General features: G+C 68.2%; 111 protein-coding genes (1 of these 111 running past the window's edge). 44 read left to right on the top strand and 67 right to left on the bottom strand.

Annotated elements, in window-relative coordinates:
- Nucleotides 1-1556: the 3' portion of an acetate--CoA ligase gene (acs, locus tag AC1HC7_RS05350; protein ID WP_479496012.1), read on the top strand. The gene continues 388 nt to the left of window position 1, outside the view; only the last 1556 of its 1944 coding nucleotides appear in the window; its start codon lies beyond the left edge, outside the window; it ends in the stop codon at nucleotides 1554-1556.
- 119 nt (nucleotides 1557-1675) lie between these two features.
- Here the strand turns inward: acs and AC1HC7_RS05345 are convergent, their stop codons facing one another.
- The 6 genes from AC1HC7_RS05345 to AC1HC7_RS05320 all read right to left on the bottom strand — a co-directional run bounded on the left by AC1HC7_RS05345 (nucleotide 1676) and on the right by AC1HC7_RS05320 (nucleotide 6738).
- A complete protein-coding gene (locus AC1HC7_RS05345; RefSeq protein ID WP_479496013.1) occupies nucleotides 1676-2518 on the bottom strand; it encodes an arginyltransferase in 843 nt (280 codons plus the stop codon).
- 215 nt (nucleotides 2519-2733) lie between these two features.
- Nucleotides 2734-3120, bottom strand: coding sequence for a DUF2852 domain-containing protein (locus tag AC1HC7_RS05340; protein ID WP_479496014.1), 387 nt, complete (start codon nucleotides 3118-3120; stop codon nucleotides 2734-2736).
- 115 nt (nucleotides 3121-3235) lie between these two features.
- Nucleotides 3236-3910 carry a TetR/AcrR family transcriptional regulator gene (locus AC1HC7_RS05335; RefSeq protein ID WP_479498749.1) on the bottom strand — a complete coding sequence of 225 codons (675 nt, stop codon included), beginning with the start codon at nucleotides 3908-3910 and terminating at the stop codon, nucleotides 3236-3238.
- Between the two features lie 49 nt (nucleotides 3911-3959).
- Nucleotides 3960-4847, bottom strand: coding sequence for a polyphosphate kinase 2 (ppk2, locus tag AC1HC7_RS05330; RefSeq protein ID WP_479496016.1), 888 nt, complete (start codon nucleotides 4845-4847; stop codon nucleotides 3960-3962).
- Nucleotides 4848-4919: 72 nt separating this feature from the next.
- Nucleotides 4920-5834 carry a homoserine O-succinyltransferase gene (locus AC1HC7_RS05325; RefSeq protein WP_479498748.1) on the bottom strand — a complete coding sequence of 305 codons (915 nt, stop codon included), beginning with the start codon at nucleotides 5832-5834 and terminating at the stop codon, nucleotides 4920-4922.
- Nucleotides 5835-5868: 34 nt separating this feature from the next.
- Nucleotides 5869-6738, bottom strand: a complete 870-nt coding sequence (locus AC1HC7_RS05320) for an ATPase (protein WP_479496018.1) — start codon at nucleotides 6736-6738, stop codon at nucleotides 5869-5871.
- A gap of 155 nt (nucleotides 6739-6893) precedes the next feature.
- Here AC1HC7_RS05320 and AC1HC7_RS05315 point away from each other — a divergent pair, with 155 nt between their 5' ends.
- Complete coding sequence (locus AC1HC7_RS05315; protein WP_479496019.1) at nucleotides 6894-7337, top strand: DsrE family protein; 444 nt, start codon at nucleotides 6894-6896, stop codon at nucleotides 7335-7337.
- Nucleotides 7338-7411: 74 nt separating this feature from the next.
- On the opposite strand, the gene ppa is transcribed toward AC1HC7_RS05315, so the two are convergent.
- The 5 genes from ppa to AC1HC7_RS05290 all read right to left on the bottom strand — a co-directional run bounded on the left by ppa (nucleotide 7412) and on the right by AC1HC7_RS05290 (nucleotide 11077).
- Entirely contained in the window at nucleotides 7412-7951 is a 540-nt protein-coding gene (ppa, locus tag AC1HC7_RS05310) for an inorganic diphosphatase (protein WP_479496020.1), read from the bottom strand.
- Between the two features lie 168 nt (nucleotides 7952-8119).
- On the bottom strand, nucleotides 8120-9034 hold the full coding sequence (locus AC1HC7_RS05305) for a DMT family transporter (RefSeq protein ID WP_479496021.1): 915 nt from the start codon (nucleotides 9032-9034) through the stop codon (nucleotides 8120-8122).
- A 118-nt stretch (nucleotides 9035-9152) separates the two neighbouring features.
- The gene (aroQ, locus tag AC1HC7_RS05300) at nucleotides 9153-9617 is read right to left on the bottom strand and encodes a type II 3-dehydroquinate dehydratase (RefSeq protein ID WP_479496022.1); all 465 of its coding nucleotides are present in this window, start codon (nucleotides 9615-9617) and stop codon (nucleotides 9153-9155) included.
- A 119-nt stretch (nucleotides 9618-9736) separates the two neighbouring features.
- Nucleotides 9737-10315: an HdeD family acid-resistance protein gene (locus AC1HC7_RS05295; RefSeq protein ID WP_479496023.1), complete on the bottom strand. Its 579-nt coding sequence runs from the start codon at nucleotides 10313-10315 to the stop codon at nucleotides 9737-9739.
- A 39-nt stretch (nucleotides 10316-10354) separates the two neighbouring features.
- Complete coding sequence (locus AC1HC7_RS05290; protein WP_479496024.1) at nucleotides 10355-11077, bottom strand: aspartate/glutamate racemase family protein; 723 nt, start codon at nucleotides 11075-11077, stop codon at nucleotides 10355-10357.
- A 142-nt stretch (nucleotides 11078-11219) separates the two neighbouring features.
- On the opposite strand from AC1HC7_RS05290, the gene AC1HC7_RS05285 reads away from it, so the two are divergent.
- From AC1HC7_RS05285 to AC1HC7_RS05265, 5 genes are all read left to right on the top strand, one after another.
- The gene (locus AC1HC7_RS05285; protein ID WP_479496025.1) at nucleotides 11220-12944 is read left to right on the top strand and encodes a thiamine pyrophosphate-binding protein; all 1725 of its coding nucleotides are present in this window, start codon (nucleotides 11220-11222) and stop codon (nucleotides 12942-12944) included.
- Complete coding sequence (locus AC1HC7_RS05280; protein ID WP_479498747.1) at nucleotides 12941-14194, top strand: NAD(P)/FAD-dependent oxidoreductase; 1254 nt, start codon at nucleotides 12941-12943, stop codon at nucleotides 14192-14194. Before AC1HC7_RS05285 ends, AC1HC7_RS05280 begins: the two co-directional genes overlap by 4 nt.
- A 161-nt stretch (nucleotides 14195-14355) precedes the next feature.
- Nucleotides 14356-15321 (top strand): TRAP transporter substrate-binding protein, encoded by a 966-nt coding sequence (locus AC1HC7_RS05275; protein WP_479496027.1) that lies wholly within the window; start codon nucleotides 14356-14358, stop codon nucleotides 15319-15321.
- A 142-nt stretch (nucleotides 15322-15463) separates the two neighbouring features.
- Nucleotides 15464-15982: a TRAP transporter small permease gene (locus tag AC1HC7_RS05270; RefSeq protein ID WP_479498746.1), complete on the top strand. Its 519-nt coding sequence runs from the start codon at nucleotides 15464-15466 to the stop codon at nucleotides 15980-15982.
- Nucleotides 15982-17289, top strand: coding sequence for a TRAP transporter large permease (locus AC1HC7_RS05265; protein WP_479496029.1), 1308 nt, complete (start codon nucleotides 15982-15984; stop codon nucleotides 17287-17289). The genes AC1HC7_RS05270 and AC1HC7_RS05265 overlap by 1 nt, the downstream gene beginning before the upstream one ends.
- Nucleotides 17290-17364: 75 nt before the next feature.
- Here AC1HC7_RS05265 and AC1HC7_RS05260 read toward each other — a convergent pair whose 3' ends face one another.
- From AC1HC7_RS05260 to AC1HC7_RS05235, 6 genes are all read right to left on the bottom strand, one after another.
- Nucleotides 17365-17796 (bottom strand): universal stress protein, encoded by a 432-nt coding sequence (locus AC1HC7_RS05260; RefSeq protein WP_479496030.1) that lies wholly within the window; start codon nucleotides 17794-17796, stop codon nucleotides 17365-17367.
- A 13-nt stretch (nucleotides 17797-17809) separates the two neighbouring features.
- Nucleotides 17810-20413, bottom strand: a complete 2604-nt coding sequence (locus AC1HC7_RS05255) for a TRAP transporter permease (RefSeq protein ID WP_479496031.1) — start codon at nucleotides 20411-20413, stop codon at nucleotides 17810-17812.
- 142 nt (nucleotides 20414-20555) lie between these two features.
- Entirely contained in the window at nucleotides 20556-21530 is a 975-nt protein-coding gene (locus AC1HC7_RS05250) for a TAXI family TRAP transporter solute-binding subunit (protein WP_479496032.1), read from the bottom strand.
- Between the two features lie 170 nt (nucleotides 21531-21700).
- Nucleotides 21701-23410 carry a thiamine pyrophosphate-binding protein gene (locus AC1HC7_RS05245; RefSeq protein ID WP_479498745.1) on the bottom strand — a complete coding sequence of 570 codons (1710 nt, stop codon included), beginning with the start codon at nucleotides 23408-23410 and terminating at the stop codon, nucleotides 21701-21703.
- Nucleotides 23411-23421: 11 nt separating this feature from the next.
- Nucleotides 23422-24648 carry a 3-sulfinopropanoyl-CoA desulfinase gene (gene acdA, locus AC1HC7_RS05240; protein WP_479496034.1) on the bottom strand — a complete coding sequence of 409 codons (1227 nt, stop codon included), beginning with the start codon at nucleotides 24646-24648 and terminating at the stop codon, nucleotides 23422-23424.
- 16 nt (nucleotides 24649-24664) lie between these two features.
- Nucleotides 24665-25906: a CaiB/BaiF CoA transferase family protein gene (locus AC1HC7_RS05235; protein WP_479496035.1), complete on the bottom strand. Its 1242-nt coding sequence runs from the start codon at nucleotides 25904-25906 to the stop codon at nucleotides 24665-24667.
- Between the two features lie 112 nt (nucleotides 25907-26018).
- On the opposite strand from AC1HC7_RS05235, the gene AC1HC7_RS05230 reads away from it, so the two are divergent.
- Entirely contained in the window at nucleotides 26019-26939 is a 921-nt protein-coding gene (locus AC1HC7_RS05230; protein ID WP_479496036.1) for a LysR family transcriptional regulator, read from the top strand.
- Here the strand turns inward: AC1HC7_RS05230 and AC1HC7_RS05225 are convergent.
- A complete protein-coding gene (locus tag AC1HC7_RS05225) occupies nucleotides 26932-27603 on the bottom strand; it encodes a hypothetical protein (protein ID WP_479496037.1) in 672 nt (223 codons plus the stop codon). The two genes, AC1HC7_RS05230 and AC1HC7_RS05225, sit on opposite strands and share 8 nt — an antisense overlap.
- A 209-nt stretch (nucleotides 27604-27812) precedes the next feature.
- Here AC1HC7_RS05225 and trkA point away from each other — a divergent pair, with 209 nt between their 5' ends.
- The 5 genes from trkA to AC1HC7_RS05200 all read left to right on the top strand — a co-directional run bounded on the left by trkA (nucleotide 27813) and on the right by AC1HC7_RS05200 (nucleotide 34802).
- On the top strand, nucleotides 27813-29189 hold the full coding sequence (gene trkA, locus AC1HC7_RS05220) for a Trk system potassium transporter TrkA (protein WP_479496038.1): 1377 nt from the start codon (nucleotides 27813-27815) through the stop codon (nucleotides 29187-29189).
- Between the two features lie 3 nt (nucleotides 29190-29192).
- Complete coding sequence (locus AC1HC7_RS05215) at nucleotides 29193-30746, top strand: TrkH family potassium uptake protein (protein WP_479496039.1); 1554 nt, start codon at nucleotides 29193-29195, stop codon at nucleotides 30744-30746.
- A 132-nt stretch (nucleotides 30747-30878) separates the two neighbouring features.
- On the top strand, nucleotides 30879-31118 hold the full coding sequence (gene hfq, locus AC1HC7_RS05210) for an RNA chaperone Hfq (protein ID WP_479496040.1): 240 nt from the start codon (nucleotides 30879-30881) through the stop codon (nucleotides 31116-31118).
- A gap of 7 nt (nucleotides 31119-31125) precedes the next feature.
- Nucleotides 31126-32427, top strand: coding sequence for a GTPase HflX (gene hflX / locus AC1HC7_RS05205; RefSeq protein WP_479496041.1), 1302 nt, complete (start codon nucleotides 31126-31128; stop codon nucleotides 32425-32427).
- Between the two features lie 221 nt (nucleotides 32428-32648).
- A complete protein-coding gene (locus AC1HC7_RS05200; protein WP_479498744.1) occupies nucleotides 32649-34802 on the top strand; it encodes a calcium-binding protein in 2154 nt (717 codons plus the stop codon).
- A 150-nt stretch (nucleotides 34803-34952) separates the two neighbouring features.
- On the opposite strand, the gene AC1HC7_RS05195 is transcribed toward AC1HC7_RS05200, so the two are convergent.
- Genes AC1HC7_RS05195 through AC1HC7_RS05185 form a run of 3 tightly spaced genes read right to left on the bottom strand, consistent with a single transcriptional unit; the run spans nucleotide 34953 to nucleotide 38484 of the window.
- The gene (locus AC1HC7_RS05195) at nucleotides 34953-36275 is read right to left on the bottom strand and encodes a glutamate--tRNA ligase (RefSeq protein ID WP_479496043.1); all 1323 of its coding nucleotides are present in this window, start codon (nucleotides 36273-36275) and stop codon (nucleotides 34953-34955) included.
- Nucleotides 36272-36772 (bottom strand): hypothetical protein, encoded by a 501-nt coding sequence (locus AC1HC7_RS05190; RefSeq protein WP_479496044.1) that lies wholly within the window; start codon nucleotides 36770-36772, stop codon nucleotides 36272-36274. Before AC1HC7_RS05190 ends, AC1HC7_RS05195 begins: the two co-directional genes overlap by 4 nt.
- On the bottom strand, nucleotides 36769-38484 hold the full coding sequence (locus AC1HC7_RS05185) for an NAD+ synthase (RefSeq protein ID WP_479496045.1): 1716 nt from the start codon (nucleotides 38482-38484) through the stop codon (nucleotides 36769-36771). Before AC1HC7_RS05185 ends, AC1HC7_RS05190 begins: the two co-directional genes overlap by 4 nt.
- Before the next feature lie 292 nt (nucleotides 38485-38776).
- Between AC1HC7_RS05185 and AC1HC7_RS05180 the strand changes: the two genes are divergently transcribed.
- Entirely contained in the window at nucleotides 38777-40201 is a 1425-nt protein-coding gene (locus AC1HC7_RS05180) for a 2-isopropylmalate synthase (RefSeq protein WP_479496046.1), read from the top strand.
- 331 nt (nucleotides 40202-40532) lie between these two features.
- Nucleotides 40533-42113, top strand: a complete 1581-nt coding sequence (locus AC1HC7_RS05175) for a 2-isopropylmalate synthase (protein ID WP_479496047.1) — start codon at nucleotides 40533-40535, stop codon at nucleotides 42111-42113.
- Between the two features lie 215 nt (nucleotides 42114-42328).
- On the opposite strand, the gene dksA is transcribed toward AC1HC7_RS05175, so the two are convergent.
- Complete coding sequence (gene dksA, locus AC1HC7_RS05170) at nucleotides 42329-42751, bottom strand: RNA polymerase-binding protein DksA (protein ID WP_479496048.1); 423 nt, start codon at nucleotides 42749-42751, stop codon at nucleotides 42329-42331.
- Between the two features lie 315 nt (nucleotides 42752-43066).
- On the opposite strand from dksA, the gene AC1HC7_RS05165 reads away from it, so the two are divergent.
- On the top strand, nucleotides 43067-43909 hold the full coding sequence (locus AC1HC7_RS05165) for an AAA family ATPase (protein WP_479496049.1): 843 nt from the start codon (nucleotides 43067-43069) through the stop codon (nucleotides 43907-43909).
- 163 nt (nucleotides 43910-44072) lie between these two features.
- Here the strand turns inward: AC1HC7_RS05165 and AC1HC7_RS05160 are convergent, their stop codons facing one another.
- Together AC1HC7_RS05160 and AC1HC7_RS05155 are read right to left on the bottom strand one after the other, a co-directional pair.
- On the bottom strand, nucleotides 44073-44516 hold the full coding sequence (locus tag AC1HC7_RS05160; protein WP_479496050.1) for a helix-turn-helix domain-containing protein: 444 nt from the start codon (nucleotides 44514-44516) through the stop codon (nucleotides 44073-44075).
- Nucleotide 44517: 1 nt separating this feature from the next.
- Nucleotides 44518-44859, bottom strand: coding sequence for a hypothetical protein (locus tag AC1HC7_RS05155; protein ID WP_479496051.1), 342 nt, complete (start codon nucleotides 44857-44859; stop codon nucleotides 44518-44520).
- A 145-nt stretch (nucleotides 44860-45004) separates the two neighbouring features.
- On the opposite strand from AC1HC7_RS05155, the gene AC1HC7_RS05150 reads away from it, so the two are divergent.
- Genes AC1HC7_RS05150 through AC1HC7_RS05135 form a run of 4 tightly spaced genes read left to right on the top strand, consistent with a single transcriptional unit; the run spans nucleotide 45005 to nucleotide 47610 of the window.
- The gene (locus tag AC1HC7_RS05150) at nucleotides 45005-45457 is read left to right on the top strand and encodes an N-acetyltransferase family protein (RefSeq protein WP_479496052.1); all 453 of its coding nucleotides are present in this window, start codon (nucleotides 45005-45007) and stop codon (nucleotides 45455-45457) included.
- Between the two features lie 6 nt (nucleotides 45458-45463).
- The gene (locus AC1HC7_RS05145) at nucleotides 45464-45634 is read left to right on the top strand and encodes a hypothetical protein (RefSeq protein ID WP_479496053.1); all 171 of its coding nucleotides are present in this window, start codon (nucleotides 45464-45466) and stop codon (nucleotides 45632-45634) included.
- Nucleotides 45635-45655: 21 nt separating this feature from the next.
- A complete protein-coding gene (locus AC1HC7_RS05140; RefSeq protein WP_479496054.1) occupies nucleotides 45656-46840 on the top strand; it encodes a vWA domain-containing protein in 1185 nt (394 codons plus the stop codon).
- Between the two features lie 53 nt (nucleotides 46841-46893).
- Complete coding sequence (locus AC1HC7_RS05135) at nucleotides 46894-47610, top strand: M48 family metalloprotease (RefSeq protein ID WP_479496055.1); 717 nt, start codon at nucleotides 46894-46896, stop codon at nucleotides 47608-47610.
- Between the two features lie 30 nt (nucleotides 47611-47640).
- Here AC1HC7_RS05135 and AC1HC7_RS05130 read toward each other — a convergent pair whose 3' ends face one another.
- Together AC1HC7_RS05130 and AC1HC7_RS05125 are read right to left on the bottom strand one after the other, a co-directional pair.
- A complete protein-coding gene (locus tag AC1HC7_RS05130; RefSeq protein WP_479496056.1) occupies nucleotides 47641-48249 on the bottom strand; it encodes an RSP_2648 family PIN domain-containing protein in 609 nt (202 codons plus the stop codon).
- Nucleotides 48246-49454 (bottom strand): RSP_2647 family RNA methyltransferase, encoded by a 1209-nt coding sequence (locus AC1HC7_RS05125; RefSeq protein ID WP_479496057.1) that lies wholly within the window; start codon nucleotides 49452-49454, stop codon nucleotides 48246-48248. Before AC1HC7_RS05125 ends, AC1HC7_RS05130 begins: the two co-directional genes overlap by 4 nt.
- Before the next feature lie 115 nt (nucleotides 49455-49569).
- On the opposite strand from AC1HC7_RS05125, the gene mazG reads away from it, so the two are divergent.
- Both mazG and AC1HC7_RS05115 read left to right on the top strand, forming a co-directional pair.
- Nucleotides 49570-50472 carry a nucleoside triphosphate pyrophosphohydrolase gene (gene mazG / locus AC1HC7_RS05120; protein ID WP_479498743.1) on the top strand — a complete coding sequence of 301 codons (903 nt, stop codon included), beginning with the start codon at nucleotides 49570-49572 and terminating at the stop codon, nucleotides 50470-50472.
- A 79-nt stretch (nucleotides 50473-50551) separates the two neighbouring features.
- Nucleotides 50552-51559 (top strand): Fe(3+) ABC transporter substrate-binding protein, encoded by a 1008-nt coding sequence (locus tag AC1HC7_RS05115; protein ID WP_479498742.1) that lies wholly within the window; start codon nucleotides 50552-50554, stop codon nucleotides 51557-51559.
- Between the two features lie 185 nt (nucleotides 51560-51744).
- Here the strand turns inward: AC1HC7_RS05115 and AC1HC7_RS05110 are convergent, their stop codons facing one another.
- Nucleotides 51745-52899, bottom strand: a complete 1155-nt coding sequence (locus AC1HC7_RS05110; protein ID WP_479496060.1) for a serine hydrolase domain-containing protein — start codon at nucleotides 52897-52899, stop codon at nucleotides 51745-51747.
- Nucleotides 52900-53062: 163 nt separating this feature from the next.
- Here AC1HC7_RS05110 and AC1HC7_RS05105 point away from each other — a divergent pair, with 163 nt between their 5' ends.
- From AC1HC7_RS05105 to AC1HC7_RS05080, 6 genes are all read left to right on the top strand, one after another.
- Nucleotides 53063-53485, top strand: a complete 423-nt coding sequence (locus AC1HC7_RS05105) for a Fur family transcriptional regulator (RefSeq protein ID WP_479496061.1) — start codon at nucleotides 53063-53065, stop codon at nucleotides 53483-53485.
- Between the two features lie 53 nt (nucleotides 53486-53538).
- On the top strand, nucleotides 53539-54813 hold the full coding sequence (gene eno, locus AC1HC7_RS05100) for a phosphopyruvate hydratase (RefSeq protein WP_479496062.1): 1275 nt from the start codon (nucleotides 53539-53541) through the stop codon (nucleotides 54811-54813).
- A gap of 211 nt (nucleotides 54814-55024) precedes the next feature.
- A complete protein-coding gene (locus tag AC1HC7_RS05095) occupies nucleotides 55025-55330 on the top strand; it encodes an FtsB family cell division protein (protein ID WP_479496063.1) in 306 nt (101 codons plus the stop codon).
- Between the two features lie 137 nt (nucleotides 55331-55467).
- Complete coding sequence (gene pdhA, locus AC1HC7_RS05090; RefSeq protein WP_479496064.1) at nucleotides 55468-56454, top strand: pyruvate dehydrogenase (acetyl-transferring) E1 component subunit alpha; 987 nt, start codon at nucleotides 55468-55470, stop codon at nucleotides 56452-56454.
- Between the two features lie 11 nt (nucleotides 56455-56465).
- Nucleotides 56466-57815: a pyruvate dehydrogenase complex E1 component subunit beta gene (locus AC1HC7_RS05085; RefSeq protein ID WP_479498741.1), complete on the top strand. Its 1350-nt coding sequence runs from the start codon at nucleotides 56466-56468 to the stop codon at nucleotides 57813-57815.
- 12 nt (nucleotides 57816-57827) lie between these two features.
- The gene (locus AC1HC7_RS05080) at nucleotides 57828-59096 is read left to right on the top strand and encodes a pyruvate dehydrogenase complex dihydrolipoamide acetyltransferase (protein WP_479496066.1); all 1269 of its coding nucleotides are present in this window, start codon (nucleotides 57828-57830) and stop codon (nucleotides 59094-59096) included.
- 71 nt (nucleotides 59097-59167) lie between these two features.
- Here the strand turns inward: AC1HC7_RS05080 and cysE are convergent, their stop codons facing one another.
- Nucleotides 59168-59974: a serine O-acetyltransferase gene (cysE, locus tag AC1HC7_RS05075; RefSeq protein ID WP_479496067.1), complete on the bottom strand. Its 807-nt coding sequence runs from the start codon at nucleotides 59972-59974 to the stop codon at nucleotides 59168-59170.
- Nucleotides 59975-60065: 91 nt separating this feature from the next.
- Here cysE and AC1HC7_RS05070 point away from each other — a divergent pair, with 91 nt between their 5' ends.
- Nucleotides 60066-60401, top strand: a complete 336-nt coding sequence (locus tag AC1HC7_RS05070; RefSeq protein WP_479496068.1) for a TraR/DksA family transcriptional regulator — start codon at nucleotides 60066-60068, stop codon at nucleotides 60399-60401.
- Nucleotides 60402-60404: 3 nt separating this feature from the next.
- On the opposite strand, the gene AC1HC7_RS05065 is transcribed toward AC1HC7_RS05070, so the two are convergent.
- The 25 genes from AC1HC7_RS05065 to fabD form a co-directional block, all read right to left on the bottom strand.
- Entirely contained in the window at nucleotides 60405-60638 is a 234-nt protein-coding gene (locus AC1HC7_RS05065) for a hypothetical protein (RefSeq protein ID WP_479496069.1), read from the bottom strand.
- A 26-nt stretch (nucleotides 60639-60664) separates the two neighbouring features.
- Nucleotides 60665-61363 carry a DUF2793 domain-containing protein gene (locus AC1HC7_RS05060; RefSeq protein ID WP_479496070.1) on the bottom strand — a complete coding sequence of 233 codons (699 nt, stop codon included), beginning with the start codon at nucleotides 61361-61363 and terminating at the stop codon, nucleotides 60665-60667.
- Nucleotides 61356-65303 (bottom strand): baseplate multidomain protein megatron, encoded by a 3948-nt coding sequence (locus AC1HC7_RS05055; protein WP_479496071.1) that lies wholly within the window; start codon nucleotides 65301-65303, stop codon nucleotides 61356-61358. Before AC1HC7_RS05055 ends, AC1HC7_RS05060 begins: the two co-directional genes overlap by 8 nt.
- A 6-nt stretch (nucleotides 65304-65309) precedes the next feature.
- Nucleotides 65310-65783: an NlpC/P60 family protein gene (locus tag AC1HC7_RS05050; RefSeq protein ID WP_479496072.1), complete on the bottom strand. Its 474-nt coding sequence runs from the start codon at nucleotides 65781-65783 to the stop codon at nucleotides 65310-65312.
- On the bottom strand, nucleotides 65755-66654 hold the full coding sequence (locus AC1HC7_RS05045) for a DUF2163 domain-containing protein (protein ID WP_479496073.1): 900 nt from the start codon (nucleotides 66652-66654) through the stop codon (nucleotides 65755-65757). The genes AC1HC7_RS05050 and AC1HC7_RS05045 overlap by 29 nt, the downstream gene beginning before the upstream one ends.
- Nucleotides 66654-67286: a phage distal tail protein, Rcc01695 family gene (locus AC1HC7_RS05040; RefSeq protein ID WP_479496074.1), complete on the bottom strand. Its 633-nt coding sequence runs from the start codon at nucleotides 67284-67286 to the stop codon at nucleotides 66654-66656. The genes AC1HC7_RS05045 and AC1HC7_RS05040 overlap by 1 nt, the downstream gene beginning before the upstream one ends.
- Nucleotides 67287-67296: 10 nt before the next feature.
- A complete protein-coding gene (locus AC1HC7_RS05035) occupies nucleotides 67297-67950 on the bottom strand; it encodes a phage tail tape measure protein (RefSeq protein WP_479496075.1) in 654 nt (217 codons plus the stop codon).
- Nucleotides 67947-68168, bottom strand: coding sequence for a rcc01693 family protein (locus AC1HC7_RS05030; RefSeq protein WP_479496076.1), 222 nt, complete (start codon nucleotides 68166-68168; stop codon nucleotides 67947-67949). Before AC1HC7_RS05030 ends, AC1HC7_RS05035 begins: the two co-directional genes overlap by 4 nt.
- Nucleotides 68165-68488 carry a GTA-gp10 family protein gene (locus AC1HC7_RS05025; RefSeq protein WP_479496077.1) on the bottom strand — a complete coding sequence of 108 codons (324 nt, stop codon included), beginning with the start codon at nucleotides 68486-68488 and terminating at the stop codon, nucleotides 68165-68167. Before AC1HC7_RS05025 ends, AC1HC7_RS05030 begins: the two co-directional genes overlap by 4 nt.
- 5 nt (nucleotides 68489-68493) lie before the next feature.
- Entirely contained in the window at nucleotides 68494-68901 is a 408-nt protein-coding gene (locus tag AC1HC7_RS05020) for a phage major tail protein, TP901-1 family (RefSeq protein ID WP_479496078.1), read from the bottom strand.
- 21 nt (nucleotides 68902-68922) lie between these two features.
- Nucleotides 68923-69339 carry a DUF3168 domain-containing protein gene (locus tag AC1HC7_RS05015; RefSeq protein WP_479496079.1) on the bottom strand — a complete coding sequence of 139 codons (417 nt, stop codon included), beginning with the start codon at nucleotides 69337-69339 and terminating at the stop codon, nucleotides 68923-68925.
- Nucleotides 69336-69695 carry a phage head closure protein gene (locus AC1HC7_RS05010; protein ID WP_479496080.1) on the bottom strand — a complete coding sequence of 120 codons (360 nt, stop codon included), beginning with the start codon at nucleotides 69693-69695 and terminating at the stop codon, nucleotides 69336-69338. Before AC1HC7_RS05010 ends, AC1HC7_RS05015 begins: the two co-directional genes overlap by 4 nt.
- A complete protein-coding gene (locus tag AC1HC7_RS05005) occupies nucleotides 69692-70273 on the bottom strand; it encodes a head-tail connector protein (RefSeq protein WP_479496081.1) in 582 nt (193 codons plus the stop codon). The genes AC1HC7_RS05010 and AC1HC7_RS05005 overlap by 4 nt, the downstream gene beginning before the upstream one ends.
- A 14-nt stretch (nucleotides 70274-70287) precedes the next feature.
- The gene (locus tag AC1HC7_RS05000; RefSeq protein ID WP_479496082.1) at nucleotides 70288-70575 is read right to left on the bottom strand and encodes a phage fiber-tail adaptor protein; all 288 of its coding nucleotides are present in this window, start codon (nucleotides 70573-70575) and stop codon (nucleotides 70288-70290) included.
- A 187-nt stretch (nucleotides 70576-70762) separates the two neighbouring features.
- Nucleotides 70763-71926: a phage major capsid protein gene (locus AC1HC7_RS04995; RefSeq protein WP_479496083.1), complete on the bottom strand. Its 1164-nt coding sequence runs from the start codon at nucleotides 71924-71926 to the stop codon at nucleotides 70763-70765.
- Between the two features lie 50 nt (nucleotides 71927-71976).
- Nucleotides 71977-72564, bottom strand: coding sequence for an HK97 family phage prohead protease (locus AC1HC7_RS04990; protein WP_479496084.1), 588 nt, complete (start codon nucleotides 72562-72564; stop codon nucleotides 71977-71979).
- 10 nt (nucleotides 72565-72574) lie between these two features.
- Nucleotides 72575-72829, bottom strand: coding sequence for a GTA head formation protein, RCAP_rcc01685 family (locus tag AC1HC7_RS04985; protein ID WP_479496085.1), 255 nt, complete (start codon nucleotides 72827-72829; stop codon nucleotides 72575-72577).
- Complete coding sequence (locus AC1HC7_RS04980) at nucleotides 72829-73995, bottom strand: phage portal protein (RefSeq protein ID WP_479496086.1); 1167 nt, start codon at nucleotides 73993-73995, stop codon at nucleotides 72829-72831. The genes AC1HC7_RS04985 and AC1HC7_RS04980 overlap by 1 nt, the downstream gene beginning before the upstream one ends.
- 146 nt (nucleotides 73996-74141) lie before the next feature.
- Nucleotides 74142-75341 (bottom strand): DNA-packaging protein, encoded by a 1200-nt coding sequence (locus AC1HC7_RS04975; protein WP_479498740.1) that lies wholly within the window; start codon nucleotides 75339-75341, stop codon nucleotides 74142-74144.
- Between the two features lie 22 nt (nucleotides 75342-75363).
- Nucleotides 75364-75726, bottom strand: coding sequence for a hypothetical protein (locus tag AC1HC7_RS04970; protein WP_479496088.1), 363 nt, complete (start codon nucleotides 75724-75726; stop codon nucleotides 75364-75366).
- Nucleotides 75727-75898: 172 nt separating this feature from the next.
- Nucleotides 75899-76885, bottom strand: coding sequence for an endolytic transglycosylase MltG (mltG, locus tag AC1HC7_RS04965; protein ID WP_479496089.1), 987 nt, complete (start codon nucleotides 76883-76885; stop codon nucleotides 75899-75901).
- 7 nt (nucleotides 76886-76892) lie between these two features.
- Nucleotides 76893-78155, bottom strand: a complete 1263-nt coding sequence (gene fabF / locus AC1HC7_RS04960) for a beta-ketoacyl-ACP synthase II (protein ID WP_479496090.1) — start codon at nucleotides 78153-78155, stop codon at nucleotides 76893-76895.
- Between the two features lie 130 nt (nucleotides 78156-78285).
- Nucleotides 78286-78519, bottom strand: coding sequence for an acyl carrier protein (locus tag AC1HC7_RS04955; protein WP_479496091.1), 234 nt, complete (start codon nucleotides 78517-78519; stop codon nucleotides 78286-78288).
- A gap of 205 nt (nucleotides 78520-78724) precedes the next feature.
- Entirely contained in the window at nucleotides 78725-79462 is a 738-nt protein-coding gene (gene fabG / locus AC1HC7_RS04950) for a 3-oxoacyl-[acyl-carrier-protein] reductase (RefSeq protein ID WP_479496092.1), read from the bottom strand.
- 49 nt (nucleotides 79463-79511) lie between these two features.
- The gene (gene fabD, locus AC1HC7_RS04945; protein ID WP_479496093.1) at nucleotides 79512-80450 is read right to left on the bottom strand and encodes an ACP S-malonyltransferase; all 939 of its coding nucleotides are present in this window, start codon (nucleotides 80448-80450) and stop codon (nucleotides 79512-79514) included.
- Nucleotides 80451-80711: 261 nt separating this feature from the next.
- Here fabD and rpsF point away from each other — a divergent pair, with 261 nt between their 5' ends.
- The 3 genes from rpsF to rplI are packed head-to-tail and all read left to right on the top strand — an operon-like array spanning nucleotide 80712 to nucleotide 82020.
- A complete protein-coding gene (gene rpsF, locus AC1HC7_RS04940) occupies nucleotides 80712-81113 on the top strand; it encodes a 30S ribosomal protein S6 (protein WP_479496094.1) in 402 nt (133 codons plus the stop codon).
- Between the two features lie 16 nt (nucleotides 81114-81129).
- Nucleotides 81130-81357 carry a 30S ribosomal protein S18 gene (rpsR, locus tag AC1HC7_RS04935; RefSeq protein WP_479496095.1) on the top strand — a complete coding sequence of 76 codons (228 nt, stop codon included), beginning with the start codon at nucleotides 81130-81132 and terminating at the stop codon, nucleotides 81355-81357.
- A gap of 12 nt (nucleotides 81358-81369) precedes the next feature.
- The gene (gene rplI / locus AC1HC7_RS04930) at nucleotides 81370-82020 is read left to right on the top strand and encodes a 50S ribosomal protein L9 (protein ID WP_479496096.1); all 651 of its coding nucleotides are present in this window, start codon (nucleotides 81370-81372) and stop codon (nucleotides 82018-82020) included.
- 158 nt (nucleotides 82021-82178) lie between these two features.
- Here the strand turns inward: rplI and AC1HC7_RS04925 are convergent, their stop codons facing one another.
- The gene (locus AC1HC7_RS04925) at nucleotides 82179-82835 is read right to left on the bottom strand and encodes a peroxiredoxin (protein ID WP_479496097.1); all 657 of its coding nucleotides are present in this window, start codon (nucleotides 82833-82835) and stop codon (nucleotides 82179-82181) included.
- Nucleotides 82836-83046: 211 nt separating this feature from the next.
- Here AC1HC7_RS04925 and AC1HC7_RS04920 point away from each other — a divergent pair, with 211 nt between their 5' ends.
- The 9 genes from AC1HC7_RS04920 to AC1HC7_RS04880 all read left to right on the top strand — a co-directional run bounded on the left by AC1HC7_RS04920 (nucleotide 83047) and on the right by AC1HC7_RS04880 (nucleotide 92074).
- Complete coding sequence (locus tag AC1HC7_RS04920; RefSeq protein ID WP_479496098.1) at nucleotides 83047-84531, top strand: replicative DNA helicase; 1485 nt, start codon at nucleotides 83047-83049, stop codon at nucleotides 84529-84531.
- Entirely contained in the window at nucleotides 84518-85627 is a 1110-nt protein-coding gene (gene alr, locus AC1HC7_RS04915; RefSeq protein ID WP_479496099.1) for an alanine racemase, read from the top strand. Before AC1HC7_RS04920 ends, alr begins: the two co-directional genes overlap by 14 nt.
- A gap of 8 nt (nucleotides 85628-85635) precedes the next feature.
- Nucleotides 85636-86430 (top strand): MlaE family ABC transporter permease, encoded by a 795-nt coding sequence (locus AC1HC7_RS04910; RefSeq protein ID WP_479496100.1) that lies wholly within the window; start codon nucleotides 85636-85638, stop codon nucleotides 86428-86430.
- A gap of 32 nt (nucleotides 86431-86462) precedes the next feature.
- A complete protein-coding gene (locus AC1HC7_RS04905; RefSeq protein WP_479496128.1) occupies nucleotides 86463-87209 on the top strand; it encodes an ABC transporter ATP-binding protein in 747 nt (248 codons plus the stop codon).
- Complete coding sequence (locus AC1HC7_RS04900) at nucleotides 87209-87688, top strand: paraquat-inducible protein A (protein ID WP_479496101.1); 480 nt, start codon at nucleotides 87209-87211, stop codon at nucleotides 87686-87688. Before AC1HC7_RS04905 ends, AC1HC7_RS04900 begins: the two co-directional genes overlap by 1 nt.
- 60 nt (nucleotides 87689-87748) lie before the next feature.
- Nucleotides 87749-89116 carry a DNA repair protein RadA gene (radA, locus tag AC1HC7_RS04895; protein ID WP_479496102.1) on the top strand — a complete coding sequence of 456 codons (1368 nt, stop codon included), beginning with the start codon at nucleotides 87749-87751 and terminating at the stop codon, nucleotides 89114-89116.
- Nucleotides 89117-89154: 38 nt separating this feature from the next.
- Nucleotides 89155-89757, top strand: a complete 603-nt coding sequence (locus tag AC1HC7_RS04890) for a CvpA family protein (protein ID WP_479496103.1) — start codon at nucleotides 89155-89157, stop codon at nucleotides 89755-89757.
- Nucleotides 89758-89898: 141 nt separating this feature from the next.
- Nucleotides 89899-91401 carry an amidophosphoribosyltransferase gene (gene purF, locus AC1HC7_RS04885; protein ID WP_479496104.1) on the top strand — a complete coding sequence of 501 codons (1503 nt, stop codon included), beginning with the start codon at nucleotides 89899-89901 and terminating at the stop codon, nucleotides 91399-91401.
- A 4-nt stretch (nucleotides 91402-91405) separates the two neighbouring features.
- Nucleotides 91406-92074, top strand: coding sequence for an SDR family NAD(P)-dependent oxidoreductase (locus tag AC1HC7_RS04880; RefSeq protein WP_479496105.1), 669 nt, complete (start codon nucleotides 91406-91408; stop codon nucleotides 92072-92074).
- Between the two features lie 42 nt (nucleotides 92075-92116).
- Here AC1HC7_RS04880 and AC1HC7_RS04875 read toward each other — a convergent pair whose 3' ends face one another.
- The 4 genes from AC1HC7_RS04875 to AC1HC7_RS04860 all read right to left on the bottom strand — a co-directional run bounded on the left by AC1HC7_RS04875 (nucleotide 92117) and on the right by AC1HC7_RS04860 (nucleotide 96018).
- Nucleotides 92117-92521 (bottom strand): (R)-mandelonitrile lyase, encoded by a 405-nt coding sequence (locus AC1HC7_RS04875; RefSeq protein ID WP_479496106.1) that lies wholly within the window; start codon nucleotides 92519-92521, stop codon nucleotides 92117-92119.
- A gap of 22 nt (nucleotides 92522-92543) precedes the next feature.
- The gene (der, locus tag AC1HC7_RS04870) at nucleotides 92544-93908 is read right to left on the bottom strand and encodes a ribosome biogenesis GTPase Der (RefSeq protein WP_479496107.1); all 1365 of its coding nucleotides are present in this window, start codon (nucleotides 93906-93908) and stop codon (nucleotides 92544-92546) included.
- Between the two features lie 107 nt (nucleotides 93909-94015).
- A complete protein-coding gene (locus AC1HC7_RS04865; protein WP_479496108.1) occupies nucleotides 94016-95356 on the bottom strand; it encodes an outer membrane protein assembly factor BamB family protein in 1341 nt (446 codons plus the stop codon).
- Between the two features lie 8 nt (nucleotides 95357-95364).
- Nucleotides 95365-96018: a tetratricopeptide repeat protein gene (locus AC1HC7_RS04860; protein WP_479496109.1), complete on the bottom strand. Its 654-nt coding sequence runs from the start codon at nucleotides 96016-96018 to the stop codon at nucleotides 95365-95367.
- A gap of 291 nt (nucleotides 96019-96309) precedes the next feature.
- Here AC1HC7_RS04860 and AC1HC7_RS04855 point away from each other — a divergent pair, with 291 nt between their 5' ends.
- Complete coding sequence (locus tag AC1HC7_RS04855) at nucleotides 96310-97449, top strand: efflux RND transporter periplasmic adaptor subunit (protein ID WP_479498739.1); 1140 nt, start codon at nucleotides 96310-96312, stop codon at nucleotides 97447-97449.
- Nucleotides 97446-101090, top strand: a complete 3645-nt coding sequence (locus AC1HC7_RS04850; RefSeq protein WP_479496111.1) for an efflux RND transporter permease subunit — start codon at nucleotides 97446-97448, stop codon at nucleotides 101088-101090. The genes AC1HC7_RS04855 and AC1HC7_RS04850 overlap by 4 nt, the downstream gene beginning before the upstream one ends.
- 82 nt (nucleotides 101091-101172) lie before the next feature.
- Here AC1HC7_RS04850 and AC1HC7_RS04845 read toward each other — a convergent pair whose 3' ends face one another.
- Together AC1HC7_RS04845 and AC1HC7_RS04840 are read right to left on the bottom strand one after the other, a co-directional pair.
- Nucleotides 101173-102999, bottom strand: a complete 1827-nt coding sequence (locus AC1HC7_RS04845; protein ID WP_479496112.1) for an ABCB family ABC transporter ATP-binding protein/permease — start codon at nucleotides 102997-102999, stop codon at nucleotides 101173-101175.
- Between the two features lie 121 nt (nucleotides 103000-103120).
- On the bottom strand, nucleotides 103121-104749 hold the full coding sequence (locus AC1HC7_RS04840) for a LysM peptidoglycan-binding domain-containing protein (protein ID WP_479498738.1): 1629 nt from the start codon (nucleotides 104747-104749) through the stop codon (nucleotides 103121-103123).
- A gap of 130 nt (nucleotides 104750-104879) precedes the next feature.
- Between AC1HC7_RS04840 and AC1HC7_RS04835 the strand changes: the two genes are divergently transcribed.
- Nucleotides 104880-105449 carry an LOG family protein gene (locus AC1HC7_RS04835; RefSeq protein WP_479496114.1) on the top strand — a complete coding sequence of 190 codons (570 nt, stop codon included), beginning with the start codon at nucleotides 104880-104882 and terminating at the stop codon, nucleotides 105447-105449.
- On the opposite strand, the gene rarD is transcribed toward AC1HC7_RS04835, so the two are convergent.
- From rarD to yajC, 7 genes are all read right to left on the bottom strand, one after another.
- Complete coding sequence (rarD, locus tag AC1HC7_RS04830; protein WP_479496115.1) at nucleotides 105428-106324, bottom strand: EamA family transporter RarD; 897 nt, start codon at nucleotides 106322-106324, stop codon at nucleotides 105428-105430. The genes AC1HC7_RS04835 and rarD overlap by 22 nt on opposite strands.
- Before the next feature lie 164 nt (nucleotides 106325-106488).
- Complete coding sequence (locus AC1HC7_RS04825; protein ID WP_479496116.1) at nucleotides 106489-106905, bottom strand: hypothetical protein; 417 nt, start codon at nucleotides 106903-106905, stop codon at nucleotides 106489-106491.
- 59 nt (nucleotides 106906-106964) lie between these two features.
- Nucleotides 106965-107576, bottom strand: coding sequence for a superoxide dismutase (locus AC1HC7_RS04820; RefSeq protein WP_479498737.1), 612 nt, complete (start codon nucleotides 107574-107576; stop codon nucleotides 106965-106967).
- A gap of 164 nt (nucleotides 107577-107740) precedes the next feature.
- Nucleotides 107741-108115, bottom strand: coding sequence for an Mth938-like domain-containing protein (locus tag AC1HC7_RS04815; protein WP_479496118.1), 375 nt, complete (start codon nucleotides 108113-108115; stop codon nucleotides 107741-107743).
- A gap of 45 nt (nucleotides 108116-108160) precedes the next feature.
- The gene (gene secF, locus AC1HC7_RS04810; protein WP_479496119.1) at nucleotides 108161-109120 is read right to left on the bottom strand and encodes a protein translocase subunit SecF; all 960 of its coding nucleotides are present in this window, start codon (nucleotides 109118-109120) and stop codon (nucleotides 108161-108163) included.
- A 12-nt stretch (nucleotides 109121-109132) separates the two neighbouring features.
- Nucleotides 109133-110800: a protein translocase subunit SecD gene (gene secD / locus AC1HC7_RS04805; RefSeq protein WP_479496120.1), complete on the bottom strand. Its 1668-nt coding sequence runs from the start codon at nucleotides 110798-110800 to the stop codon at nucleotides 109133-109135.
- A 90-nt stretch (nucleotides 110801-110890) separates the two neighbouring features.
- Nucleotides 110891-111220 carry a preprotein translocase subunit YajC gene (yajC, locus tag AC1HC7_RS04800; protein ID WP_479496121.1) on the bottom strand — a complete coding sequence of 110 codons (330 nt, stop codon included), beginning with the start codon at nucleotides 111218-111220 and terminating at the stop codon, nucleotides 110891-110893.
- Nucleotides 111221-111374: the final 154 nt, after the last annotated feature.

Here is a 111374-nt window from a genome sequence, read left to right as displayed (position 1 = left end):
CGAAGGGCGATCGGGTGGTGATGTATCTGCCGATGATCCCCGAGGCCGCCTACGCCATGCTGGCCTGCGCGCGCATCGGCGCGGTGCATTCGGTGGTGTTCGCCGGGTTCTCGCCCGATGCGCTGGCCGACCGGATCCGGGGCGCCGGCGCCAAGCTGGTGATCACCGCGGACGAGGCCCCGCGCGGCGGCCGCGCCACGCCGTTGAAATCCAATGTCGACGAGGCGCTGGGCAAGTGCGGCGACGACGTGAAATGCCTGGTGGTGCGGCGCACCGGCGGCGAGGTGGGCTTCAACCCGGGGCGCGACGTCTGGTATCACGAGGAGGCGGATCGCGCGCCCGACCACTGCGACCCGGTCGAGATGAACGCCGAGGACCCGCTCTTCGTGCTCTACACCTCGGGCTCCACCGGACAGCCCAAGGGGGTGGTGCACAGTTCGGGGGGCTATCTGGTCTTCGCCTCGATGACCCATCAATACGTGTTCGACTACCATGACGGCGACGTCTACTGGTGCACCGCCGATGTCGGCTGGGTGACCGGGCACAGCTACATCGTCTACGGGCCGCTGGCCAACGGCGCCACAACGCTGATGTTCGAGGGCGTGCCCACCTACCCGGATGCGGGCCGGTTCTGGGACGTGTGCGACAAGCACAAGGTCAACATCTTCTACACCGCCCCCACCGCCATCCGCGCGCTGATGGGCAAGGGGCCGGATTTCGTCGATCGCGCCGATCTGTCGAGCCTGCGGATCCTGGGCTCGGTGGGCGAGCCGATCAATCCCGAGGCCTGGGAATGGTACAACCACCATGTGGGCCATTCGAAATGCCCGATCGTGGACACCTGGTGGCAGACCGAGACCGGCGGCATCCTCATCTCCCCGCTGCCCGGCGCCACCACGACCAAGCCGGGATCGGCGACAAGGCCGTTCTTCGGGGTGAAGCCGGTGATCCTCGATGAAAGCGGCAAGGAGATCGACGCCATGGAGGCCAAGGGGGTGCTGGCGATCTCGGACAGCTGGCCAGGGCAGATGCGCACCATATTCGGCGATCACGACCGCTTCGTGTCCACCTATTTCGAGCATTACAAGGGCTATTACTTTTCGGGCGACGGCTGCCGGCGCGACGCGGACGGCTATTACTGGATCACCGGGCGGGTGGATGACGTGCTCAACGTCTCGGGCCATCGCATGGGCACGGCGGAGATCGAATCGGCGCTGGTGGCTCATCCCAAGGTGTCCGAGGCGGCGGTGGTCGGCTATCCGCACCCGGTGAAGGGGCAGGGGATCTACTGCTACGTCACGCTGATGGAGGGCGAGGACTACGCCGACGATCTCAAGGCCGAGCTGCGCAACTGGGTGCGCCACGAAATCGGCCCCATCGCCAGCCCCGACCTCATCCAGTGGGCGCCGGGCCTGCCCAAGACCCGCTCGGGCAAGATCATGCGCCGCATCCTGCGCAAGATCGCCGAAAACGAATTCGACACGCTGGGCGACACCTCGACGCTGGCGGATCCGTCGGTGGTGGAGCACCTGATCGAACACCGCATGAACCGCTAGCCGCGAGCGCGGCCCCTGCACGCGAACGGCCCCCGGTTTCGGGGGCCGTTTCGCGTTTCAGCCTCTGCCAGCGCGACCCCGGATCAAACCCGGGGCGCGGCCGCCCCTCGCGGGCCGGCTCAGCAGTTCATCAGCCGGGCCACCTGTTCGGCGATGGGATCGACGGACAGCGGGTGTTCGTCCACCGAGACGCTTTTCGCGGATTCGACCCGGCGCCAGGATTCGCCCTGATAGATCTCGAAGGGCGAGAAACGCGACTTGTAATCCATCTTCGACGAGCCCGGCACCCAATAGCCCAGATAGACATAGGGCAGCCCGGCCTGACGCGCGATGTCCACATGGTCGAGGATCATGTAGGCGCCGAGACTGCGGCGGTTTTCCTGCGGGTCGAAGAAGGAATAGACCATGGACAGCCCGTCCGAGAGCACGTCGGTGAGGCAGGCGGCGACCAGCGTGTCGCCCCCAATTTCGCCCCCGTTTTCACCCGCGTTTTCACCCGCGTCGCGGCGGGTGTATTCGACCACGCGGGTGCGCACGGGCGTTTCCTCGATCATCGCGGCGAATTCGAACACGTCCATTTCGGCCATGCCGCCCTCGGCGTGGCGGCTGTCGAGATAGGCGCGAAACAGCGCGTATTGCGCGTCGGTGGCGCTGGCCGCCGAGGCCTGTCGGGTGAGATCGGCGTTGCGCCGCAGCAACCGGCGCTGCGACCGGCTGGGGCGGAAATCCGCCACCGGAATGCGGGTCGAGAGGCAGGCCGAGCAGCCCGCGCAGGAGGGGCGATACACCACCCCCTGGCTGCGCCGGAAGCCGCGCAGCGACAACAGGTCGTTGACCGCCGCCGCATCGGGGTTGCGCAGGGTGGTGAACAGCTTGCGCTCCGATCTGCCCTCGAGATAGGGGCAGGGCTGCGGTGCGGTGACGAAGAACTGGGGCGCGATCCTGCCGCTGTGGTGACTCATGGGTATTCCGATCCGCTCGAACTGGATCCGACGGTAGCAGCCCGTCGGCGGGGCGTCACCAATTGATCGCAGAGGTTTTGCGGGGAATGCCCCGGGTCGCCCATGACGCGCGCGCCGCCGGCCCTGCGGGCGATGTCGCGCCGGCGCCGCGCGGGGGCGGCGTCGGGCGGGCGTCTGGCAGGGGCGCGCTCGGGGCGTTCAATGCGGCCCTCGGGTCAGCCAGCGGGCTGCGCGTCGTCCGATTCCGGGCGGCTGCGGTCGCTCATGAACTGGTCGAACTCGGACTTGTCGCGGGCCTGACGCAGGCGTTCCAGAAAATCTTCGAACTCGGATTGCTCTTCTTCGAGCCGGCGCAGGGTTTCGTCGCGATAGGCGTCGAAAGCGGCGTTCCCGGTGGCGCGGCGGGCCTTGCGCCGGCCCCATTTGCGGTTGTGACGATGATTGCAGCCCATGCGATTGCTCCACAGCATGTAAATCAGGATGGCGAGGCCGAGCGGCCAGACCATGACGAAACCCAGCACCATCACGGCGATCCAGGCCGGTTTGCCCCATTCGTCGAGCTGAGCTTCAGCCCGCCTGAGCCAGTCGATGATCGTTTCCATATGCGCCATGCTCCCTTGTCGTGGATGTGAATGTTAATTACATTTACATACGTGGTGGCAATCCGGGTCCGTTCAAGTGTTTTCGGAATATTTTTCGGACCCGCGCCGGGCGAGGTCAGTCGTCATTGCGGATCAGGCCGAGCCCGCGCAGATAGATCATCGAACCGGTTTCCAGCAGGTCTTCGGCCGAAATCGGCGCCCGGGGGTCGCCGGGGACGCGGGCGAACAGTTCCACCACGCCATGGGACATCGCCCAGATATGATAGCTCATCATTCGCACCGGCGGGCGCTTGTCGGGCGGCAGCTTCATGGCCAGCGCCTCGGAGGCGGCGTACATCACCCCCATGGCCTTTTCCGAGGCCGCCAGCAGCGCCGGGTCGCCGCGCATGGGCACGCCGGCCTCGAACATGGCGATGTAATAGGCGGGTTCGCGCCGGGCGAAGGCCAGATAGGCCCGCCCCACGGATTCGAACGCCGACAGCGCCGAGGGCCGGCCGTTGTCCCAGGCGCGCTCCAGCAGATCGGCGAACAGTTCGAAGCCGCGCCGGGCGGTTTCGGCGATCAGATCCTCGCGCGATTTGAAATGCCGGTAGGGCGCGGCGGCGGAGACCCCGGCGAGCCGGGCGATTTCCGCGAAGGTGAAGCCGTGCGGGCCCTTGTCGGCGATCAGCTGCCTGGCGGCGTCCAGCAAGGCTTCGCGCAGGTTGCCATGGTGATAGCCGCGCCGCCTGGGGCCGTCGCCGCCCGCATCGTCGCCCGCATCGCCGCCGCTGTCGTTTCGCCCGTCCATGCAAGCGGTTATAGAGCGCGCGGCGCGGTATGCAACGCAAGCCGGGCGCTCATCGGATCGGCACGCTCAGGGGATCGCCGGTGATGGCGGGGTCGGGGGCGCCCACCGACTCGGGCCGCTTGCCGGGGTAATCCACCGCGCCGAGCACCCGGCGCATGACCTCCAGCCGGGCGCGGCGCTTGTCGTCGGCGCGAATCACCGTCCAGGGCGCGGCGGCGTGATGGGTGCGCGCGAACATGTCGGCGATGGCGCGGGAATACTCATCCCAGCGGGACAGGGAGTCGACATCGATCCGGGACAGCTTCCACTGCTTCAGCGGGTCGGATTCGCGCGCCAGAAAGCGGCGCAGCTGTTCGGCGCGGCTGATGGTCAGCCAGATCTTGATCAGCGTCACGCCGTCCTCGACCAGCGCGGTCTCGAAAGGCGGGGTCTGGTGAAAGAACCGCTCGCGCTGGGCCTCGGTGGAGAACCCGAAAATGCGCTCCACCACCGCGCGGTTGTACCAGGACCGGTCGAACAGCGCGATTTCGCCCGCCGTGGGCAGATGCCGGATGTAGCGCTGGAAATACCACTCGCCGCGCTCCGCGTCGCTGGGCGCGGTCAGCGCCACGACGCGGGCGCCGCGCGGGTTGATGTTTTCGGTGAGCCGCTTGATGGATCCGCCCTTGCCCGCGGCGTCGCGGCCCTCGAACACCACCACCAGCCGCCCGCCGGCGTCGCGCAGCCCGTGCTGCATGCGCACCAGTTCGATCTGCAGCGCCGCGAACCGCTTTGCGTAGGCCTTGGCGCCGAGGCGTTTCTCGTAGGGATACCCCGGCGCGATGATGTCCTTTCGCCCGGCGTTCTCGATGGCCTCGCGCACGTCTTTCGGGGCGGCGTTGGCGAAGAAATCGGATATCGCGCCCCCGAAGGGCTTTTCGTCGCTGTCGCTGGTCATCCTTCACCTCGTCGCGCCTTCTGGCGGCTCAGCATGGCCCGACAGCGGCGCGACGGCAAGCCGCGGGCCGGATCAGGGCGCGCCGATGCGCGCCATGTCGTAGGGGGTCGACTGGTAGATCTCGTTGATCCAGTTGCCGAACAGCAGATGCGCATGGCTGCGCCAGCGGTTTTCGGGCATCCGCGAAGGGTCGTCGTCGGGATAGTAGTTGACCGGCAGGGCGATGGCCTCGCCCCTGCTCATGTCGCGGTCGTATTCCTCTTTCAGCGATGTGGTGTCGTATTCGATGTGGTTGAACATGTAGAGCGCGCGCCGCCCCGGATCCTCCAGCAGGCAGGGCCCGGTTTCCGGCGCGGCGGCCAGCAGGCGGGTGGCGGCGGGCAGTTCGGATTCGCGGATTTCGGTCCAGCGGCTCACCGGGATGACGAAATCATCCGAGAACCCGCGCAGATAGGGCGAGGCCGGCGCCAGGTTGCGATGCCGGAAGCAGCCGAAGGCCTTGTGCGCCAGCGGATGCTTCGCGACGCCGTGAAAATGGTGCAGCATGGCCTGCGCGCCCCAGCAGATCGCCAGCGTCGAATGCACATGGGTCTGGGTCCAGGCGAAGGCCTCGCACAGCTCGCTCCAGTAGGCGACCGCCTCGAAATCCAGCAGTTCGATGGGCGCGCCGGTGATGATCAGCCCGTCGAATTTCCGCGATTTCGCCTCGGCGAAGGTGGTGTAGAACGCCTCGAGATGCGATGCGGCGGTGTTCTTGGCCTTGTGCGAGCCCATGCGGATCAGCGTCAGTTCGATCTGCAGCGGCGTGGCGCCGATCAGCCGGGCGAACTGGCTTTCGGTGCGCTGCTTGTTGGGCATCAGGTTCAGCAGTCCGATCTGCAGGGGGCGAATGTCCTGGCGATGCGCGGTCTCCTCGGACATCACCATCACCCCCTCGCGCGCGAGCAGTTCGATGGCGGGCAGTCCGGTGGGGATTCTTATTGGCATTTTTAAATGAATTCCCTGACTTGCGCGACTTTCTTCATGTCGCGAATCGCCGCGCCAGCGCCGCGGCGATCAGCGCGATGAAATCGGCCTCGATTTCCACGGCGGCGATGTCTTCGGCCTCGACGGTGACGCCCCACATGTCGGCCATGGCCTGGTAGAGCGGCCGGCGATGGGCGATCTGGCGCGCGAAGCCCCAGCGGATGAAGGCGTCGGGATCGACCTTGTCGGGGGCCACGTCATGGGTGGCGAGATATTCGGCCCAGCCCTGCGCCAACATGGATTCGGCATAGTAGATCGGTTTCGGGGCCAGATCGAATCGCGCCTTCAGCGCCGCCTCATGCGCGTCGTCGCCGCGGATATAGACCGGCAGAACCGTGCTCGCCAGCGCGCTCATCACCGGATCGTGGCGATCCGAGGGATCGACCACCTCGCAGATCGACCCCGAAGTGTCGCAGATGAAATGCGTGAAATCATACAGGTCCCGCGCCAGTCGGGAAAACCGGCGCGCATCCAGCGTGGCGTCGATCTCGGCCTCGCGATGCAGGCGCTGGCGCTGGATGTAGTCGTCGATGGGCACGCCGCCGCGCGCCGGATCGCCGGGCTTGCCCAGCCACAGCGACAGCGGCGTGAGGTTGTGAAAGCTGAGCTTGGACTTGATGCGGATCGAATCCGTGCGCAGCAGCTTGCGCAGCACCGGGTTCTTCATCGCCTCGCGCTTGAAATCGTCGGTGATGCGTTCGCCCAGGTAGCGCGTGCCGATGCGGTAATCCACCGAGTAATGGAACCAGTCGCCCTGTTCGCGCATCATCGCCGATATGCGGGTCTTGCCGACGCCGGACATGCCGATCAGCGCCACGGATTTGCGCGGCGCCTCAAGCCAGGATTGCGGGGAATCGTAAAGCATGTGCGGCCTCGCGATGGTCAGGACCGAATCCCTAATCGGTCGCGGGCGGAAAGAAAAGCCGCCATGGGGGCGCGCCGCATGGCGTGAGTTGCCAGACGCAACTTGTGGCGCGACACTGCATTCGTTCATTGGAACAACGGAACAGGAGAGAAATCATGCTTCGCTGTCTCGCCGGGGCGCTCGTCGCGCTCATGCTGCTGTCCGCCGCGCCGCTGGGCGCCGAGGAAAAGCCTCCCGTGCGCATCGCCATCCATGTGGATGACAACGACCCCAAGCGCATGAACATGGCGCTCAACAACGCCGCCAACGTCACCAGATACTACGAGGCGCAGGGCCGCGAGGTGGAGATCCAGATCGTCGCCTACGGCCCCGGCCTGCACATGCTGCGCGCCGACACCAGCCCGGTCGCCGCCCGCATCGCCGCCATGTCGCTGGAAAACGAGAACCTGACCTTCGCCGCCTGCGGCAACACCATGCGGCGCATGAGCGAGAAATCCGGCAAGCCGGTCGAACTGATCGACGAGGCGGTGCAGGTGCCCTCCGGCGTGGTGCAGCTGGTGGAGCTGCAGATGCAGGGCTACGCCTACATCCGGCCCTGATCGCGCCGCCGGCCTGAAACGACGACAGCCCGGCGGGGGCGCCGCCGGGCTGTCGCCATCGCCAAGGCGCCGCCCTATTTGTTGGCGATGCGGTCCACCGAGACCTGCAGGATGGATTCGGCCTCGGCCTTGTCGCCCCAGCCGATGACCTTCACCCATTTGCCTTCCTCGAGATCCTTGTAGTGTTCGAAGAAATGCTTGATGCGGTCGCGGGTCTTGGCGGGCACGTCGGTCAGGTCCTGGATATGGGCCTGGAACGGATCGACCTTTTCCACCGGCACGGCGATGAGCTTGTCATCCATGCCGCCGTCGTCCTCCATCTTCAGCACGCCCACGGGGCGGCAGCGGATGACGACCCCCGGCGCGAGGTCGAAATCGCACAGCACCAGCACGTCGGTGGGGTCGCCGTCGTCATGCAGGGTGTTGGGCACGAAGCCGTAATTGCAGGGGTAGAACATCGGCGTGTTGACGATGCGATCCACGAACACCGCGCCCGAATCCTTGTCGATCTCGTATTTGACCGGCGCGCCGCCGCCGGCGCCGCCGGTGATCTCGATCACCACGTTGATGTCGGAAGGCGGGTTCTTGCCGGCGGGAATGGCGTCGATGTTCATGGCTGCTCCTGCATGAATAGGCGCCGGCCGGATGCTCGTCACGGGGGCGGCGCGAAAGGCGGGGATACTGCGGCGCCCTTAGCATGCTGCGGCGCCGCGTAAAAGGCTTTTCACGCCGCCGGGGCGACGCGGCCGCCAGGCGCCCGTCCCGCCCCATGACCGCCGGCGTCAGCGTTCGGAGGCAAGCGTGCGCAGGCGGCGGCGCTCGGCGCGCAGATTCATCAGATTGGCCGCGAACACCAGCCCGGCGCCGACGAAGACCGCGATGTCCAGCGGTTCGCCGTAAAGCATGACGCCGATCATGGCGATCATCGGCAGGCGGATGAATTCCATGGGCGCGACAACCGAGGCCGGCGCGCAGCCAAGCGCCTTGGTGACGCAGAAATGCGCGCCCAGCCCGCACAGCGCCACCAGCGCGACCCAGGGCGCCGAATGCGCGTCGGGCAGGGTCATGTCGCCGTCGATCCCGGCGAAGACCAGGCCGAAAACCGCCTGCATGGCGGTCATCCAGAACAGGATCGAGATCACGTTTTCGGTGCGCGACAGCTTCTTGGTGAAGATCACCGTGCCGGCGAATCCCACGGCCGCCGACAACGCCGCGATCTGGCCGACCCCGAAGCCCAGGTGACCAGGCTGGGCGACGATGAGGATGCCGGCAAACCCGATCGCCGCGGCGATCAGCCGGGCGCGGGTCATGGTCTCGCCCAGCAGCAGCGGCGCCAGCAGCGTCACCCAGAGAGGCGAGGTGAATTCAAAGGCGAAAAGCTGCGCCAGCGGGATCATGGTGACGGCGAAGAACCACAGGTTCTGGCCGAAGAAATGCGCGATGTTGCGCCCCAGATGCAGCTTCAGCCTGCGCGCGCGGATCGGCCCGGCGTCGGGGCGCAGCGCGGTGACGGCGAGCACGATGCCAAGCCCGATCAGCGACCGGTAGGCCATCAGTTCGAAAGTGTCGAGCCAGGCCGCCACCTCGCGCCCGGCGATCGCCATCAGCGAAAATCCGCTGAGCGCCCCGAACATCCAGGCGGCCGCGGCGACGGGGCGGTTGTCCCGGGCGCTGCGGACGGCGGATGCGGCGCTCACGCCGGAGGTCGCGCGGGTCGGGGCGCGGCGGAAGCGCGATGTGCGGGTCGGGGCTTGAGTCCGGGCTTGAGTCGGGGCTTGGGCAGGGGCTTGGGCAGGGGCGCGGATTGGCGGGCGTTCACGCAGCCGCCTCCTCAAGCATCTGCGCCGCCGCGTCCAGCGCCAGCATGTAGCCGCGCGCGCCGAACCCCATGATCACGCCGTCGGCGACGCAGCTGATGTAGCTATGATGCCGGAACGATTCACGGCGGTGGGTGTTGGACAGGTGCAATTCGATGATCTTGCCGTCGAAGGCGCGCAGGGCGTCCATGATCGCCACCGATGTGTGGGTGTAGGCCCCGGCGTTGATGATGATGGCGGCGCAAGCGTCGCGGGCGGCGTGGATGGCGTCGACCAGCGCGCCTTCGTGGTTGGACTGGCGGAACTCCAGCTCCAGCCCCAGCAGCGCCGCCTGATCGGCGCAGCGCGCGCCGATGGCCTCCAGCGTGTCGGCGCCGTAGATCTCGGGCTCGCGCAGCCCCAGCAGGTTGAGATTGGGGCCGTTGAGGATGAGGATCTTGAGCATGGACATGGGCGAGGACATGGGCGCGCTTCCCTGATTGCCGGACTTGCGCGGCCACTTGACGCCCACGCGGGCGGCGAATGCAAGTCCAATATGCCGGCCGCGCGGCGCGAGGCCGCCCGGCCCCGGCGCCATGCGGCTCAGACCGGGGTCAGCCGATTGCGGATCCGGCGCAGCAGCAGCGCCGTGTAGATCAGCGCCGCGCCGACGCCGAGCGCCGAGAAGCCAAGCGGCCAGGCGACCAGCGCCTCGCCGACGCCGTTCCAGATCAGCGTCGCCGCGCCCAGCAGCGTCAGCGCCGCCCCGATGTTGCGCAGCGTGGCGTCATCGCCGGTCAGGCGGCTGATCTCGCGCCCCGAGATGAACAGATCGACGCCGAGCCAGATCAGCCACAGCGCCAGCAGCACGATCAGCACCCGTTCGGTCAGCCCCGGCGCCAGCAGCGCCGCCGCCCCGATGCCGACCCCGATCAGCGCCCGGGTCATGCGCCGCCCGCCCTGCGACTTGTCGCTCGCCAGCAGCCCGACGAGCCCGTCGAGGATCAGATAGGCGCCGATGATCCAGACCAGCGCCAGCAGGCTGGCCCCCGGGCGCAGCAGCGCGAACAGCCCGAAAGCGGCGAAGGCCAGCCCGCGCAGCAGGAATGTCCACCAAAGGGCGCCCATGCGCGCGGCGGGGCCGGCGCGGACCGGGATGGGGTCGTCGTGAGGATTGCTCATGGGATGGTCGCTCCCTTTGTTGCGCCGGCTGCGCGGCGGTCAGACCGGCGCGGGGAATCGCGCCGGGCGCAGGCCCGACTGGAACCAGCAGATGAAATCATGGATCGAATGCACCGGGCGCGCCGTGGCGGCGGCGATGTCGGCGGCGAAGGGGGTCATGTTGGTGCATTCCAGCAGAATCGCGCCGACCTCCGGCGACCTGGCGACCAGCCCCCGCGCCGCGTCCAGCAGATCCTCGCGGGCGGCCGCCACATCCATGCGCGGTTCGTCGCCGAGGATCACGCGGGTGAATTCGCGCCCGGTCTCGACCCCCGCCACCGGGGTTCCCGTGGGCACGTTGGCGGCGGCGAGATGGGCGGGACTCAGGGTCTCGGCGGACACGGTCAGCACCCCGACCCGTCGCCCCGGCGGCAGCAGGGCGTCGATCATCGCCGCCTGCATCAGCGCCGAACTGGCCACCGGCGCCCCAAGCGCCGCCGCAAGATCCGCCTGAAACACCGACAGGAAGCCGCAATTGGTGGCGATGCCCGCGCAGCCATCGGCGATCAGTTCGCGCCCGGCGGCGATGAAGGCCGGCAGCAGCCCCTCGGCCCCGCGGCGCACCACCAGATCCGGCGAGGCCCCGCGCACCACGCGATAGCGCACCGGAAACGGCCAGCTGCGGGCGTTGCCCATGTCGCCGGGAATGCGGGGAAACCGGGCCTCGAGCATGAGAATGCCGATTTCGGCGCCGTATACGGACTTTCCGCCCTCGACGATCATGCCCGCCCCTGTTCCTGTTCCTGTGCCCGTTCCTGCGCCGCGCCCCCGCCGGTCGCGCGCGCCCGGCGGACTGGTCAACTGGCCGATTGACAGGCCCTGACAATCGGCGGAACCTGCGCCCATTGCAAGGCGGGAGAAAGCGATGGGCGAGCGCGCGCGAAACGCCTCCAACGGCGCGGAGGCCATGGTGCGGATGCTCGCCGCCCATGGGGTGCGCCATGTGTTCGGGCTGTGCGGGGACACCTCGCTGCCGTTCTACGACGCGCTGGCGCGGCTCGATCACCCCATGACCCATGTGCTGACCCGCGACGAACGCCACGCCGCCTACATGGCCGACGGCTATGCGCGCGTGACCGGGCGCGTGGGGGTGTGCGAGGGGCCGTCGGGCGGCGGCGCGACCTATATCCTGCCGGGGCTGGCGGAGGCGAACGAAAGCTCCGTGCCGGTGCTGGCGATCAATTCCGACGTGGCCACGACTTCGGCGGGGCGTTACCCGCTGACCGAACTGGATCAGGAGGCGCTGTTCCGCCCGGTCACCAAATGGAACGGGGTGATCCGCGACGCGGCGCTGCTGGCGCGCATGGTGCGCCGGGCGTTTCGCGAGATGACCACGGGCCGGCCGGGCGCGGCGCATCTGGCGCTGCCTTTCGACGTGCAGAAGGCCCCGGTCGATGAAGCCGAAATCTGGGCCGATCCGCGCTACGGGCGGTTCCCGGCGTTGCCCGCGGGGCCGGATCCGGGGGCGGTCGACGCAGTGCTGGCGGCGCTGCTGTCGGCAAGCGCGCCGGTGATCATCTGCGGCGGCGGCGTGGTGCTGGCGGGGGCGGAGGCGGAGCTGGCGGCCTTCGCCTCGGCGCTCGACATCCCGGTCTGCATGTCGGTGAGCGGGCAGGGGGCGCTGGCCTCCGCCCATCCCTGCTGCGTCGGCGTCGTGGGATCGAATGGCGGCGTGCCGGCGACGCGCGCGGTGACGGACGCCGCCGATCTGGTGTTTTTCATCGGCTGCCGCGCCGGATCGGTGACCACCGAACGCTGGCGCAGCCCGGCCCCGGGGACGCGCATCCTGCATCTCGACAGCGACCCGGCCGTGCCCGGGGCCTGCTATGACACCGAGGTCGCGCTGATCGGCGATGCGCGGTTGGCGCTGGCGGCTTTGAACGGGGCTTTGAATGGGGCGTTGAATGGGGCGCAGACGGCAGCGGGCGCGGCGCGCGGCTTCGGCGGCGCCGCAAAGGCGGCGACGGCGCGAGCCGCCAGGCGCGCGGCGTTCGCGCCGCTGGCGGGATCGAGCGAAAAACCCATCCGCCCGGAGCGGGTGATCGCGGCGCTGGCCCGCCTGCTGCCCGACGACGCCGTGATCTGCGCCGATCCGGGAACCCCGTGCCCCTATGTCTCGGCCTGGTTCGACTGGCCGCGGCCGGGGCGGCATTTCATCTCCAACCGCGCCCATGGCGCCCTGGGCTACGCGCTGGGGGCGGCGATCGGCGCGCAGATCGGACGGCCCGGGGCGAAAACCGTCTGCCTGACCGGCGACGGGTCCTTCGGCATGAGCGTCGGCGAACTGGAAACGCTGGTGCGGCTGGACCTGCCGATCACCGTGCTGGTGTTTTCCAACGCGGTGTTCGGCTGGATCAAGGCCGGGCAGAAGACCGGCTTCGGCGGGCGGTATTTCGGGGTGGATTTTTCGCGTGCGGACCACGCCGCCATCGCCGCCGCCTACGGGCTGAAAAGCTGGCGGGTCGAGGCGCCGCGCGATCTGGACGCCGCGTTGCAAGCCGCGCTCGCCCATGACGGGCCGACGCTGGTGGATGTGATCGCGCAGCCGTTGCAGGATGCGGCGGCGCCGGTGTCCGAGTGGGTCGCGTGAGCGGGGCCGAGGGCCAGACCGCGATCGTCGTCGGGGCCGGGATCACCGGCGTGGCGGCGGCCGAATGGCTGCGCCGCGACGGCTGGGCGGTGACGCTGGTCGACCGGGTGGAACCGGGCGACCCGGAGCAGACCTCATACGGCAACGCCGGCATCCTGGCCCGCTGCGCGGTGGTGCCGGTGGCGGTCCCGGGGCTGCTGCTGAAGGCGCCGGCGATGCTGCTGGACCCGGGCTCGCCGCTTTTCCTGCGCTGGGCCTACCTGCCGCGCCTGCTGCCCTGGCTGGTCCCGTTCCTGAAATCCGGGCGCAAGGGCGAGGTCGAACGCATCGTCGCGGCGCTCGCCGATCTCACCGGCGACAGCGTCGAGCAGCATTTCTCGCTGGCCAGGGGCACGGGGGCGGAACGCTTCATCGGCACGGATGAATACGCCTATATCTACCGCAGCCGCGCCGATTTCGAAAAGGAATCCTGGGGCTTCGCCATGCGCCGCGCCCATGGGTTCGAGTGGGAGGAGCGCGACCGCGCCGCTTTGACCGCCCGCGACCCGGCGCTGTCGCCGGCCTTCAATTTCGCGGCGGTGTTTCGCGATCACGGCTGGATCGACTCGCCCGGCGGTTACGTGGCGGCGCTGGCGGCGCATTTTCGCCGCGAGGGCGGCGCGTTTCGCCGCGCCGAGGTCGTCGACATATCCCCCGAGGGCGCGGTGACGCTGGCGGGGGGCGAGACGCTGGACGCCGATCGGGTGATCCTCGCCGCTGGCGTATGGTCGCGGCGGCTGGCGGAAAAGCTCGGGCATCGGGTGAACATGGAGACCGAACGCGGCTATCATCTGGTTCTGCGCGGCGCGGCGCAGACGCCGCCCTTCCCCTACATGGTCGCCGACGGCAAGTTCGTCGCCACCCCCATGCGCGACGGGTTGCGCTGCGCCGGCGTGGTGGAGTTCGGCGGGCTGGAGGCGCCGCCGTCCCGAGCGCCGCTGGAACTGCTGCGCAAAGGCGCGGCGGCGCTGTATCCCGCACAGGACTTTGACGCGGAGGAAACCTGGATGGGGCATCGACCCTCGACCGCAGACAGCCTGCCGCTGCTGGGGGAATCGCCGAGGGCGCGCAAGGTGATTTTCGCCTTCGGCTCGCAGCATGTGGGCCTGACCATCGGGCCGCGCCTGGGGCGCATGGCGGCGGCGATCGCCGCAGGGCGGCGCGACAACGCCGAACGATCGGCCTGCCGGGTGGACCGCTTCGATCGCTGAGCCGCGCCGATGCCGGGCCCGGGAGGCGCGGGCCGAGGGAACGGGCAGGGGGCGGGCGGGCGCGCGCGGCATTGACATTTCCCGCGGCTCGACCAAGCGTGGAAGTCGCAAGAGCCCCGCCAACGGAACCACCGACAGGACAACCAACAGGGAGAGACCCAATGAAAAGAATTCTGATCGCCGCCTCGGCCTTGGCATTGAGCGCCGGCGCGGCCTCCGCCGAAAGCTGGGACATGCCGATGGCCTATTCCGACGGCAACTACCACACCCAGAACGGCAAGCTGTTCGCCGAAGCGGTGGGGATCTGCACCGGCGGGTCGCTGACCATCACCGTCCATGGCGGCGGGTCGCTGTTCAAGGGCAACGAGATCAAGCGCGCGGTGCAGACCGGGCAGGCGCAGATCGGCGAGCGGCTGCTGTCGGCGCATCAGAACGAGAATCCGCTGTTCGGGGTCGATTCCGTGCCCTTCGTGGCGTCGAGCTTCGAGGCCTCCGACAAGCTTTGGAACGCAGCGCAGCCGACGCTGGAAAAGGTGCTGGCGGATCAGAATCTGGTCTATCTCTACGCCGTGCCGTGGCCGCCGCAGGGGCTGTATTTCAACAAGGAAATCAATTCCGTCGCCGACATGGCCGGCACCAAGTTCCGCGCCTACAACGCCGCCACCGCGCGGCTCGCCGAACTGGCCAAGATGCTGCCGGTGCAGATCGAGGCGGCGGAGCTGAGCCAGGCGCTGGCCACCGGGGTCGCCGAGGCGTTCATCTCGTCCGGCTCCACCGGATATGACCGCAAGGTGTGGGAGCATCTGGGCTATTTCTACGACGCTCAGGCCTGGCTGCCGCGCAACACCGTGTTCGCCAACAAGGAGTCGTTCGACGCGCTCGACGCGCAGCAGCAGAACTGCCTGCGCTCCTCGGCGATGCTGGCCATGGTCGCGGGCACCACGCGGGCGCGGGAACTGGCGGGCTGGTATCTGACCGAGCTGGCGGCCAACGGCATGACCGTGCAGCCGCCGGGCGACAAGCTGGCGGGCGAACTGGCCGCCATCGGCGCCACCATGGCCGCCGAGTGGATCGAGGCCGCGGGCGCCGACGGCAAGGCGATCCTCGACGCCTACAAGGCGCAGTAGCCGGAGCGCAGGACCGAGACCGGCGGCGCGGACAATCGATCCGCGCCGCCATCGCGCCTGCCGGGCGGCGCGCCCGCACTTCGCGCAATGCCTGAAAAACGCGCTTCAACAACTTGAAAAAATACAAAAATGGAGACCTGGCATGAAGGCGATCAGGCGCATGCTGGACGCGCTGTATCTGGCAGGAGGCGCCATCGGCGCGCTGTCCCTGCTGATCATCCTGCTGCTGATCGTCGCGCAGATGGTGGCGCGCTGGACCGGCAACGTGTTTCCGGGCGGGACCAATTACGCGGGCTACGCCATGGCCTCGGCTTCGTTCTTCTCGCTGGCCTATGCGCTCAATCACGGGGCGCATATCCGGGTGTCGCTGCTGCTGAGCCATCTCGGGCGCTGGCGCCGCTTCGGCGAGATCTGGTGCTTTGGCGTCGCCGCGATCACCGCCACCTATTTCGCGCGCTACGCGATCAAGGCGAATTACTGGTCCTCCAAGCTGCATGACATATCCCAGGGGCAGGACGCGACGCCCATGTGGATCCCGCAACTGGCCATGTCGGCGGGCGCGGTTCTGCTGGCGGTGGCGCTGTGGGATCACCTGCTGCGCATCATCTTCGCCGGCCATGAGGGCATCGCCGATTCCGATCCGCAGGAGGCGCGCGACTGATGGACCAGTTCGTTCTCACCGCCGTGTTCCTGTTCGTGCTGTTCTTCCTGCTCGGCACCGGGGTCTGGGTCGGGCTGGCGCTGATGGGGGTGGCCTTCGTCGGCATGACCCTGTTCACCACCCGTCCCGCCGGCGACGCGATGATCACCACCATCTGGACCTCGTCATCGAGCTGGACGCTCACGGCGCTGCCCCTGTTCATATGGATGGGTGAAATATTATATAGAACAAAGCTTTCCGAGGACATGTTCAAGGGGCTGGCGCCCTGGATGGCGGGGCTGCCGGGGGGGCTGCTGCACACCAATGTGGTGGGCTGCACGATCTTCGCGGCGGTGTCGGGGTCTTCGGCCGCGACGCTGACCACGGTGGGCAAGATGTCGATCCCGGAACTGCGCAAGCGCGGCTACCCGGAATTCATGACCATCGGCACGCTGGCGGGCTCGGCGACGCTGGGGCTGATGATCCCGCCCTCGCTGACGCTGATCGTCTACGGGGTCACCATCAATGAAAGCATCACCCAGCTGTTCATGGCCGGGGTGATCCCCGGGCTGGTGCTGGCGAGCATGTTCATGGCCTATGTCGCCGGCTGGCATTTCCTGTTCCCCAGCCAGCGCCCGGCGCCCGAACCGCGCATGCCGCTTGCCGACAAGCTGCGCAATTCGCGGTTTCTGGCGCCGGTGATCTGTCTGGTGCTGCTGGTGATCGGGTCGATGTACATGGGTTTCGCCACCGCCACCGAGGCGGCGGCCTTCGGGGTGCTGGGCGCGCTGACGCTGGCGGCGATCCAGGGGTCGCTGAGTTTCCACACCTTTCGCGAAAGCCTGATGGGGGCGACGCGGACCTCGGCGATGATCGCGTTGATCCTGATGGGGGCCTCGTTCCTGAGCCTGTCCATGGGGTTCACCGGGCTGCCGCGGGCGCTGGCCGAATGGATCGCCTCGCTGGGGCTGACGCCGTTCGAACTGATCGCGGCGCTGACCCTGTTCTACATCGTCATCGGCATGTTTCTGGACGGGATTTCATCGGTGGTGCTGACCATGGCGGTGGTGGAGCCGATGATCCGCGACGCCGGCATCGACCTGATCTGGTTCGGCATCTTCATCGTGGTGGTGGTGGAGATGGCCCAGATCACCCCGCCGATCGGCTTCAACCTGTTCGTGCTCCAGGGCATGACCCGCCACGAGATCGGCTATATCGCCCGCACCGCGCTGCCGATGTTCGCGATCATGGTGGTGATGGTGGTGGTGCTGACCATGTTCCCCGAGCTTGCCACCTGGCTGCCTGACAACCTGCGCGCGCGTCAATAGACCCGGACGCCGGATCGAAAGAAAAGGGCGGCCCCGGAAGCGGCCGCCCTTTCGCGATCCGGCGTCCGGCCCGCGTCAGGGGCGCACCACGAATACCGATTGCTTGGCATGGCGCATGACCCGCGAGGCGTTGGGGCCGAGCAGGTAATCCTTCAGCTCCGGGCGGTGCGAGGTCATCAGGATGATGCCGATGCCCAGCTTGTCGGCGGCGTGGAGGATCTCCTCGTAGACGGTGCCGTGGGCCACATGGGTCCTGACGCCGCGCGCCTCGGCGAAATTGTCGGCCACGATGCCGTCCAGCGCCTTGCGGGCGTTGTCCAGCGCCGTGGCCTCGAAATCCTTGGGGAAATAGCTTCCGACCAGCGACATGCCGAAGCTCGGCACCACGGTCATCACGTGGATTTCCGAGCCCCAGTCGCGGGCGAAGTCGCGGGCCACCGGGAACGCCGATTGCCAGCTGTCCTCCACATCGAGATCGATGGGGATGAGCACTTTTTCGCGGTTCATGCCTTTGCTCTCCTCAGAATGCGGGTTTGGTCTGGCGGCGGCGCTGCATCATGATGACGAAGGCCAGAACCAGCATCGCGGGGATGTAGAAGATTTCCTTGAAGATCCGCTCGTTGGTGACCTCGATGCGCGAAATCACCACAGGCTCGTCGCCGTAGAAATCGAATTTCTGCAGGGCCTTCTGCATGGGGGTGCCGGGCAGGGGCTCTTCGAGCAGGGCCTGGCCGTCGGTGACCTCCACCAGCAGGCCCAGCGCCTTCAGCCGCGCGTCGCCGTTGTCCCCCGGGGCCAGTTCCCGTTCCACCGTCAGCTTGCCGATCTTGTCGGGATCGTCGAAATCCGTGCCGCTGACCTGAAAGCGTATTCGCCCGGCATCCGGCAGGGATTGCGCCACTGCGACGATTTCGGTCCCCGGGCGGATGTCGTATTTCGGCGAGACCTGATCAAGCCAGAACCCCGGTCGGAACAGGGTCAGCGCCACCACCATCAGCAACGCGCTTTCCCAGATCCGGTTGCGGGCGAAGAAATAGCCCTGCGTCGCCGCCGCGAACAGCATCATCGCCATCACCGCCACCACGAACACGAAGATCGCCTTGAAGAAGCTCACGTCGATCAGCAGCAGTTCGGTGTTGAAGATGAACATGAAGGGCAGCAGGCCGGTGCGGATGTCGTACATGAACCCCTGCACGCCGGTCTTGATCGGATCGCCCCCCGAGATCGCCGCCGCCGCGAAGGCGGCAAGCCCCACAGGCGGCGTGTCATCCGCGAGAATGCCGAAATAGAACACGAACATGTGCACCGCGATCAGCGGCACGATCAGCCCCTGCGCCGCGCCCACCGACACGATCACCGGGGCCATCAGGGATGACACCACGATGTAGTTGGCGGTGGTGGGCAGGCCCATGCCCAGCAGCAGGCTCATGACCGCCACCAACACCAGCATCAGCATCAGGTTGCCGCCCGACAGCACCTCGACGAAGGCGCCGATCACCTGATGCGCGCCGGTCAGCGAGATGGTGCCGACGATCACCCCGGCGGCGCCGGTGGCGACCGCGATGGCGATCATGTTGCGCGCCCCCGCGATCATGCCGCCGGTGAAGTCGGTCCAGCCCGCCATCGCCCCCGCCGCCAGTCCGCCGGCCCCGCGCAGCAGGTTCTTGCCGGCGTGCTGGGTCAGCACGATGGTGATCATGGCGATGGTGGCGTAGAAGGCCGAGAAGGACGGCGACAGGCGCTCGATCAGGATGCACCAGATCAGCACCACGATGGGAAGGATGAAATAGAGCCCGGTCTTGGCCACGTCGCCGGGGCGGGGCAGCTCCTCGATCGGGGCGTTGGGGTCGTCGACGGTCAGGTCCGGGCGTTTGGCGGCGACCGCCAGCAGCACCAGATAGGTGATGAGGAAGATCAGCGCCGCGGCGGTGAAGCCCATGCCCGGGAAGGCCACCTTGACCCAGCCGAGCCCGAAATAGACCGCGCCGGCCAGCACGCACATGGCGATGAAGCCGAACAGCACCCCGGTCAGGCGCTGGGCCAGCGTGCCGATGGCGCTGGGCTTCTTCATGCCCTGAAGGTCGAGCTTCAGCGCCTCCAGATGCACGATGTAGACCAGCGCGATATAGGACACGATGGCCGGCAGGAAGGCGTGGCGCAGGATGTCGGTGTAGGCGACCCCGGTGAATTCCGAGATCAGGAACGCCGCCGCGCCCATCACCGGCGGGGTCAGCTGGCCGTTGGTGGAGGCCGCGACCTCGACCGCGCCGGCCTTTTCGGCCGAGAACCCGGTGCGTTTCATCAGCGGGATGGTGAAGGTGCCGGTGGTCACCACATTGGCGATGGACGACCCGGAATAGAGCCCCGAGGCCGCCGAGGCGATCACCGCCGCCTTGGCCGGTCCGCCGCGCAGATGCCCGAGCAGCGCGAAGGCGAGCTTGATGAAATAGTTGCCCGCGCCGGCCTGTTCCAGCAAGGATCCGAACAGCACGAACAGGAAGATCATCGAGGCCGAGACCCCGAGCGCCACGCCGAACACGCCTTCGAGCTGCATCCAGTAATGCCACAGCGCCTTGCCCACCGAGGCGCCTTTCCACATGATCGCGTCCGGCATGAAGGACCGGTCGCCGAAGAACACGTAGAAAACGAAGATGCTGGCGACGATCACCAGCGGCAGGCCCAGCGAGCGGAACACCGAGATCGCCAGCACCGCCATGCCGATGGTGGCCATGATCAGATCCGCCGTCGTGGGCAGCCCGGCGCGATCGGCGATGTCCTCCTTGAACACCAGCAGATACAGACAGGCGGACACGCCCAGCGCCGCCAGCAGCCAGTCATACCAGGGGATGGTGCGGCGCGCGCTCGACTTGAACAGCGGAAAGGCGAAGGCGGCCAGCGCCAGCGCGAAGGACAGGTGCACGAAGCGGGTTTCGGCGTTGTTGAGCAGCAGCTTCACGCCGGTGATTTCGGTCAGGTAGAAGGGCAGGTTCGAGGCGATGTAAAGCTGGAACGCCGACCAGACGAAGGCCAGTCCCGCGACGAATTTTCCAAGCGATCCGGTGAGGTTGCGCGCGCCCGTGTCCGATTGGGCAACAATGTCCTGGGCTTCGGTGTTGGCGGTCATGCCATTTCCCCGTTGCTATGTCCCGCGCTGGCTTCAGCGCCGCGCGCCGCCCGTCTGGCGCGTCGGCGCCGGGGCGTTGTTCTTGTGGAAATCAGTTGAAATGCCGACGGCCCCCAAAGGGGCCGTCGCGGATCGGGCGGGATCACATCCAGCCGCGTTCCTTGTAGTACTTCACCGCGCCCGGATGCAGCGGGGCCGACAGGCCGTCGCGGATCATTTCCTCGGGCTTCAGGTGCTTGAAGGCCGGGTGCAGGTTGCGGAAATCATCGAAATTGTCGAACACCGCCTTGACGATGGTGTAGACCACGTCGTCGGGCACGTCGGTCGAGGACACGAAGGTGGCGCCGACGCCGAAGGTGTTGATGTCCTCCTTGTTGTTGTACATGCCCGCCGGGATCGCCGCCTTGCGGTAATAGGGGCGGTCGGCGACCAGGGCGTCGATCTCCGGGCCGGTGGCGGGCACCAGATGCGAGGCGCAGGTGGCCAGCGATTCCTGGGTCAGCGCCGAGGGATGCCCCACCAGCCAGAAATAGGCGTCGATCTTGCCGTCGCACAGCGCCTGGCTGGTCTCGGCGGATTTCAGCTCGGCCGCGAGGCGCAGGTCGGAGCGCTTCCAGCCCATCGCCTTCTCGATCACCTCCCAGGTGCCGCGGGTGCCCGAGCCGGCGTTGCCGATGTTGAGCCGCTTGCCCTTCAGGTCGGTGATGTTGTTGATGCCGGAATCGTCGCGCGCCACGATGGTGACGGGTTCGGGATGCACCGAGAACACCGCGCGCAGGCCCTTGAACGGCCCCTGCTTTTCGAATTTCGAGGTGCCGTTATAGGCGTGATACTGCCAGTCCGACTGGGCGACGCCGAATTCAAGCTCGCCCGCGCGCAGGGTGTTGATGTTGTAGATCGATCCGCCGGTGGATTCCGCCGAACAGCGGATGCCGGTCGTCTTGCGCATCTTGTTGACCAGCCGGCAGATCGCGCCGCCGGTGGGATAATAAACCCCGGTGACGCCGCCGGTGCCGATGGACACGAATTTCTGCTCGACGGCGCCGGCGCCGGTCGCCATGGCGGCGAAGATCCCCGCCGCCGCGCTCGCCGCCGCAAGAATGTTCATGGGTTTCATGGTTCAGCTCCCTGTTCTTCAACCGGGCCCGGCGTCGCGCCTGCCCTTTTCGCGTCTTCGTCGTTGGTTCGGGGTCGCACGCGCGCGCCCCTGATCCGCACCCGGACGAAACGACGATCGTCCGACGGCTGTCTCGGCGGTGAAGGCGGATCGCGACGCGGCCTGATCGCTCAGAACGCCCCCCAGTAATCCGTCTTGCTGATTTCGCATGCTATGAGAGTAAATGTGGCTCTTTCTAGGCCGTCGGCGAGTTCGCGCTTCAATTTCGCCGCATCTTTGACATGAACCCCGACTCCGCCAAAGCTTGCCGCCAGTTTCGCGCAATCGGTCTGGCCGAACAGCACGCCGCGATTGGCCAGCCCCATGCGGTCCTGCTTCAGGTCGATCAGCGACAGCGACCGGTCGATCATCACCAGCGCGATCACCGCAACCCGCTGATCGCGCAGCGTCGCCAGTTCGCCCAGGATCATGTCGAGCCCGGCGTCGCCCATCACCGCCATCACCGGGGTGTCGGGATCGGCGACCCGATGGCCCAGCGCCAGCGGCAGCGCGACGCCCATGGTGCAAAGCCCCGAGGATTGCAGCAGCCTGCGCGGGGCCGGGCAGTCCCACATCTGCGACAGCAGGATCCGGTGCGCGCCGCTGTCGGCGGTGACCACGGTCTCGGGCGGCAGGATCTTTCGCGCGGTGGCGAAGACCTTGTGGGCGCCCCAGTCATCGCGATCGGCGAAGAAATCCTTCAGCGCGCGCCGGGTCCGGGCCGGGAGCCCGTCGGGCCAGACCGCGCGCGGGCGCGCGCCCTCGAACAGCCGCGTCAGCCCGGCGCCCACGTCGCCCACGAAACCGACCGAGGCCGAATGCATGCCGTGGCGCGCCGGGACATGGGCGATGTCGATGGCCTTGTCCGCCGGCCACAATCCACGCCAGCCGGGGCGCATCTCGATGGGGTCGTAGCCGGCGAGCAGGATCAGGTCCGCCGCCGCGATCAGCGGGGCCAGCAGCTTGTCGGATTCCGGCGACAGGCCGTGCCCGCCAAGGCAAAGCGGGTCGCCTTCGTCCATCAGCCCCTTGCCCTTGTAGCTGGTGACCAGCGGGATTGCGTGCCGGCGGCACAGATCGGTGACCACGCCGCCGGCGTGGTGATGCGCCGCGCCCATGCCGGCGATCATCAGCGGGCGCCGCGCCTGCGCCAGCTTTCGCCGCGCGGCGTCCAGCATCGGGCCGTCGGCGGGGGCGGCGGGGGCGGCGGGCGGGGTCAGCAATTCGGGGCGCGCGACCTGCGCCAGATCCGCCAGCGAGATCGGCAGATCCACATGCACCGGCCCCGGCGGATCGGCCATGGCGATCGCCACGGCCCGGTCGATGATCACGTCCACGGCCCCGTCGGCGGCGGTCAGGCTGGCCTTGGCGATGGGGGCCATCACCGCGCGCTGGTCGAACACCTGGTGGGTGTAGGTGGCGGCCTCGGCGCCGTCGACGCAGCCCGACAGCACGATCAGCGGAACCTGATCCTGCATGGCGTTGATCACCGAATTCAGCCCGTTGACCAGCCCCGGCCCGATGGTGGCCAGCAGCACCCCGGGCGCGCCCGTGGCGTGATGGGCGCCCTCGGCCATGAACCCGCCGGCGTTTTCGTGGCGGCAGAGGTGAAAGCGCAGGCCCTCGGCCTCCAGCGCGTCAAGCAGCGCCAGGACCTCGCCGCCGGGTATGCCGAAGACATGGCGGCAGCCGGCGGCGTGAAGGCGGCGCGCGATCAGCCGCGCGGCGCTGTCGCGGCCGGCGCCGGGACTGGCGGCGGGACTGGGGGCGGGACTGGGGGCGGGATTGGGGGCGGGACTGGAGACGGGACTGGGGGCGGGCGCGGCGCCGGGTTCGGTCATGGTCGTCCTGTTCATTCAGCGGCGGTGCGCAGCATCGGCGAGCCCCTGGCGGCGGACAGATAGCCGTCGCGGGTCTGGGGCAGTTTCATGTCGAGAATGGACCCTGCGACCTGCGTGCGCAACACCTGCGCGGCGCCGCCGCCGATGGTGAACATGCGCGCGTCGCGCACCATGCGCTCCAGCGGCAGATTGCGCGAATATCCGGCCGCGCCATGGATCTGCAAGGCGTCGTTGGTGACCTTGATCGCGGTTTCCGACGCCAGGATCTTGGCCTGCGCCGCGGCCTGGATGTCGGGAAACCCGGTTGCGCCGGTCGCGGCGCCGGCGGCGGCGTCGCGCAGCAGCGCGCGCGCCGCCGCCAGCCCGATCGACATGTCGGCGAGCATCCATTGCAGGCCCTGGAATTCGGCGATCGGCCGCCCGAACTGCACCCGGGTCTTGGCGTAGTCCAGCGCCAGCTCATACGCGCCCTGCGCGATGCCGAGCGCCACCGTCCCGGCCCCCACCCGCTGGCCGTTATAGGCGCGCATCAGCCCCGCGAAGCCGCGGCGCAGGCCCTCGGGCGGGCGCACCAGCATGTCGTCGGCGATCTCCAGATCCTCCATGACGATCTCGGTTTCGGGGATGCCGCGCAGGCCCATGGCCGGCTCGCGCGCCCCGATGCGCAATCCCCTGGCGCCGCGCAGGGCGATGAAGCCGCCGATGCCCATGTCCTCGCCCCTGTCGATGACCCGCGCGAAGATCAGGTGCAGCTTTGACACGCCGCCGCCGGTGATCCAGTGCTTGGTCCCGTTCAGCACGTAGCGATCGCCGGTCCTGACGGCGGTCGTGGTCATCTCGGTGGCGGCGCTGCCGGCGCCTGGCTCGGTGATGCAGATCGCCGGCTTGTCGCCCTTCAGCACCAGCCCGGCGGCCAGCGATTTCTGCGCATGCGAGCCATAGGCCATGATCGCGCCGACGCCGCCCATGTTGCCCTCGACCACGATGCGCGCGGTGACGCCGCAGGTCTTGGCGATCTCCTCCACCACCAGCGTCGCGTCGAGACAGCCGAGCCCGAGCCCGCCATAGGGCGCGGGGATGGTCATGCCCATGAACCCGGCCTCGACCAGCCGGTCCACATTGTCCCAGGGGTATTGCTCCGTGCGGTCGATCTCCGCCGCGCGGGGGCGGAAGTGCCGGATCGCCAGCTTGCGGGCGGCGTCGCGCAGGGTTTCCTGCTGGTCGGTCAACTGGGTCATCTGGGCCTCTCGGGGGTCACGGACCGGTTTCTTTCCCGGGCGCCTTGCGCCCGAGGATCCGCTGCAGGACTTCGTCGGTGTGTTCGCCGCACATGGGCGGATGATGGCGGTAGGCGACGGGGGTGGCGCTCATCTTCACCGGGTTGCCGATGAGATCGACGCCCCCCGGACCGGTCGCCGGATGCGCCATGTTGATGCGCATGCCGCGCGCCGCGACCTGTTCGGTGGCGAAGACCTCGGGCACGGTGTTGATCGGACCGCCGGGCGTCGAGGCCGCGTCCATCGCCGCGATCAGTTCGTCCTTGGCGCGCAGGGCCAGCGCGGCCGACAGCGCGTCGATCAGCGACGCCTTGTTGGCGATGCGGTCGGTGTTGGCGGCGTAGCGGGGATCGTCGGCAAGGGACTCGAGCCCGAGAACGGCGCAGAACCGGCGGAACTGCGCGTCGTTGCCCACGGCGACGATCACATGGCCGTCGCTGACGCCGAACACCTGGTAGGGAACGATGTTGGGATGCTGGTTGCCGAGCCGGACCGGGGGATCGCCGGTCACCAGGTAATTGGTCCCCTGATTGACCAGCCAGGCGACCTGGGCGTCGGCCAGCGCGATGTCGATATGCTGCCCCCGTCCCGCTTCGGCTTGGCCGCCCGCGTCGCGGTGATGCAGCGCCGCGAGGATCGCCGTGGCCGCATACATGCCGCAGACCACGTCGGCGACGCCGACCCCCACCTTCATGGGTTCGCCGTCCGGTTCGCCGGTCAGGCTCATGATGCCGCCGAACCCCTGCGCCAGCAGGTCATAGCCGGGGCGGCGGGCGTTGGGGCCGGTCTGGCCGAATCCGGTGATCGAGCAGTAGATCAGATCCGGGTTTTCCTTGCGCAGATCCGCGTAGGACAGCCCGTGGCGCGCCAGCCCGCCGGTCTTGAAGTTTTCCACGAACACATCGCTTTCACGCGCCAGCGCGCGCACCGCGTCGCGGCCCTCGGGCGTGGCGATGTCCAGCGCCACCGACAGCTTGTTGCGGTTGGCGCAGAGGTAATAGGCGCTTTCGGTGGTGGGGGCGCCGTCGGCGTCCTTCAGGTATTGCGGGCCCCAGCCGCGGGTGTCGTCGCCCATGCCGGGCTTTTCGATCTTGATCACCTCGGCGCCGTAGTCGCCAAGCAGCTGCGTGCAGGTCGGCCCCGCCAGGATCCGGCTGAGATCGAGCACGCGAATCCCGGCAAGCGGGCCGCTGGGGGGGGGATTTCCGGGGCTGGTCATGGGATCTGCATCGCCTTGTTTGCTCACAGGAGTGTTATCCATAGGTTTTACCATTGAAAGCGAATATTTTCGCGGTTTATTGTCAGAAAACGTAACAAAGTGGCGCCGAGTCATGAAGCTGCATCATCTGAGAACCCTCATCGCCATCTCCGAATGCCGCACCTTCACCGAGGCGGGGTCGGCGCTTGGTCTGAGCCACTCCGCCGTGTCGGTGCATGTCAAGGAGCTTGAGCGGCAGCTTGGCGGCGCGCTGCTGGACCGGACGCGCCGCCCGCCGGTGCTGAACCATCGCGGCCGCCAGATCGTCGAGCGCGCCCGGCGCATGTTCGAACTGGCCGAGGAGATCCGCGCCATCGGCGCCGACAAGGGCCTGAGCGGGGCGCTGAACGTCGGCGTGGTGTCAACGGAACTGCCGGACCTGCTGGCCCCGGCGCTGGGCCGCCTGCATGCAAGCCAGCCCGGCATCGCCACCCGGCTCAGCGCCGGGGCCTCGGGCGATCTGGCGATGCAGGTGCTGGTGGGGGATCTGGATCTGGCGATCACCACCGCCCCCGCCGGGCCGATCGAGAACCTGCGCATCACCCCCATCGGCGACGAACGGCTCTACGTCGTGGCGCCGGCGCGCGCGCGCGGACAGACCTGGCGCGACCTGCTGGCCTCGCATCCCTTCATCTGGTTCAACCGCAAGAGCTGGGCGGGGCAGGCCATCGAGGCGCTGATCCTGCGCCACGGCATCCGGGTGACGCAGAAGACCGAGGTGGATTCGCTGGAGGCGATCGAAAGCCTGGTGCGCGCCGGTCTCGGGGTGTCGGTGACGCCGTGGCGGCTGGGGGTGCGGGATTTCGCCCGGGGGCTGTATGCGACGCCCTTCGGCGACGCGCCGCAGATGCGCCGGCTGGTGTTCGTCGAACGTCTGCGCGGCGAAGCGGGGGAACCGGCGCGGCTGCTCAAGGATTGCGTGATGCAGACGGTGCGCGAGGCGGGCGAGGCGACCGAGGCCGCCGCCGCCGCGAAGCGCGCGGCGGCTATTTGAAGGGGTCGCCGCTCTGGACATCGAACGGATCGCTGGCGGTGATTGCGGTGACGCGCAGGTTGTTGCCGCATTCGAAATGCGCCGCCATGGCCGCCGCCGATCCCGCCAGCGAGAATTGCGCCACCGCCCTGCCGCCGCCGTTCTTCACGTAGAGCCGCCGCCCCTGGTAGATTTCGCGAAAGAACCGCCGCAGCGCCGGTTCGCTCACATCAATGGCGGTGACGATGACGTTGCCGTCCTTGACGCCGGTCAGGATCCAGGGCTCGCGGTCATCGACCTGGATCCGGTAGCTGACCTCGGCCGGGGCGCCGAAGCTCCAGCCGGGCGAGGCCACCGAGATCACGAAGGCGCCGTCGCGCCAGGTCGCGTAGCGAAAGGACACGCCGGATTCGTTGCTGGTCAGGGAATCGCAGCTGAAATCGCCGTCGTCATGGATATTGACCTCGGTGCGCCAGGCGCCCTTGCTGACGATGGTCTGCCATTGCGCGACGCCCGCCTGCGCAACGCCCGCGGACGGGGCGGCCAGCGCGAACAGGGCGGCCAGCGCGAACAGGCCGGCGACTGCGCGCGAAACCGGCGCGCGCGGGATCAGGGCGTGAAACGGGGCGCGAAGCGGGGCGGGAAACGGGGTGGAAAACGGGGCCAGGGCAGGGCGTTCGGTCATGCGCGGGTCTCCAACAAAACTATCCGGGGATTTTCGTTCATGTGGATGAACGCGTCAAGCGCGCCTTGCACGGCATTTGAGGCGAAATCGGCGCAAAAGGCGGCGTTTGACTGCGCCGGGCGCACGGCCCATAGTCGCCGCCCGGGCCGCCTCGCCCGGCTGGCGATCAGGGCGATCAGGGCGATCAGGGCGATCAGGGTCGGGACCACATGAAAATCATCATCTGCGGCGCGGGCCAGGTGGGATCCCAGATCGCGCGCCATCTGGCGGGCGAGAAGAACGACGTCACCATCGTCGATCAGGATCCGGGCCTGGTGCGCCGGGTCACCGACGCCTATGACGTGAACGGCATCGCCGGCTTCGCCTCGCATCCCGACGTGCTGGAGCGCGCCGGGGCCGAGGACGCGGACATGATCATCGCCGCGACCTTCGCCGACGAGGTCAACATGGTGGCCTGCCAGGTTGCGCATTCGGTGTTTTCGGTGCCCCAGAAGATCGCCCGCATCCGGGCGCAATCCTATCTGGCGCCGGCCTGGGCGGACCTGTTCCGCCGCGATCACATGCCCATCGACGTGGTGATCTCGCCCGAACTGGAGGTCGCCAAGGTGGCCCTGCGCCGGCTGGCCGCGCCCGAGGCCTTCGACAGCGAGAACTTTCTCGACGGGCGGGTGCGGCTGGTGGGCATCCGGCTGGACGAGGACTGCCCGGTGCTCAACACCCCGCTGCGCCAGCTGACCGAGCTGTTCTCGACCCTCAAGGCGATCGTCGTGGCCTATCGGCGCGAGGGCGCGCTGCACGTCGCCTCGCCCGACGACCAGCTGTTCAAGGGCGACGACATCTATTTCGTCTCCGTCGAGGCGGATGTGCGCCGCACCATCAGCCTGTTCGGGCGCGAAAAGCCCCGCTCGGACCGCGTGGTGATCGTGGGCGCCGGCAATGTGGGGCTGGCGGTGGCGCGGATGCTGGAGGCCGACCCGGCGCGCCCGCGCGTGAAGATGATCGAACGCAACCGGACCAAGGCCGAGCGCGCCGCCGAGGCGCTGGACCGCACCATCGTGCTGCTCGGCGACGGGCTGGACCCGGATCTGCAGGCCGAGGCCGGGATCGCCGACGCCGGCGCCATCCTGGCGCTCACCGACGACGACAAGACCAATCTGCTGGCCGCGGCGCGGGGCAAGCGCAACGGCTGTCAGGTGGCGATCGCGCTGTCCAACGACATCAGCTACGGCGAACTGGCCGAACCGCTGGGCATCGACGCGCTGCTGGCGCCGCGGGCCACCACGGTGTCCTCGATCCTGCGCCATGTGCGCCGGGGCAGGGTGCGCGCGGTCTATTCCGTTGGCGACAGCGAGGCCGAGGTGATCGAGGCGCAGGTGCTCGCCACCTCGCCGATCGCCGACACGGCGCTGCGCAACGCCGGCTTTCCGGAACACGCCATGGTCGGCGCGGTGCTGGGCAAGGACGGGGTGCGCATGCCCTCGGGCGATCTGGTGATCAAGGAAGGCGACCGCATCGTGGTGTTCGCGCTGCGCGACTGCGTGCATGAGGTGGAGCAGCTGTTCCGCGTCGCGCCGAATTTCTTCTGAGCCATGCGCCTGCGCGGCATTCCAGTCCTGCTGATCGCGCTGGCGCTGATCGGGCTGTCCATGCTGCTGCCGGCGCTGTTCGGGGCGCTGGAACGGGACTGGCGATCGGCGCGGCTGTTTCTTTACAGCGGCGTCTTCGTGGTGTTCTGCGCCTTCATCCTGGGCGCCGCGGCGCGCCGCCCCGGCGGCGGGCGGTCGTCGGGGGCCGAGGCGCCGCGCTCGGAGCTGCTGACCATGGGCGGGTTTTTCCTGGTCGTGCCGGGCTTCGCGGCGATGCCGATCTGGCTGCTGCATCCGACGCTGGGGGCCAATGGCGCGTATTTCGAGGCGCTGTCCTCGCTGACCACCACCGGGGCCACCCTGTTCGACCGCCCCGGCGACATCGCCCGCGCGCTGAATCTGTGGCGCGCCATGCTGGGCTGGTTCGGCGGCGCCGCGACGCTGATCGTCGCGGCGGCGATCCTGGCCCCGCGCAACCTGATCGACACGCCGGGCGCCGGCAACGCGGGCGCCGCGTCCAGCCGCGCCGGACGGGTGATGGCGCTTGGCCCCGGGGGCGAACGCGTGATGCGCGCCACCCTGCACGTGGCCCCGATCTATGTGGGGCTGACCGCGGCGCTGGCGGCGGGGCTGGCCTCGGTCGGATCGCCGAGCTTCGTGGCGCTGGTCCACGCCATGGGGGTGATGTCCACCAGCGGCATCACGGTTCTCGACGGCGGTTTCGCGGCGCTGGACAACCGCTGGGCCGAGGCCGTGGCGCTGGTGTTCATGATCGCCGCCGCCAGCCGGCTGCCGTTCCGCCAGAATGCCGGGCGGGCGCCGCTGCTGCGCGTGGCCCGCAACGACCCGGAACTGAAGCTGCTGGCGCTGACCGTGGCCGTCGCCTCGGGCTGGCTGTTCGGGCGCCACTGGCTGGGGGCGCTGACGCTGTCGGGGCCGGGATCGGTGGAATCGGCGGGGCTGGTCGAGGCGCTGCATGGCGGCTTCGTGGCGGCGTGGGGGGCGGTGGCCACCAGCGTGAGCTTTCTCACCACCACCGGCTACGCCTCGGCCGACTGGGCCGAGGCGCAGGACTGGTCGGGGCTGGAAAATCCGGCGATCATGCTGCTGGGGCTGGCGGCGCTCGGCGGCGGGGTGGCCTCCACGGCGGGCGGGGTGAAGCTGTTCCGCGCCTATTCGCTGTTCAAGCATTCCTCGGCCGAGATCGCCCGGCTGATCCACCCGCACATGGTGGACACCACCCGCACCGGCGGCGGGCGGCTGACGCGCCAGGGCATCGTCAACGCCTGGGTGTTCATGATGCTGTTCATGGCGGCGCTGGCGGTCAGCCTCACCGCGCTGACCCTGACCGGCATGGGATTTGACACCGCGCTGGTGGCGGCGGTGGCGGCGCTGTCCAACACCGGGCCGGCGTTTCCGCTGCTGATGAACGATCCGGGGGCCTACGGATTGCTGTCGCTGGAGGCGCGGATGATCCTGTGCCTGGTGATGGTTCTGGGCCGGATCGAGGTGCTGGTTCTGGTGGCGCTGTTCAATCCCGGCTACTGGCGCAAATGATTTCGCCCTTGCAACAGCTTGCTGGATTGTGTTTTTGGGGCGTGAGGACGCGGGGTCTTCGACGGATTTTGCGGCAAGAGTAATGACGGCGCATCAATGCGCCGCATGATTTCCAGGGATCGGGGCGGAACCATGCCTGCTGACAAACAGAACCTTCAGGACGCGTTCCTGAATCATATTCGCAAGAACAAGGTGCCGGTCACGATCTTTCTCGTGAATGGCGTGAAGCTTCAGGGCGTGGTCACCTGGTTTGACAATTTCTGCGTCCTGCTGCGCCGCGACGGGCAATCGCAGTTGGTCTACAAGCACGCGATCTCCACCGTGATGCCCTCGCAGCCGATCACGCTCTACGACGGCGACGACCAGACCTGACCGGCGCGTGACCCGCGTATTCGTCCTGCATCCGGCGATCCGCGCGCGCGGCGCGGGCCGGGGCGACGCCGGCAGGGCCCGGGCCCCCGAGGAGTCGCTTGCCGAAGCGGTGAGCCTGACCGCGGCGCTCGACCTGGACCTGGCCGGATCGCTGGTCGTGCCGCTGTCCGCCCCACAGGCCGGCACGCTGTTCGGGTCGGGCAAGGTGGCGGAGCTCAAGGCGCTGTTCGCGTCCGAGGACGTGGATCTGGCGATCGTCGACGGCCCGGTGTCGCCGATCCAGCAACGCAATCTGGAACGCGCCTGGAACGTCAAGCTGCTGGACCGCACCGGGCTGATCCTGGAGATTTTCAGCGACCGCGCCCGCACCCGCGAAGGCGTGCTGCAAGTCGAACTTGCGCATCTCACCTACGCGAAAACCCGGCTGGTGCGGTCCTGGACCCATCTGGAGCGCCAGCGCGGCGGCCTTGGTTTCGTCGGCGGCCCCGGCGAGACCCAGATCGAGGCCGACCGGCGCGCCATCGCCGACAAGATCGACCGCATCAACCGCAAGCTCGAACGCGTGACTCGCACCCGCAGCCTGCATCGCGCGGCCCGCAAGAAGATCCCCTATCCCATTGTCGCGCTTGTGGGATACACCAATGCCGGCAAGTCCACGCTGTTCAACCGGCTGACCGAGGCGAAGGTGCTGGCGCGCGACATGCTGTTCGCGACGCTGGACCCGACCATGCGTTTGCTGGAACTGCCCGGCGGGCGCAAGGCGATCCTGTCGGACACGGTCGGGTTCATCTCCGACCTGCCGACCGAACTGGTCGCCGCCTTCCGCGCCACGCTCGAAGAAGTGCTGGAGGCGGATCTGATCCTGCATGTGCGCGACGCCAGCCACCCCGACAGCGCCGCGCAGCATGACGACGTGATGGAGGTGCTGGCGCGGCTCGGGGTCTCGCAAGACCGCCGCGACGCGATGATCGAGCTGCGCAACAAGATCGACCTGCTGGACGAACCGGCGCGACTGGCGGTGCTGAACGAATGCGCCCGACGCGACAACGCGGTGGCGGTGTCGGCGGTGACGGGGCAGGGGCTGGACGACCTGCTGGCGCAGATCGAGGCGCGGCTCGGCGCCCGCGAGGTGACGCGCCGCTACGTCATGCCCGCGGGCGAGGGCGCGGCGCGCGCCTGGCTGCACGCGCATATGACCGTGATTTCGGAACGCGACGATGCGGACGGGGCCACCGTCATCGCGCGCGGCGACCCCGAGATCGCCGACCGTTTCGCCAAGCGGTTTCCGGACATCGCCTGCGGCGCCTGACGCCGTCTCCCGGCCCGTCGCGCCCGCATTCGCCCCTTGTTCTCAGGTTGCGACGCCCCGGAGGGTTTTTTTGCGGCGGCAGTTCCCCTAACAATTCATTGACCGGCCCCCGGGGGGGGCGGATCGGTCTCGGGATGGACCGACGGCTGTATTCGTCGCCCGCCGCCGCCGGCGGTCGATTGCGCGGAGCTATATATATGTGAACGAGCGAGGGAAGCGACATGGCAGCGCCAGGATGGGACGGCCCGGAAATCGACGTGTCGTCGGGGAACGGCGATAAATACAGCCCCGGCATAGCGAAGCTGGGCAATGGCGGCTTTGCCGCGGTATGGCTGGAAACGCTGGGCGCGGCGCAGGATGACGACGGCGGCCGCACGCCGATGATCCAGCTGTTCGACGCGGGCCGCAACAAGGTGGGCGACGCTTTCGCGGCGGCGACGGACCTGACCGGCGACATGGCCGATCCGATGATCATCTCCACCAATGACGGCGGGTTCGCGATCTATTGGGCGCAGGGAAGCGGCGGCGAAGACCATCCGTCGGGCATGTTGGCGCGTTTTGACGTCGATGGCGCCCGCGTGGGCGACGTCCTCAACGTCGATGACGGCGATTTCGCGCGCGGGATCGTGGCGCTGGACAACGGCGACATCGTCGTGGTCGGCGCCGACACGTTTTCTCAGGAAACGATCATGACCGTGGTCAGCAGCGCCATGACCGTGAAGATCGAGGGCGATCTGCTGGGCCGCGGGGTTCCGCACCGCTCCAACGGCAACGCGTTGTTTCAGGCGGGCGAGGATTCGTTCGCGTTTCTTGCGACGACCACGGAAGACTCGCCGGACGGCGAGACCACCTTCACCCAGGTGGCGCTGCGGTTTTACGACGCCAACGCCAATGAGACCGCATCGGCGGCGATCTTCTCCTCTGAAACGTTTGCCAGCGCCACGGCGCTTGGCGCAAGGTTGTCAGACGGTTCATTCGTGGTCATGGTCATGGACTCGGATCCGCCCGGGGCCGTCGTCGAGCAGAGGGTGACCGTCGTCAAGGTCAATGCCGAGGGCGACGTGACCGCCAGCAATACGCTGCCCGACGCCATCCCCCCCACCGACGCGCTCCATGACATCGCCCCGGACGGCGATGGCGGATTCGTGGCGCTGTTCACCACGGGCGACGCCATGAACGGCGACCAGTTCGAGGTCACCGGCTGGAAATTCGACGCCAACGGCGAGCGGGACGGCGACGCCTTCGCCGTCAATCAGGCCGCGGCCGGGTGGCAGCACCGCGCCGACGGCGTCTATCTCGACAACGGCGACCTGATGGTGGTCTTCACCGACAACCGCGATCCCGGCAGCGCGGCGACCGACATTTCCGGGCAGGCGTTCGATCCCTCGGGGGTGAGCGGCGGCTCTGCGCCCACCGACCTGATCCTGACCAGCGACCCGATCGCCGCCGGGACCGTCGGCGCGGTGATCGGCATGCTGGAGACCGTCGACGCGGATGCGGGCGACAGCTTCACCTACGAGGTGGTCAGTCCCGACAACGCTTTCCGTTTCATCATCGAGGGCGACATTCTGAGCTACGCGAACGGCCAGTCGCCCAGCAACACGCCCGCCTTCAACGAACTGACCATCCGGGTGACCGACAGCTTCTCCAACACCTATGAGGAGACGTTCCGCATCGAATTCGGCCCGGGCCCCGGCGACGACGTGCTGACCGGCGATGCATCCGCCAACGTCATCAACGGGCTGGGCGGAAACGACGTCATTCGCGGGTTCGGCGCCGCCGACCGCCTGATCGGCGCCGCCGGGGACGACACGCTGATCGGCGGGCTGGGCGACGACACGCTGCTGGGCGGGACCGGCAATGACCGCTTGCTGGGCGCCGCCGGCAATGACCTGGCGCGCGGCGGCGGCGGCGACGACGTGCTGCGCGGCGGCGGCGGCGACGATCTGCTGAAAGGCGGCAACGGGCTTGACGTGCTGCGCGGCGGCGCCGGCGACGACCGGCTGTTCGGTCATGGCGGCGCGGACCGGCTGATCGGGCTCGGCGGCAAGGACCGGCTGTTCGGCGGCGGCGGCGATGACGCGCTGATCGGCGGCGCCGGGGCCGACAGGCTGCAAGGCGGCAAGGGCGCAGACAAGCTCACCGGCGACGCGGGCGCCGATCTGTTCGTGTTCGCCACCGGCGACGGCAAGGACCTGATCCGGGATTTCGAAATCGGCAGGGACAAGATGGTCATCGGCGCCGGGGCGAGCGCGTTTCAGGATCTCGACATCTCGACCAGCAACGGCCACGCGGTGGTGACGTTTTCCAACGTGGTGATCACCCTCGATGGCGTCACCGGCGGCCAGCTGGACGCCGACGATTTTCTGTTCTGATTTTCTGCGGAATGCGGAGCGCCGGGCGCGCCCCGCATTTTTCCCGTGCGCTCAATGCGTTGCGCGCCTTCGGTTCAAATTTTCAGAACGAAATAACAATACATAATATTGATTATATGCCTTAGTTCCGGCCGGCGCGCCGCGCCCCTCTCATGCGTCGATCTCGGGAACCGGTCCCCGCATCAGCGGCATCAACGCGCTCATGTCCGGCCCGGCGTCGCGGCCCGTCAAGGCCCGGCGCAGCGGCAGGAACAGCGCGCGGCCCTTGCGGCCGCTGCGGGCTTTCACCGCGGCGGTCCAGGTTTTCCAGGCGTCTGCGCCCCATGGGCGCGGCGGCAGCATGGCCAGCGCCTCGGCGACGAAATCCCGGTCCTCATCAGCCACCACCGGCTTGACGCCGTTGTTCAGAAGATCCGCCCAAAGCTTTACGTCATCGAATTTTTCCAGATTGCCGCGCACCGCGACCCAGGTTGCTTCATCCGCTTTGACGTCGATCGCGGCAAGGCGCGGCGCGGCCTCCGAATAGGGCATGGCGTGCAGGATCCGGGCGGTCAGCGGCCAGAGGTCATCCGCGTCGAACCGCGTCGGCGCGGCCCCGAAATGCGACAGGTCAAACCCCGCGACCAGCGCCGCAAGGTCGCCTTCCGCCACCACCGGATCAGCGGAGCCAAGCCGCGCCAGCAGCGAATTCAGCGCCATGGGCTCGACGCCCGCGTCGCGCAGATCCTTCAGCGCCAGCCCGCCGAGTCGCTTGGACAGGCCCTCGCCCCCCGGCCCGGTCAGCAGCGAATGATGCGCAAAGCGCGGCGGTTCATGGCCAAGGGCGGCGAAAATCTGGATCTGCGTGGCGGTGTTGGTGACGTGGTCGGCGCCGCGCACCACGTCGGTGACGCCCATCTCCGCGTCATCCACCACCGAGCACAGCGAATACAGGAACTGCCCGTCGCCCCGGATCAGCACCGGGTCGGAGACCGAGGCCGCGTCGATGGAATGCGGCCCCAGAACGCCGTCATGCCATTCGATGCGGGTCCGGTCCAGCTTGAAGCGCCAATGCGGCGCGCGCGCGGCCGCCAGCGCGGCGCGTTCGGACTCGTCAAGGCGCAGCGCGGCGCGGTCATAGACCGGCGGCCGGCCCATGGCGAGCAGCTTGCGGCGTTTCAGGTCCAGCTCGCCCGGGGTCTCGTAACAGGGGTAAAGCCTGCCCCTGCCCCGCAAATCCTCGGCCGCGGCCTCGTAGCGCGCGAGCCGCGCGGATTGGCGTTCCTCGCGGTCCCAGCCGAGGCCGAGCCAATCGAGATCGCGGCGGATCTGGTCCGCATAGTCATCGCGGGATCGGTCCGCGTCGGTGTCGTCGATGCGCAGGATGAATGCGCCGCCCGCCTTGCGCGCGAGCATCCAGTTGAACAGCGCCGTGCGCAGGTTGCCCACATGCAGATGGCCGGTTGGCGACGGGGCGAAGCGGGTGACGGTCATGTCGCCTCCAGATCCGGGCGGAAATGACGGAAGGCCTCCAGCATCTGCTTGGTGCCGCCGACGATCATCGGTTTCTTGAAATTGCGTCGCGGCAGGCCGCTGACCCGGTTCATGGCCCCGAGCGCGCGGTAGATGACCGCGTTGCGCGGCGGCAGCGCCCCCGTCTTCAGATTGTAGCCGAAACAGGGATTGAAGAACGAGGCGTGCATCCGGTAATTCGCCACCTGATCCCAGGGGATGTCGCCATGCAGGCGGTCATGGATCCCCCGGGCCGAGACCTCGATCAGCGGCGAGCGGTCGGCGGCCTGCCGCCACGCGCCGATCCCGAGCGCCACCAGCGCCAGCGCCGCGGCCCAGATGGCGCTGACCGCCGGGGCCTCGGGGCCGGGTTCGTGGGAAATCGCCGCACTGGCGAACAGCACCCCGACGACCACCGACCCGGCGGCCAGCATGTATAACTTGAAGAAATTCACGTAAAATACTGCGGATTCGTTCATATTCTGTCCTGCCAGGCATTGGCGATCGGGTAGCGGCGATCAAGCCAGAACGCCCGCTTGCCCAGTTTCGGCCCCGGCGCCGACTGGTGGCGCTTGTATTCGGCGATGTGCAGCAGGCGTTCGATGCGTTCGACCGTGGCGCGGTCATGGCCGGCCTCGACCACCTCGGCGACCGAGGCGTCGCCCTCGATCAGCATTTCCAGCATGGCGTCGAGCTGGTCGTAGGGGGGCAGCGAATCCTCGTCCTTCTGGTCTTCGCGCAGCTCCGCCGAGGGCGGCTTGTCGATCACCCGGGGCGGGATCGCCTCGCCGGCGGGGCCGCGCATCCACGGGCGATGATTGGCGTTGCGCCAGCGGCAGGTTTCGAACACCCGGGTCTTGTAGAGATCCTTCAGCGGGTTGTAGCCGCCGTTCATGTCGCCGTAGAGCGTGGCGTAGCCGACCGCCGCCTCGGACTTGTTGCCGGTGGTCAGCAGCAATTCGCCGAACTTGTTGCTGAGCGCCATCAGATACAGCCCGCGCAGGCGCGATTGCACGTTTTCCTCGGTGACATCCGCGGCCAGGCCCTCGAAGAACGGCGCGAGCCCCTGCCCCACGGCCTCGACCGCGCCGCCGATGGGCAGGTCCTGCAGCGCGCAGCCGAGCGCGCGGGCCACGCCGCCCGCATCCTCCAGCGACTGCGCCGAGGTGTAGCGCGAGGGCAGCATCACGCAGCGCAGGTTCTCGGGCCCCAGCGCGTCGGCGGCTATGGCCGCCACAAGCGCGCTGTCGACGCCGCCCGACAGGCCAAGCAGCGCCTTCTTGAAGCCGGTCTTGCGGGCGTAGTCGGCGGTGCCCTCGACCATGGCGCGATAGTCGCTTTCCAGCAGGTCGGGCAGCGGCGCCAGCGGGCTTGGCAGGCAGCGCCACCCCGAGGGCGTTTCCTCGAAATCCAGATGCGCGAGCAGCCGTTCGAAGGCGGGCAGCTGCGCCGCCAGCCCGCCGCCGCGATTGAGCGCGAAGCTGGCGCCGTCGAACACCTGATCATCCTGACCGCCGACCATGTTGAGATAGACCAGCGGCAACCCGGTCTCGATCACCCGGGCCACCATCAGGTTCAGCCGCACGTCGCGCTTGTCGCGTTCATAGGGCGAGCCGTTGGGCACCAGCAGGATCTCGGCCCCGGTTTCGGCGTGGGTTTCGGCGACATCCGCATGCCAGCCGTCCTCGCAGATCGGCACGCCGATGCGCACGCCGTTGACGCTGACCGGGCCCTGCGGATCGGCGGGGTGAAACAGGCGCTTTTCGTCGAAAACGCCGTAATTGGGCAGGTGGTGCTTGCGCGCCACCGCGGCGATCTCGCCGTTATGGAGCACGAACCAGGCGTTCCAGACATGGGCGCCCTCCACATAGGGCGCGCCGACGCCGATCGCCGGCCCGTCGGCGCAGTCCCGCGCCAGGGCGTCGATCTCCCGCCCGCAGGCGGCCAGGAAGGCCGGTTTCAGAATCAGATCCTGGGGCTGGTAGCCGGCGAGAAACATCTCGGGCAGCGCCAGCAGGTCGGCGCCGGCGGCCCTGGCCTCGACATGGGCCTCGCGGATCTTTTGCGCGTTGCCGCGCAGGTCGCCCACCGCCGGGTCAAGCTGGGCCAGGGTGATGCGCAGCCGGCGCGGCGCGCCGCCCGCCCCCCCCGGGGGGTCATGCTGCGCTCCATGCTGTGTTGACTGGCTCATCGCTCGCATGTCCTTCGGCTCGGGCGCGCCGGCGGCGGACCGTCGCGCGCCGGCATGTCTGCCCGGGCGACGAGATAGCGCCATGTTCCGCGCCCTGACAAGCCCGGAAAGGCGATTTGCGCGGCCGCCGCCGGGGGGCGGCGCGCGCGGCGGCGGCGTCGGGCTGGTTGTCATCGCCGTCGCCGGTGAGCTAAAGTCGCCCCCGCGCGGATGCGAGAAAATCGGTGACGCGCCGGCCGGCTTGCGGCCGGGCCGCGGCTATGGCGGTCAGGTATCGGGAACAGGGAAGCCAATGTTCAGGAAGCGTTTTGTCGCGTATGCGTTCGCGCTCGTCGTCGCGGCGCCGGGTCCGGCGCTGTCGCAGTCGAATGTCCAGACCAAGCAATACGACACCGGCGACGTCTATGAGGGCGAATTCAAGGACGGCAAGCAGCACGGGCAAGGCGTGTTCACCCGCCCCGACGGTTTCCGCTATTCCGGTGACTGGACCGAGGGCCGCATCGAGGGCCAGGGCGTCGCCGCCTATCCCAACGGATCGGTCTACAAGGGCGCGTTCAAGGACGGCCGCCCCGACGGCAAGGGCAAGATCACCTATGCCGACGGCGGCTCCTACGAAGGCGACTGGCGCGAGGGCGCGATCGAGGGCAAGGGCGTGGCCCGCTACGCCAACGGCATCGTGTACGAGGGCGAGTTCCGCGATTCGACCCAGAACGGCCAGGGGGTGATGACCCGCCCCAACGGCTACCGCTACGAAGGCGAATTCAAGGACGGCATGCCCCATGGCCAGGGCGTGGTCACCTATCCCGACGGCTCGGTCTACACCGGCCAGCTGGTGAAGGGGCGGCGCGAGGGCCAGGGCGAGATCCGCCTGCCCGACGGCTTCGTCTATGTCGGCGAATGGCGCGACGGCAAGATCGACGGCAAGGGCAAGGCCACCCAGGCCAACGGCGATGTCTACGAAGGCGATTTCGTGGTCGGCAACCGCCATGGCAAGGGCGTGGCGCGCTACGCCAACGGCGATGTCTACACCGGCGAATTCGACGCCGACGAACGCCACGGCAAGGGCGTGTTCGTGGCCGCGGACGGCTACGAATACAACGGCGATTGGGTGAAGGGGAAGATCGAGGGCCGCGGGATCGCCCGCTACACCAACGGATCGGTGCATGAGGGCCGGTTCAAGGCCGGCGCGCCGGACGGGCCGGGCAAGATCACCTATGCCGACGGCGGCTCCTACGAAGGCGAATGGCGCAAGGGCGCGATCGAGGGCAAGGGCGTGGCCCGCTACGCCAACGGCGCGGTCTACGAGGGCGAATTCAAGGACGGCAAGAACCACGGTTTCGGCAAGGTCTCCTATCCCGACGGCTATTCCTACGAGGGCGAATGGCGCAACGGGCTCCAGCACGGGCGCGGCAAGACCACGTTTCCGGACGGCGCCGTCTATGAGGGCGATTTCGTCGACGGGCTGCGCGAGGGCACCGGGCGGATCCAGATGACCGACGGGTTCGAATACGCCGGGTCGTGGCGGCAGGGCGAGATCGACGGCCAGGGCGTCGCCATCTACAGCAACGGCGACGTCTACACCGGCGCCTTCGTCAAGGGCCAGCGCCATGGCGAGGGCAAGATGGAATACGCCTCGGGCGCGGTCTATGACGGCTACTGGGTGAACGGGCGGCGCGGCACCAGGGAAGAGGCCGAAGCCGCCCTGCCCCGCAACTGACATGGCGGAACTGGCGGCGCCCGCCCCCCATGGCGGAACGGGCCCCCCCCCCCGCGCGGGACATGGGCGCGATTTTAGCTTTCCCTTTGCGACGCAGCGGGTATGATGCGCGCCATGTCCGCTGCGCTCCATATCGCGACCAGCACGAACCGCCCCGCCGGGCGGGCGCTTGTCCTGTCGCTTCGGCTTATCTGCCCCTGAGCGCGCCGGGACGACGGCGCGCGCGCTCGGGGGAGTGATCGACGCGCCGCAAGACCCCCGGACATTTGCAAGACATCAAGGCCCAGCGGGACGCGGGCGATCTCGATGTCGGACATCAAGGACACTTCCCATGACTGAACAGAGCGATGCGGCGAATGATGCGGCTGCGGACAAGGACCGCGTGCTGATCTTCGACACCACCCTGCGCGACGGCGAGCAATCCCCCGGCGCCACCATGACCCTGAACGAAAAGATCGAGATCGCCGCCCTGCTCGACGAGATGCAGGTGGACATCATCGAGGCCGGGTTCCCCATCGCCTCGATCGGCGATTTCGAATCCGTGCGCGAGATTTCGGCGATCGTGCGGAACGCCTCGGTCTGCGGGCTGGCGCGCGCCGGTCTCAAGGACATCGACCGCGCCTGGGAGGCGCTGCAAGGCGCGCGCCGCCCGCGCATCCACACGTTCCTGTCCACCTCGCCGCTGCACATGAAATACAAGCTGCAGATGACCCCCGAACAGGTGCTGGAGGCGATCGAGGCCAGCGTGTCCCACGCCCGCTCGGTCTGCGGCGACGTGCAGTGGAGCCCCGAGGACGGCACCCGCACCGAGCATGATTTCCTGTGCCGCGCGGTGGAAACCGCGATCAAGGCCGGGGCCGGAACCATCAACATCCCCGACACCGTGGGCTACACCGTGCCCGGCGAAAGCGCCGCCATCATCCGCATGCTGCGCGACCGGGTGCCGGGGATCGAGGACGTGGTGATCTCGACCCATTGCCACAACGATCTGGGCATGGCGGTGGCCAATTCGCTGGCCGCGGTCGGCGCCGGCGCGCGGCAGGTGGAATGCACCGTCAACGGGCTGGGCGAACGCGCCGGCAACGCCGCGCTGGAGGAAGTGGTGATGGCCATGCGGGTGCGCAACGACGTGCTGCCCTGGACCACCCGAATCGACGCCACAACGATCATGAAGGCCAGCCGCATGGTCAGTCAGGTCACCGGATTTCCGGTCCAGTACAACAAGGCCGTCGTCGGCAAGAACGCCTTCGCGCATGAAGCCGGCATCCATCAGGACGGCATGCTGAAGCACGCCGGCACCTACGAGATCATGCGCCCCGAGGATGTGGGCCTGAACGAATCCAATCTGGTGATGGGCAAGCATTCCGGGCGCAACGCCCTGCGCGCCAAGCTCAGCGAACTGGGGTTCGATCTCGGCGACAACCAGCTGAAGGACGCCTTCGTGCGCTTCAAGGCGCTGGCCGACAGCAAGAAGGAGGTCTATGACGACGACCTGCTGGCGCTGATGACCGAAGCGAATTCCAACGCCGGGTCGGACCGGATCAGGGTCAGGACGCTGAACGTCACCTGCGGCACCCAGAAACCCTCGGTGGTGCTGACGCTGGAGATCGACGGCGCGGAGCAGACCTCCACCGCCACCGGCGACGGCCCCGTGGACGCCTGTTTCAACGCCGTGCAGGCGCTGGTCCCCCATCACGCGCGGCTGCAGCTCTATCAGGTGCATGCGGTGACCGAGGGCACCGACGCGCAGGCCACGGTGTCGGTGCGCATGGAGGAGGACGGCAAGATCGTCACCGGCCAATCGGCGGACACCGACACCATCCTGGCCTCGACCCGCGCCTATGTGCATGCGTTGAACCGGCTGCTGGTGCGGCGCGAGAAGACCGCGCCCGAGGCCATGACCGGCGGCTGAAAACTTCAGTCAGGCGCCGTTTGCGCCCAGGCGGTCCCGGGTCAAGCCCGGGGCCGCCCCGGGCGGTTTCCCGACATTGCGGGAATGCTCCGCCGAATCCACCTCGGCCCGAACCCGGCCCGGCGCGCCGGCGACGGATCAGGCGCGCGGCCGCCCGGGCTCGGCTGTCGGCTCACGCGCCGCGCGCCCCGGCCAGGCGAAAGCCTGGGCGGCGGTCAGTCGTCGCGATAGACTTTTTCGCGCCGCTCGTGCTTTTCCTGCGCCGCGAGGCTCAGGGTGGCGATCGGGCGGGCGTCAAGCCGCTTCAGACTGATCGGATCGCCGGTGGATTCGCAGTAGCCGTATGTGCCGTCCTCGATTCGGCGCAGGGCCGAATCGATCTTGGAGATCAGCTTGCGCTGACGATCGCGGGTGCGCAGTTCCAGCGCCCGGTCCGTCTCCGCCGAGGCGCGATCCGCAAGATCGGGGATCGAGTTGGCGCTTTCCTGCAGTCCTTCAAGCGTGCCCCGGCTTTCGTCGAGGATGCTTTCGCGCCAGTCGTGCAGCTTGCGTCGGAAATATTCCTTCTGACGCTCATTCATGAAAGGTTCGTTTTCGGCCGGCGCATAGTCGGCCTCCAGAACGACTTCGGACTTCATCTCCCTACACCTCGAAGATTGGTTCACACCCATCCGCGCGCGCCATTCCGGGGCCATCGCCCCGGAGCCCTCCCATGGCCTGACGCTTGTCGCGATGCCGGGCATCTCTTACATCCGGGTTCTCAGCGAGTCACGAGAAAGGTTTGTTTTTTTGGCGCGATTCCACAGCTTGGCGCCGCCGTTCCAAGGTTGCGCCGTTCAACGAATCGTCAAGTCGCGCTGAATTGCGCGCCTCAGGCGCGCGCGCAATCCGGTTGCGCCGATCGCGCGCGCGCGGCAGGGTGGCGCGGAATCGACAGCATCAGGCAGGATTACATGCAATTCAAAGGCACTTCCGACTATATCGCGACGCAGGATCTGACCATCGCGGTGAACGCCGCGATCACGCTGGAACGTCCGCTGCTGGTCAAGGGCGAGCCGGGCACCGGCAAGACCGAGCTGGCGCGTCAGGTCGCCGCGGCGCTGGGACTGCGCATCCTGGAATGGAACGTCAAATCCACCACCCGCGCCCAGCAGGGCCTGTATGAATACGACGCCGTCAGCCGCCTGCGCGACAGTCAGCTCGGCGATGAGCGGGTGCGCGACATCTCCAACTACATCCGCAAGGGCAAGATGTGGGAGGCCTTCGAATCCGAGGAACGCCTGGTGCTGCTGATCGACGAGATCGACAAGGCCGACATCGAGTTTCCCAACGATCTGCTGCAGGAGCTCGACCGCATGGAATTCCATGTCTACGAGACCGGGGAAACCATCCGCGCCCGCCGCCGCCCCATCGTCATCATCACCTCCAACAACGAAAAGGAGCTGCCCGACGCCTTCCTGCGCCGCTGCTTCTTTCACTACATCGCCTTTCCCGACGCCGAGACCATGGACCGCATCGTCCATGTGCATTTCCCCGACATCAAGCCGACGCTGCTGCGCGCCGCCCTGACCCAGTTCTATGAATTGCGCGAGACCCCGGGCCTGAAGAAACGCCCCTCGACCTCCGAGGCGCTGGACTGGCTGAAGCTGCTGATGGCCGACGATCTCGACGCCGCGGACCTGCAGCGCGACGCCAGGGACGCCCTGCCCCGCCTGCACGGCGCGCTGCTGAAAAACGAACAGGACGTGCACCTGTTCGAACGCCTGGCCTTCATGGCCCGCCGTCCCCGCCCCTGAATATTTTTCATCTTGGGGGCGAAACGGCGTCGGGCGTCATGCGTTGGGGCGGGTGTTGAAGCGGGTGTTGGAGCGGGTGTTGGAGCGGGGCGGGATCGGCATCCGGGCGGATGGCTGAAGTCGCCGTCGCTCTTCGCGACGAAAGCAAGCGCGCCGGGCGCGTCTAGTCGGTCGAGACCCGATCGGCGGCGAAGGCCTCCATCACCTGGCGCTCCACCAGCTTCGCCTTGGCGGCGCCCAGAATCGGCGACAGCACGCCGATCAGCTTTTTCATCCGCCCGGTCGCCGGGTCGCGCACCTCCGGCGCCAGAGAGGCCTCGCCCGCGCCGCCATGGGTCGCGGCGATCACCCGCAGCAACGCCCGCGCCGGCCCGTCGGGGGCGCGCCGCCCCTGTTCCCAGTTGCGCAATGTGCCGAGCGATATGGCGTAGCGCTGCGAGAACGCCTTCTGGGTCAACCCCGTGGCGTGCCGGATCCGGGCCACGTCCAGCGCCGCGTCGGGATCAAGCGTCGCCCCGAGCAGCCGGTCGGCGACCATCCCCGCCGCCTGGTCCAGCGCGCGTTCCAGTCCGATATCGGGATCAACGCGCATGCGCATGTCTGTCATCTCAGTCACTCCCCCTGGGCCAACCGCTGAACACCCCCTTGATTCGATTGATCGCGTCGATCGCATCAAGGGCCTTGCGCCGCAGCCCCGCCGGCGGCTCCTCGACCGGACGGACCCGCAGCAGGATCACCAGCGCCTCCTCCGCCGACAGCACCGCGAACAGGTAGCTGACCCGGCGTCCGCCGACCTCCCAATGGCGAATGTCCGACGCCTGCGCGTCGGCGCGCCCGCGCGAGGGGTCGTCGCGCAGATGCGCCGAAATTCGCTCGACGCTGTCCTTGCGCACATGGTAGTGGGCGATGTCGCGCTCGAATTCGCCGGTCATCTTCACTGCGATCTTCACGCGCGCCGCCTGTGTTTCAATATGTGCGCCAATGACGTATCTGTCAATGGTCGCGCCCGCGATCGACCCTGACCCGGGGCGGCCGCGACATCAAGGGCGCATCGCGCGGCCCGGCGCCTTCCGGCGCATCGGCGAAGGACACCCCATGACCGACAGCCCGCCCGTGACCATCCGCCCGCTCGCGCCCGCGGACGAACCCGCGTGGCGCCGGCTCTGGACCGGGTATCTGGACTACTACGATTCCTCCGTCCCGGAGGCGGTCCGCGCCGCCGCATTCGCCCGCCTGCTGCCCGGCGGCGACGCGGACATGCACGGGTTGATCGCCACGCGCGACGCCGCGCCGGTCGGGCTCGTGCATTACATCTTCCACCGCCATTGCTGGCGGCTCGACGACGTGACCTATCTGCAGGATCTCTACGCCGATCCGGCGGTGCGCGGGACCGGCGTCGGGCGGGCGCTGATCGAGGCGGTCTACGCCGCGGCGGACGCGGCCGGGCGGCCGATGGTCTATTGGCTGACCCAGGAATTCAATTACAAGGGACGCATGCTGTATGATCGCGTCGCCACCCGCACCCCCTTCATCAAATACGCACGCTGAGGCCCCATGATCCTGATCGCCGTCTTCATCATCTTCTTCGTCATCGGCTGGCGGCGCGCCGTGCGCGCAGGGGGCGGAACCGCCGACCGCCTGCGCTACGGGGTGATTCACGGGCTGGCCCCGGTGCTGGTCATCTACATCATCGCCACACTGGGCGACTGGCAGGGGATCTTCTGATCGAGCGGCGAGGCTGACCCCATGTTCACGCGATTTTTCCTGTCCCTGCGCGAGGCCAAGGTGCCGGTGTCGCTGCGCGAATACCTGACGCTGCTGGAGGCGATGCAAAAGCAGGTCGTCATGTATGACGTGGAGGCGTTCTACTACCTCGCGCGGTCCGCGCTGGTGAAGGACGAACGCAACATCGACAAGTTCGACCGGGTGTTCTCGCAGGCGTTCAAGGGGCTTGAATCGGTCGCCGGCGGCGACGGGGTTCAGGAAACGCCGATCCCCGAGGACTGGTTGAGAAAGCTCGCCGAAAAGCATCTCACCCCGGAGGAAAGGGCGGAAATCGAGGCGCTTGGCGGTTTCGAAAAGCTCATGGACACCCTGCGCGAACGCCTGAAGGAACAGCAGGACCGCCACCAGGGCGGCGGCAAATGGATCGGCACCGCCGGGACCTCGCCCTTCGGCGCCTATGGCTACAACCCCGAAGGCGTGCGCATCGGCCAGCACGAAAGCCGGCATCGCCGCGCGGCGAAGGTCTGGGACAAGCGCGAGTTCCGCAATCTCGACGATTCGGTGGAACTGGGCACCCGCAACATCAAGATGGCGCTGAAGCGCCTGCGCCGCTGGGCCCGCGACGGCGCCGACGAGGAACTCGACCTCGACGGCACCATCCGCGCCACGGCCGAGCATGGCTGGCTCGACGTGAAAACCCGCCCGGAGCGGCGCAACGCGGTGAAGCTGCTGCTGTTTCTCGATGTCGGCGGCTCGATGGACGACCACATCAAGGTGATGGAGGAGATGTTCTCGGCGGTGCGCGCCGAGTTCAAGCATCTGGAGCATTACTATTTTCACAACTGCCTTTACGAGGGCGTGTGGCGCGACAACCGCCGCCGCTGGTCGGAACAGATACCGACCTGGGACGTGCTCAACACCTATGGGCGCGACTATCGCTGCGTGTTCATCGGCGACGCTTCCATGTCGCCCTACGAGATCGCCTATCCCGGCGGCGCCAACGAACACTGGAACGAGGAGCCGGGCCAGACCTGGCTGACCCGCGCCATCGACCAATGGCCGGCCAATGTCTGGATCAACCCGACGCCGCAGGATCGCTGGGATCACACCCATTCCGTGGGCATGATCCGCGAGATCTTCATGGATCGCATGTTCCCGATGACCCTGAAGGGGCTGGAAGCGGCGATGAAGGAGCTCAGCAGGTGACGCCGTGACGCGCGAGGGCTGACGCAGGCCCCCGCCGTCCCTATATTGGAATCATGCTGAGATTTCTGCCCCTCATCGCGATGATCGCCTACGGGCTGGCCATGTGGCGGTTTTCCGCCTTGCGCCTGCGGCAGGAACTGAACGACAGGTCCAGCCCGCTCGACGATCCGACGCTGGAGGCGGTGGTGCGCCGGCTGGGCCGCGCCGTGGCGATCCCGCATCTGCGCGCCCATGTCTACGACATCCCCGCCTTCAACGGGCTGGCGGCGCCGGACGGGCGGATCTTCATCACCGCCGGGGTGATGGACCAGTATCGCCGCGGGCGCATCGACGCCGACGAGGTGGGGTCGATCATCGCCCATGAACTGGGCCATGTGGCGCTGGGGCATTCGCGCCGCCGCATGATCGACTGGACCGGGCAGAACGCCGCGCGGGTGGTGCTGGCCATGGTGATCGGGCGCTTCATCCCCTTCATCGGCCCCTGGGTCGCCGGGGCGCTGACCGGGCTGTTGGCGGCGCGCCTGTCGCGCCAGGACGAATTCGAGGCCGACGCTTTCGCGGCGGCGCTGATGCGTCGCGCGGGTCTGGCGCGGGGGGCGCAGATCGGCATGTTCCGCAAACTCGACAAGGCGGCGGGGCAGCCGCGCGGCGGCTATGCCTGGCTGATGAGCCACCCGCCCGCAAAACGCCGCATCCGCGCCATCGAGGCCCTGCATGACAGCTGGGACAAGGGCGCGCCGGCGCCCCCGGCCGGGTCAAGGGTCAGGTGAGGCGCGGTCCCGGATCGGCGCCGGGACGCGTCAGCGCCGGATCGCGCCCGCGCCGGCGGCCGCCATGCGCGCCAGATCGGCGTCGTTGCGCAGCAGTTTCGCCAGCCGGGGCAGGCCGGCGCGTTTCAGCATCCGCGCTGGGGATTCGCGCCGCGTCGCCTCGGGAAAGCGCAGGAGCGTCTTGCGGATCGCCGCGCCGACATGGCCGGGGGCCCCGCCCGCGAATTCCCAAAGCAACGCGTCCGGGTGCAGCGCCGTCACGCCCAGCCCGCGCAGCTTGCGATTGGGAAAATCGCGCAGGTTGAATGTCGCCAGCAGATCGGCCCCGGCGGCCAGCGCCGCGCCCAGCACGTGTTCGTCATCGGGGTCGGGCAGGCTCAGCGCCAGGGGCGGATCGTCGGGGGCGATGGTCGCGCCGGGCCAGCGCAGGTCCATCGAGGCCGCCTCCGCGCGCGCCGCGCGCATCGCCGCCGCATCATGGTTGCGGGCGGCGGCGCGGGCCCATTCCTCCAGCACCCGCGGCGACCAGAACGGCGCGATCAGCCCCTGCGCGGCGGTCTCCAGCAGCAGGCAGCGCACCAGCGGCGGGTAGAGCACGCAGGCGTCGAGGAACACGCGGCGCGGCGCGGGGCCGGTCATTGCAGCGCGAAGACCAGCGATTTCAGGTAGCTGGTCTCCGGCAGGCCGGTGTGTTCGGGATGGTCCGGCCCGGCGCGCCCGGCATGAATCAGCGACCCGACGCGCCCGGCGCCGCGAATGCCCTCGACGCAGGCGCGGCGAAAGCTTGCCAGGTCGGCGGCGTGGGAACACGAGCACAGGCACAGGAAGCCGCCCGGCGCCACCAGCCCCGCCGCCAGGCGCGCGGTCTTGCGATACGCCCGCAGCCCCGCCTGCAGGGCCGGGCGCGAGGGGGCGAAGGCCGGCGGATCGCAGATCGCCACATCGAATTTTTCGTTCGCCTCGCCCAGGTCGCGCAACGCGTCGAAGGCGTCGCCGCGCCGCGTGGAAAACCGGTCTGCGACGCCCATGCGCCGCGCGCCCTCCTCGGCCAGCGCCAGCGCCGGGGCGGAGCCGTCCACCGCCAGCGCCGACGCCGCGCCCGCCGCCAGCGCAGCCAGGCCGAAACCGCCCACATGGCTGAAGACGTCGAGCACCCTTGCGCCTTGCGCCAGCCCGGCGACAAAGGCGTGGTTGGGGCGCTGGTCATAGAACAGCCCGGTCTTCTGGCCGCCCAGCAGATCCGCCATGTAGACGGCGCCGTTCATGGGCACGGGCAGCGGCCCGTCCAGCGCGCCGCTCAGCAGGCGGGCGGTCTCGGGCAGGCCTTCGGGCGCGCGGGCGCGCGAGGCGCCGTTCATGAACACCGTGGAAATCCCGGTCACGTCGCGCAGGGCCTGGGCCAGAAGCTCGATGCGCAGATCGGCCCAGGCGGCGTTGGGCTGGATCACCGCCGCGTCGCCGAAGCGGTCGATGACCACCCCGGGCAGGCCGTCGGCCTCGGCGTGGATCAGCCGGAAATACGGCGCGTCGAACAGTTTCCGGCGCAGGGCCAGGGCCCGGGTCAGGCGCGCGGCGAACCAGGTCGCGTCGATCCGCGCGCCCGGATCGGCGTCGAGCAGCCGCGCCGCGATGACGCTGGCGCCGTTGAACGCCGCGGCGCCCAGCGGGCGGCGGGTCTCGTCCTGCAATTCGACCACCGCGCCGGGCGCGAGCTTTCGGGTGCGCCGGTCCATCACCAGTTCATCCGCATAGATCCAGGGCGCGCCGGCGCGGAACCGCCGCCCGGCCTTGGGGCGCAGGCGGATGACGGCGCGCGGGTCGGGGCTGGCGTCTGTATCGGGCATGGGGGCTCCTTGCGTTGGCAGAGCCTGTAGCGCGAAACGCCGGTCGGCGAAACCGCCCGTTGCATCGCGCGGCGCGGGCTCCATACTGCGCGCAGCCGTTGCTCAGGAGGTCCCGATGCCCCAGATCCCGCCCTATCGCCCCCTGCCCCGGGACGCCTCCGACGCGCTGATCCGCGACCGCGCGGCGGGGCTGGCGCGGCTGGCCGAGATCATGCGCCGGCTGCGCGAGCCCGGCCATGGCTGCCCCTGGGATCTGGAACAGGATTTTTCGACCATCGCCCCCTACACCATCGAGGAGGCCTACGAGGTCGCCGACGCCATCGCGCGCGACGCCATGCAGGACCTGCCCGGCGAACTTGGCGATCTGCTGCTGCAGGTGGTGTTTCACGCGCAGATGGCCGAGGAGAAAGGGGCGTTCGCGCTTCGGGACGTGATCGACGCGATCAGCGAAAAGATGCTGAATCGCCACCCGCATGTGTTTGGCGCCGAAAGCCGCGACAAGAGCGCCGCGCAGCAGGCCGTGGATTGGGAGACGATCAAGGCGGCCGAGCGCGAGGCCGCGGGGATCGAGCGCAGGAGCGCCCTTGACGGGGTCGCCGTCGGGCTGCCGGGCATGACCCGCGCGGTGAAGTTGCAGGCCCGCGCCGCGCGGGTCGGGTTCGACTGGCCGGACACCATGGATGTGCTCGACAAGCTGCGCGAGGAGGCGGAGGAACTGGTCGAGGCGCGCGAGAGCCTCGGCGCCGCCGAGATCGAGGAGGAATACGGCGACCTGCTGTTCGTGATGGCCAATCTGGGGCGGCGTCTGAAGATCGATCCCGAATCCGCCCTGCGCCGGGTCAACGCCAAGTTCGAGCGCCGCTTTCGCGCCGTGGAACAGGCGCTGGAGGCCGAGGGCAGGCGCCCGCAGGACGCGACCCTGGCCGAAATGGACGCCCATTGGGACAGGGCCAAGGCGGTGGAGAAGGCGGCGAGATCCGCGCCGGCCGGCGGGTCTGCGGCGGGGCGCGGCAAATAACCAATGCTTTCACTCAGGCATTGACCTGACTCTTTTAATCGGGTTTATCTGGCCGCGTGCCCAACCACGGAGAGTCGCCATGCACCCCAAGACCCTGATCGGCGCGATGATCGTCGCCGCCGCAGCCGCCCCGGCCGTTGCGCAGGAAGTGAACGTCTATTCCTATCGCCAGCCGGAGCTGATCCAGCCCATGTTCGACCGGTTCACCGAAGAGACCGGCATCGAGGTCAACACCGTATTCCTGAAAAAGGGGCTGGTTGAGCGTCTGACCGCCGAGGGGCGCCGGTCGCCCGCGGACCTGATTTTCACCGTGGATATCGGCCGCCTGAAGGGGGTCGTGGACGCTGGCGTGACCCGGGCCGTCGCATCGCAGATCCTCGACGCCAACATACCCGCCGCGTTTCGCGACCCGGATGATCACTGGTATGGCCTGACGGCGCGCGCACGCATCGTCTACGCCGCGCGCGACCGGGTGAAACCGGGCGAGATAACCACTTACGAAGATCTGGCCGATCCGAAATGGAAAGGCCGCATCTGCATGCGATCCGGCGCGCATGCCTACAATCTGGCGCTGTTCGCGGCGATGATCGCGCATCACGACAAGGCCTACACGCTGCACTGGCTGAAGGGTTTGAAAGCCAATCTCGGGCGCAAGCCCCAGGGCAACGACCGCTCGCAGGTGAAGGCGGTGTGGGCCGGGGAATGCGACATCGCCATCGGCAACACCTATTACATGGCCAAGATGCTGCAAAAGCCCGATCAGAAGCAGTGGGCCGACAGCGTGCGCATCGTGTTCCCGGTGTTCGAGAACGGCGGCGCGCATATGAACATCTCCGGCGTGGCGATGACCAGGTCGGCCCCGCACCCGGACAGCGCGCTCAAGCTGATGGAATTCCTGTCCTCGGACGAGGGCCAGATGATGTATGCCGAGGTGAATGCCGAATACCCGGTGAAGCCCGGCGTCAAGGCGTCGGCGCTGGTGGAAAGCTGGGGCGATTTCAAGCGCGACGACATCGCGCTGACCGACATCGCCGCCAACCGCCCCGAGGCGCTGAAGCTCGTGCAGATCGTCGATTTCGACGAGTGAGCCCCCGGCCCGGGCGCGCCCGTCGCCCCCCTCCCCCGCTCGCGCGTGACGGGCCGCCTCGGGCTTGATCCGGGACCGCCTTGGCCGTTGCCAGGCGGTCCCGGATCAGGTCCGGGACGCGGGGGCGCATGGCGCGGCGGTCCGTCGGGGCGCGCCATGCGCCCCGAAAGACCGCCTGCCCCGGGTCAGAGCGAGGCGTAGACCGCGCGTTCGAAATCGCCGTAGAGTCCGATCGCGGTTTCATCGGCGAAAGGCAGATGCTGCATGAAGATGCAGCCCGCGACGCCGGTCTTGCGATCCCACCACATATGGGTGTTGAGCACCCCGGCCCAGCTTTGCGACCCGGCGGCGCGCATCCCGGGGATGTCGGTCTCGTTGAACATGAAGCCGAGGCCCCATTTCTTCACCACGCCGGGAAAGAAATCCACGTCGGCGGTCAGCGGCGGGGCCACCGAGGTCATCACCCCCATCTCCAGTTCGCCGATATGGTTTTGGCAGATCATCTCCACCGTTTCGGGCTTGAAGATGCGCGCGCCGTCAAGCTCGCCGCCGCGCAGCAGCATGCGCAGGAAGCGCATGTAATCGGGGGCGGTGGAGAACAGCGCGTGGCCCATGCCGTAGAATTCCGGTTCGGAGGGGGCTTCCAGTTCGGTGGCGACCAGCGCGCCGGTCTCGTCATGGGCGTGGGCGGAGACCAGCCTTTCGCGCCGCGCGCCGGTGCATTCGAACACCGTGTCGCCCATGCCCAGCGGCCCGAACAGGAAATCCCGGCAGAATTCGTCGATGCGCTTGCCCGACACCGCCTCCACCACCTGCCCGAGCCAGTCGATGGAGATCCCGTAGCCCCAACCGGTCCCGGGGTCGAAGCTCATGGGATAGGCCAGCGACTGCTTCAACCCGGACAGGATGGTCGGATGCCCGGTGACTTCGAGGTATTTCGCGGTGTTGGCGCTCCAGAATTCGTATTCCAGCCCGGAGGTGTGGGTGGCGAGCTGGCGGATGGTGGCCTGGCTTGCGGGCGCGCGCAGGATCGGCGTGTCGCCGTCGAATCCCTCCAGCACCTGAAGCTCGGCGAAGGCCGGCAGAATCGAGGCCACCGGGGCGTCCAGATCCAGCGCCCCGTCCTCGATCAGCTTCACCGCCGCCGCCGTGCCGATGGCCTTGGTCATGGAGAAAATCCGGTGCATGGAGTTGATTTCCATGGGCCTGTCGTTGTCGACGCCCATCACGCCGACGGCGTTTTCATAGATCACCCCGTCCCGGTTGGCGGCCATGGCCACCAGCCCCGGAACCCTGCCCGCCGCGATCGCGCCGTTCAGCACGTCATCCATTCCGCTCATGCGCTTTTCCTTCCCTGAGATATCTTTTCCGAGTGTCGCGCAGGAGCCTAGCCCGCTTCGCGCCGGACGCCAATGCCTGCGCCGCGGACGCGTCGCGCCCTTTATCCCGCCGCCCCTTTGCGCTAAGACCCGCGCCAGAGCGAACTTGCGCGACGGAGATCTCATGTCCCGCGAAACCATCGTCGAACGCTGCGAATCCCGGGGGCTGCGCATGACCGGCCAGCGCCGCGTCGTGGCGCAGGCGCTGCAAGCCGCCGACGGCCATCCGGATGTCGAGGAGCTCTACCGCCGCGCCGCCGAAATCGACGCCAACATCTCGCTGGCCACGGTGTATCGCACGGTGAAGCTGTTCGAGGAATCCGGCATACTCGACAAGCTGGAATTCGGCGACGGGCGCGCCCGCTACGAGGACGCGGAGCGCGAACATCACGACCACCTCATCGACATCACCACCGGCGCCGTGATCGAATTCGTCGATCCCGAGATCGAGGCATTGCAGGAACGCATCGCCCGCCGGCTCGGTTTCGAATTGCGCGGCCACAAGCTTGAACTCTACGGCGCGCCGCTGAAGGAATCCGACGACTGAGCCCCGCCAAACGCCCCCGCCTTTCCGCCGACCCAAACACCCGGAGACCCCCAATGAGCGCCATCATCGACATCGCCGGCCGCGAGATCCTCGACAGCCGCGGCAATCCCACCGTCGAGGTGGACGTGATCCTCGAGGACGGCGCGCAGGGCCGCGCCGCCGTGCCCTCGGGCGCCTCCACCGGGGCCCATGAGGCGGTGGAGCTGCGCGACGGCGGCGCGCGCTATCTGGGCAAGGGCGTGCAGGGGGCCGTGGACGCGGTCAATGGCGAGATCTTCGAGATCCTCGCCGGGGTCGACGCCACCGAACAGCTGTCCATCGACAACGCCATGATCGAACTGGACGGCACGCCAAACAAGGCCCGCCTCGGGGCCAACGCCATCCTCGGCGTGTCCCTCGCCGTGGCCCGCGCCGCCGCCGAAAGCGTGTCGCTGCCGCTGTATCGCTATGTGGGGGGGACCTCGGCGCGCATCCTGCCGACGCCGATGATGAACATCATCAATGGCGGCGAGCACGCCGACAATCCCATCGACGTGCAGGAATTCATGATCATGCCCACATCGGCGCCGACGTTCCGCGAGGCGCTGCGCATGGGGTCCGAGATATTCCACACGCTGAAAAAGGAACTGGCCGCCGCCGGGCACAACACCTCGGTGGGCGACGAGGGCGGATTCGCGCCGAATATCGGCTCCACCCGCGATGCGCTGGATTTCATCATGAAATCGGTTGAAAAAGCCGGCTACAAACCCGGCGAGGACGTGCATCTGGCGCTCGACGCCGCCGCAACCGAATTTTTCGACGACGGCGTCTACACCCTGTCCGGCGAAGGCAGGAAACTGGATTCGGGGGAAATGGCCGCCTATCTCGCCGCGCTCGCCGCCGATTACCCGATCGTCTCCATCGAGGACGGCATGGCCGAAGACGACTGGGCCGGCTGGCAGGCGCTCACCGCCCTGATCGGCGACAGCTGCCAGCTGGTGGGCGACGATCTGTTCGTCACCAACACCCGGCGGCTGGCGCGCGGCATCGACGAGCGCAGCGCCAATTCGATCCTGGTCAAGGTCAACCAGATCGGCACCCTGTCCGAGACCATCGAGGCGGTGGACATGGCCCATCGCGCGGCCTTCACCTCGGTGATGTCGCACCGATCCGGCGAGACCGAGGATTCCACCATCGCCGATCTCGCCGTGGCGCTGAATTGCGGGCAGATCAAGACCGGGTCGCTGGCGCGCTCGGACCGGCTGGCCAAATACAACCAGCTGCTGCGCATCGAGGAGGAACTGGGCGAATCCGCCGCCTATGCCGGCGCCGCCTTCATCCGGGGCTGACCCGGGCGGCCAGAGGCCCGAACGCAAGAAACCGCCGCCCTGACGGGGCGGCGGTTCGCGTTCAGGCGCGCCTTTCCGGCAACAGCGGCGGAGTTCGACGCCCCCGCCCCGGCGCGCGCCTCGGTTTTTCTTTGCATTTTCAAAATGTCATGCGAATCTTGCGCCAACGCCCAAACAAAGCGAACCAAACGCAGCAGAGGCGACGAGCGGCATGAGCGACAACATCTTTTCGACCCGCGCCATCGGCACGGCGCTGTTTTCCTTCGGGATCATCGGCGCCACCAGCTATTTCGGCTACGCGGCGGTGCAGGGCGACACCGGGCTGGTGGAATACGTGCGCCTGCAACAGCAGGAAATCATGCTCACCGGCGACCTCGCGTCGCTGCGCACCGATCGCGAGCGCATGGAGAACCTCACCCGCAGGCTCTCCGAAAGCCATCTTGATCTCGACCTGCTGGACGAACGCGCCCGCGCGGTGCTCGGCTATCTGCGCGACGACGAGATCGTCATCCGCTGACCCGCCTCGCAACGCCGTGATCGCCCGGCGCCGCCCGCGCCGCGCATTGGCAGGTGATTTTCCGCGAAGATCAGTCTAGACTGATGTGGTTGAACACTCAACTACATCAGACATGATCCGGCGACGGGAGGCCACCCATGGCGAGCACGCGGCGCAAGAAGCCCAATGTTTCGAAAGAGGAGCTGACGCGATTCTACCGCGAAATGCTGCTGATCCGCCGCTTCGAGGAAAAGGCCGGGCAGCTCTACGGCATGGGGCTGATCGGCGGGTTCTGCCATCTCTATATCGGGCAGGAGGCCATCGTCACCGGGGTCGAGGCCATCACCCGCGACGGCGACCAGCGCATCACCTCCTATCGCGACCACGGCCACATGCTCGCCTGCGGCATGGATCCGAACGGGGTCATGGCCGAACTCACCGGGCGCGAAGGCGGCTATTCCCGGGGCAAGGGCGGCTCCATGCACATGTTCTCGCGCGAGAGGAATTTCTTCGGCGGCAACGGCATCGTGGCGGCGCAGGTGCCCATCGGCGCCGGGCTGGCCTTCGCCAACAAGTATCGCGGCAATGACAATGTCAGCTTCGTCTATTACGGCGACGGCGCCGCCAATCAGGGCCAGGTCTACGAAACCATGAACATGGCCAGCCTGTGGAAGCTGCCTTGCGTCTTCATCATCGAAAACAACCAGTACGCCATGGGCACCAGCCTGAAACGCGCCTCATCGACTCCGGCGCTGTATACGCGCGGCGCGGCGTTCGACATTCCCGGCGAAAGGGTCGACGGCATGGATGTGCTGGCTGTGAAGGCGGCGGCCGGGAAGGCCTCCGATCACTGCCGCGCCGGCAAGGGGCCGTATATCCTCGAGATGAACACCTACCGCTATCGCGGCCATTCCATGTCCGACCCGGCCAAGTACCGCACCCGCGACGAGGTGCAGAAAGTGCGCGAGACCCGCGATCCCATCGAGCACGTGCGCGAGATGCTGGTGCTGGGCAAGATGGCCTCGGAGGACGACCTGAAAGCGGTGGACAAGGAGATTCGCGTCGTCGTCAACAACGCCGCGAGCTTCGCGCAGGAAAGCCCCGAGCCGGACGCCGCCGCGCTCTGGACCGACGTATACGCCTGAGGGAGGGACCCATGGCCACCAACATCCTGATGCCCGCCCTTTCGCCGACCATGGAGGAAGGCACGCTCGCCAAGTGGCTGGTCAAGGAAGGCGACCGCGTCGCCCCGGGCGATGTCATCGCCGAAATCGAGACCGACAAGGCGATCATGGAATTCGAAGCCGTGGACGAAGGCGTCATGGGGCGCATTCTGGTCCCCTCCGGCGCCGAGGGCGTGAAGGTCAATGCCCCGATCGCCGTGCTGCTGGAAGAGGGCGAAAGCCCCGACGCGACCCCCGGCGCCGCGTCGCCGACGCCGGTCGTCGCCACCGCGCCCGCGGCCCCCGCCGCCACCGCGCCCGCAGCGGCCGCCCCCGAACCCGACTGGCCCGCCGGAACCCGCACCAGGAAACAAACCGTGCGCGAGGCCCTGCGCGATGCCATGATCGAGGAAATGCGTCGCGACGACGACGTGTTCCTGATCGGCGAGGAGGTCGCGCAGTATCAGGGCGCCTACAAGGTTTCGCAGGGGATGCTGGATGAATTCGGCGAACGCCGGGTGATCGACACGCCGATCACCGAACATGGCATCGCCGGGCTGTCAGTGGGCGCAGCCTTCTCCGGCTTGCGCCCGGTCATGGAATTCATGACCTTCAACTTCGCCATGCAGGCCATTGACCAGATTGTGAATTCCGCCGCCAAGACGCTCTACATGTCCGGCGGGCAGATGAACTGCCCGATCGTGTTTCGCGGCCCCAACGGCGCTGCCGCGCGGGTTGCCGCTCAGCATTCCCAGGATTACGCGGCCTGGTACGCGCAGATCCCGGGCTTGAAGGTGATCCAGCCCTATTGCGCCGCCGACGCCAAGGGATTGCTGAAATCAGCCATCCGCGACCCCAATCCGGTGCTGGTGCTGGAAAACGAAATCCTCTACGGGCGCGCCTTCGAGGTGCCCGAGCTTGACGATTTCACCATCCCGCTCGGCAAGGCCCGGATTTGGCGCGAGGGAAATGACGTCACTCTGGTCAGCTTCGGAATCGGCATGAGCCACGCTCTGGAAGCCGCTGAAATTCTGGAAAAAGACGGCATTTCCGCCGAGGTCATCGACCTGCGCACATTGCGCCCCATGGACACGGAATCCGTGATCCGCTCGGTGCGAAAAACCAATCGATGCGTGACCGTGGAGGAGGGGTGGCCGGTCTGCTCGATCGGCAGCCACATCTCGGCGACGCTGATGACCGAGGCCTTCGACTGGCTCGACGCGCCGGTGATCAACTGCACCGGCAAGGATGTGCCGATGCCCTACGCCGCCAATCTCGAACGCATGGCGCTGGTGACCGCCGCAGAGGTCGTCGCCGCCTGCAAATCCGTCTGCTATCGCTGAGGGGAGGCCGTCATGCCGATCAACATCCTGATGCCGGCCCTGTCCCCGACCATGGAGGAAGGCGCCATCGCCAAATGGCTCGTCAAGGAAGGCGACGCCGTCGCCTCGGGCGATGTGCTTTGCGAGATCGAGACCGACAAGGCGGTGATGGAGTTCGAGGCCGTCGACGAGGGCGTGCTTGCGCGCATCGTCGTGCCCGAAGGCACGCCCAACGTGAAGGTCAACGACCTGATCGCGATCCTGATCGAGGAGGGCGAAACCCTGTCCGACGCCGAACCGGCCGCTGCGCCGGCGCAACCGGCGCCCGCCGCCGCCCCGCCCGCCCCCGCGGCCCCTGCCCCGTCGGCCCCGGCTGCGCCCCGCGCCGATGACGCCAAACGCGTGTTCGCCTCGCCGCTCGCGCGCCGGATCGCCGCCGAAAAGGGTCTCGACCTCACCGCCATGCAGGGCAGCGGTCCCCATGGCCGCATCGTCAAGGCCGATGTGGAGGCCGCACGGCCCGCCCCCTCGGCCCCCGCCCCCACCGAAACGCCGCAGGCGACGCCTGCGCCAACAGCGGCTCCGGACTCAGTCAGGAAGCTCTATGCCGATGCGCCCTTTGAAGAAATTCCGCTCGACGGCATGCGCAAGATCATCGCCGCGCGGCTGGTGGAGGCCAAGCAGACCATCCCGCATTTCTACCTGCGCCGCGACATCGAACTTGACGCCCTGCTCGCCTTCCGCGCGCAGCTCAACGGCGGGCTGGAAAAACGCGGCGTCAAGCTGTCGATCAACGATTTCATCATCAAGGCCTGCGCGCTGGCGCTCCAGCAGATCCCGGATTGCAACGCGGTCTGGGCCGGGGACAGGATCCTGAAATTCAGCCGCTCCGACGTGGCCGTCGCGGTATCCATCGAGGGCGGATTGTTCACGCCGGTGCTGCGCGGCGCCGAATCAAAATCCCTCTCGGCGCTGTCGGCCGAAATGAAGGACCTCGCCGCCCGGGCCAGGACCCGCAAGCTTGCGCCCCACGATTATCAGGGCGGCAGCTTCGCAATCTCCAATCTCGGCATGATGGGCATCGACAGTTTCGACGCGGTGATCAATCCGCCCCACGCCTCCATCCTCGCCATCGGCGCCGGCGTCAGGAAACCCGTGGTCAGGGGCGAAGACATCGTTCCCGCCACGGTGATGACCGTGACGCTCTCCGTTGATCATCGGGTCATCGACGGCGCGCTCGGCGCCCGGTTCCTCGATGCGATCAAAGGCAATCTCGAAGATCCGCTGACCATGCTCGCCTGAAAACCAGGCCGGAAACGCAAAAAAAGGCGCCGGACCCAAAGGCCCGGCGCCCGCCGAAAATCCTGAACCGCTCAGACCTGCTGATTCATGCTCAGCGAAGGATGGTCGCAGCCCGCGTCGCCGACGATCTCCGCGGGCACGCCCGCCACGGTCTTGCAGGGCGGCACGTCCTTGAGCACCACCGAGCCGGCCGCGATGCGGCTGCGCGACCCGACCCGAATATTGCCCAGCACCGCCGCGCCGGCCCCGATCATCACGCCCGAGCCGATCTTCGGGTGCCGGTCGCCATCCTCCTTGCCCGTGCCGCCAAGCGTCACCGAATGCAGCATCGAGCAGTTGTCCCCCACCACCGCCGTCTCGCCGATGACGATCGAATGGGCGTGGTCTATCATGATGCCCTTGCCCATGCTCGCGCCCGGGTGGATGTCCACGCCCAGCGCCTCCGATGTGCGCATCTGGATGTGATAGGCCATGTCCATGCGCTCTTCGCGCCACAGCCGCGCCGCCACGCGATGCGCCTGCACCGCCAGAAATCCCTTCAGGAACAGCAGCGGCTGGATGTAGCGGTGGCAGGCCGGATCACGATCGAACACCGCCATGATGTCCGAACGCATGGAATCGCGCAGATCCTCGTCGCTGTGCATCACCTCGTCGATGATTTCACGCAGCAGCAGCTCCGGCATATCCGCCGAAGCCAGTTTCTGCGCGATGCGATAGCTCAGCGCATCCTCAAGCGAATCATGGTGCAGGATGACCGCGTGCACCAGACTGGCGAGCAGCGGCTCCTTGGCCGCCATTTCGCCGCCCTCTTCACGGATCCTGCTCCAGACAGGATCGAGATTGGCGCAAGTCGATCGGTTTCTGGGCGCGAGCGGCATGACCGCCTCCCCTTTTTCAGATCCGCCGCCCATCGTGACGGCATCGCTGAAAGATCGTTGTTTTGGGGGAAATTTCAAGTGAAACTGTGTCATGGACCCCATCAGGATCGCACGGCATCGCGCCAAGCTTCTGGCGCGCATCGCCGAAATCAAGACCCTCGAAGCCGCCAATGACGAGGCCCGCGCCACCGTTGAACTCGATCAGCAGGCGGTGGGGCGGCTGAGCCGCATGGACGCCCTGCAATCCCAGGCCATGGCGCAGGAAACCCGCCGCCGCCGCATGGGCGAACTCAGCCGCATTGACGCCGCCCTCGCCCTGATGGAGGAAGACGAATACGGCTATTGCCGGCATTGCGGCGAACCCATCGCCGCCGGCCGACTCGAAATCGACCCGACCGTGCAGCGCTGCATCAATTGCGCCCGCTGACGACTAGTCGGGCCGAAACCGCCCTCCCAGTCGATTCGGCGGCCGCTGTCGCGCATAGCCGAAATTCAGCGCCAGGATCTCCACCAGCCGATACGCCCGCCCCAGCCATTCGTCGTCGCGCGGCGTCGGCGTCATCGCGGTGATCGCCGAAGCGACCGCGACAAGCGCAAACGCCGCCCGCACGGCGCGATCCAGCGCCATCAGCGCCAGATCGAGCCCCATCAACCACTCAGCCATGAACAAACCTCCCGATGCCGGACAAATCAGACGATCGCCGGCGCGGCGAGGGTCAGGTAGTGAATGGCGAACTTGACCCGCCCGCCGGTGAAATTCGCGCCTTCCGGCGTCAATCTCAAAGGCGTGTCCGCAGGATAGGCCAGCGGCGCGCCGCAGGGTCCGGGCACAACGTCGTTGAGCGCGATTCCCAATCCCGCGCCAAACCGCGTCGCCGCGCCCGAGACCCCAAGCGACCAGGCGGTCGCGCCGGCGATCGCCACACTGACGCGCGCCGTCACCCCATGCAGCAGCGCCCCCGCCGGGATCATCCCCGCCGTGTCATGCGCGGGTCCGGCGATCACGTCATGCTCGAACTCCAGGACCGAGAGCACGCCGCTCAGCGCCCCCGCGCCCAACACCGCCCAGACGCCGCTGGCGAACACGACCTCAAGCGCCTCGTCCTCGATCCAGGCGCGCCACCCCACCAGCGGCGCAACGAAATCCCAGCCGCCATTGACGAAGAACGCGATCAATCCGGTCTGCCCGGCCCATGCGCCCGATGCGCCCGCGGGCACGATGTAACGGTCTCCTTCCACCGCGCCGCCAGGCGGCGTCGCCACCCCCCGGCTTTTCGCGGACAGCATGTAAAGCGCGTCGAGCCGCGTGAACGCCTCGTTCACTGTGACGTGCTTCTGCGCCTGAGCGGCGGCAAGAAGCGGCAGCGAGAGTTGTGCGGTATCAGCCACTGAACGTCGCCTTTCCTTCAAAACCAGGTCCAAAACTTTCCGAGATCTGCGCCACGTCGAACCGCGCAACCACCCCGGCCACCACAGGCCCGATTCCATCCGCCGCCTGCGCGGCGGCGGCGTAGCTGAAATCAGGCGTGTTCAGCGTCACTTCGCGCACCAGCGCCCCGCCAGGATCACGCACCCGCAGCCGGTAGCGCTCGCTCGCCTCGTAAAGCGGCGTCTCGGCGGTGCTCCAACTGTCGAGATCGCGGCGCCCGCGGCGGGTCCAGGTCACCTCGATGGCGCCCCCGGCCCCCGCCGCCGCCGTGACCCCCACGGGCGAAAACGGCCGCAATCCGACCGCGTCATGGGTCCAGACCGCGTGCTGGAAACTGTCGTCGTTGAGATCGCGCCCCGCCGGCCCGATGCGATAATGCCGCTCCAGCCCGCGCGCCGCTTCGCCGGGCTCGAACCCGACCAGCGCCTCGTCCAGCATCATCAGGATAGCGCCCGCCGGCGCCGGATCGGCGATCAGCGTCTCCGTCCCGCCAAGCCCCCTCAGAAAGCCCGAGATCCGGTATTCGTCGGTTCCGACCAGTTCCGCCTCGCGAAATTGCAGCAGTTCCCAGCGGCCGTCCGCCGTCGCCAACGCCGCCAGATTGGCGCCGTTGTAAACCGCCAGATCGTCCGCCGCCTGCAATGCGCCCGACAGCATCTTGATCCGCACCCCCGGGCCCCGGCTCCAGCGCCAGGGCTGACTCGTCGCCAGCGGTCCGAGCAGGCGCCCCACCGTCGCCGGGCGCCGCGTGCGCCCCACGCGCTCATAGCCTTCGTCGCGATCGGACGAATACACCGCCACGGCGCCAGGCCAGTTCGCCGACCAGACCCCCACATGCGCGTCCGTGTCCGATCCGCCGAACCGCGCGTAGGGGATGTCCAGCAGCCGAAAGGCCGGCGGCGTCGGCGCGTCGCTGTCGCCCAGGGGCGGGGCTGGATCGGCGGCCACCGGCCGCGCCCCCAGCGCATAAAGGGCGCTGTCGGTGCGCGTCGCCTCGACCTCCCGCGACAATCCGTCGGTCACCCGCTCGATGCGATATTCGGCGCCCTCGAAATCGGTCAGCCGCACCACGTCGCCCGGCTCAAGCGCCAGTTGCGAGGGCGGCAGCGAAAACTTCGCCGTCTCCCGCGACACCGCGCTTTCCAGCGCCCAGCGTTCCGCGATGTTGCGCGCCACGCTGCGGGTCAGCGCGATCGGCAGATCCGAGCCCTGCACGCCCTCCGCCCCGCTCTCGGGCGATCGCACCTCCTCGGCCCCCGCCTGATAGTCGCTGTCGCCGCGCAGGAACCCGACGCGCACATCGCGCAGCGCGTCATTCTCAGGCGCGCGGGTCAGCTCGATGGGGCTGTCCTCGCCGCTGTCCAGCGCCAGATCGTCGCCGCCCAACTCGCGCACCGGCGCCGCGCCGCGCATCACGAAGCGGATCTGCCCGCCACTCTCATAGGCGTCGAACCCATAGGCCAGCATCAGCGCCTGCAGCGCCTCGCGCGCCGACTGCGTCTGTTCCTGCACGAACCCGTCGACAATGGCCTGCAGGCCCGAGGCGTCCGCCTCCGTCACCCCGGCTTCGCCGCAGATCTCCGCAACGATCTCGGCCAGCGAGGCCCCCGCGGTCCGCCCCCCCAGCCAATGCCCCAGCGCATGGTTCTCGCCATCCGACCAGACCGAGGTCTTCTGCGGAAAATCCGGCCAGGGGCGCGCGTCCCAGGTCCACACATAGGTGTTGGACAGGTCGATCATCCGACCCGCATACCGGTCCGAAACCGGATTATGCGCGGTCGAGCGCCAGCGCGCCGTCGCCGCCTGCAGCATCCGCCGCTGGATCAGATCGTCGCGCACGCCGGTCGAATAATACGGCAGCGCGTTCTCCGACGATTTCGGGTCGCTGAACACATTGGGCTGATTGGCGCCCTTGTCCACGGCGCCGCAGCCGATCTCGGTGATCCAGATCGGCTTGGATTGCGGACGCCACTTGGTGCGCGCGCTCAACCTCACCCCGTTCACCCGGTCGTGATGGGATTTCGACCACCAGTTCAGGATGTCCTTGGGCCGGTAGATCCAGTGTTCGCCATGGGCGCCGTCGCTGATCGGCGTGCGGATCTGCGCGTCGCGATCCGCGTCGCTGGCGTAATGCCAGTCATAGCCCTCGCCGGCGCCGAAACGCGACTTCAGGAAGTCGAGATCATAAATCGACCCCGTCTCCTGCGCGTCCAGATGATCGAACCCGTCGCGCCAGTCGGTCAGCGGCATGTAGTAGTCGATGCCGATGAAATCTATGGCGTCGTCGGCCCAGAGAGGATCGAGATGAAAAATCCTGTCGCCATTGGACGGCTGATGCCCGAAATACTCCGACCAATCCGCAGCATAGCCAATCTTCGTCGCGGCCCCGAGCACCGAACGCACATCGCCCGCCAGCCGCTGAAATTCCGCCACCGCCGGATAGTCGGTGCGCGACGACCGGATCTGCGTCAGCCCCCGCATTTCCGAGCCAATGCAGAACGCGTCCACCCCGCCCGCCGCCTTGCACAGATTGGCGTAATGCAGGATGAAGCGGCGCATCCGCCACTCCTCGGGGCCGTTGTAGATGACCTTCTCGCCGTTCAGATGAAAATCGTCCGGCTCAGCAAAGCCGAAGAATTCCTGCGCCTCGACCTCGGCGAACGCGGTCTGATCCGCGGTGCCCGCCTCGTCCGGCCCCAGATTCGTGGTGATGCGCCCGCGCCAGGGGAAAGTCGGCTGTTCGCTCGCCGGATCCCAAGGGTTGGCCAGCCCGTTGCCCGCGGGAATGTCCATCAGGATGAACGGGTAAAACATCACCTTCAGGCCGCGCGCCTTCATCTCCCGGATGAAATCGATCACCGATTGATCCGAGGGCGTGCCCCCGAATACCGGCCGCCCCTCGGCGTCGCGCCCGATCAGATAGGCCGAGGCTCGATCCTGCCCCGCCACGTTCCACTGCGCCGGCTTGGTGTTGGCGTCCGCGGTCTCGACTCCGGGGCGCAGCTGACAATGCGCCGCGCGCAGGTCGTCGCCGAACCAGCTCACCACCAGTGACACCGATCCGCATTCCGGCAGTTCCGTCTGCAGTTGATCCAGCGACACCAAGGCATCGGGCTTGCCCGCGGCGGTGTTGACATTGGCGAGCCGTTCGTCGCCCTCGTCCAGGATCACCCGCACCGGTTCGGTCGCATAGACGAACTCGCCGGTGCCCGGGGACATGGCGACGCCCTTGACGATTTCGCGCAAAGGCAGATCGACCTCGCCGGTTTCGATGGCGGGATCCGGGCGCGGCTGGCGATAGACCTCGACATTGATCTGCGGCATGCGATTGCCGAAGCGATCGACCGGCAGATCCTCGAACACCAGATAGGCCGTGCCGCGAAAGGCCGGCGCCGCGCCTTCGACCGCTTCGATCAGCGGATCCGGGCCCTGGGTCTCATCGCCCTTGTGCAGCCGCCAACTCACATCCTCCATGCGCAGCGGCTGCCCGTCGGCCCAGACCCGGCCGATGCGCTCCACCGGCCCCTCGCACAGCGCAATGGCGAAACTGATGGTGTAGGAATAATCGCGCACGGCGGGCCCGCCGCCGCCCTTGCCGCCGCCGCCGCTCTTGGCCACGTGCTCCTTGAACTTCGTGGACCAGATAACCTGCCCGGCCACCCGCATCCGCCCATAAAGCCGCGGCGTCGGCGTGCCTTCGGACGCGCCCTGCAGCCGCAGCGTCGAGGCCTTGCCCCGCTCCACCGCCTGCGCGCCGGACCCGAGGATCTTCTGGTCAAGCACCGCGCCGACGACAGACCCCACCGTCTGCCCCAGCGCCGCCGCGCCGACTCCAAGGAACGAACCGCCCACCGCGCCGCCAAGCGCGCTGCCTGCGGCCGCCAATACCAAAGTCGCCATGTTCTACTACCTCGGAAACCGGAAAGCCGCCGCTATGCGTCGCCGCCAGGAAGGCCCCAGCGACGATTCCACCACGCCGCGACCGCTATATGCGTGGATCATGCGCGGCTCGCCGCGCAGCGCGCCGCCCGCTTGCGTCAATATCGCCAGATGCTTGGCGGGCGCGCGCCGACGCATGCGAAACAGCAGCACGTCGCCGACCCCCGCCTCCGCCAGCGGGATTTGCGCCAGATGCCGCGCCGCCGCCCGCATCAGGCGTTCGTCGCGGCTCGGCTCCGACCAATCCGGCGTGTAGGGCGGGGGCGATTCTGGCTCGCGCCCCAGGACCTCGCGCCAAACCCCGCGCAGCAGGCCCAGGCAATCGGCGCCGCATCCCCTCAGGCTCGCCTGATGCAGATAGGGCGTGCCCAGCCAGCCGCGCGCCGCCGTCACGATGGCCCGCGCTTGCGCGTCAGGGCTGGAACAGCGATCCGCCGTCATGGCTGTCCTCCGATGTTGGGTAGGAGGCCGCCCAGTCCTCGCCGGGCATATGCGGAAAGCCCCGGAAATTGTCGAAATTGGCGAATTTCGCCTGACAGGTCTCGGCGCTCTTGTCGCAACCCGCGCTCAGAACGAACCCGTCTCCATTCGCCACCGGCGCCGAAGGCGCCCGCCACAGATCCACCACCGCGCCGCCGCTCTGGCGCAGGAACCGCCGAACCGCGACCGTCTCGCCCAGATTGCCGCCGGAACTCCATTCCAGCTTGCCAAGCGAAAACCAGTCCGCCGGAAACGCCGCCTCGTCCGCGAACCCGGACACCACGAACCGCCGCTCATCGATCGCCGATACGATGGCGCCGACCTGGCGAAACCCCCCGGTCAGCGACACCTTGCAGCGCGCGTCGCCGACCTCCGCGTCGCATTTGCGCAAGAACACCCGCCCCATGGGCCGGTTCAGAGCCTCGGACAATCCGGTGAACTCCACCTGGAACGCTTGCGCGCCGCGCCGTATCTCGCCAACCGTCCCCGAAAACACCTTCTCGCGCCGGTTGACCTCTCGCCAGTCCACCAGCCATTGCGTGATGGTGGCGCCGTCATAGCGCCCGCGCGCGATGTCCTCCTCGGTGATCGCGTCCGAGCGCAGCGCCCCGAGCGCCTCCATGTTGTCCACGCTCAGCCCCAGCGAACTTTGCAGCTCGGAACGGGTGAATCCGGTCTCCGGGCGGAAATCCCAACCCTCGAACGCGATCGGCTGATCATGGTCCGTGAACCCGAGCGCCACCCCGTCGCGCCGCTCGATCAGCCAGCAGCGGCAGAACGTGCTCGCCCCGCCAAGCAACTGGTTCTCAACGCCGGTTTTCAGGTTGCGCATCAGATACGCACCTCCACCACCGGGATCGAGGGGATCTCCCCCGCCTCCATCGCCGTCAGGCTGATGGCGATGCGGTCGGTGTCAAAGCGCACCGGCACGTCGAATTCGAATCCCGCCGTCACCACCGCGCCGGCGGCCGGCGGCGCGATGAAATTCACCACCCCCGTCGCCGCGTCCAGCGTGTAGTCGAACACCGCCCCCTGCTCGACCCCGTCCACGGCCACCCGTACGCTCGCCTCCACCGGCTTGGCGACAGGGCGCACATAAACCACCCCGTGCGACGCATAGCTCTTGGTCAGCTGAAACTCATGCGTCAGCCCGTCACCGGTCCCGATCGTCTGATCCGTGGGCGTGATGTCCAGCGACGGCCTGCTCGACTTGAAATCGATCCAGTCCTTCCAGCGAAACCCGATCAGCCGCCCCTTGCGCGCCTCGAAAAACGCCAGCACGTCATGCAGATCGTCGAGCGAACTCAATCCCATCCCCGCATCGTAGCGGCGGCGGGAATGCTGCCAGGCGGTGTTGCGCTCCTCACGGCCATTGGCCAGAGTCACCACTTCCGTGCGCCGCTCCGGCCCGCCGGTGGACCCCACCGACAGCCGCGACGGGAACCGGGTTTCGTGGAAAATCATGGGGTTCTCCTCACTGATGCCGCTGGCCGAACCGGACCGCGCGGGCGATCTGCGCCGCCACCTGGCTGCGCGACCGCTGGAAACCGTCGATGTCGGGCGTCGAGATGTTCACCGTCACCCGCGATCCGCCGCCGCCGCCCGAGGCGACGCCAAGCCGTCCGTCGGGCCCGCGCTGCAAGGGCAGGATCGCTTCCGGCCCCGCTTCGCCCATCAGCCCGGCCGCGCCGCCGCGCATGGGGAACATGGTCGGCCCTTCGACCACCCCGCCCCCGGCGAAGGCCCGCACCTGACCGGCGGAAAACGCCGCGCCGTCGGCAAAAAGGCTGGTCCCGCCCAACAGGCTGCCAAGCCCTCCGGAAATCAGGCTCCCCAACCCGTCGCCCACCGCCGACTGAACCGGCTTGATCGCCGAATTGAACAGCCGCCCCGACATGTCCCGCCCCAGCTGCTTCAATACGTCCGAGGCCTTGCCGCCGCCGAACACCAGCCGATCGAACGCGCCCTTCAGACTGCCGCCAAGCGTGGTCGACAGGGTCTTGGCCTCGGCCCCGGTGGCGCGCATCTCCTCGCGCATCCGCCGCATCTCGGCGCTGAACGCGCCCGAAACCGCCGAAACGTCGCTCACTCCGTCCGAGATCGGCAGATCATCGCCAAAATCAGTCATTCGCCGCTCTCCTGAACCTGTTTGTCGGGAAATCGCGCCAACAGGGCGTCAAGCGCGTCCCGGCCCATGGGGCGGGCGATTCGCTTGCGCCAGGGCGAGGCCGCCGCCTCCAGTTCGCGCGGCGTCATGCTCCAGAACGCGTCCGGCGTCAGCCGCATCTCGCCCAGCCCGAGCCGCATCAGCCCGGGCCAGTCCACGCGCGCCGCGACGGCGCTCACGCCCCGTCCTCCAGCGGCGCGAAGGTCGCCTGCATCAACCGCGCTCCGGCGCGCGCGGCGCCTGCGGCCCCGCCGGCTATGTCCATGGCGCCAAGCTCGGCGTCGCTGATCCCGCCCCCGGCGCCGCGCAGCCCGGCGCCCAGCAATGCCAGCAGGTCCTTCGCGCCAAAAACGCCGTCCTCAAAGCGCTGCGCCAGCCCCACCAGCCCCTCGGCCCCCAGCGCCGTCTCCAGTTCCGCCAGCGCGCCAAGCGTCAGCCGCATGGCATGCGGCTCGCCGTTCAGCACGATCTCAACCTCGCCCCGCGCCGGGTTCGCCATGAGCCTCAGACCCCCGTGAAGGTCAGCGCGCCGGCCGAGGCAAGCGCCAGTTCGTAGACCGCCTCGCCGTCATGCTGGCCGGAGTATTCAAGCGCGGTGATCTGAAACGCGCCCTCGATCACCCCGAAATCCGGGACGATGACCTGAAACACCGGGATCACGCCGTTGAAGAACGCCTCGCGCATTTTCGCGTCGGTCGCGGCGTCCAGAAACACCCCCGACCCGGTGATCGAGGCGCTGCGCACCCCGGCGCCGCCAAGAAGCTCGCGCCAGCGCTCGGTGGAGGCCACATTGGTCACGTCCACCGTCTGCGCATTGAACGAAATCCGCGTCGCGCGCAGCCCGGCCACCGAGGTGAACACCCCGGCATCGTCGATCTTCAACAGCAGGTCCTTGCCCTTTTGAGCCGCCATGTTCTGTTCCTTATGAGTAAGTTACGCCTCGACCCTGAACCGGAAACGCAGATCGATCCGGCGTCCCCCGTCCTTCACGCGCCGCGTTCGGGCCGACAAGAAATTCGCCGTGACGATGCGCCCGTCGGCCATCGCGGGCAGCGGCCCGGTCAGCACATCCGACATCGCCGCGCCTATCCGCTTGGCCCCGGAATATCCCTCGTCGCGGGTATGGATGGACATCTCCAGCTCATGCACCGCGCCGGTCAGCCCCACGGCCTCCCAGGCGTCCACCTGCTCGTCGCCAAAGGTCAGGTATGGCCCCTCCGAAGCCTCGGGCGCCTCGGCGTGCAGCGGCGCGTCATAGATGCGCGCGCCCACCAGCGCCGCGATCTCGGGCGAGGCGCTCAGGGCCGCATAAATCGTCTCCTGCAATGCCAAGGAAAGCGAATAAGTCATTGTATCGGCTCCTCATCCGCCCAACACACCAGGTATTGCCCGCGCGAATCCGCCTCCGTCACCGCGCGGATGCGAAACCGCCGCGCGCCTTCGCGAAACCGCTGGTCGGCCCGGGGGCGCGCGTCGGATCCGACCGGCGCCGCGCGCACCAGGATCCTGTGCGACACGCGCGAACGTCCGCGCGCCCCCACTTCGATCTCGCGCGCCGTGCGCGTGCGGATCGAGGCCCATAGCGTGCCAAGCTCGGTCCAGCTGCGGATCCAGCCGCCGGCGTTGTCGCTCACCCGCACCTCCTGCTCCAGCGCCAGCTTCCGGTTCAGAACCGGCGCGCTGATGTAGTCCCGCCGCCAGCTCACAACCGCACCTGCCGGAAACGGGACACCAGATTGCGCACTCCGAACGGCGCCTCGTCGGCGCGATTCATGGTGATGTGGCGCTGCTCGTGAAAATGCGAGGCCAGCAGCATCGCCGCCTGGCGCAGATCCACCGGGATCGACATCCAGTCGGCGCCGTAGCCGGCCTCCAGCTCCACTTCAGCGACCCCATCCGTGGGGATCGCCGGCAACGTGCGCCCGCCCGGCCCGGCCAGGCAGGGGGTGAACGTGTCGCGCAGAAGCACGTAGCGCGCCGAATCCACGCTCTCCCAGGCGCCCGAAGCGCCGATCAGCGTCACCGAGGCAATGAAATTCACCGGCGCGATGGGGATCGTCTGGCGCTCCGGCTGGCGCCAGCGGGTCACCTTCCACAGGAACCGCCGCGCAAACAGCGCCCGCCCGGTCATGCCCTCGACGGCGGAACAGGCGGCGCGCAGGTAAAGCTCCAGCCCGTCGGCCTGCGCGGCGTCGTTGATGAAGCCGCTGGGCAGCCGCAGATGCGTCGCCAGTTCGGCAAGCGGCAACGCAGTCACCGGCGCCGGGGTGATTTCAGTCAGCATCGAGGCCTCCGCGATCAGGATTCGGTAATGCGCAACAGGAAGCCGCGCGTCAGAACCCGCCCGGCGCTGGTGCGCACCCGGCAGGCGACGTGATAGATGTGTCCGGGACGGCCGCCGCGCAGAACCACGCGGGACACGCCCGCCTCGGTGCGCGCCGAAACCAGCGCCAGCGCCAGCGGGTCAAGCTCCTGAGGCACGATGGTCCAGCCAAGGTCCTCAAGCAGCGACTCATCGCCCTCCAGCGCCCAGTCGATCGCGTAGTCCCGCTCATCATTGGCGGATTTGCACATGTACGAACTCATGGAACCCCCGGATCCGTCGGCCAGAAAGCAACGCGGCCGACCATCTCAAGCAACGAAAAAACAAGGCCCCCGCACCGCATACAGGTGGGAGAAGCGCCAATGCGGCGCGGCGCAGGGGCCCCTCGCGGTCCGGATCACACCCGGCCCGCGATCACGAGAACGGCCTGAAGGCCGCCCCGATCCCCGATCAGCTGACCGCGAACTTCATCAGCTTGACGGCGCTGAAATCCGACACGTCGCCGCCAACGCGCTTGGTGGCGTAAAACAGCACATGGGGCTTGGCCGAGAACGGATCGCGCAGGATCCGCAGGTCCGGGCGTTCAGCGATCGTGTAGCCGGCGTTGAAGTCGCCGAACGCGATGGCGGTGGATCCGGCGGCGATGTCGGGCATGTCCTCGGCGATCAGCACCGGATAGCCCATCAGCCGCGCCGGCTCGCCGGCGGCCAGGCCGTCGGACCACAGGAAGCGGCCATCCGCGTCCTTCATCTTGCGCACCGCGCCGGCGGTCTTGGAATTCATCACGAAGGACGCCTTGGCCCGGTAACGCGCGCCCAGCGAATAGACCAGATCGACGATCGCGTCCGCCGGATCGGCGACCGAAAAATCGCCCGCCGCGCCGGTGGCCACATAACCGATCTGACCCCAGGTCTCGGACCCGTTCGCCGCGATCGGATAATTGAGGATGCCCGTGGGCTGATCGACGCCGTTGCCGGTGATGAAGGCCGAGCTTTCGGCGCGGGCGAACTTGTCGGCGATGCGCCCGGCCAGCCAGCCCTCGATGTCGAACGCGCTGTCGTCCAGCAGCCGCTGCGAGGCCTTGGGCAGCGCCGAAAGCTCATGCAGCGGAATGGAAATCCGCTCGATGACCGGGGTCGCGCCCTCGGCCACGGGGCCGCTCTCCGAGGCCCAGCCGCTTTCCACGTCGCCGTGATCCACCAGCACGTCGAACGCGTTGGCGTCCACCTGCACCACATTGGCGATGGCGCGCAGCGACCCGGCGCCGCTCAGCACCGACTGGATGCGCTCCGAAGTCTGGGGATCGACCAGATAGCCGCCCTCCGCGTTGACCGCGGTGTTGAGCCCCTTCTGCTCGACCTCAAGCCCGCGCAGCCCGTCATCGTCGCCGGAGCGAAGATAGGCGGCGAAGGCCTTCTGATGGGGGGCCTCCATTTCGGCGGCGCGCGACAACGCCGGGCGAACGGCGCTGGCGGACTTGCGGTCAAGCGCCTCGATGCGGTCTTCCTGGGATTTGAACCGTGCCTTCATGTCGTCCTGAAAGGCGCTGAATTCACGCAGAAAACCGTGGACGGCCGATTTCGATTCGAACGCGCCGGTCTTGGAAATGGTCATGCTTGTCTTTCCTTCAGTCAGGGTAAAACGCCGGGTTGGAGAAACGCGCGTCACTCGCGCAAGCTGCCGCGCGCCTCGGCCAGCGCGTCAGCCAATACGCGGCCCAGATCCGCCTCGCCCGCATCGGGCGAGGCGGCTGTCGCGCGCGCCTCGGGAAGCATCGGGAACGTGACCAGCGACACCTCCCAAAGATCGATTTCCTGCAGGATGCGCCCGCCATGGGGCGCCCGCACCGAGCGCACCGCCCGATAGCCGATCGACAACCCGTCAACGGCCCCGGCGCGCAGCAGCGCCAGCGCTTCGGCGCCCTGGCGGATCTCGGTCATCAGACGGCCCCGGACCAGCAGGCCCCTGCCGTCCTCGCGCACCGAATCCCAGATTCCGATCGGCTGCGCGGGATCGTGCTGCCACAACAGCTTCACCGACCGTCCCGCGCCCTGCAGGGCCTCCAACGAGCGGCGGAAAGCACCCGCCTCCACGATGTCGGCGCCCTGGTCCGCCGCCCCGAACACCGAGGCGTAGCCCTCGATCCGTCCGTCATCGGCGACCGTCGCCACCTGGTCGAAGGCGACGTATTTGGTTTCGAGTCCAGAAAGCGTCCGGCGCCCGCAGGGGCCGGAGTTCTCAAAATCATCCATGCGAATATTCCTAGGGTTGAGGGACGGCGCTCATCAGAAGCGTCGCGAACTGGCCCGTCATCGCCACCGCGATGGAGAACACCGCGACCCACATGCGCCGCTCCATGCGTTCGAGCCCGGTCTCCACATGCCGCAACGTCTTTTCCAGCGCCGCCCAGCGTTCGTCGAGCACCCGCTCCAACGCCTCGACCCGCGCATGGGCCGCATCGAACGGCTCGTAGAGAAACCGCGAGCCGGGCGTCTTGCCACGCAGGCTCGCCCGCATCACGCAGCCGCCGGGGGCAGGCCCAGAAGCGCGCGCTTTTCGTCGTCGCTGAGGAAATCCGCGCCCGAGACCCGCCGCCACAGCGCCTCGCGTTCCGCCGACAGCGCCGGGATCGCGTCCATGTCCGGGGTCAGGGTCAGGCTCTCGCCCATCTCCTCGCCCAGCCAGGAAATCAGCGATCCCGCCACCCGCTTGACCAGCGGCAGCACGCTCTGGCGATAGAACGCCCGGTTGGCCTCCTGATAATTGGCGTAAGTGGCGTCGCCGGGCAGCCCCAGCAGCATAGGCGGCACGCCGAAGGCGATGGCGATGTCGCGCGCCGCGGCGGTGCGGGTTTCCAGGAATTCCATGTCCGAGGGCGAGAACCCCATGGGCTTCCAGTCCAGCCCGCCCTCCAGCAGCATCGGCCGTCCGGCGTTGCGCGCGCCCTGATGGTTGGCCTCCAGCTCGTCCACCAGCCGCGCATACTGCTCCTGGCTCAGCGTGTCGCCGTCGGGCGAACGATAGATGATCGCCCCCGAAGGCTGCGCCGCGTTGTCCAGCAGCGACTTGGTCCAGCGCCCGGCCGCGTTGTGGATGTCCACCGCCGACGCCGCCGCCTCAAGCGGCGACATGCCGTAATGATCGTCCTGCGGATGAAAGCTCTTCAGATGCAGGATCGGACGGCTCTCGCCCATCTCGAAGCGCACCTTGCGCCCGCCAACCGCGTATTCATAGGCCGAGGGCCAGCCGTCCGGCCCCGGCACCACCCGCATCCGGTCGGGCCGCAGCGCGTGCAGCTCCACAGGCGCGCCGGTGCTCAGCCGCCCCGCCGCCTCCACATAGGCGTCGCCGCCCAGCAGCAGATGCCCGTAGACCGCCTCCAGGAACGCCGCCCCCTGCTGGCCCGGATTGGGGGCCGACAGCAGGCGCGCCACCGGATGCGCCTCGATGCGCCGCACGCCGTCCGACAGCACCAGCGGCGTCGCCGCCGCCGCTTCCGCCAACATCCGCACGCAGCGAAAACCGATCACGTTGCCCATGAACCCGTTGCGGGCCAACGAAACCTTGTCCCTGGGCGACCACGCCACGCGCCCAGAAGAAGAATACGCAACAACAGGCCCCGTCGCCGAAGCCTTCTTCTCGTCCGGCGTTGTTTTCGCCGTCCGCAACCAGTCGAACACCATGTCGCTTCCTTGCCGTTCGCGTGAAACCGCTTGCCCCGGGACCGCCGCCCCCTGGCGTTCCGAAAACCCGCCGCGCCAGCGGCGACGCGCTCACAAAGCCGCATTCGCGGCGAATGTCCCTAAAACCGCCGCGTGCGGCGGGCGCTTCAAAGGCGGCGCGCCCTCGGCCCGTTGCCCGGTTCGCGCAGCATCAGCTCCGTGACCGCCCAGACCAGCGCATCAACCCGGTCCGGGCTGCCGCCCCGCCGGTCGCCGGTAAAGGCGCACATCTGATCCTCAAGCGCCGGCAGCAGGCCCACATGACGCACGCGCCCCTGTTCGTAGAGCGCGGCGACGGGCTCCGCCCGCGCCGCCTTGCCCCGCGTGGCGCGCACCGCCCGATAGGCCACCGAGGCGTCAACCTGCCGGATCAGCGTCTCGACGAGATCGCCGCCCTGATTGACCTCGGCCACCAGCCGGTCGGCCTGATGGGCGTGAAACGCCGCCACCGCCCGCGCCGCCCAGGCGCTTGGCGCGACGCCCTGAACCGTGAGGTCCTCCAACACGTAGACCGCGCCGTTGGCGATCCCCGCGACGACGATCCCGCAGGCGTCCGAGGCCGCCCGGCTGGTCACCGGCGGATCCACCGCGATCACCACCCGCTGCATCTCCGGGGCCTCGCTCACCCGCGACGCCTCCAGCGTCTCGCGCAGCCACAGCGCGCCCGGCGCCTCGGTCAGCAACTCGCCCAGCAGTTCCTGGCGCCCCAATGACGTGCCGCCGAACCGCCGCTGCACCGCCTCGATGAACCCGGGCGCCAGATTGGCCCGGTTCGCCTCGGTCGGCGCGGACACCACCACCGTGTCGTCGGCCTCGATGATCTCGGTGAGCAGCGCCAGCCGTCGCGGCGTCGTCGTCACCATCTGCCGTGGCCGGGTCCCGAGCCGCAATCCGAATTGCAGCATGTCCCAGACCTCCCGCGCATGTTTCCATTTCGCCAGTTCGTCGCACCAGGCGGCGTCGAATTGCGGCCCGCGCAGCCCCTCGGGATCCTGCGCCGTGAAAATCCGCGCCTCGGCGCCGTTGGGCCAGACCAGCCGCTTGCGCGACACTTCGTAATGCGGCGCCCGGTCGGGGGGCGAGCAGGCCCTGATGCCCGACTCGCCCTCCACGATCACCTCGCGCGCCTGATCTATGGTCTCCGCGATCAACGCCACCCGCCTGCAGGCGCCCTGCGCCAGCGGCGTCGGCCCCTCGACGATGGCCCGCACCCACTCGGCCCCGGCGCGGGTCTTGCCCGCGCCGCGCCCGCCCAGCACCAGCCAGGTGCGCCAGTCGCCAGGCGGCGGCGACTGATGCCCCGGCATCGCCCAGACGTCAAAGATCCATTCAAGCGCCCTCAGAGCGTTCGGGCTCAGCCCCCTCAGCCACGCCTCCTGCTCGCAGGGCGTCTTTGAGGCGAGCCAGCTTGCCCATGATTTCCCTTCTGGCGCGATCAAGGTCGATGTCGCCTCGACCGAGCCCAATTCGTTCTGCGATCTGTTTTTCAATGCGGCTCTCAAAATCAATAAGCGTCTGCAAAGTCTTTTGATGCGTCTGGATCAGCGAATGCCGCTCCTTGGCATCACTCTGGTCGCCGCCGCCCAGGCGACGAATTTCACCAACAAGAATTTCGGCAATGCGTCGATAATTCGAACGGGCGTTTCTCAACGCTTCGAGCGGCCGGTTGCGGCCGCCGTTCTCACGGGTCATGCAGGATCCGATCCGTTGTGACAGACACCGCAAACAGCGAAGGCCGCGAACGATGTTCGCGGCCTCTTTCGCCCACCTCTCCCAGTGTGCCTAGATACCTACTCTACAGCGTGCGCGAAGTCAAGAACTATCGCACAGGTTGCGCTAGATTTTTGCCGAGCCAACACCGCGCCTACTGGTTCGCCCGCTGCTTCTCGATCTTGCGCCACTTGGCGACGTTGCGGTTGTGCTCCTTCAGGGTGCGCGCGAACGCATGCCCGCCTGATCCGTCAGCGACGAAATACAGGTAGTCGGTCTGCGCCGGCTGCACCGCCGCCGCGATCGCCGCCTTGCCCGGATTTGCGATCGGCGTCGGCGGCAGCCCCTCGATCAGATAGGTGTTGTAGTCGGTCTGGCGCTGCAATTCGCTGCGCTTCAGCCCGCGCCCCAGCTTGCCTCGCCCCTTGGTGAGTCCATAGATCACCGCCGGATCGGTCTGCAGCCGCATGCCGCGTCGCAGCCGGTTGACGAAGACCGAGGCCACCTCCCAGCGCTCCTCGTTGACCCCGGTCTCCTTCTCGATGATCGAGGCCAGAATCAGCGCCTCCTCAGGCGTGGCGATCGGCAGGTCCGCGGCCCGCGCCTCCCAGGCGGCCGCCAGGATCCGCTTTTGCGCCTCGCTCATGCGCCCGAGCACCGCCATGCGCGATTCGCCGCGCTGGAACGAATAGGTGTCGGGCGCCAGCGACCCTTCGGGCGGGATCTCTCCGATCTCCCCGGTCAGCAGCGGCTCCGCCTTCAGCAGCTCCACCACCTCCCACGCGGTCAGCCCCTCGGGCGCCGTCACCAGATGCTGGACCGAGCGCCCGGACACCAGCAGCGCCAGCACCTCTTCCATCGAAGCCCCGGCCGGCGTTTCATATTCCCCGAACCGGATTTTCGCCGCCTGTCCGCTGTAGCGCGCGCCCAGCCTGAAAATCATCGGATCGGCGATCACCCCGGCATCCGCAAGCAGCGTCGAGACCTGCTCCAGCCCCGCGCCCGGCGGCACCACGATCACCACCGGCGCCGCGCTTGGCCCCGCCGCGCGGAATTGCTGCACGCCGTAGCCGATCGCCGCGGCCAGCGCAAAGCCGAGCACGATCAGCACCGTCAGCGTATTCGCCGCCAGGTTTTTCATCGGAAACTCAGGACGCCTTGCCAAGCACCAGCGACGCGTTCGTGCCGCCAAATCCGAAGGAATTGGACAGCGCCACGTCGATCCTGCGTTTCACCGGTCCGTTGGCGGCCAGATCGATCTCCGTGTCCACCGACGGGTTGTCGAGATTGAGCGTCGGCGGCGCCACCTGATCGCGCAGCGCCAATACGCAGAATATCGCCTCCACCGCGCCCGCCGCGCCCAACAGATGCCCGATCGCGGATTTGGTCGAGGACATGGTGACGGTGCTGGCCGAATCCCCCAGCAGCCGCGTCACCGCCTTCAGCTCGATCTCGTCGCCCAGCGGCGTCGAGGTGCCGTGCGCGTTGACGTAGTCGATCCGGTCCGCGGTGATCCCGGCATTCCTGAGCGCCGCCGCCATGGATCGGTAGCCGCCATCTCCGTCAGGGGCGGGCGATGTGATGTGATACGCGTCCCCGGACATGCCGTAACCCAGCACCTCGGCATGGATCTTCGCGCCGCGCGCCTTGGCGTGCTGGTATTCCTCCAGCACCACCACGCCCGCGCCCTCGCCCATGACGAATCCGTCGCGGTCCTTGTCATAGGGCCGGCTGGCCCGGGTGGGGTCGTCGTTGAAATTGGTGGACAGCGCCTTGCTCGCCGCGAAGCCTGCGACGCCGATCTCGCAGACCGGGCTCTCCGCGCCGCCGGCGACCATCACGTCCGCATCGCCGAACGCGATCAGCCGCGAAGCGTCGCCAATGGCGTGCGCGCCCGTGGAACACGCGGTGACCACCGCATGGTTGGGACCGCGGAATCCGTATTTGATCGACACCTGCCCCGAGCACAGATTGATCAGCGCGCCGGGGATGAAAAACGGCGACACTCGGCGCGGGCCCCGCTCTTTCAGCAGCACCGCGGTCTTGGCGATGGATTCGACCCCGCCGATTCCCGACCCGATCATCACGCCGGTGCGATCCTGCGATTCCCGATCCTCGGGCGTCCACCCGGCGTCTTCCACCGCCTGCGTGGCGGCGACCAGCGCATAGGTGATGAACCGGTCGAACTTGCGCCGGTCTTTCGCCGCGACCCAGTCATCGGCGTTGAACGTGCCGTCGGACCCGTCGCCCAGCGGCACCTCGCAGGCGATGTTGCAGGCCAGCGCGGAGGAATCGAAATGCTGGATGCGCCCGGCGCCGGATTTCCCGGCAAGCAGCCGCGACCAGGTCTCCTCGACGCCGCAAGCCAGCGGCGACAGCATTCCAAGACCGGTGATGACGACACGTCTCACAGTTGCGTTCTCCCTGCGGCGCGATGCATGCGGGACGTTACCGAGCCGCCCTCGCGCATGCAAGCGCTTGAAAAACAGGAACGGCGCCCTGGGGGGGGCGCCGTTCGCATCCTTTCGAAGCCGTCAGGCTTCAGGAATTCTCGGTAATGAACTTCACGGCGTCGCCAAAGGTCTGGATGGTTTCGGCCGCGTCGTCCGGGATCTCGATGCCGAACTCTTCCTCGAAGGCCATGACCAGCTCAACCGTGTCGAGCGAATCCGCGCCCAGATCATCGATGAAGCTGGCGCTTTCCGTGACCTTGTCCTCTTCGACGCCCAGATGCTCGACGACGATCTTCTTCACGCGAACCGCAATATCGCTCATTTGGTGATCCTCACTTTCCTGTCAGCCGGTCTGGCTGCCTTTACCTGATCCAAGCCCTGCGGGCTCTTCGCTCGATTGTGCCGGCGCATGAGATCACGCCGTCTGTTTTCGTTGTCGCGCCGCAGCCAGCGACCCGCCCGCCTTGGCCGCGCCTATATCATACGGGTGGGCGCTGGCAAATGCTTTCGCACCGGCGCCGCCCGGCTCAGAACATGGCCATGCCGCCATTCACATGCAATGTCTGGCCGGTGACGTATCCCGCCTCGCCCGAGGCCAGATAGACCACCGCCGCGGCGATTTCATCCGGCGCGCCCATTCGTCCGGCGGGAATCACGCCCAACAGCTTCGCCTTCTGGTCATCACTCAATTCGTCGGTCATCGCCGTGGCGATGAATCCGGGCGCCACGCAGTTGACGGTGATGTTGCGCGACGCCACTTCCTGCGCCAGTGATTTCGACATGCCGATCATCCCCGCCTTGGACGCTGCGTAATTCGCCTGCCCCGGGTTGCCCGTGGCGCCCACCACCGAGGTGATGCCGATGATCCGCCCCCAGCGCGCCTTCATCATCCCGCGCAGCACGCCCCGGCTCAACCTGAAGGCGGCGGTGAGATTGACCGCGAGCACGGCGTCCCATTCCTCGTCGCTCATGCGCATGAAAAGATTGTCGCGCGTCAGCCCGGCGTTGTTCACGAGGATGTCAACCCCGCCCATGGCCGCCGCCGCCGTTTTGGGCAGCGACCTGATCGCCGCCGCATCGCCCAGATCGCAGGGCAGCACATGCGCGCGCGCGCCCAGGGTCGCCGCCAGCGCCTCCAGCGGCGCCACGCGCGTGCCGCTCAACCCCACCGTCGCGCCCCGCGCGTGCAGCGCCGTCGCAATGGCCCCGCCGATGCCCCCCGAGGCGCCGGTGACCAGCGCGCTTTTTCCCGTCAGATCGAACATGACTGACTCCATTTTCCTGTCGGGCCTCGCATCGGGCCCCCGTAAAACCTCAGGCGATCGCCTCGGCCACGGCCTTCGCGTCCGCCGCCGTGTTCACCGCGCGGCATTTCAGCGACCGGTCGATGCGCCGCGCCAGCCCGCTCAGCGCCTTTCCGGCGCCGATCTCCACCAGATCGGTCACGCCCTGCGCCGCCATCCACAGCACGCTCTCGCGCCAGCGCACCGCGCCGGTGATCTGCTCCACCAGCAGCGCGCGGATCGTCTCCGGGTCGCTCACCGCCTCGGCGCGCACATTGACCACCACCGGCACGGCGGGCGCATTGATGGTCACGCCGGCCAGCGCCTCGGCCATCGCGTCGGCGGCCGGCTGCATCAGCGCGCAGTGGAACGGCGCGCTCACCGGCAGCAGAACCGCGCGCCGCGCGCCGCGGCCCCTGGCGATCTCCACCGCGCGCTCCACCGCGTCCTTGTGGCCTGACACCACCACCTGCCCGGGATCATTGTCGTTGGCGGCCTGGCAGACCTCGTCGCCGGCGGCTTCGGCCGCGACCTCGCGCACCGTCGCCAGATCCAGCCCCAGAATCGCCGCCATGGCCCCGACGCCCACCGGAACGGCCGCCTGCATGGCCTCGCCGCGCTTGCGCAGCAGCCGCGCCGCGTCGGACACCGAAAACGCCCCCGCCGCGCACAGCGCCGAATATTCGCCCAGCGAATGCCCCGCCGCATAGCGCGCGGCGTCGACGCCCACGCCCTCGGCCTCCAGCGCGCGCAGCGCCGCCATCGACGTCGCCATCAGGGCCGGCTGGGCGTTGGCGGTCAGCGTCAGATCCGCCGCCTCGCCCTCCCAGATCAGCGCGCTGAGCCTTTCGCCAAGCGCCTCGTCCACCTCTTCGAACACCGCTGCGGCGCCGGGACAGGCCTGCGCAAGATCCCTGCCCATGCCGATCGCCTGGGCGCCCTGCCCCGGAAACATGAATGCGCGCGTCATGGAGTCTCCCTCGCCGTCTGAACGTCACGGACCCGCGCGGATTTCCGCCGGGTCGCGCCCTCGTCTCTACCTCCGCGCCGTCCACGCGTCCAGCCGCCCGCCGCTTGCGCATGACAATCCCCGCCGATCCCCTTGCAAAGGGCGCCGCTTTGCGGCATACGCGCCCGATCCTCCATGACAGCAATCGCGCTGCCTCTCGTATGCGGGCCCCGAGGATGGCGACACCGCATTTTGAAGCGCGCCAGACGAAACAGGTGACACATGGCTCTTTACGAGCATGTCTTCATTGCGCGCCAGGATCTTTCCAACGCGCAGGCCGAAGGGCTCATCGAGCATTTCGGCCAGGTTCTCAAGGACAATGGCGGCGATGTCGTCGGCTCCGAATACTGGGGCCTGCGGACCATGGCCTACAAGATCAACAGGAACCGCAAGGGCCATTACGCGTTCCTCAAATCCGACGCGCCCTCGGACGCGGTGCAGGAAATGGAACGCCTGATGCGCCTCCATGACGACGTGATGCGGGTGCTGACCATCAAGGTCGACGCCCACGAGGAAGGCCCCTCGGCGATCGTGCAGGCCAAGGCCTCGCGCGACGATCGCGGACGCGGCGGACGCGACCGCGGCCCGCGCGGCGATCGGGGCGATCGCCCCCGGCGTTTCTGAATCATAGGAGAGCATCATGTCCCGCAGACCGTTTTTCCGCCGTCGCAAGACCTGCCCGTTCTCTGGCGACAACGCGCCCAAGATCGACTATCGCGACGTTCGCCTGCTGCAGCGCTACGTTTCCGAGCGCGGCAAGATCGTGCCCTCGCGCATCACCGCCGTCTCGTCCAAGAAGCAGCGGGAGCTCAGCCGCGCCATCAAGCGCGCCCGCTTCCTCGCCCTGCTTCCCTACGCCGTCAAATAAGGGAGAATGATCATGGAAGTCGTTCTTCTCGAACGCGTCGCGAAACTGGGTCAGATGGGCGACGTGGTCAATGTCCGCCCCGGCTACGCGCGCAATTTCCTCATGCCCCAGGGCAAGGCGCTGCGCGCCACCAAGGCCAATCTCGTCCGGTTCGAGGAACAGCGCGCCCAGCTTGAGACCCGCAACCTCGAACAGAAGTCCGAGGCCGAGGCCGTGGCCGCCAAGCTCGACGGGCAGCAATACGTGGTGATCCGCTCGGCCTCCGAGGCCGGATCGCTCTACGGCTCCGTCGGCCCGCGCGACGTGGCCGAGATCGCCACCCAAGAAGGCTTCTCGGTGGCGCGCAAGCAGATCGCGCTGGCCAAGCCGATCAAGGAGCTCGGCCTGCACGCGGTCATCGTCACCCTGCACCCGGAGGTGTCGGCGACGATCACCGTCAACGTCGCCCGCTCGGCGGACGAAGCCGAGATCCAGGCCTCCGGCAAATCCATCCAGGACCTGCGCGCCGAGGCTGACGCCGAGGCCGATTTCGACATCGCCGAGCTGTTCGACGACATGGGCGCGGCGGCCGAAGAAGACGGCGGCGACGCGCGCGACGATCCGCGCGACAGCGGGCCGATCGAGGACGAGGACAGCCAGTCCGACGAGCAGCCCACGGTCTGAGCCGCGCGTCGAGCGGAAAAGCCAAGGCCGCGCCGGAGCGATCCGGCGCGGCCTTTTCTTGCGCTGTTTTCGACGCCCTGCGGGCAAGCGGACGGCAAGCCGCCCGACCGCGCGGCCAATGGCGGATCGGGATCCGCCCTACGCAGGGTCGCGACGCCTCAGCCCGGCTGCTTGACGTAGCGCAGATAGGGCAGCTTGGCGTCGACCGCGCCATGCTGCGCTTTCGCCGCCTCATCGGACACCGATCCCGACACGATCACGTCATCGCCGTTCTTCCAGCCCGCCGGCGTCGCCACCTGATGCGTCGCCGTCAGCTGCAGCGAATCGATCACCCGCAGCAATTCGTCGAAATTGCGCCCGGTGGTCATGGGATAGGACATCTGCATCTTGATCTTCTTGTCCGGCCCGATCACGAACACCGTGCGCACCGTGGCGTTGTCCGCGGCGCTGCGGCCCTCGGCGCTGTCCCCGGCATCGGCGGGCAGCATGTCGAACAGCTTGGCCACGCGCAGCTCCGGATCGCCGATCAGCGGATAATCCACCGCGTTGCCGGTCACCTCGGCGATGTCCTTCTTCCACGCCTTGTGGGTCTCCACCGGATCGACGCTGATGCCCACGACCTTGACGTTGCGCCGCGCGAATTCGTCGCGCAGCCCGGCCATGTAGCCAAGCTCGGTGGTGCAGACCGGGGTGAAGTCCTTGGGATGCGAGAACATGATCGCCCAGCCGTCGCCGATCCAGTCGTGAAAATCGATCTCGCCCTCGGTGGTGTCGGCGGTGAAATTCGGCGCGGTGTCGTTGATGCGCAGGCTCATGGTCTCGCTCCTTGTCGGTTCGGGTTTTTTCGCATGGATGCGTCGATACATGGGCGTTCCGAACCCGAGTCGCAATCATTCGCTGGCCCGAATTCCGGCGCCGCGCCGAAAGCCGACATCTATCCCCGATATCCCCGCTGTTCACGGATGCGCGCCGATGCGGCCCGGGATAGGATGCAGCCGCGCGAACGCCCGTAGCAGGAAACGACTCATGGCCGATGGATCCCAATCCCCGCCCCCGCCCACGACAGTGCAGGCCGACGCGACCCAGCAGCCCAGCAACCTCGAAGCCGAACAGGCGCTGCTCGGCGCGATCCTGGTCAACAACGAGGTCTATGACCGGGTCTCGAGCCTGATCGACCCCCATCACTTCTACGACCCCGTGCATCAGCGCATCTACGACACCATGGCGCGGCGCATCCAGAAAAACATGCAGGCCACCCCGGTCACGCTGAAATCCTTCCTCGAGGATGACGAGGGCCTGCAGGAGGTCGGCGGCCCGGCCTATCTCGTCCGCCTCGCCGGCGCCGCCATTTCCATCGTCGCCGCGCGCGACTACGCGCAAACCGTCTATGACCTCGCCATCCGCCGGGATCTCATGCGCATCGGCGACGAGATCCGCTTCAAGGCCGCCAAGGTCGATGTGGACAGCGAACCCCGCGACCAGATCGTCGATGCCGAACAGCAGCTCTACGCGCTCGGCGAAAAAGGCAAATACGAAGGCGGCTTCAAGAGCTTCCTCAACGCCGCCATCGAGGCGATCCATGTCGCCAACGCCGCCTACATGCGCGACGGCGGGCTGGCGGGCATCTCCACCGGGCTCATCGACCTCGACAAGAAGCTGGGCGGGCTGCACCCCTCGGACCTGCTGATCCTCGCCGGGCGCCCCTCCATGGGCAAGACCTCGCTGGCCACCAACATCGCCTTCAACGTCGCCAAGGCCCATCGCGACGGCGAACGCGCCGACGGGACCGAGGGCACGATCGAGGGCGGCAGGGTCGGGTTCTTTTCGCTGGAGATGTCCGCCGAACAGCTCGCCACCCGCATCCTGTCCGAACAGGCCCGCGTGCCGTCCGAAAAAATCCGCCGCGGCGACATGGAGGAGGAGCAGTTCCAGCATCTGGTCGAGGCCGGGCGGGCGCTGGAACGCATGCCGCTCCATATCGACGACACCCCGGCGCTGCCGATCTCCACGCTGGCGGCGCGGGCCCGTCGCCTGAAGCGCCAGCACGGGCTCGACCTGCTGGTCATCGACTACCTGCAACTGGTGCGCCCGGCCACCGCCAAGGACAGCCGCGTCAACGAGGTGTCCGAGATCACCCAGGGGCTGAAGGCCATCGCCAAGGAACTCAACATTCCGGTGATCGCCCTGTCCCAGCTGTCCCGCCAGGTCGAATCGCGCGATGACAAGCGCCCGCAGCTGTCGGATCTGCGCGAATCCGGCTCCATCGAGCAGGACGCCGACGTGGTGATGTTCGTCTACCGCGACGAATACTACAAGGAACGCGAAAAGCCCGGCGAAAACGACATCGAGGCGATGATGAAATGGCAGCAGGTCATGGAACAGGTCGCCGGCAAGGCCGAGGTGGTGATCGGCAAGCAGCGCCACGGCCCCATCGGCACGGTCGAGCTGTCCTTCGAGGGCAGATTCACCAAGTTCGACAACCTCGCCCAGCCCCGCCATGACGGATACTGAGACCTCGTCCACCACCCGCCTTACCGTGGATCTGGGCGCGATCGTCGCCAACTGGCGCGCGCTGCAGGCGCTGGCGGGCAAGGCCGAGGCCGCAGCGGTGGTCAAGGCCGACGCCTACGGGCTGGGGGTCGCGCAGGTCGCTCCGGCGCTGGCCCGCGCCGGCGCGAAAACCTTTTTCGTCGCCCAGGCGCGCGAAGGCGCGGCGCTGCGTCGGATCCTCGGACCCGGCGCGCCGATCTACGTGTTCAACGGATTCACCCAGGCGGATCTGGAACTGTTCGCCGCCCATGCGCTGCGCCCCGTTATTAATTCAACAACCCAACTCAACGCCTTGAAGGCGTCACTTTACGCTTTGCCTCAATGCCCGGAGATCGCTCTGCATGTGGAATCCGGCATCAATCGGCTGGGGCTCGGCATGGCTGATCTCGACCAGATCCGCGCCGAGGGCCTCGCCGACATGCGGGTGACACTGGTGATGTCGCATCTCGCCTGCGCCGACGATCCCGCGCATGCCATGAACGCCCGGCAGCGCGGCGCCTTCGCCGGACGCATCGCGCTGCTGCGCGCCGTCGCGCCCGGGGCCCGGCATTCGCTCGCCGCCACCGGCGGGGCGCTGCTCGGCCCGGATTTCCATTTTGACATGATCCGTCCCGGCATCGGGCTCTATGGCGGTCTGCCCTTCGCCGACGCCCGCCCCGCAGCGCGGCTCGAGGCCCCGATCCTGCAGCTTCGCGCCGTGGCGCGCGGCGAAAGCGTCGGCTACGGCGCGACCTGGACCGCGCAGCGCGACAGCCGGATCGGCGTGCTGCCGCTGGGCTACGCCGACGGGCTGGCGCGCGCCGGCGGGTCCATGCGGGTCTGGCTCGACGACCGCCCCGCGCCGGCGGTCGGGCGCATCAGCATGGACATGATCACCGTCGATCTCACCGACCACCCGCAGGCCGCCGAAGGCCGCTTCGTCGAGATCCTCGGCCCGCATCAGAGCGTCGATCAACTCGCCGCCGCCGCCGGCAGCATCGGCTACGAGACGCTCACCGCGCTTGGCGCCCGCTACGCGCGTCGCTACACAGGCGATGACCGAGCCGGCGGAGCGTAAACCAACCCATGCCCATCCTGTCAGCATTTCAGGCGTTCCTCGCCATGATCGGCCACGCCGTCCTTGGCATGTGCCGGGTCACCGGCTCGATCTCCGCCTTCGCGGCCAGCGGCGTCAGCCACGTGTTCCGACCGCCCTGGTATCCGGTGGAGCTGGCCCGCCAGTTCATGCGCATCGGCTATTACTCGCTGCCGGTGGTGGGGCTGACGGCGCTGTTCACCGGCGGCGCGCTGGCGCTGCAGATCTTTCTGGGCGGCGCCCGCTTCAACGCCGAATCCGTGGTGCCCTCGATCGTCGCCATCGGCATGGTGCGCGAATTGGGGCCTGTGCTGGGCGGGCTGATGGTGGCCGGGCGGGTGTCGGCCTCCATCGCCGCCGAAATCGGCACAATGCGGGTCACCGAACAGATCGACGCGCTGACCACGCTGTCCACCAATCCGATGAAATACCTGGTGGCCCCGCGCCTGCTCGCGGCGACGCTGGCCATGCCGCTGCTGGCGCTGGTCAGCGACATCATCGGGGTGATGGGCGGGTTTCTGGTCGGCATCGGCAGACTGAACTTCAACGCCGGCGCCTATCTCACCAACACCGCGGATTTCCTGGTGCTGGGCGACGTCACCTCGGGGCTGATCAAGGCCTCGGTCTTCGGCTTCATCGTGGCGCTGATGGGCTGCTATCACGGCTACAATTCGGGCCGGGGCGCGCAGGGCGTGGGCCGCGCCACCACCAACGCCGTGGTCTCCGCCTGCATCCTGATCTTCACCGCCAACTACATTCTCACCGAGGCGCTGTTCTCCACATGAGCGCCCCCCGGACCCCAACCAGACCCCAGCCGATGATCGAACTGCGCGGCGTGGTCAAAAGCTTCGGCGCCAAGCAGGTGCTGCGCGGCGTCGATCTCAGCGTCGCGCGCGGCGAAAGCCTGGTCATCATCGGCGGATCGGGCACCGGCAAGTCGGTGATGCTGAAATGCGTGCTCGGGCTCATCGATCATGATGCGGGCGAGATCCTGCTCGACGGCGCGCCCCTCACCCGGCGCCGTCGCGAAACCATGCTGTCGCGCTTTGGCATGCTGTTTCAGGGCGGCGCGCTGTTTGACAGCCTGCATGTCTGGGAAAACGTCGCCTTCCGCCTGCTGCGCGGCGAAGGCCGCCGCCCCCGGGAAGAAGCCCGCGACATCGCCATCGAAAAGCTGCGCCGCGTCGGCCTGACGCCGGAGACCGCCGATCTGTTCCCCGCCGAACTGTCCGGCGGCATGCAGAAGCGCGTCGGCCTGGCGCGCGCCATCGCCGCCGACCCGGAGATCATCTTCTTCGACGAACCCACCACCGGGCTCGACCCGATCATGTCCGGGGTGATCAACGAACTGATACGCGAACTGGTGACCGAAATCGGCGCCACGGCCATGACCATCACCCATGACATGACCTCGGTGCGCGCCATCGCCGACAAGGTGGCGATGATCCATGACGGGAAAATCCGCTGGGCCGGGCCGGTGGCCGATATGGACGATTGCGGCGACCCCTATGTGGACCAGTTCATCCATGGCCGCGCAGAAGGGCCGATCGAGGCCATCAGGTGATGCGCGGTCCGCTGGACCTCGCATTGCGGGTCGCCAACATCGCGCTGCTGATCGCCTATCCGGCGGCCTGGACCGCGCCGCTGGCGCGCACCTCGCTCGCCGGCTGGCTGAACGACTGGTTCGGAGGCGACGCGATTTCCATCCTCAACGCCGTCGTCGAACTGTCGGACGTGGATCCGGTGCTGGCCGGGCTGGTGGCGCTGTTCGGCATCGCCATCCCCTACGCCAAGACCCTGGCCCTGGCCGCCGTGCAGTTCCGCATCTTCTCGCCCCGCGCCCTGCCCCTGCTGGAGGCGCTGGGGAAGCTCGCCATGGCCGACGTGTTCCTGATCGCCATGACCATCGTCATCGTCAAGGGCGTCGGGGTCGGCCATGTGGAAACCGCATGGGGCCTCTACCTGTTCATCGCCTGCGTGCTGTCCTCGATGCTCATCAGCCATCTGACCGGGCGCCGCATCCGCCAGCGCAAGCGCAAATGACGCCCGCCGCGCCGCCCGCCGCCTTGCCCTTCCGGCGCTGATCGCGCAAAACGAAAACCCATGGCCAGATCCACACCCACTTTCGCCTGCTCCCAATGCGGCGCGGCGCACAAGAAATGGGCCGGGCGCTGCGATTCCTGCGGCGCCTGGAACAGCGTGCGCGAAGACGCCGCCCTGTCCTCTGCCGGGCCCTCGACGCGCAGCCTCGGCGCGCAGCGCGGCAAGAAGGCGGCGCTGGTGGCGCTGTCGGGCAGCGAACCCGCGCCGCCGCGGCTTTCCTCCGGCGTCGAGGAACTCGACCGCGTGCTCGGCGGCGGGCTGGTCCCGGCCTCGGCGCTGCTGGTCGGCGGCGATCCCGGCATCGGCAAATCGACCTTGCTGCTGCAGGCCGCCGCCGCCTTCGCGCGGCGCGGCGCCAAGACCATCTACGTGTCGGGCGAGGAGGCCACCGCCCAGATCCGCATGCGCGCCGCCCGCCTCGGGCTGGCCGAGGCGCCGGTGATGCTCGCGGCGGAAACCAACCTGCGCAACATCCTCACCACCATGGACGCGGAAAACCCCGCCGTGGTGGTGATCGATTCGATCCAGACCATGTGGGCGGACAACGTCGACAGCGCGCCCGGCTCGGTCAGCCAGGTGCGCGCCGCCGCGCATGAACTCACCAGCTTCGCCAAGCGGCGCGGCGTCACCGTCATCATGGTCGGCCACGTCACCAAGGACGGCCAGATCGCCGGCCCCCGGGTCATCGAGCACATGGTCGACACGGTGCTGTATTTCGAGGGCGAGCGCGGTCACCAGTTCCGCATCCTGCGCGCGGTGAAGAATCGCTTCGGCCCGGCGGCGGAAATCGGCGTGTTCGAGATGACCGGCAAGGGGCTGGCGCAGGTGCGCAACCCGTCCGCGCTGTTCCTGTCGGATCGCGAACGCGGGGCCTCGGGCTCGGTGGTCTTCGCAGGTCTGGAGGGCACGCGCCCGGTGCTGGTGGAAATCCAGTCGCTGGTCGCCCCCGCCCCGCCGGGATCGGCGCGCCGCGCGGTGGTGGGGCTCGATTCCGGGCGCCTGGCGATGATCCTCGCGGTGCTCGACGCGCGTTGCGGCGTGTCCCTGTCCCAGCATGACGTCTATCTCAACGTCGCCGGAGGGCTGCGGGTCAACGAACCGGCGGCCGACCTCGCCGTCGCCGCCGCGCTGCTCAGCGCCGCGCGCGACCGGCCCCTGTCCTCGGACGCGGTGATTTTCGGCGAAATCAGCCTCTCGGGCGCGGTGCGCGCGGTGTCCCAGGCCGAATTGCGGTTGAAAGAGGCGCAGAAACTGGGTTTTTCCGCCGCCTTCGCGCCTTCGCAGGTGAAGCTGACCGAAAAATCTGACATTAACATGACCCGAATCGAGGATCTGACCGGTTTCATCGACCAGGCGTTCGGGGAGTGACCGTTCGGCGCGGGCGGCCAAGCGAGGGATAGACGAGCATGCAGTACACAATTGCGGACGGCGTGGTGCTGGCGATCCTCGCCGTGTCCGGGTTTCTGGCGTTTTCGCGGGGTTTCACGCGCGAGGTGTTCGCCATCGGCGGCTGGGTGCTGGCCGCAATCATCGCCGTCTACATGGCCCCGACGCTTGAACCCCTGCTCAAGGAACTGCCGACCGTCGGCCCGTTCCTGGAAAATTCCTGCACGTTCTCCAAGCTCGTCGCCTTCTCCTCGGTGTTCGCCATCGTGCTGATCGTGCTGTCGATCTTCATGCCGTTGTTCTCGGGCGCCATGCAGGCCTCGCCGCTGGGGGCGCTCGACAAGGGGCTTGGCTTCCTGTTCGGCGTGGCGCGCGGCGTGCTGCTGGTGGCGGTGGCCTGGCTGATCTACGACCAGTTCATCCCGCCCTCCAGCCAGATCCCGGAAATCGAAAACGCCCGCTCCGCCGCGCTGATGGCCGAGGTGACGACGATGATCGAGGAAAACGCCCCCACCAGCATCCCCGACTGGATCCTCGACCCGGTCAACCGGCTGATGGAGGAATGCGGCGGCATCCCCGGCCTGTCGCCCGACGCGGGCGCGGCGACCGATTCCTCGACCTGATCGCGGCGCGCGCATAACAGTGTGACGACGCGTCGATGACCGGCTGATGACATGGCGCCGGCGCGCCGCTATAACCCGCCCCGAGTCACGCCGCGCCGGCGTCTGCCAGCGCGGATCATACCGGCACAAGGGACGCGCTTGATGACCGTCGATGTCTGCGATACCGCCCTTCTCCCGCATCCGTTCAATCCGCCCGACGACGACCTCAGCGCCGACAAGCTGCGCGAGGAATGCGGGCTGTTCGGCGTGTTCGGCGTCATCGACGCGGCCAGCTTCCTGGCGCTCGGGCTGCATGCGCTCCAGCATCGCGGGCAGGAGGCGGGGGGCATCGTCACCCATGACGCCCAGTACGGCTTCAACAGCGTGCGCCGCATGGGCTACGTGCGCGACAACTTCACCAAGCGTTCGACGATGGAACTGCTGCCCGGCAATCTCGGAATCGGCCATGTGCGCTATTCCACGTCCGGCGCCAAGGGCCACACGGCGCTGCGCGACGTGCAGCCGCTCTACGCCGACCTGTCGCTCGGCGGCTGCGCCATCGCCCATAACGGCAACCTCACCAACGCCCACGCCCTGCGCCGCGAACTGACCGAGCACGGCGCGATCTTCCAATCCTCCTCGGACACCGAATGCATCGTCCACCTGATGGCGCGCTCGTTTCAGAAAAACATCCCCGAGCGCATGAAGGACGCCCTGCGCCGGGTCGAGGGCGCGTTCTCGGTGCTGGCCATGACCCGCTCCAAGCTGATCGGCGTGCGCGACCCGCTGGGCGTGCGCCCGCTGGTGCTGGGCAAGCTCGGCGACGGCTGGGCGCTGGCCTCGGAAACCTGCGCGTTCGACATCTGCGGGGCCGAGTTCCTGCGCGAGATCGAACCCGGCGAGATGGTCATCATCACCGAAACCGGCGTCGAAAGCTTCCACCCCTTCGAACGCGCCAAGCCCCGGTTCTGCATCTTCGAACACGTCTATTTCTCGCGCCCCGACAGCATGATCGGCGGGCGATCCGTCTATGAAAGCCGCTGCGCCATCGGCGCCGAACTGGCGCGCGAAGCCCCGGTCGACGCCGATCTGGTCTGCCCGGTGCCCGACAGCGGCACCCCGGCGGCGATCGGCTATTCCCAGGAAAGCGGCATTCCCTACGCCATGGGCATCATCCGCAACCAGTATATGGGCCGCACGTTCATCGAGCCGTCCGAACAGATCCGCAACATGGGCGTGCGCCTGAAGCTCAACGTCAACCGGGCGCTGATCAAGGGCAAGCGGGTGATCCTGGTGGATGATTCCGTGGTCCGCGGCACCACCTCGCGCAAGATCAAGGAAATGATCGTCGACGCCGGCGCCAGCGAGGTGCATTTCCGCATCGCATCCCCGCCCACCTCCTGGCCGTGCTTTTACGGCGTCGACACCCCCGAGCGCGCGAAACTGCTGGCCGCCGGCATGACCGAGGAACAGATGCGCGCGCATCTGGGCGTCGATTCGCTGCGCTTCATCTCGCTCGACGGGCTCTATCGCGCCGTGGGCGAGGCGCAGGGCCGCAACAACGCCGCGCCGCAATACTGCGACGCCTGTTTTTCCGGCGAATACCCGGTCAGCCCCTCGGACATGATCGAGGAAGGCCGCATCGAACTCGACAAGGCGAACTGACCCCATGAGCGATTTTTCCGACAGCGTGGCGCTGGTCACCGGCGCCTCGCGCGGGCTGGGGTTCGCCATGGCGCGGGCGCTTGGCGCGCGCGGCGCCCATGTGATCGCGCTGGCCCGCACCACCGGCGGTCTCGAGGAACTCGACGACGCGCTGAAATCCGCCGGCGGCGCGCCGGCGACCCTCGTCCCGGCGGACGTCACCGATGACGACGGGATGGCGCGGCTGGGCGCGGCGATCCACGACCGCTGGGGGCGGCTCGACATCTGGGTGCATTGCGCCGCCCACGCGCCGCCGCTGTCGCCCGCCGAACACATGCCGATCAAGGAACTCCACCGCGCCCTGGCGGTGAATGCGCGCGCCACCGGCGTGCTGATCCGCATGCTCGACCCGCTGCTGCGCGTCGCCCCCGACGGCTGCGCGCTGTTCATGGACGACCTCCGCAACCTGGGCCGCTTCCACGGCGCCTATCAGGCCTCGAAGGCCGCCGCGAAGACCCTCACCGCCGCCTGGGCCGATGAACGCGGAACCCGCGGCCCGCGCATCCTCCACGCCGCGCCCCCGGCCATGGCCACCGCCCTGCGCGGGCGGTTCCGCCCCGGCGAGGATCGCGCGGCGCTTGCGGATCCCAATGCCGTGGCCCGCGATGTCGTGGCCGAATATCTGGACCGTTGAACACGGCGCGGGCCGGAAAACCGCCGCGCCGCGCCGCGCGTCCTACCCGGTCGGGCCCAGATAATCCTCGTCGCTGACCTTTTCCAGCCAGGTCGCCGTCACCCCGTTTTCGGCCTCCTGCATCGCCAGATGGGTCATGGCGCAATCGGGCGCGGCGCCGTGCCAGTGCTCCTCGCCGGGCGCGAAGCTCACCACGTCCCCGGCCTGCACCAGCGCCACCTTGCCGCCACGGGTCTGCACCCGCCCGGCGCCGTCGAGAAACAGCAGCGTCTGCCCGTAGGGGTGGGTGTGCCAGGCGGTGCGCGCGCCGGGCATGAAACTGACCCGCAGCGCCGCGACGCGCGACGGCGGCTCGGGCGCGACCACCGGGCTCATCCACACCTCGCCGGTGAAATAGTCGGGATTGGGCTGATGGCTGGCGCGCTCCGCCGCCTTGCGAATGATCATGGTCTGATGTCCTCCCCTTGGCCTATTTGCCCAGCCGGCGTTTCTGCGCCTTGCCCTCGAACGGGTTGGCGCCCTTGCGGTAGTCAAGCCGGATCGGCGTCCCCTCCAGCCCGAAATCCCGCCGCAAACCGTTGACCAGAAACCGCGTGTAGCTGGCCGGCAGCTGATCGCCCTTGGAACAGAACGCGACGAAACTCGGCGGGCGGCTCTTTATCTGGGTCATGTAGCGCAGCTTGATGCGCCGCCCGGACGGCGCGGGCGGCGGATGCGCCTGCACCTGTTCGCCAAGCCAGCGGTTGAGCTCCGAGGTGGTGATCCGCGCGTTCCAGATCTCGTGGATGCGCAGGATCGCCTCGCGCAGCTTGTCCAGCCCCCTGCCCTGCACGGCGGACACGGTGACCAGCGGCGCGCCCTTCAGCTGCGGCAGCAGGCGCGTGAAACTCTCGCGAAGCTCCTTCAGCTTTTGCTGCTTGTTCTGCTCCAGATCCCACTTGTTGACCGCGATCACCACCGCGCGCCCCTCGCGCTCGGCCAGATCGGCGATGCGCAGGTCCTGGGTCTCGAACGGGATTTCCGCGTCCAGCAGCACCACCACGACTTCCGCGAAACGCACCGCCCGCAGCCCGTCGGACACGCTGAGCTTTTCCAGCTTGGACACCACCCGCGCCTTCTTGCGCATCCCGGCGGTGTCGAAGATGCGAAAATCCGTGCCGCCCCAGTTGACGTTCACCGAAATCGAATCTCGGGTGATCCCGGCCTCCGGCCCGACCAGCAGCCGATCCTCGCCGAGAATGGCGTTGATCAGCGTCGATTTCCCGGCATTGGGCCGCCCGACCACCGCGATCTGCAACGGGCGATCCACGGGGCGCGCGTCCATCGCCTGCGCCGAGAATTCCGCCGCCAGCGGCTCCAGCGCGGCGTAGAGATCGCCCATGCCCTCGCCATGCTCCGCCGACAGCCCGACAGGATCGCCAAGCCCAAGCCGGTAAGCCTCCATCACCCCGGCATCGCCCTGCACGCCCTCGGCCTTGTTGACCCCGAGCACCACCCGCGCGCCGCTGCGCCGCAGGATATTGGCGAACACCTCGTCCTGAGGCGTCACCCCGGCGCGGGCGTCGATGAGAAACAGGCAGGCGTCGGCCGTGCCGATGGCGCGATCGGTGAGCGCGCGCATGCGCCCGGCGAGGCTTTCGGCGTCGGCCTCCTCCAACCCCGCCGTGTCGATCACCGTGAAGGTCAGATCGCCCAGATGCGCCTCGCCCTCGCGCAGATCCCGCGTCACCCCGGGCTGGTCGTCCACAAGCGCCAGCCGCCTGCCCACCAGCCGATTGAACAGCGTGGATTTGCCCACATTGGGCCGCCCGACGATCGCCAGCGTGAAAGACATCGCGTCACCCGCCCGCGCGCGCCGCGCGAGTCCCAGAATCCAAAAACCGCAACCGCCGCCCGAACCAACGGGCGGCGGCCGCATCAATGCCCGATCGGCGCCGACCCTCAGCGAAAGGCGATCAGCTCGCCTGCGTCGCTCAGCACATAGACGCCGCCACCGGCGACCACCGGCCCGGTGCTGGACCCGCCGGGCAGGTCCAGCGTGTTGAGCGCCGCCCCGGTCACCGGATCATGCACCAGCAGCCAGCCGTTGGACGAGGTGGTCAGCACCCGCCCCCCCGCCAGCACCGGCCCGCCATAGACGATCGGCCCGGTGCGCTCCACCGGGTCGGAAAACGCTTCGAGCGGCGCGCTCCACAGGGTCGCGCCGGTGGCCGCATCAAGCCGCATCAGCTGCGGCGTGGTGGTCGCCACATAGATCGAATCGCCCGCCGCCCATACCGGCGACAGGGCCCCGAATGCGCGCTGCCAGCGCACCCGGCCGGTCCGCCCGTCGATGGCCACCAGACGGTCCCCGGCGTTGCCCGCGAAAATTTCCGTGCCCTGGATCACCGGCGCCGAGGTCACGTCGCTGAACGCCGCCAGGCCTTCGCCGCCGGCGCCCGACGCCAGGTTCAGCCCCCAGAGCCGCAAGCCGCGATTGGCGCGCACCAGCACCAGTTCGCCCGATCCGAAGGGGATCGCCGCCACCGAGCGCAGCGCCGCCGGGGCCGAGCCGCCCAGGTTGCCGGTGCGGCTGGCGACGCCGTCGAGCCGCCAGGCGATCTCGCCGGTGGCGCCGTCGAGCGCATAGGCGCTGTTGTCGCGCGCCACCACGAACACCTGCCCGCCGCTGGCCGCGGGGGGCGCGTGGATCGGCGCATCAAAGCGACGCGACCACAGCACCTCGCCCGAAGCGGGGCTCAGCGCGTAGACCTCGCCAAATCCGGTGGCCGCATACAGCCGCCCGTCATCCATCGCCAGGCCGCCGCCAAAACCTTCCTCGGCGTCTTCGCCCGGCATGGTCAGATCGGCGGTCCAGATCGCCGCGCCGCTGCCGGCGTCGAAGGCGCGCACGCCGGATCCGCCGTCGCGCACGAACACCCGCCCGTCCACGACCACCGGCTGCGCCGTGGGCAGCGTGTCGGTGGCGCCGACCCCGGCATCGGCGCTCCACGCCCGGCTCAGCGCCGACGGGGCCTTCACATGCGCCGCCGCCGCGTGACTGGCGTCGCCGTTCAGCTGGGTCCAGTCGGCGAGCGCCTGCTGCGCAGGGGCCGGGCGTTCCTCGTTGAGCGCGATGCCCGTGGCCCCGGCTTCGCCGGCGCGCAGCGGGATGCGCGCGCCTTCGAGCTTCGGCGCCTCATCCGCCGAACACGCCGCCAGCGCCCCGGCCAGCAACGCCAGGGCCAGACCGGCCCGCACCCGGCGCGCGACACGCCCGCGCCCGGCCGGATCCCGGCTCATGCGCCGCCTCATGCGCCGCCGACGCCCAGAAGCGTCTGAAGCTGGCTGACGCGCTGGCGCATCTCCACGGTGGTCATCTGATCGGCGAGGATCTGTTCCAGATCGGCGCGCGCCGCATCGGCGTCGCCAAGCTCCAGCGCCGCCACCGCCCGCGCCTCCAGCGCCAGCAGCCGGAACGGCGCGCCTTCGACGATGAACTGGCCCAGCGCCGCGATGCGGGCCTCGGGCGTCATCGACGGGGCGCGCAGGGCGTGGGCCTTGAACGCCGCCAGATCGCGATAGATCGAATCGACCTCCGGCAGCGCGGCGATGGCGTCAAGCGCCCTGGCCGCGGCCTCCGCGTCGCCCGCCTCCGCCAGCGCCGCCGCCTCGGCGAAGCGCGCGATGATCGCCGGACCGCCCTCGGCGGATGTCGCCACCTTGGCGAAAGCCTCGGCCTGCCGGGCCGGATCGCCGGCCTGCGCCGCTTCGATCAGCTGCGCGCCGGCGGCGCGCGCCGCCTGGATGCGCTGATGCTCCAGCCAGTTCATCGTCGCCGTGCCGGCCACGATCAGCACGATGCCGCCGATCACCCACACGCCGTAGCGGCGCCACAGTTTGTAGAGGCGATCGCGCTTCAACTCCTCGGTCACTTCGTTGATGAAGCTGTCGGTCTCGCTCACCTGGTCTCGCCTCCTGCTGCGCGGCCGCGCCCGCGGGTCGCCGCCGCCGTCATTCGTCTTCGGTCTTTCGCGCCGGAGCTCGGCGCGCACGCGTTTTCGGCGCTTTCGCGAAAAAGCGTCAACCGAAATGGCTTTGCAGGGCGTATATTGTCAAGGACGCAGCGGCGCAACCTTGCGTGCAATGGCTGGTCATCTATATGTAAGGCATCCAAACATGCCACATTGGAACGCATCGCGGGCAGGCATCGGGTTTGGGACTCTGCAAGACCGAAACGATCGGAGCGGCAATAGATGCGCTTGATTCCCCTGATCATGGCCGCGCTCGTGACCGCCGCGCTGTATTTCTGGATCGTCGCCCCCAAGGCCGTGGCCACAGACGAAGCGCCCGCGATCGCCGGAGACATCGCCGGGGATTCGGCCGCCCAACCCGACGCCGCCCAGCCCGCAAAGGGCCCGCTCCCGGTCAAGGTCGTGGCCTTCCACAGCGTCGCCGGGCCGGTGCAGTCGGCGATTCTGCTGCGCGGGCGCACCGAGGCGCATCGCAACGTGGTGGTGCGCGCCGAAACCTCGGGGCTGGTGGTGTCCGACGCGCGCCGCGCCGGCGAAAAGGTGACCAAGGACGAAATCCTCTGCCGGCTCGACATCGGCGCGCGCGCCGCGCAGCTGGCCGAGGCCGAGGCAAGGCGCGCCAAGGCCATGGCCGACAACAAGGCCGCCGAGCAGCTTTCGTCCAAGGGCTACATTTCGGAGATCATCGCCATATCGCGACGCGCCGAATTGCAGGCCGCCGAGGCGCAGATGCGCAAGGTGCAGCTCGACATCAAGCGGCTTGAAATCCGCGCCCCCTTCAATGGCGTGCTGGAAAGCGACACCGCCGAAATCGGCTCGCTGCTGCAGCCGGGCGGCGACTGCGGCACGGTGATTGCGCTCAACCCCATCAAGCTGGTGGGTTTCGTGCCGGAAATCGACGTCGACAAGCTCGCCCCCGGCATGGCGGCGGGCGCGCGGCTGATCTCCGGACAGGAAATCTCCGGCCGGATCACCTTCGTGTCGCGCTCCGCCGATCCCGACACCCGCACGTTTCGCGTGGAACTGACGGCGGCCAACGAATCGGGCCGCATCCGCGACGGCATGACCGCCGAGATCATCGTGCCCCTGTCGGGCGAGATCGCCCACATGGCCCCGCAGGCGGCGCTGACGCTGGATGATTCCGGGCGGCTCGGCGTGCGGCTCGCCGACAACGGCGTCGCCCGTTTCGCGCCGGTGGAGATCCTGCGCGACGAGGTGCGCGGGGTCTGGCTCACCGGCCTGCCGGCGCAGGCCGACATCATCATCGTCGGCCAGGAATACGTCTCCGACGGGCGCGCCGTCGAAGCCAAGATCATCGACTGGCGCCCCGAAGGCGCGGCCGAGGGAACCTACGGCCAATGATCGGACTGATCGACTGGGCCACCGCCCGCGCGCGCATGATCTTCGCCTTCGTCCTGCTGTCGATCGCCGCGGGAAGCTTCGCCTATGTCTCGCTGCCCAAGGAGGGCGAGCCGGACATCGACATCCCGATGATCTTCGTGTCCGCGCCATTCCCCGGCATCTCCGCCGAGGACAGCGAGCGCCTGCTGGTCAAGCCGCTGGAGCAGGAGCTGCGCGACGTCGAGGGGCTCGACAAGATGACCTCCTTCGCCGCCGAAAGCTACGCGGGCGTGCTGCTGCAATTCGATTTCGGCTGGGACAAGAGCGCCACCATCGCCGCGGTGCGCGAGGCCGTGGACAAGGCCAAGCTGGATTTTCCCTCCGGCGCCGAGGAGCCCTCGGTCGACGAATTCAATTTCTCGGAATTTCCCATCCTCGTGGTGTCGCTGTCGGGAGACGCGCCGGAACGCACCCTGCTGCGCCTCGCCAAGGACCTGCAGCGCGAGGTCGAAAGCCTCGCCCCGGTGCTGGAAGCCGGGCTCGCCGGGCATCGCGACGAGATGCTGGAAGTCATCATCGACCCGCTGAAGCTGGAAGCCTACGACATCACCGCGCAGGAACTTCTGAACGTGGTGGTCAACAACAACCGGCTGGTCGCCGCCGGGTCGGTGGAGGCCGGATCCGGGCAGTTTTCCGTCAAGCTGCCGGGCAGCTTCGAAACCCCGCAGGACATCTACGCCCTGCCGATCAAGACCAATGGCGACCGGGTGATCATGCTCGGCGACGTGGCCTCGATCAACCTCACCTTCGAGGACGCCAAGGGCACCGCGCGCTACAACGGCCGCCCGACGATCGCGCTGCAGATCGTCAAGCGCAAGGGCCAGCCGGTGATCGACACGGTGCAGGCGGTGAAGGAAACCGTCGCGAAAGTCACCGCCGCGTGGCCCGAACCGCTGAAGGAGGCCGTCACCGTCAGCTATTCGATGGACGAATCCAAGAAGGTGGACGGCATGGTGCGCCAGCTTGAGGGCTCGGTGCTGACCGCCATCGCGCTGGTGATGATCGTGGTGCTCGGCGCGCTCGGCCTGCGCCCGGCGCTGCTGGTCGGCTTCGCGATTCCGACCTCGTTCCTGCTTTGCTTCGCCATCCTGTCGCTGTTCGGCATGTCGATCACCAACATCGTCATGTTCGGGCTGATCCTCGCCGTGGGCATGCTGGTGGACGGCGCCATCGTGGTGGTGGAATACGCCGACCAGCGCATCGCCGACGGCGTCGGCCCCATGCGCGCCTATGGCGAGGCCGCCAAGCGCATGTTCTGGCCGATCGTCAGTTCCACAGCCACCACGCTGTGCGCCTTTCTGCCCATGCTGTTCTGGCCGGGCATTCCGGGGCAGTTCATGGGCAACCTGCCGGTGACGCTGATCTTCGTGCTCAGCGCCTCGCTGGTGGTGGCGCTGATCTACCTGCCGGTGCTGGGCGGCGCCTATGGGCGGCTGGAACGCATGATCGCCCTCGCGGCGGAACGGTGGGTGGCAAGGCTGGGCTGGAAAACGCTGCCCGCCCTGCTGGCGCTGCTGGGCGCGCTGGCGGCCTGCGGCGCGCTGATCCGCCTCGTGGGCCTGCCGGCCGCCGGGCGCATCGGCGAGGGTTTCGCCCAATCCGGGCTTCTCGGGGCGCAGATGATCGCGGTCGCGATCGCCGCGGCGGCGCTGCCCGCGGCGATCGGCCTGGCGCTGCTCGTCAACCTGCCCGCCGCGATCACGGCCTTCGCGATGCAGCTGCGCGCGGCGACCGGCCGCTTGTTCGGGCGCGACGGCGAGCCCCCGGTGCGCGTCGGCTATCAGCGCACGCCCTTCGGCCATGTGATCCGCTTTCTCACCGGCAACCCGGTAATGCCCTTCGCGGCGCTGCTGGTGGCCTTCGGATCGGTGGTCGCCACGTTCCAGTATTTCGGCGCCAACAACAACGGCGTCGAATTCTTCGTCAAGACCGAACCCGAGCGCGCCGTCGCCTATGTGCGCGCGCGCGGCAACCTGTCGCTGGCCGAACGCGACCGCTTGCTGCGGGCGGTGGAAAACCTGGTCATCGGGGTCGACGGCGTGGAATCGGTGTTCGCCTTCGCCGGACAGGGCGGCCTGAACCAGCGCGGCGGCAACGCCCCCAACGATTCCATCGGCCAGATCCAGATCGAGCTCGCCCCCTGGGGCACGCGCGGCAACGGCGACGACATCCTGGCCGAGATCAACGACCGCATCTCGGTCTATCCCGGGGTGATCGCCGAGGTGGCCCAGCAGCAGCAGGGCCCCCAGCAGGGCAAGCCGGTGCAGCTGCGCATCGAAAGCGCGGACTGGGACAAGCTGCTGCAATCGGCGGAAATCGTGCGCAACCAGTTCGCCGCCATGGGCGGGCTGATCGAGATCGAGGACACCCGCCCCCTGCCCGGCATCGACTGGGAACTCGACGTGGACGTCGCCACCGCCGGGCGCTACGGCGCGGACGTGTCCTCGATCGGCACCATGGTCAGCCTGATCACCCGCGGCGTGCTGCTTGACACCATGCGCCCCGACGGCGCCGATGACGAAATCGAGATCCGGGTGCGCTACCCCGAGGAATACCGCGTGGTCAGCACGCTGGACACCATGCGCGTGCGCACCAAGAACGGGCTGGTGCCGCTGTCGAATTTCGTCACCCGCAGCCCGCAGCCCAAGCTCGGCCAGATCAACCGCTTCAACGGCGTGCGGTTCTTCGACGTCAAGGCCGACGTGGCCGACGGCGTGAACGCCAACGAAAAGATCGCCGAACTGGCCGATTGGCTGAAGACCGACCCCCTGCCCGCGGCGGTCAAGCCCAGCTTCGTCGGCGATCAGGAAGAACAGGAGGAAAGCCAGGCCTTCCTCCAGAAAGCCTTCATCGGCGCGCTGGGCCTGATGTTCGTGATCCTGCTGGCGCAGTTCAACTCGGTCTACAATTCGATCCTGGTGCTGAGCGCCGTGGTCATGTCCGTCGCCGGGGTGATGCTCGGCATGCTGGTGATGGACCAGACGTTTTCCATCATCATGACCGGCACCGGCATCGTGGCCTTGGCCGGAATCGTGGTGAACAACAATATCGTGCTCATCGACACCTATCAGGAATTCGCGCGCGAAATGCCAAGGCTGGAAGCCATCGTGCGCACCGCCGAACAGCGCATCCGCCCGGTGCTGCTGACCACCATCACCACCATGGCCGGGCTGGCGCCGATGATGTTCGGCATCTCGGTGGATTTCTTCAACGGCGGCTATTCGGTGGACGCGCCCACGGCGCTGTGGTGGAAGCAGCTGGCGACGGCGGTGGTGTTCGGGCTCGGGGTGGCGACGGTGCTGACGCTGGTGGTGACGCCCTCGGCGCTGGCGGCGCGGGTCTGGGTCGGCCGCGCCGCCCTGGCGGTCATCGACATGCTGTCGGCGCGGGTCTCGCCACGCATCCGCGCCGATCGCGCGCTGCGCGAGGCCGCGCGCAAGACCCCCGCGCAGGAGGTGATCTGGAGCGCCGCCCCCGCTGCGCCGCATCGGTCGGGACCGCGCGGCGCGGCGCCGGCCAACCCGCCCGAGGATGACGGGGATCCCGGCGAGGAGGGCAACCTGTTCGCTGCGCCCGCCGCCCACGTCAAGGCCGCCGAATAGCGCTGGCGCGCCGCCCCAACAGCTTGTCGGGCGCCAATGGCGGATCGGGATCCGCCCTACGTTCGGGGCCGGCCGTCGCGCCTCATGCCGGGGCTTCGGCCTCCTGGCGCGCCCAGAGCCGCGCGTAACGCCCGCCCCGGGCGATCAGCGCCTCGTGCGAACCGGACTCCACCACCTCGCCGCTTTCCAGCACCACGATCAGATCGGCGTTCACCACGGTCGACAGCCGGTGCGCCACCACCAGCACCGTGCGGTTGCGCGCCAACTGCGCCAGGCTGGCCTGGATGTCGCGTTCGGTTTCAGTGTCCAGCGCCGAGGTCGCCTCGTCCAGAATCAGGATCGGCGGGTTCTTGAGGATCGTCCGCGCGATCGCCACCCGCTGTTTTTCGCCGCCCGACAGCTTCAGCCCGCGCTCGCCCACCGTGGTGGCGTAGCCGTCGGGCAGCGAGACGATGAAATCATGGATCTGCGCAGCGCGCGCCGCATCCTCGATTTGCGTCTGCGTGGCGCCGGCCCGGCCATAGGCGATGTTGTAGCCGATGGTGTCGTTGAACAGCACCGTGTCCTGGGGCACCACGCCGATATGGGCGCGCAGGCTGGTCTGGGTCACGTCGCGCACGTCCTGCCCGTCGATGGTCACGCGCCCGCCCTGCACGTCATAAAAGCGGAACAGCAGCCGCGTCAGAGTCGATTTGCCCGATCCCGTGGGCCCGACCACCGCCACGGTCTGGCCGCCCGGCGCGCGAATGGTCACGGTCTTCAGGATCTGCCGATCCGGGTCATAGGCGAAATCCACGTTCTCGAAGGCCACGTCGCCCCTGGTCACCTTCAGATCGCCCGCGCCGGGGCGATCGGTGATCTCGGGCGGCTGACCCAGCAGCATGAACATCTCGCGCATGTCCACCAGCGCCTGACGGATCTCGCGATAGACCGAGCCGAGGAAATTCAGCGGCAGGGTGATCTGGATGATGAAGGCGTTGGCCATGACGAAATCGCCGACCGTCAGACTGCCGTCGCGCACCCCCATCGCCGCCATGGCCATGACGATCACCAGCCCGGTGGTGATGATCGCCGCCTGCCCGGCGTTGAGCATGGCCAGCGACACTCCGGTGCGCACCGCAAGGGTTTCGTAGCGGGCCATGGATTCGTCATAGCGCGCGGCTTCGCGCGCTTCGGCGCCGAAATACTTCACGGTCTCGAAATTCAGCAGGCTGTCCACCGCCTTCTGGTTGGCGGCGTTGTCCTGGGCGTTCATTTCCTGACGGATCTTCACCCGCCATTCGGTGACCGCGAAGGTGAACCAGACATATCCGCCGATCACCACCAGGATGACCAGGAAATAGCGGATGTCGAACTCCACCAGAAATATCCCCGCCACCATCATCAGCTCCAGCATCAGCGGTCCGATGGAAAACAGCAGGAAGCGCAGCAGAAACTCCACCGCCTTCACGCCGCGCTCGATGATCCGGCTCAACCCGCCGGTCTTGCGGGTGATGTGAAAGCGCAGCGACAACGCGTGCACATGGCCGAACACCTCCAGCGCCAGCTTGCGCAGCCCGCGCTGCGCCACCCGCGAAAACACCGCGTCGCGCAGCTGGGTGAATCCCACGCCCATGAGCCGCGCCCCGCCATAGGCGACCGCCAGCCCCACCGGCGCGGCGAGCAGAAGATACGTGGTGCGCCCGCCGCTGTCCGGCGCCGGGGCCAGCGCATCCACCGCCGCCTTGTAGAAGAACGGCGTCGCCACGGTCGCAACCTTGGCCAGCACCAGCAACAGCATGGCCAGCGTCACCCGCCGCTTCACCCAACCCTCGCCGTCGGGCCACAGATAGGGAACCACGCGCGAAATGATGCGAAAATCGGGTTTCAGATCAGTCCGCCCGTCGCCGGCGCGTAAGCTTCTGCGCATGAAGAATTCCGTCCTGCGCCCGGCCCATGAAACGGCGGAGCGGCGTTGCACCCGGTCGCGACGTCGCGCGGCCCGACCCCCCCGGGTCCGAATCCCGGTCGCGGCCCCGGGCGGGGCCGCCTTATTTCGGAAGTTCGAAGATCTGCCCCGGGTAGATCAGATCCGGGTCGCGAATGCGATCCCTGTTCGCCGCGTAAATCACCGTGTAGCGGGCGCCCTCGCCGTAGCGGGTCTCGGCGATCTGCCACAGGTTATGCCCCGGCTGCACCACGATGCGCGTGGCGCCCGCGGCGGGTCTGGTCGCGTCGGCGCGTTGGAACGGCGATTCAACGCGGCTCTGCACCGCGCCGGCGCGGTCGATTTCGTCGATGCGCAGCGTGTAGGCGCCGGGGCGCTCCAGCGACGCCAGCGTCAGTTCCCAATAGCCGTCTTGGCTGATGCGCGCGTCGCCGAGCGCATCGCCGTCGGCGTAGATCCGCGCCGTGGCGCCCGGCGCGCCGCGCCCGGAAACCACGACTTCGCCGAGATCGGAATAGGTGATGGCGTCGAGCGTCACCATGTCCGGGATCGCCAGCGGCGGCTGCAGCAATTCGACGCCGTCCGGGCCGGCCCTGAGCAGCACCGGCGCCGCATCCGGCGCGGCCGGCGCGACCCGCGCCGCGTCGCTGCTCTCGGGCGCCGCCGGCGCTGCCGCGACCACGATCGCCGGCGCCTCGGCTGACGGCGCAACGCCGCCGCCGCCCGGATCGGCGGCGGACCTCGCGGCGACCGGAACGCCGGACCCCGCTTCGGGCGCGGATCTTTCGGACGCGATTCGCGCCTCGGCCGGCTTGGGCTTGGGCGGTTCCGTCGGCGCCTTGGCGGTCGGCCCGCTTTTCGCCGCGGATTCAGCGACCGGGGCTGTCCCGGCATTTGCGGTCGGCGCGGTCGCGACCGCCGGCGGCGGCGCTTTGGCCACGGCCCCCGCCGGGGGCGACCCGGCAGCCGCATCCCCCGCCGGGGGCGACACGGCGTCCGTATCTTCCGCCGGCGCGCCGGCATCGGGCTTGCGCGCCGCGGCGAGCGTTCCGCCCAAAGCCGCGCGCCCGGCGTCGGCCTCCAGCGCCGCAATGCGCATTCGCCCCTGCGGCGCGCTGTCCCCGGCGACGCCCGCCAGACCCGCCTGCGCGGCGCCCGGCGCGACGGAGCTCGCCGGCGCCAGCACGATGACGCTGGACTCCGACAGGCGCACGCCGTCGTCATCGGTGGCGCGCAGGGTCAGCGCGCCGGCGCCGCCGGTGTTGGCCATGGCGAAGAACTGACCGCTGGAATCCGCGACGGCGCTGGCGATCACCTTGCCGTCGAGCAGCACCTCCACCTTCGCCTCGGGCGTCGCGCGCCCGGCGAGCACCGCCTCGCCGTCGGCCTCCACGCGCACCAGATCAAAGCTCGGCGACGGGGCGGCGAACGGGCTTGCCGGGGCGATGTCCGACACCGGCGCGGGGCCGGGCCCGGGTTCGATATCCTGCGCCGCGGGTTCGGTCTCCGGGCGCATCGCGACGCGACCGGCCGCCGCGTCGCGCCGCTGATCGGCGCGCGGCGCCGAACGGCTGGCCACGCGCGCCCCGCCGGCGTCCTCCACCGCCGGGGCGGCGATTTCGACCGGCGGCGCCATCCGGCTCACCACCACGTAGCCGCCAACCCCGGAGGCGGCGAAGCCCGCCACCACTCCGGCAAACACCTTGCCGCCCTTGGTCGCCAGAAACGTCAACACGGTTTTCCTTTTGCCCCGAAGGGGCTTCACGCGGTCCCTGTCTTGCAGGTATAGCCTCAACCCGGACGTGACTGCAAATCTTCGCAGTTCCGCAATCATACGCCTTTTTCAATGCGAGACCTAATCCATGTCGGGCGAAAATCCATTCAGCGTCTGCATTTATTGCGGATCCCGCTTCGGCGACGACCCCGCCTTCGCCGCCGAGGCCGAGTCCCTGGGCGCCGGGATGGCGCGGCACGACATGCGCCTGGTCTACGGCGCCGGCGACGTGGGGCTGATGGGCGCCGTGGCGCGCGCGGCGCAGGCGGCGGGGGGCCGCACGCTCGGGGTCATTCCCCGGCACCTGCTGGCGCGCGAGGCGGGCAAGACCGACCTGTTCGCCAACATCGTCACCGAGACCATGCATGAACGCAAGAAGGTGATGTTCATGAATGCCGACGCGATCGTCGCCCTGCCCGGCGGCCCCGGCACGTTGGATGAATTGTTCGAGGCGCTGACCTGGCGCCAGCTCGGCCTGCACGAAAAGCCGGTGCTGCTGGTCAACGCGGCGGGCTACTGGGATCCGCTGCGCGCGCTGCTGAACCACGTGACCGCGCGCGGTTTCTGCGGCCCGGATTTCGCCTCGTTTTTCGAGATCGTCCCCGATTCCGCAACGGCGCTGACCCGCCTGCGCGCCTATCGCGCCGCCCGGGACTGAGGCCGCGCGCGCCGGCGTTCCCGCCGCCACAGATCGAACGAGAACAGCCCCAGCCCCAGCCAGATCAACGGCAGCGCGATGACATGCCATTGCGTGACAGGTTCCGCGAATATCCACGCCGCAACAACAAATTGCAGCGTCGGGTTCACATATTGGATCAACCCGACCGTGCCATAGCGCAGCCGCTGCGCCGCCAGCGAGAAGAAAATCAGCGGCGCGGCGGTCAGGATCCCGGAAAACGCCAGCAAGGCAGAGGTTTGCAGGTCGTCGCCGAACACCGCGCCCTGTCGCCCGCCGATGCCTTGCCAGCCGCCGCCATGCACGCCCGCCAGCCAGATCGCCGCCAGCGGAGACAGCAGGATCATCTCCGCCACCACGCCCGAGATCGGCCCCACCGGCAGCGTCTTCTTGCCCAGCCCGTAGACTCCGAAACTGATCGCCACCGTCAGCGATATCCACGGCGCGCCCCCAAGCCCGAGCGTGAGGATCGCCACCGCGGCCCCCGCCAGCGCGATCGCCGCGCCCTGCACGCGGTTGAAGCGTTCGCCATGGAACGCCGCGCCCATGGCCAGCGCCACCAGCGGAAAAATGTAGTAGCCGAGGCTCGCCTCCATCGCCCGGTCGATCTGCACCGCAACGATGAACGCCCCCCAGTTCACCGAAATCGCCACCGCCGTGATCAGCAGCGCCCGCGCCACGCGCCAGTCGCGCAGCGCCGCCGCCACGCGCCGCCCGCGCCCGGTCGCCAGCGCATAGGCGCCGATGAACCCGAGGCTCCACAGCGTGCGGTGCGACAGCAGTTCCAGCGGCGGCACATGCGCCAGCGCCTTGTAGTAGATCGGCGACAGACCCCAGATCACGCAGGCGAGCAGCATCGTCAGAACCGCGACGGCATCCGTCGTCGGTCCGGGCCGCCTCGATGAAACCGCCATGCGCAGAACCCGCCGCTGATCCGCGCCAAATGCGCGCAGGCGCGGGTTTCGGGCCGCGCCTCCCCAGATTGCCCGGTCTCGATCCCCCGGCGCCGTTCAGCCGCGAATCACGCGCCCGGCGCCCCGGCGACGGCGCGGCGGCCTTTCAGCCATTTCCAGGCGTCGGGCAGATCGAAGCCCAGCGACGCCGCGTCCACCGCCAGAAGCGCGGCCAGGAACCAGGCCCGCCCGCCGGCCGCGTCGCCGATCAGGGTCAGGGCGACAATCGGCAGCAGCGGCGTCCAGAACGCCAGATGCGACAGCGCCATGATCCTGGACAACCCGCGCTCGCGGATCATGAACCAGAGATTGGGCAGCATGCCGCCGACCGCCAAGGCCGCAATCAGCTTGCCATGCGCGCCGTCCATGAACAGCAGCGAGGCCATGTTCACCGGAAGCAGCGCCAGCGCGACCCAGATCCGCACCCAAAGGGGCAACGCCCGAAACGAACGCCAGATATCGGGGATCAGTCCGCCTGCGGCCATGGTCGCGTTCCCGTCGCGCGCGGGCGCGGGCGGCCCTCCGGCGGCCCGCGCCCGCGTCCTCAGCCGCCGGCCCTGGCCAGCCGCTCGGCGACGTTTTCCCAGTTCACCAGGTTGTCGAGGAAGTTCGACAGGTAGACCGGTCGCTTGTTGCGAAAATCGATGTAGTAGGAATGCTCCCACACGTCGCAGCCCAGCAGCGCCGTCTGCCCGAAGCACAGCGGGTTCACGCCGTTTTCGGTCTTGGTGACCTTCAACGCGTCGCCGTCCTTGACCAGCCAGCACCAGCCCGACCCGAACTGCCCGGCGCCGGCGGCCCCGAATTCGGTCTTGAAGGAGTCCACCGAACCAAAGGCGTCGACGATGCGCGCCTCAAGCTCCGGGGGCATGGCGGATTTGCCCGGGCTCATCATTTCCCAGAACTGGGCGTGGTTCCAATGCTGAGAGGCGTTGTTGAAGATGCCGTTCTGGGCCACGGCGCCGGCCTGATACGTGCCGGTGACGATGTCCTCAAGCGACTTGTCGGCCCATTCGGTGCCTTCGATCAGCTTGTTGCCGTTGACCACATAGGCGTTGTGGTGGAGATCATGGTGATACTCCATGGTCTCCTTGGACATGCCGTTGTCGGCCAGCGCGTCATGGGCGTAGGGCAGCGGGGGAAGTTCGAAAGCCATGTCAGGGGTCCTCCATCGATCCGGGGGCGTCCGGCGCGCATCGTTGCAAACTGCAAGCTTGGGCGAAATTTATCCCCCGGCGGGCGGGGGAACAACGTCAAACTGAGCGCGCCGCCATAATTGTTCCGCCAAGCCTTTTTCGCCGGTCGGCGCGGGCGCGGGGATCAGACCGCGATCAGCGCCGCCGCCACCCGGCGATCCTCGGCCAGCAGCACGTTGTAGGTGCGGCAGGCGGCGCCCGTGCCCATGATTTCGACCCCGATCCCGGCGGCGTCCAGCGCGGCGCGCAGCGGCGCCGCCAGCGCTGCGATATCGGCCCCCATGCCAATCAGCAGCACGTCGAACTCCTCCGCCTCGGCGATGAATATCTCCAGCGTTTCCAGCGTGATATCCGCGATTTCAGCCACCGGCCATGTCGCGGAGCCGCGCGGCAGCAGCGCCAGCGACCCCTCATGGCGCCGCCCGCCAAGGCGAAACCCGCCGCCGCCATAGGCGTCGATGGCCGACGGACCCTCGAAGCTGATTTCGCTCATGCGCATCGCGTCGCGTCCTTCGCTGCGGGCGGGCGGATCGGGCAAAGCCGCCTAGGGCTGGGCGCCGAACTGCACGCCGCTCGGCCCCTCGCCGGCGTCGCTTTCCTTGCTCCAGTCGCGCTTCACGCCGAACCAGAGCAGCGCCACCGCCGCCACGAAGACCGAGGAATAGGTGCCCACCACCACGCCCCAGATCATCGCGAAAGTGAATCCGCGGATCACCTCGCCGCCAAGAAAATACAGCGCCAGCAGCGCGATCAGCGTGGTGACCGAGGTCATCATCGTGCGGCTCAGGGTCTCGTTGATCGACAGGTTCAGCACCTCGACCAGCGGCATCTTCTTGTATTTGCGCAAGTTCTCGCGCACCCGGTCGAACACCACCACCGTGTCGTTCAGCGAATAGCCGATGATGGTCAGCAGCGCCGCGATGATCGACAGGTTGAACTGCAGCTGGATCGCCGAGAACACGCCGATGGTCAGCACCACGTCATGCACCAGCGCCGCCACCGCGCCCACCGAGAACTGCCATTCGAAACGCAGCCAGATATAGACCAGCACCGCGAACACCGCGAGCCCGAGCGCCAGCACGCCCTCCACCACCAGCTCGCCCGAGACCTTGGGGCCGACCACCTCGACCCGGCGGAACTCCACGCCCTCGATCTCGGCGCTGAGCGCCGCCTGCACCTTGCCGACCACCGCCATCTGCGCGTCGCCGTCGCCGGGCTGGGCCTCGATGCGGATCAGCACGTCCTGGGGTTCGCCGAACTCCTGCACCGCCACGTCGCCGAGCCCGAGCTTGCCGACCGTGGCGCGGATCTGGCCCAGATCGGCGGCCGCCACCGTGCGCAGCTCGATCATGGTGCCGCCGCGAAAATCGATGCCGAAATTCAGCCCCATCACCAGCAGCAGAACCAGCGAGGCGACCATGGCGGCGATCGAGCCGCCGACGGTGATCTTCCTGAGACCGAGGAAATCGATCTTCGTGCCCTCGGGAACCATTCGCAATGCCATGCTCCGTCTCCCTCAGACCGGCAGCGTCTTGGGGCGGCGGATGCCGAACCAGACGGATATGAAAAGCCGCGTCACCATGACCGCGGTGAACACGGAGGTGACGATGCCCACGCCCAGCGTCACCGCAAACCCCTTCACCGGGCCCGAGCCCATGGCGAACAGGATCACCGCGGCGAGGAACGTCGTGACATTGGCGTCGACGATGGCCGAAAAGGCGCGTTCATAGCCGGTCTCGATGGCCCGCGCGGCGCCCTTGGCGCGGGTCATCTCCTCGCGTATTCGCTCGAAGATCAGCACATTGGCGTCGACGGCCATGCCGATGGTCAGCACGATCCCGGCGATGCCCGGCAGGGTCAGCGTGGCGCCGAGCACGCTCAGCACCGCCATGATCATCGCCACGTTGAAGATCAGCGCCAGATCGGCGAACACCCCGAACAACCCGTAGCTCAGGGCCATGAACGCCAGCACCGCGACGAAGGCGACCACGACCGCCAATTCGCCCGCGGCGACGGAATCCGCGCCCAGATCCGGGCCCACGGTGCGCTGTTCCAGCACGGTGATCTCGGCGGGCAGCGCGCCGGCGCGCAGCAGGATCGACAGCTGGGTGGCGCTCTCCACCGTGAAGCTGCCGGAAATCTGGCCGCTGCCCCCGGTGATCGGTTCGCGGATGGTGGGCGCGGTGATCACCTCGCCGTCGAGCACGATGGCGAAGGGCCGGCCCACATTCGCCGCCGTCACCTCGCCGAAGCGCCGCGCGCCGGCGGTGTCCATGCGGAAATTCACCACCGGCTGCCCGGTCTGCTGGTCAAAGCCCGGCTGCGCGTCGGTCAGCCGGTCGCCGGTGATCAGCGCCCGGCGCTCGAGGATGAAAAACCGCTCCGGGTCGTTGGCGTCCGGCACCTTGATCTTGCCGGGGCCGGGGCGGGTGTCGGCGTCGCCGGTGGCGCTGTCCACCAGGTGAAAGGTCAGCTTGGCGGTGGTGCCGATCAGCGCCAGAAGCTCCTCGGCCGATCCGATGCCCGGCACCTGGATGAGAATGCGGTTGGCGCCCTGGCGCTGGATGGTGGGTTCGCGGGTGCCGGTGGCGTCGATGCGGCGGCGCACGATCTCCAGCGACTGGCTCATGGTGTTTTCATCCAGCGCCGCGCGCGCCGCGTCCGTCAGCGCCACCCGCAGTTCCGCGCCGTCCACGGTCACCTCGATATTCGGCCCGCCAAGCCCCAGCACGCCGCTGCTCACCGGCGTCGCCAGATCGCGCAGCGCCGCGGCGGCGATCTCCGCCCCCGCCGGATCGCTGAGCCTGATCACCAGTTCCCCGCCGCCCTCCGAGCGCCGCCGGAACGATCCCACCTGATCGCGCAGCTCGCGCAGCGCCGCGCGCGCCTCGGGCCACAGCGCGTCCATCTGTTCGGCGTAGACGTCCTCGACATTGACCTCGACCAGCAGATGCGCGCCGCCGCGCAGATCCAGCCCCAGATTGACGATGCCCGAGGGCAGCCAGTCGGGCCAGGCCTCCGCCGCCTCCGCCATCCCGGGATCCGCCTGTCCCTTGGCGATCGATTCGCGCGCGTCGTTGGCGCGCTCGACCGTGTCGTAGAACGCGTTGGGCATGGCGAACAGAAGACCCGCGAGGCAGAGGATGACCACCAGCGCCTTCTTCCATGGGGCGAAATAGAGCATATGCGATTCCTGTCTGCCCCGCGCGGCGGGGCCTGCGTCGACGGGTCGCGCCGGCCCCGATGCGGGGGGCGGCGCGCCGGCGACCCCCGCTCAGTTGTCGTTGGCGGGCTCGGTTTTGGAGATCACCGAGGCGATGGTCGACTTGATCACCTTCACGCGCACGCCCTCGGCGATCTCGACCTCGACCTCGTCCTCGCCCTTGACCTTGGACACCTTGCCCAGAATGCCGCCCTGCGTGACCACCTGATCGCCGCGCCGGAGCGCCGAAATCGTGGCCTTGTGCTCTTTGGCGCGCTTTTGCTGCGGACGGATGAGAAAGAAGTAGAAGATCACGAAGATCAGGATCAGCGGCACGAAGGAGCCGAAGCTCTCCAGCGCGCTGCCGCCTGCGGTCTGCGCGAAGGCTGGGGTCACGAACATGGTCTCTCCATCTGGTGGGGGCGTGAGCGCGGTTCCGGTTGCGCCGGACCGCGCCGGCCAAGGCTTCGCGCGGACTATACCGAGGGGCCGGGTCGATGCAAGACGCGCCTTCCCCATATGGTCCGGCCAAGGCATGATGCAAAGGCCTTTTGCA

The organism is Oceanicella sp. (genome assembly GCF_056449545.1).
This window is presented reverse-complemented; position numbering and strand designations above follow the sequence as displayed.

Bases quoted from the DNA above. Each gene is read 5' to 3' on its own strand.
- AC1HC7_RS05180 (WP_479496046.1), top strand. From the start codon at position 38,777: ATGTTCAGGAAGCGTTTTGTCGCGTATGCGTTCGCGCTCGTCGTCGCG.
- AC1HC7_RS04820 (WP_479498737.1), bottom strand. From the start codon at position 107,576: ATGGCTTTCGAACTTCCCCCGCTGCCCTACGCCCATGACGCGCTGGCC.
- AC1HC7_RS05135 (WP_479496055.1), top strand. From the start codon at position 46,894: ATGCTGAGATTTCTGCCCCTCATCGCGATGATCGCCTACGGGCTGGCC.
- AC1HC7_RS05085 (WP_479498741.1), top strand. From the start codon at position 56,466: ATGGCCACCAACATCCTGATGCCCGCCCTTTCGCCGACCATGGAGGAA.
- AC1HC7_RS05190 (WP_479496044.1), bottom strand. From the start codon at position 36,772: ATGAACGAATCCGCAGTATTTTACGTGAATTTCTTCAAGTTATACATG.
- AC1HC7_RS04890 (WP_479496103.1), top strand. From the start codon at position 89,155: ATGCAGTACACAATTGCGGACGGCGTGGTGCTGGCGATCCTCGCCGTG.
- AC1HC7_RS05285 (WP_479496025.1), top strand. From the start codon at position 11,220: ATGGGCGAGCGCGCGCGAAACGCCTCCAACGGCGCGGAGGCCATGGTG.
- AC1HC7_RS04900 (WP_479496101.1), top strand. From the start codon at position 87,209: ATGCGCGGTCCGCTGGACCTCGCATTGCGGGTCGCCAACATCGCGCTG.
- AC1HC7_RS05230 (WP_479496036.1), top strand. From the start codon at position 26,019: ATGAAGCTGCATCATCTGAGAACCCTCATCGCCATCTCCGAATGCCGC.
- AC1HC7_RS05325 (WP_479498748.1), bottom strand. From the start codon at position 5,834: ATGCCAATAAGAATCCCCACCGGACTGCCCGCCATCGAACTGCTCGCG.
- AC1HC7_RS05130 (WP_479496056.1), bottom strand. From the start codon at position 48,249: ATGACCGGCCCCGCGCCGCGCCGCGTGTTCCTCGACGCCTGCGTGCTC.
- AC1HC7_RS05015 (WP_479496079.1), bottom strand. From the start codon at position 69,339: ATGACTTATTCGCTTTCCTTGGCATTGCAGGAGACGATTTATGCGGCC.
- AC1HC7_RS04925 (WP_479496097.1), bottom strand. From the start codon at position 82,835: ATGAGCCTGCGCATCAACGACACCGCGCCGAATTTCACCGCCGACACC.
- aroQ (WP_479496022.1), bottom strand. From the start codon at position 9,617: ATGTCCTCGCCCATGTCCATGCTCAAGATCCTCATCCTCAACGGCCCC.
- yajC (WP_479496121.1), bottom strand. From the start codon at position 111,220: ATGTTCGTGACCCCAGCCTTCGCGCAGACCGCAGGCGGCAGCGCGCTG.
- AC1HC7_RS04995 (WP_479496083.1), bottom strand. From the start codon at position 71,926: ATGACCATTTCCAAGACCGGCGCGTTCGAATCGAAATCGGCCGTCCAC.
- AC1HC7_RS04880 (WP_479496105.1), top strand. From the start codon at position 91,406: ATGAGCGATTTTTCCGACAGCGTGGCGCTGGTCACCGGCGCCTCGCGC.
- AC1HC7_RS05150 (WP_479496052.1), top strand. From the start codon at position 45,005: ATGACCGACAGCCCGCCCGTGACCATCCGCCCGCTCGCGCCCGCGGAC.
- AC1HC7_RS04920 (WP_479496098.1), top strand. From the start codon at position 83,047: ATGGCCGATGGATCCCAATCCCCGCCCCCGCCCACGACAGTGCAGGCC.
- secD (WP_479496120.1), bottom strand. From the start codon at position 110,800: ATGCTCTATTTCGCCCCATGGAAGAAGGCGCTGGTGGTCATCCTCTGC.
- AC1HC7_RS04835 (WP_479496114.1), top strand. From the start codon at position 104,880: ATGTCGGGCGAAAATCCATTCAGCGTCTGCATTTATTGCGGATCCCGC.
- AC1HC7_RS04975 (WP_479498740.1), bottom strand. From the start codon at position 75,341: ATGCCGGGGCATCAGTCGCCGCCGCCTGGCGACTGGCGCACCTGGCTG.
- AC1HC7_RS05225 (WP_479496037.1), bottom strand. From the start codon at position 27,603: ATGACCGAACGCCCTGCCCTGGCCCCGTTTTCCACCCCGTTTCCCGCC.
- AC1HC7_RS05110 (WP_479496060.1), bottom strand. From the start codon at position 52,899: ATGAGCGGAATGGATGACGTGCTGAACGGCGCGATCGCGGCGGGCAGG.
- AC1HC7_RS05270 (WP_479498746.1), top strand. From the start codon at position 15,464: ATGAAGGCGATCAGGCGCATGCTGGACGCGCTGTATCTGGCAGGAGGC.
- acdA (WP_479496034.1), bottom strand. From the start codon at position 24,648: ATGACCCAGTTGACCGACCAGCAGGAAACCCTGCGCGACGCCGCCCGC.
- AC1HC7_RS05020 (WP_479496078.1), bottom strand. From the start codon at position 68,901: ATGGCGGCTCAAAAGGGCAAGGACCTGCTGTTGAAGATCGACGATGCC.
- mazG (WP_479498743.1), top strand. From the start codon at position 49,570: ATGCCCCAGATCCCGCCCTATCGCCCCCTGCCCCGGGACGCCTCCGAC.
- AC1HC7_RS05315 (WP_479496019.1), top strand. From the start codon at position 6,894: ATGCTTCGCTGTCTCGCCGGGGCGCTCGTCGCGCTCATGCTGCTGTCC.
- mltG (WP_479496089.1), bottom strand. From the start codon at position 76,885: ATGAAAAACCTGGCGGCGAATACGCTGACGGTGCTGATCGTGCTCGGC.
- AC1HC7_RS05105 (WP_479496061.1), top strand. From the start codon at position 53,063: ATGTCCCGCGAAACCATCGTCGAACGCTGCGAATCCCGGGGGCTGCGC.
- AC1HC7_RS05175 (WP_479496047.1), top strand. From the start codon at position 40,533: ATGACTGAACAGAGCGATGCGGCGAATGATGCGGCTGCGGACAAGGAC.
- AC1HC7_RS04985 (WP_479496085.1), bottom strand. From the start codon at position 72,829: ATGCGGGCGAGCCTGCGTGGCAAGACGCCCGGCTCGCGGTTTCTCTAC.
- AC1HC7_RS05245 (WP_479498745.1), bottom strand. From the start codon at position 23,410: ATGACCGAACCCGGCGCCGCGCCCGCCCCCAGTCCCGTCTCCAGTCCC.
- alr (WP_479496099.1), top strand. From the start codon at position 84,518: ATGACGGATACTGAGACCTCGTCCACCACCCGCCTTACCGTGGATCTG.
- cysE (WP_479496067.1), bottom strand. From the start codon at position 59,974: ATGCCGCTCGCGCCCAGAAACCGATCGACTTGCGCCAATCTCGATCCT.
- AC1HC7_RS04845 (WP_479496112.1), bottom strand. From the start codon at position 102,999: ATGCGCAGAAGCTTACGCGCCGGCGACGGGCGGACTGATCTGAAACCC.
- AC1HC7_RS04850 (WP_479496111.1), top strand. From the start codon at position 97,446: ATGATCGGACTGATCGACTGGGCCACCGCCCGCGCGCGCATGATCTTC.
- fabG (WP_479496092.1), bottom strand. From the start codon at position 79,462: ATGTTCGATCTGACGGGAAAAAGCGCGCTGGTCACCGGCGCCTCGGGG.
- AC1HC7_RS05025 (WP_479496077.1), bottom strand. From the start codon at position 68,488: ATGGCGAACCCGGCGCGGGGCGAGGTTGAGATCGTGCTGAACGGCGAG.
- secF (WP_479496119.1), bottom strand. From the start codon at position 109,120: ATGGCATTGCGAATGGTTCCCGAGGGCACGAAGATCGATTTCCTCGGT.
- hfq (WP_479496040.1), top strand. From the start codon at position 30,879: ATGCCTGCTGACAAACAGAACCTTCAGGACGCGTTCCTGAATCATATT.
- AC1HC7_RS04955 (WP_479496091.1), bottom strand. From the start codon at position 78,519: ATGAGCGATATTGCGGTTCGCGTGAAGAAGATCGTCGTCGAGCATCTG.
- AC1HC7_RS05340 (WP_479496014.1), bottom strand. From the start codon at position 3,120: ATGGAAACGATCATCGACTGGCTCAGGCGGGCTGAAGCTCAGCTCGAC.
- AC1HC7_RS05185 (WP_479496045.1), bottom strand. From the start codon at position 38,484: ATGAGCCAGTCAACACAGCATGGAGCGCAGCATGACCCCCCGGGGGGG.
- rpsR (WP_479496095.1), top strand. From the start codon at position 81,130: ATGTCCCGCAGACCGTTTTTCCGCCGTCGCAAGACCTGCCCGTTCTCT.
- AC1HC7_RS05000 (WP_479496082.1), bottom strand. From the start codon at position 70,575: ATGAGTTCGTACATGTGCAAATCCGCCAATGATGAGCGGGACTACGCG.
- AC1HC7_RS05235 (WP_479496035.1), bottom strand. From the start codon at position 25,906: ATGACCAGCCCCGGAAATCCCCCCCCCAGCGGCCCGCTTGCCGGGATT.
- radA (WP_479496102.1), top strand. From the start codon at position 87,749: ATGGCCAGATCCACACCCACTTTCGCCTGCTCCCAATGCGGCGCGGCG.
- rpsF (WP_479496094.1), top strand. From the start codon at position 80,712: ATGGCTCTTTACGAGCATGTCTTCATTGCGCGCCAGGATCTTTCCAAC.
- AC1HC7_RS04905 (WP_479496128.1), top strand. From the start codon at position 86,463: ATGATCGAACTGCGCGGCGTGGTCAAAAGCTTCGGCGCCAAGCAGGTG.
- AC1HC7_RS04970 (WP_479496088.1), bottom strand. From the start codon at position 75,726: ATGACCCGTGAGAACGGCGGCCGCAACCGGCCGCTCGAAGCGTTGAGA.
- eno (WP_479496062.1), top strand. From the start codon at position 53,539: ATGAGCGCCATCATCGACATCGCCGGCCGCGAGATCCTCGACAGCCGC.
- AC1HC7_RS05035 (WP_479496075.1), bottom strand. From the start codon at position 67,950: ATGACTGATTTTGGCGATGATCTGCCGATCTCGGACGGAGTGAGCGAC.
- AC1HC7_RS05255 (WP_479496031.1), bottom strand. From the start codon at position 20,413: ATGACCGCCAACACCGAAGCCCAGGACATTGTTGCCCAATCGGACACG.
- AC1HC7_RS05125 (WP_479496057.1), bottom strand. From the start codon at position 49,454: ATGCCCGATACAGACGCCAGCCCCGACCCGCGCGCCGTCATCCGCCTG.
- AC1HC7_RS04875 (WP_479496106.1), bottom strand. From the start codon at position 92,521: ATGATCATTCGCAAGGCGGCGGAGCGCGCCAGCCATCAGCCCAATCCC.
- AC1HC7_RS05265 (WP_479496029.1), top strand. From the start codon at position 15,982: ATGGACCAGTTCGTTCTCACCGCCGTGTTCCTGTTCGTGCTGTTCTTC.
- AC1HC7_RS05070 (WP_479496068.1), top strand. From the start codon at position 60,066: ATGGACCCCATCAGGATCGCACGGCATCGCGCCAAGCTTCTGGCGCGC.
- AC1HC7_RS05045 (WP_479496073.1), bottom strand. From the start codon at position 66,654: ATGCGCAACCTGAAAACCGGCGTTGAGAACCAGTTGCTTGGCGGGGCG.
- AC1HC7_RS05250 (WP_479496032.1), bottom strand. From the start codon at position 21,530: ATGAAACCCATGAACATTCTTGCGGCGGCGAGCGCGGCGGCGGGGATC.
- AC1HC7_RS04980 (WP_479496086.1), bottom strand. From the start codon at position 73,995: ATGGTGTTCGACTGGTTGCGGACGGCGAAAACAACGCCGGACGAGAAG.
- AC1HC7_RS04865 (WP_479496108.1), bottom strand. From the start codon at position 95,356: ATGAGCCGGGATCCGGCCGGGCGCGGGCGTGTCGCGCGCCGGGTGCGG.
- ppa (WP_479496020.1), bottom strand. From the start codon at position 7,951: ATGAACATCGACGCCATTCCCGCCGGCAAGAACCCGCCTTCCGACATC.
- purF (WP_479496104.1), top strand. From the start codon at position 89,899: ATGACCGTCGATGTCTGCGATACCGCCCTTCTCCCGCATCCGTTCAAT.
- AC1HC7_RS05005 (WP_479496081.1), bottom strand. From the start codon at position 70,273: ATGCTGACTGAAATCACCCCGGCGCCGGTGACTGCGTTGCCGCTTGCC.
- AC1HC7_RS05295 (WP_479496023.1), bottom strand. From the start codon at position 10,315: ATGAGCAATCCTCACGACGACCCCATCCCGGTCCGCGCCGGCCCCGCC.
- AC1HC7_RS04910 (WP_479496100.1), top strand. From the start codon at position 85,636: ATGCCCATCCTGTCAGCATTTCAGGCGTTCCTCGCCATGATCGGCCAC.
- rplI (WP_479496096.1), top strand. From the start codon at position 81,370: ATGGAAGTCGTTCTTCTCGAACGCGTCGCGAAACTGGGTCAGATGGGC.
- AC1HC7_RS05165 (WP_479496049.1), top strand. From the start codon at position 43,067: ATGCAATTCAAAGGCACTTCCGACTATATCGCGACGCAGGATCTGACC.
- AC1HC7_RS05275 (WP_479496027.1), top strand. From the start codon at position 14,356: ATGAAAAGAATTCTGATCGCCGCCTCGGCCTTGGCATTGAGCGCCGGC.
- AC1HC7_RS05345 (WP_479496013.1), bottom strand. From the start codon at position 2,518: ATGAGTCACCACAGCGGCAGGATCGCGCCCCAGTTCTTCGTCACCGCA.
- AC1HC7_RS05335 (WP_479498749.1), bottom strand. From the start codon at position 3,910: ATGGACGGGCGAAACGACAGCGGCGGCGATGCGGGCGACGATGCGGGC.
- AC1HC7_RS05260 (WP_479496030.1), bottom strand. From the start codon at position 17,796: ATGAACCGCGAAAAAGTGCTCATCCCCATCGATCTCGATGTGGAGGAC.
- fabD (WP_479496093.1), bottom strand. From the start codon at position 80,450: ATGACGCGCGCATTCATGTTTCCGGGGCAGGGCGCCCAGGCGATCGGC.
- AC1HC7_RS05290 (WP_479496024.1), bottom strand. From the start codon at position 11,077: ATGATCGTCGAGGGCGGAAAGTCCGTATACGGCGCCGAAATCGGCATT.
- AC1HC7_RS05095 (WP_479496063.1), top strand. From the start codon at position 55,025: ATGAGCGACAACATCTTTTCGACCCGCGCCATCGGCACGGCGCTGTTT.
- trkA (WP_479496038.1), top strand. From the start codon at position 27,813: ATGAAAATCATCATCTGCGGCGCGGGCCAGGTGGGATCCCAGATCGCG.
- AC1HC7_RS05065 (WP_479496069.1), bottom strand. From the start codon at position 60,638: ATGGCTGAGTGGTTGATGGGGCTCGATCTGGCGCTGATGGCGCTGGAT.
- AC1HC7_RS05200 (WP_479498744.1), top strand. From the start codon at position 32,649: ATGGCAGCGCCAGGATGGGACGGCCCGGAAATCGACGTGTCGTCGGGG.
- AC1HC7_RS04825 (WP_479496116.1), bottom strand. From the start codon at position 106,905: ATGGCCGCAGGCGGACTGATCCCCGATATCTGGCGTTCGTTTCGGGCG.
- AC1HC7_RS04855 (WP_479498739.1), top strand. From the start codon at position 96,310: ATGCGCTTGATTCCCCTGATCATGGCCGCGCTCGTGACCGCCGCGCTG.
- AC1HC7_RS05215 (WP_479496039.1), top strand. From the start codon at position 29,193: ATGCGCCTGCGCGGCATTCCAGTCCTGCTGATCGCGCTGGCGCTGATC.
- der (WP_479496107.1), bottom strand. From the start codon at position 93,908: ATGTCTTTCACGCTGGCGATCGTCGGGCGGCCCAATGTGGGCAAATCC.
- AC1HC7_RS05055 (WP_479496071.1), bottom strand. From the start codon at position 65,303: ATGGCGACTTTGGTATTGGCGGCCGCAGGCAGCGCGCTTGGCGGCGCG.
- AC1HC7_RS04990 (WP_479496084.1), bottom strand. From the start codon at position 72,564: ATGGATGATTTTGAGAACTCCGGCCCCTGCGGGCGCCGGACGCTTTCT.
- ppk2 (WP_479496016.1), bottom strand. From the start codon at position 4,847: ATGACCAGCGACAGCGACGAAAAGCCCTTCGGGGGCGCGATATCCGAT.
- AC1HC7_RS05160 (WP_479496050.1), bottom strand. From the start codon at position 44,516: ATGACAGACATGCGCATGCGCGTTGATCCCGATATCGGACTGGAACGC.
- AC1HC7_RS05195 (WP_479496043.1), bottom strand. From the start codon at position 36,275: ATGACCGTCACCCGCTTCGCCCCGTCGCCAACCGGCCATCTGCATGTG.
- AC1HC7_RS04815 (WP_479496118.1), bottom strand. From the start codon at position 108,115: ATGCGCATGAGCGAAATCAGCTTCGAGGGTCCGTCGGCCATCGACGCC.
- AC1HC7_RS05115 (WP_479498742.1), top strand. From the start codon at position 50,552: ATGCACCCCAAGACCCTGATCGGCGCGATGATCGTCGCCGCCGCAGCC.
- rarD (WP_479496115.1), bottom strand. From the start codon at position 106,324: ATGCTGCTCGCCTGCGTGATCTGGGGTCTGTCGCCGATCTACTACAAG.
- AC1HC7_RS05145 (WP_479496053.1), top strand. From the start codon at position 45,464: ATGATCCTGATCGCCGTCTTCATCATCTTCTTCGTCATCGGCTGGCGG.
- pdhA (WP_479496064.1), top strand. From the start codon at position 55,468: ATGGCGAGCACGCGGCGCAAGAAGCCCAATGTTTCGAAAGAGGAGCTG.
- AC1HC7_RS05320 (WP_479496018.1), bottom strand. From the start codon at position 6,738: ATGCTTTACGATTCCCCGCAATCCTGGCTTGAGGCGCCGCGCAAATCC.
- AC1HC7_RS05080 (WP_479496066.1), top strand. From the start codon at position 57,828: ATGCCGATCAACATCCTGATGCCGGCCCTGTCCCCGACCATGGAGGAA.
- AC1HC7_RS05050 (WP_479496072.1), bottom strand. From the start codon at position 65,783: ATGACGGCGGATCGCTGTTCCAGCCCTGACGCGCAAGCGCGGGCCATC.
- dksA (WP_479496048.1), bottom strand. From the start codon at position 42,751: ATGAAGTCCGAAGTCGTTCTGGAGGCCGACTATGCGCCGGCCGAAAAC.
- AC1HC7_RS05040 (WP_479496074.1), bottom strand. From the start codon at position 67,286: ATGATTTTCCACGAAACCCGGTTCCCGTCGCGGCTGTCGGTGGGGTCC.
- AC1HC7_RS05140 (WP_479496054.1), top strand. From the start codon at position 45,656: ATGTTCACGCGATTTTTCCTGTCCCTGCGCGAGGCCAAGGTGCCGGTG.